The organism is Bacillus sp. N6, from assembly GCF_052805735.1.
Map to the genome: position 1 here is coordinate 737,501 of NZ_CM127843.1, position 113,625 is coordinate 851,125.

Below are 113,625 nucleotides of genomic sequence, written 5' to 3' on the forward strand. Positions count from 1 at the left end.
CATCGCTCAACGGATAAAAGCTACCCCGGGGATAACAGGCTTATCTCCCCCAAGAGTCCACATCGACGGGGAGGTTTGGCACCTCGATGTCGGCTCATCGCATCCTGGGGCTGTAGTCGGTCCCAAGGGTTGGGCTGTTCGCCCATTAAAGCGGTACGCGAGCTGGGTTCAGAACGTCGTGAGACAGTTCGGTCCCTATCCGTCGTGGGCGTAGGAAATTTGAGAGGAGCTGTCCTTAGTACGAGAGGACCGGGATGGACGCACCGCTGGTGTACCAGTTGTTCTGCCAAGGGCATAGCTGGGTAGCTATGTGCGGAAGGGATAAGTGCTGAAAGCATCTAAGCATGAAGCCCCCCTCAAGATGAGATTTCCCATAGCGTAAGCTAGTAAGATCCCTGAAAGATGATCAGGTTGATAGGTTCGAGGTGGAAGCATGGTGACATGTGGAGCTGACGAATACTAATAGATCGAGGACTTAACCATATAATATGAAGCAATGTTATCTAGTTTTGAAAGAATATAAAAAACTTGTTGACTTTTAAAAGCAAATGAGTTAAAATGATTCTTGTCTTAAATGAATACAGTCTGGTAATGATGGCAGAGAGGTCACACCCGTTCCCATACCGAACACGGAAGTTAAGCTCTCTAGCGCCGATGGTAGTTGGGACCTTGTCCCTGTGAGAGTAGGACGTTGCCAGGCAAAATGGAGGATTAGCTCAGCTGGGAGAGCACCTGCCTTACAAGCAGGGGGTCGGCGGTTCGATCCCGTCATCCTCCACCATATATGTCGGAGGGGTAGCGAAGTGGCTAAACGCGGCGGACTGTAAATCCGCTCCTTCGGGTTCGGCAGTTCGAATCTGCCCCCCTCCACCATTCTTAATTAATGGGCTATAGCCAAGCGGTAAGGCAACGGACTTTGACTCCGTCATGCGCTGGTTCGAATCCAGCTAGCCCAGCCATTAAGAGCCATTAGCTCAGTTGGTAGAGCATCTGACTTTTAATCAGAGGGTCGAAGGTTCGAATCCTTCATGGCTCACCATTTTTAATAAAACATGCGGGTGTGGCGGAATTGGCAGACGCACTAGACTTAGGATCTAGCGCCTTTGGCGTGGGGGTTCGACTCCCTTCACCCGCACTTTTAATAAAATAACTCATACATGTCTTGCGGAAGTAGTTCAGTGGTAGAATACAACCTTGCCAAGGTTGGGGTCGCGGGTTCGAATCCCGTCTTCCGCTCCAATTTTCAATATGACATGCCGGGGTGGCGGAACAGGCAGACGCACAGGACTTAAAATCCTGCGGTGGGTGACCACCGTGCGGGTTCGACCCCCGCCCTCGGCACCATATGCGCCCGTAGCTCAATTGGATAGAGCGTTTGACTACGGATCAAGAGGTTAGGGGTTCGACTCCTCTCGGGCGCGCTTTTATTAACGGGAAGTGGCTCAGCTTGGTAGAGCACCTGGTTTGGGACCAGGGGGTCGCAGGTTCAAATCCTGTCTTCCCGATATTCCATAAAACATGGGGCCTTAGCTCAGCTGGGAGAGCGCCTGCCTTGCACGCAGGAGGTCAGCGGTTCGATCCCGCTAGGCTCCACTTTATTTAATATATGTCTCGGAGGTATACCCAAGTTCGGCTGAAGGGATCGGTCTTGAAAACCGACAGGCGGTGAGAATCGCGCGGGGGTTCGAATCCCTCTACCTCCTCCATTTTTAAAAATGGTTTAGACATATAATAATAAAATATTTATTTTTTCCTTCATGGAGGTATACCCAAGTTCGGCTGAAGGGATCGGTCTTGAAAACCGACAGGCGGCGAGAGTCGCGCGGGGGTTCGAATCCCTCTACCTCCTCCATTTTTTAATTTAATATTGTCGCGGGGTGGAGCAGCACGGTAGCTCGTCGGGCTCATAACCCGAAGGTCGCAGGTTCAAATCCTGTCCCCGCAACCAAATGGTCCCGTGGTGTAGTGGTTAACATGCCTGCCTGTCACGCAGGAGATCGCCGGTTCGACCCCGGTCGGGACCGCCATTTATGTTGGCTCGGTAGCTCAGTCGGTAGAGCAGAGGACTGAAAATCCTCGTGTCGGCGGTTCGATTCCGTCCCGAGCCACCATTTTTTTATGCCGGCTTAGCTCAATTGGTAGAGCAACTGACTTGTAATCAGTAGGTTGGGGGTTCAAGTCCTCTAGCCGGCATCATTTAGGGGCATAGTTTAAAGGTAGAACTGAGGTCTCCAAAACCTCCAGTGTGGGTTCGATTCCTACTGCCCCTGTAAAGTATATGGGCCTATAGCTCAGCTGGTTAGAGCGCACGCCTGATAAGCGTGAGGTCGATGGTTCGAGTCCATTTAGGCCCACCATATATTATTCCGCAGTAGCTCAGTGGTAGAGCTATCGGCTGTTAACCGATCGGTCGTAGGTTCGAGTCCTACCTGCGGAGCCATGGCCCGTTGGTCAAGTGGTTAAGACACCGCCCTTTCACGGCGGTAACACGGGTTCGAATCCCGTACGGGTCATACAAAAAAGAGTCAGCATTATGCTGGCTCTTTTTTATTTTGTTGATCCTTTTTATCATTTTACTTTCCAGAAATAAATAAAGGAATTTTGGAAAAGCTATGGTATGTATAAAAAGGAGGAAATAAATAATGACACGAGTTAGAGACTTAATGAGTACCCATATTGTACATTGTACACCGCTAGACAATGTATATGAGGCAGCTGTAAAAATGAAGGAAGAATCGGTTGGGTTAATTCCTGTTGTTGAAAATGAGCAAGTTGTTGGGCTTGTTACTGATCGAGATTTAGTTGTTCGAGGGATTGCTGAAAAACATCCTGGATCTAATAAAATTACAAATGTAATGACAACAAATATTATCTCAGTTTCTCCAAATGATTCTATTGAAAAAGCTACAGAGCTAATGGCACAGTATCAAATTAGACGGTTACCAGTAGTTGATAGTGGTCAGCTTATTGGCATGTTAGCACTAGGAGATTTAGCTATAAGGGAATCGGCAGATGATCAAGCTGGATTTGCCTTGAGCGAAATCTCAGAGCGTACAGAGTAAATTGAAACTTTAATTAACCGAGATTTTAATGGTCACTCATAAAGAGCTAAATTATATATAAAGTTCAGATGCATTATTCTAGTATATATGGATTAAACTAATATGTTAGCGTGATGTATCTGAGACATTATATAATAAGGATATGGTTAATAATTTCCACAGTTTTTTTAAATTTGTTATTCTTCATTTTTAATAAGAGAAAAGATGATATACTGATAGATATAAGTATTATGAGGGATTTTGAATATAACAATATTAATTTTTAGTGGTACGATAATAAATTAATATTTCCTACATAGATGAAAAGGGAAGGGGAATTATATGAAGGCTGTACAGGGCGATCCAAATTGGAATTTGGTTACAGATACATATATAGAACCAAATAATTTCGCTGAATTATTTTCTTTGCTTGTACCTTGTCACCCAAAAGGTGAGGGGAAAGAACGAACTATATTAGTATGGAAAGAGAAAGAATTTTATAAAGAAGAAAATTTAGCGGCATTTATCGTATATGGCATGAATAAAGTAAAGAATTTACCGCAGTTTCATAAAGATGAAATTCCAACTTTAGTGCGTATTCTTCGCTTATGCCAAGAGATTGGTTGGTATGAAGAGGCAAATGCTTTTATGATAGCACAAGGATTAGCTGAGTTTGTTCATACTTCATTGGAATATGAAACATGGGATCTTTTGACGCAATCAGTTGCTTTAAACTATTTAATTATTAAATATCGTATAGGTGAATTGACAGATAGGGATATTGAAATTTGGGATAGAGTTAAATTTAATGAGAAATGTATAACCGATTGTAAACATTTATTATCTCATAAAGAAGTATTGGAATTTACATTCTTTTATATGTGTAAGAGAGCGAAATCATTATCAAAAGAGCAATTAAATAGTGATATGATGAGTTTAGCAATGTATTGTAATACTTTCGTATATGATTTATATACACATGATTTATTACGGAAATATCGTAAGTGTACAGATTTCCTATCATATTATGGACCTAGTCAGGCAGTTTTAGCATGTCAAAGAGCTGTATTATCTCAAATTTCCGATCGCTTAGACCCATTAAAGACAACACATGTAGATGATTATTTATATGTAATGAAAGAAATGATGGAGCATATGACGATAGGAGTAATGGATCGATACGGTCATTTTATTGGAAAGCTACTATCTTATGTGCCATTTTTCGAGATGATACAAGTTCCACAGCATGCATATTATTGTGAAGAATTACTGTATATTTGTAAGGGCATTGAATATAAAGAAGAAACACTACGCAATTATATATTTATACAATTACATGATTGTTTACCATCATTCTTTAGGCTATTTCTTAAAAATAAGCGTTACGCAACGATTCATGATATTCTTTTCTATTGGTGCGATGACGAACAACGAATGAGCTTAGAGAAAAAATATAATCTGAGCTTTATTTATGAAAAATATGCTTGTGGATAAACAATATTTTCGATATGAAAAATTAATATAAATTAAAAAGGATCTCCAGTTTATGTGAGATCCTTTTTTGTTAGTAAAACAAGGAGAAAGTGATTAAAACAAGAAACAACATTCCATATAGGAGAAGTTGTGCAGTATAACTTCCTTGTATACCAAAAAAAGTATTGGCTTTCTTATACAAATGCAATATGTATTTTATTGGAGCATCTTTGAAAGATTGGTACACAGTGTCTCCTCTTTCTAAGCTTCTTGTTTTTGTTTTTGGTTATAAGGGACATTAATATATCTAGCTACAAATAATAAAACAGCCATAAAGAATACTGGAAATACAGTAGATAAATAAAAGCCATTACTAATTATATTTGTTATGAGAGCACTCAAAAGAAATATAGCGTTATAAATATGGGCAATTTTTTGTTTTAGTTGCACTTGAAATGATTCCATCATAATTTCTAATGCAACAAAAGCAATAATAATAGATAAAAATACAATATTTGTATTGTAAATGATTAAACAACAGATTAAACCTAAAAAGGCTGCGTATTCAATTATAAGAGGTATATTGCGTGGCATACAATTTACCTAACTAAATATGGCAGTGGATTTACTGCATTTGTTTTTTCAAAATTCCATTCTCCATTATGTAATTCAAAATGAAGATGTTGCCCGTATGAATGACCTGTGTTGCCCATATGACCTACTAATTGTCCAGCTTGTACTTGATCACCAGTTTGTACAGTGCGATCCTTCATATGAGCATAAACAGTTGTATATAATTTCCCATTGATTTGATGCGCAATGAACACAACATTGCCATAGCTAGCTGAATAATAAGATTTCACAACTTTACCTGCAGCAGCAGCTTGGATAGAGACGTTCCCTGGAGCAGCAATATCTATACCATAATGCATTTGTTCCCATCGTATATCAAAGGTTGAGCTAATTCTTCCTTGAGCAGGGAATTTGAAAGCAGCTGGAATAGATGAAGGCTGATCTGTTTTAGCCTGTGGTTGATTTTGTACTACATAGTGTTTTGCTACATATCCGTATCCTGTGCCAAAACGAATTTTATACCAAGTTCCTACAGTTTCTACTACTTGTACTTGTGTACCGTTTTGTAATGAACCGAGTAGAGCGCTACTTGTACTAGTGTTGCTACGTACATTCAGATTAGGTGTTGCAACAGTATATTTTGTATTATTTTGAACGGTGATTCCTTTTACTAAGGGTTGTGAACCATTAGAGATGAATGCTTTTTGTACGTAACCCGTTTGGCCATTATGTGATATTTTATACCATTCGCCTTGATCTTCTTGAACGGTAATAAACTTGCCATTTGGTAATACATCTAAAATGGAAGATTCTAAATTAGGTTCAGAGCGAACGTTTAATGCATTAGCATTGACGATGTATTGATCATTAGATTGAAGTTTGTTTTTTAGTAAAATAGCATCTTTTTGTACATAACCTACTTTATTATGAACAGATACTTTATACCAACCATTAGTTGTTTCAAGGATGTTCACTTTTGTATTAAAGCGAATTGTATCAATTGATGTGCTCTTTACGTTATCTTCTGTATGTAATGCTACTTGATCGACTTTGACATACCCAGTTTTAACATTAGATAATTGTTCAGCGTTTGCTTTTTGTACATTTGTTTCACCCATAGAAGGAAGTAAAGAAGCAATCGCTACAGTAGTTGCTGTTAAAGCAGTAGCTTTCATATTCATGGAATAGAGACCTCCTCTAGTTGTATAGTTGTAATTTTATTATAGTATAAAGATATAATATAGTGGGTGTATTCACATAAATGTAATATGAAATCAATATAAAAATAAATTTTTTGAGGATAATGATTCCTTTTTAAACAATTAATTGGAGTTTTATTTTCTAAAATAGAATGTATGTATTGTATAACTTTAATTTTTTGTTGATAATTAAGAAAATTAAAATAGTTGATGATGTCTTATTAGGGTGTTATACTGACAGTGATAATTTTATAGTTTGCTAGGAGAGCTGGTGTTGCCAGCTGAGAGTAGGCCGTAAGCCTTTGATCCTTTTTATTACCTGATCTAGATTATGCTAGCGTAGGGAAGCAATTCGGACACTAACAATGAGTCCCCGTTTCTTTGCGTATAGAAACGGGGCTTTTTTATTTGAAAATTTCATATTGAAACCACTAGGGGTGCTTGATTTGCTGAGAGAGGAATAATCCTTAACCCTTATAACACCTGATCTAGGTAATACTAGCGAAGGGAAGTGGAACATCGAATAAATGTATAATTTTATTTGCTGTAACCACTTCTTATATATAGAAGTGGTTTTTTATTTAGATACATATATTGAAAGGGGATAGAGAAATGAAATTTTGCGATAGATTATTAGAAACTGTGCAACCGGTTTGGGAGATGAGTCATAATCATCCGTTTGTAGTGGGTATGGGAGATGGCACGTTAGAAAAAGATAAATTTCAGTATTATATTATTCAAGATTATTTATATCTGCTAGATTATGCAAAATTATATGCGATTGGTGTTGTAAAAGCAACGAATCCACAAGTAATGGGAAAGTTCGCTGAACAAATTGATGGAATATTAAATGGCGAAATGACAATCCATAAACAATATGCAAAAAGACTTGGAATTTCTATAGAGGAGATAGAGTCTGCAAAGCCATCTGCTAAAAATTTAGCTTATACAAATTACATGATGTCTGTATCTCAAAATGGCACACTTGCAGAATTAATAGCAGCGCTTCTTCCATGTATGTGGAGCTACTGGGAAATTGGAAAGCGTTTAAATGATATTCCTGGAGCAAGAGATCATGAGTTTTTTGGTGAGTGGATTCAAGGATATAGTTCGGAAGAATACGGTAATCTTTGTATTTGGTTAATAGATTTATTAAATGAAATGGCAGTTGGAAAGTCTGAGAAAGAACTAGATAGATTAGAGGAGATTTTCTTATATTCCAGTCGATTTGAATATTTATTCTGGGATATGTCCTATCGTAAGGAGATGTGGGGATTTGAGGAGCAAGAACATACTACAGTTTCATAATGTTTCTTTTCATTACGATGAGAAACCAATCATCCATGAATTAAATGCTTCTATACATGAGAAAGAGTTTTTCAGTATTATCGGACCGAGTGGATGTGGGAAAAGTACTTTATTTCGCCTTATTACAGGCCTAGAGAAGGTAAGTACTGGAAAGATAGAACTGACAGAAACAAAGCACCATCCTGTAGGATATATGCCGCAAAAAGATATGCTTTTGCCGTGGAGAACAATTATTGAGAATGCTGCTCTGCCGCTAGAGTGCCAAGGTGTACAGAAGAAAGAAGCACAAGTAAAGGCAAAGGAACTGTTATATAAATTTGGTTTACAAGGATATGAGACAAAACATCCGAAAGATTTATCTGGTGGTATGAGGCAACGCGTATCTTTTATCCGAACTTTGTTAACGGGCGGGGAGATATTGTTATTAGATGAACCGTTTAGCGCGTTAGATGCTTTAACGAAGGCCTCTTTGCAAGAATGGCTGTTTGAACAATGGCAAGAGTGGGAAAAAACAATTTTATTCATTACTCATGATGTTGAAGAAGCGTTATTTCTTTCGAACCGAGTTTTAGTAGTGGAACAGCAGCCGATAACGACTTTGACTGAGCGGATTGTACCACTTGATCATAACAGAACACGAAAAGATTTATATAAACCGGAAGTATTAGCGCTGAAAGATGAGCTTCTTAGTATGTTACAAAGGCAGGTACTTGTGTGATGAACCGATTGAAAGAATTAGTTCCTGCTATTACACTTTCTAGTATTTTACTAGCTGTGTGGGAAATAGGAGCAAGAATTGTAGATGAGATGTACATTTTACCGTCACCGTCTGCGATTGTAATGAAGATATGGAAACTAAAAGACATATTATTTACGGTTCATTTACCTGCAACGTTATACGTCGTTTTAATAGGTGTTGTTATTTCTATCATATTAGGTGTAGGGCTAGCGATGTTAATGAATGCGAGTACATGGATGGAAAGAGCATTTTATCCATTATTAGTTGCTTCACAAACGATTCCGATTACTGCGCTTGCTCCGCTATTTGTTTTATGGTTTGGATACACAATTTGGAGTAAGGTTGTTGTCACAGTTTTAATTACGTTTTTCCCGATTGCGGTCAATACGTATGATGGACTGCGTAGTACAAAAAAAGAATGGGAGGAGCTCTTAGTTACATATGGAGCAACGAAAAGAGATATTTTTCTTAAATTAAAGTTGCCGTCTGCTCTTCCTTATTTTTTCTCAGCTTTAAAAATTGCAGTTCCGCTTAGTGTTATCGGAGCAGCAATTGGAGAATGGCTCGGTGCACAAGCTGGACTTGGATATTTCAGTAAGAGAATGATGACGCAGTTAGATGGAGCTGGCGTATTTGCACCCATTGTATTGTTATCATTATTAGCTATTTTCTTCGTCGTACTTATTTCCATATTAGAAAAGAAATTCATTAGTTGGAGGAAGCATTCATGAAATTTTTAAAGCGCATCTTTGTGTTTACATTATTAATTGCAATGATTACAGGATGTTCAAGTAATTCAGCATCAGAAAAAAGTAAAAAAGAGAAAGAAATAACAGTCATGTTAGATTGGTATCCAAATGCGGTACATAGCTTTATTTATGCAGCAATTGAAAAAGGATACTTTAAAGAAGAAGGTGTAAAGGTAAATATTAAATTCCCTTCTAATCCGACTGATCCATTAACATTGGCAGCAGCAGGGAAGGTGACAGTTGGCTTGTATTATCAGCCAGATGTTGTTATGGCAAGAGCAAATGAGCAAATTCCAGTGAAATCAATTGGGGCTGTCGTACGTTCACCATTAAATCATGTCGTATCGCTGAAATCAGCGGGTATTCAATCACCGAAAGATTTAGAAGGAAAAACAGTAGGATATTCTGGAACACCTTTAAGTGAGATGTATTTAAAAACGATGGTAAAAGAAGCTGGTGGTAATCCTGATACAGTGAAAGTAGTTGATGTTGGATTTGATTTAGTACCAGCCTTAATTACGAAAAAAGTGGATGCGGTAACAGGGGCATACATTAATCATGAAGTACCGGTTATGCGTCATGAAGGCCATGAACCAGCTTACTTTAATCCAGCTGATTACGGAGTACCGAACTATCATGAACTTGTGTTTGTAACAGGTGATAAAACGTTGAAAAAAGATAAAGAAGCGTTGCAAGCTTTCTTACGTGGTACGAAAAAAGGCTATGATTTCATGAAGAAAAACCCAGATGAAGCATTGAATATTTTATTAAATCATCAAGAAAAAGAAAACTTCCCACTTGTGCCAGAAGTTGAAAAGGAAAGTATGAAAATTTTATTAGAGAAGATGGAAACGAAAGATGAGCCATTTTTATCAGATTCAAAAGAATCTTGGGAGAAACAAAATAAATGGCTGAAGGACAAAGGAATGACGAAAGAAACCGTTCCAGTCGATGAACTATTCGAAAATATTTTAAAGTAGGCGAATGAATATGAAAAATGAGCTCCACGTAATCTCAAATGGCCATATGCCATTCGAAGATTTAGTGAATGTAGCGATGCAAATTGAGAGTGAGATTGATTATTTGCATATTCGTGAGCGTGAGAAGAGTACGAAGGAGTTATATGAAGGTGTGGAAAGTCTTTTAATGGAAGGCTTTCCGGCTTCTAAAATTGTCATAAATGATCGAATTGATATTGCAATTTTATTAAATATTCCTCGTGTTCAACTAGGGTATCGAAGCACAGATGTAAAGTCAGTGAAAGAAAAGTTTTCGTATTTGCATGTCGGTTATTCTGTGCATTCGCTAGATGAAGCGATAGTAGCATTTAAAAATGGAGCGGATTCACTCGTTTATGGTCATGTATTTCCGACAGATTGTAAAAAAGGTGTGCCAGCGAGAGGGCTTGAAGAAATTTCTGACATTGCAAGGTGTTTATCTATACCGATTACAGCAATTGGAGGAATTACTCCAGAAAACGCAGTGGATGTCCTTACTAACGGTGTAAGCGGTATAGCAGTTATGTCCGGAATTGTAAGTAGTAGTGACCCGTATAGCAAAGCGAAATCTTATAAGGAATCAATAAGAAAGTGGGCGGAAAAACATGTGTGAGAAGTATGATGTAGCGATTATTGGTGGTGGTGTAATTGGTAGTTCAGTTGCACATTTTCTAGCAGAAAGAGGACATAAAGTAGCGATTGTAGAGAAGCAAAGAATTGCATCGGAAGCTTCAAAAGCAGCTGCTGGTCTACTTGGTGTTCAGGCAGAATGGGATGCGTATGATCCGCTATTTGAACTTGCTAGAGAAAGCCGAGCTATATTTCCACAACTTGCAGCAGTTTTACGTGAAAAGACGGGTATTGATATTGGATATGAAGAAAAAGGAATTTATCGTATTGCTCAAAATGAAGATGAGAAGGAAAGAATTCTTCACATTATGGATTGGCAGCAAAAAACAGGTGAAGATTCCTATTTTCTAACGGGAGACCATGTGCGGGAAAAAGAGCCGTATCTATCCGAATCTATTATAGGAGCAGTATATTATCCGAAAGACGGTCATGTTATTGCACCAGAGCTTACGAAAGCATTCGCACATTCTGCGGCAATGTCAGGTGCTGATATATATGAACAGACAGAAGTGTTTGATATTCGTATTGAAAATAATAAAGTGACTGGAGTTATTACAAGTGAAGGTATTGTCACATGTGAGAAAGTCGTTATTGCAGGAGGTTCATGGAGCACGAAGTTACTCAGTTATTTTCACCACGATTGGGGGACATATCCAGTTAAAGGAGAAGTGGTTGCGGTAAGAAGTAGAAAACAACTTTTAAAAGCACCTATTTTTCAAGAAAGATTTTACATTACTCCAAAGCGCGGTGGACGTTACGTAATTGGGGCAACAATGAAGCACCATACGTTCAATAAAACTGTGCAGCTAGAAAGTATAACTTCTATATTAGAGCGTGCTTATACAATATTGCCAGCTTTAAAAGAAGCAGAATGGGAAAGCACGTGGGCAGGATTAAGACCACAATCGAACCATGAAGCTCCTTATATGGGGGAGCATGAAGAAATAAAAGGTTTATATGCTTGCACGGGCCATTATCGAAACGGTATTTTATTAAGTCCTATTTCTGGCCAATATATGGCTGATTTAATAGAAGGAAAGCAAGAGAATTATTTGCTAGATTCATTGCTTTCTAGAAGAGTTTAGAAAGGGGATGGAAGTTTGAATTTAAAAATTAATGGTAACCAAATTGAAGTGCCAGCGAGTGTAAAAACAGTAGCTGAGCTACTTACACATTTAGAACTAGATAACAGAATTGTTGTAGTAGAGCGTAATAAAGATATTTTACAAAAAGATGATCATACAGATACATCTGTTTTTGATGGAGACCAAATTGAGATTGTAACTTTCGTAGGAGGCGGTTGATTATGTTAAACATTGGACCATTTTCATTTCATTCTAGACTGTTATTAGGAACAGGTAAATTCCCTGATTTTGACGTACAGCAAAAGGCAATTGACGTTTCTGAAGCTGAAATTTTAACGTTTGCAGTACGTCGTATGGATATCTTTGATGCAAAGCAACCTAATTTATTAGAGAAACTTGATGTGAAAAAATATACGTTATTACCAAATACAGCAGGGGCAAAAAACGCTGAAGAGGCTGTTCGTATTGCAAAATTAGCAAAAGCTTCTGGGCTTTGTGACATGATAAAGGTAGAAGTTATTGGTGATGATAGAACGTTATTACCGGATCCGGTAGAAACGTTAAAGGCATCTGAAATGTTACTGAAAGAAGGATTTATCGTACTTCCGTATACATCTGATGATGTTGTATTAGCACGTAAATTACAAGAGCTTGGCGTGCATGCGATTATGCCAGGAGCATCTCCAATCGGATCAGGACTTGGTATTGTAAATCCATTAAATTTGAGCTTCATTATTGAACAAGCGGCAGTACCAGTTATCGTTGATGCCGGTATTGGTAGCCCAGCTGATGCGGCATTTGCAATGGAATTAGGAGCAGATGGCGTGTTATTAAATACAGCTGTATCAGGAGCAAAAGATCCTATTAAAATGGCACAGGCAATGAAACTAAGTATTGAAGCAGGACGTTTAGGATTTGAAGCAGGTCGTATTGCACGTAAGCGCTGTGCAACTGCAAGTAGTCCTTTAGAAGGAATGAGCGTAGTTGAATAATCGATATTCTCGCCAAGAACTATTTTCTCCAATTGGAGCAGAAGGGCAGCAAAAGATAAGAGAAAAGCATGTACTTATTATCGGTGCAGGTGCATTAGGTAGTGCAAATGCAGAGATGTTTGTAAGAGCGGGTGTTGGCAAGATAACAATTGTTGACCGTGATTATGTAGATTGGAGTAATCTACAAAGACAACAATTGTATGCAGAGAGCGACGTAAAGAATAATCTCCCAAAAGCTATAGCGGCTAAAAAACGTTTAGAAGAGATTAATAGCGATGTAACAATAAAAGCTCTCGTTCAAGATGTAACAGCTGAAGAGCTAGAAGAACTTGTTACAAACGTTGATGTAATGATTGATGCGACTGATAATTTTGAAACACGCTTTATTGTGAATGATATAGCACAAAAATATTCTATTCCATGGATTTACGGTGCATGTGTAGGTAGTTACGGTCTTTCTTATACAATCATTCCTAGTAAAACACCATGTTTATCATGTTTATTGCAGTCGATTCCGCTTGGCGGGGCAACATGTGATACAGCGGGTATTATATCACCTGCTGTATCTCTTGTCGTTTCTCATCAAGTAACAGAAGCTCTTAAACTGTTAGTAGAAGATTACGAATCACTTCGAGATGGGCTTGTATCGTTTGATATGTGGAAGAATGAGTATTCATGTATGAATGTGCAAAAGCTTCGCCAGCATAATTGTTCTTCATGCGGAGAGAATGCATTATATCCGTATTTAAATAAAGAGAACACATCAAAAACAGCAGTTTTATGCGGGCGAAATACAGTTCAAATTAGACCACCTCATAAAGAGGAAATGAATTTTGAACAATATAAAGAGTTGCTGGAAGGTCGCGTGAATGATTTAAATGTAAATCCATATTTACTATCATTTTCTGTTGAAGACAAGAGGTTAGTCGCCTTTAAAGATGGCCGTGTGCTCGTACATGGAACGAAAGATATAAGCGAAGCAAAAACGATTTATCATCGCTATTTTGGATAGAAAAGGATGAGTGGGATGAAAGTGAATAAAGCTTTAACAATTGCAGGGTCTGATAGCGGCGGCGGTGCTGGAATTCAGGCAGATTTAAAAACATTCCAAGAGCTTGGTGTATACGGAATGACGGCTATTACGGCAATTACTGCTCAAAACACGCTTGGCGTTCAAGGGGTATATCCTGTTCCGTTAGAAGGTATTACAGAACAGCTGAATTCAATTGGTACGGATTTAACACCAGATGCAGTGAAACTAGGAATGTTATTTAGTAGTGAAATAATTCAAATTGTTGCAGAACAAATTAAAAAATTTGGCTGGAATAATATTGTGCTAGATCCCGTTATGATCGCAAAAGGCGGTGCATCATTATTACAGCAAGAAGCAGTTCATGCATTAAAAGAATATTTATTACCAGTAGCAACCGTTATAACACCGAATGTTCCAGAAGCAGAAGTGTTAACTGGGATGGAGATTCATAATGTTGAAGATAGTAAGGAAGCTGCAAAAGTATTGCACGAATTAGGTGCTAAATATGTGCTTATGAAGGGCGGACATGCAGAATATCAAGGTAATGAAGTAATTGATTTCCTCTTTGATGGAGAAGAATTTATTGAGTTTAGAAGCGAGCGAATTCCTTCAAAGCAAACGCACGGAAGTGGGTGCACATTTGCTTCAGCGGTTACAGCAGGACTTGCGAAAGGATACTCAATTGAAGATGCTGTTCAAGAAGCAAAACGATTTATTAGTATAGCAATTGAAGAGCCATTGAATATTGGTAGTGGTCATGGACCGACGAATCATTTTGCGTATAAAGTGAATAGAACGCGTGTATAGATAAGTGAAAAGCCAGTTTTATAACTGGCTTTTTTTCTGTTTACTTTTTCAAAATACAGGAGTAATATATCAGCCAGAATATATTTTTTTGTAAACGCTGAGTCCAATTATATGGAGCGGAGGAACCAATTTGTGCAGTGTCACTAGGGGTGAATCTTTCAAATTTGAAAGTAGGGCTACTCTCAAAGCCCGAATCCGACAGCTAACTTCGTAAGCGTCTTGAGAGAGGACGGTGCCATGATGGATACATCACTTCATCGATCTGATTAGTATAGGGGAATATCAATCTATGTTTGATTTCTTTTATACTAAGGAGGATGAGGTACATGGAACTAACACTTATTTGTGTTGGAGAAGAAAGTAAGGTAAATAGTTTAAGAGATCTAGTTGCATTTCAACATGAGTTAGTTATTTTTACAGCAAATGAAGAGGTAGCGGCTGAAGTTAGGAATTGTGGGTTTGATTGGACTTATAGTTGTAGTAAGGAGCAGGATTTTACTAGTATTTGTGAGTGTATTAAGAAGGTCATTTTACTAGGGGATGAGCTTCCAATCGTTAGTTTCTTCACAGAACACATTCGTTTTTCTTTTCAAGCACCTATTACTGTTGTTACAAGGAATAAACGATATCCAGCGAGGCTCTATGAAACAATTGGAGCTAAGTTTGTCGTGTTTACAAATTGTGATAATATTTCTTTTTTATTTTTTGAATAGGGCGGGGGAAGAAATGATGAAGGTACTATTACTTGGAGATATAGCAAATCGTTGGGCAGTATCGGTAGAGCGAGTTCAAGAATTGGTCCAGATTGATCCCCTTTTTCCAGGGCCATATATTATATTACCATCAAAAGATGCTTTGTATTTAGAGATGGATATTACCGAGTATGAGCAGCTACATGCAGAATTGACACAAGTTTATATTCGTGGGAGAAATTTACGTGCATTTTTACGAGGAGAATAAAGGGTGAATAAAAAAGAGCGAATGCTGAGTGCAACAAGCTATGCACTTCATGTCATTCGCTCTTTTTATTTCATATTTAAAAGGTCATTTTTAAGAAAAGAAAAGAGAAATAAAGAAAATAGATGAAATAACAGTAATAATCTTCAATGTAAGCGTTTAAATGAATGTAAATATTATTATTTTCAGTAATTTACCCCTTTACAAGTGAAATATAGAGGAGTATATTTACTCTCATAAATCATTCATAAAATTTCCAAAAAAACCTAAAATCGCTGAGTTCCAGAAATGGAGCGGGGGAACCAATTTTGTGCATCGTCACTTGGGGTGAATCTTTCAGTTTTGAAAGTAGGGCTACTCTTTAGGCCCGAATCCGACAGCTAACCTCGTAAGCGTTTAGAGAGGAGGTTTACTTTTTGTTGTTCATTTTTTGAACACTGAGTAGAGCTCAGTGTTCTTTTTTAATATTTAAATGGTAAATTTTAACAAAAAGAGAGGGATAGTTATGTTAGATGTTGTAATGGTCGGGATTTTTATTTTATTAGTTGCATCGATGGCAAGTCTTGCAAGTTGGTCAGATAAAGTTGTGAAAGAAGGAAAGCAATCATGATGATTGTCTTATCGGTTATTGTCGCAGCAATTACAGTGTATTTAGTGTATGCATTATTAAATCCAGAGAAGTTTTAATTAGGGGGAATTATTCATTATGATTTGGGTTGCAGTCATTATTACAATGCTCTTGTTTATTTTAGTAGCAAAGCCAACGGGGATTTATTTAGAAAAAGCTTTTCAAGGTAGCAAAACGTTAGATAAAGTATTCGGGCCTTTTGAAAAACTTATTTTTAAAATTACGGGTGTAAAAGCATACAATCAAACGTGGAAACAGTACGCATTATCATTAGTTTTATTAAATGGATTTATGATCGTTGTCGTATACTTCATTTTCAGATTACAAGGTGTGCTGCCACTAAATCCAGCGCATATTGAAGGGATGGAGCCTACGCTCGCTTTTAATACAGCAATTAGTTTTATGGCTGATACAAACTTACAGCATTATAGCGGTGAAAATGGTTTATCTTATTTATCACAATTAATCGGAATTACATTTTTAATGTTTGCGGCACCAGCAACGACATTAGCGCTCGTTATGGCTTTTATAAGAGGACTTGCTGGAAAAGAACTTGGTAACTTTTTCGTTGATTTTACGAGAGCGTTAACGAGAGTGTTTCTTCCTATCGCATTTATTGCGGCACTAGTTTTTGTCGCACTTGGCGTACCACAAACGTTAGATGGGGCGGTTACAGCACAAACGATTGAAGGTGCAAAGCAAAGTATTTTACGTGGACCTGTTGCATCATTCGTTTCCATTAAGGAACTTGGAAATAACGGCGGTGGATTTTTCGGAGCAAACTCTACGCATCCTTTCGAAAATCCAGGACAAATGAGTAATATTTTGCAAATGATGCTTATGATGTTATTACCAACAGCACTTCCATTTACGTACGGACGAATGGTCGGAAATAAAAAACAAGGCCGCATTCTTTTCGTGTCACTATTTATGGTATTTTTACTAGGGTTTATAACGATTACGACATCTGAACTAAACGGGAACCCGGCATTAAATGGAATGGGTATCGAACATGTACAAGGAAGTACAGAAGGGAAAGAAGTACGATTTGGAACAGTATTTTCTTCACTATACGCAACAGTAACGACAGCTGCTGAAACTGGGGCTGTTAATACGATGCATGATACGTTAACACCAATTGGCGGTCTAGTTCCACTTGTAAATATGATGTTAAATACAGTGTATGGCGGAGTTGGAGCAGGCTTTGTAAACATTATTATGTATGCAATTATCGCGGTGTTTATATCTGGGTTAATGGTTGGACGGACACCAGAGTTTTTAGGTAAAAAGATTGAAGGTAAGGAAATGAAATTAATCGCAGTCACGATTTTATTTCATCCATTGCTCATTTTAGGATTTTCGGCATTAGCTCTTTCAACAAATTTAGGAACGGATGCTATTTCTCATTCCGGTTTCCACGGTTTAACACAAGTTGTATATGAATATACATCGTCAGCTGCGAATAACGGATCTGGATTTGAAGGATTAGGAGATAATACACCGTTTTGGAATATTACGACTGGTTTAGTTATGTTTTTAGGACGCTACTTCAGTTTAATTACGATGCTAGCTGTGGCAGCTTCGTTGAAAGAAAAAACGGTAGTGCCAGAAACAGTCGGAACGTTCCGTACAGATAATAGTTTATTTGGTGGCATCTTCATCGGAACGATTGTAATTGTTGGTGCATTAACATTTTTCCCGATGTTAGTACTCGGACCAATTGCAGAATTTCTTACATTGAAGTAATGGAGGGTAAATGATGAGACCGGTAGTAGTAAAAGAAAAACAAGTAAATGAGACACAAATACATGCTGTAGAAGATGAGGTTAGACAAGCGAAAACGATGGATCGTGATATCGTAACACATGCGATGAAGCAATCCATTGCGAAATTGAATCCGAAAGTCATGATAAAGAATCCGATTATGTTCGTTGTGGAAATTGGGTTTATCATTACGTTCATTTTATCTTTTCTTCCAAGCAGTTCTAGTAGTATACCAGGATGGTTTAATATAACAGTTTCTCTTATTCTATTATTTACAGTTTTATTTGCGAATTTTGCAGAAGCATTAGCAGAAGGTCGCGGTAAAGCGCAAGCCGATTCTTTAAAACAGTCGAAGAAAGATGTGTTTGCAAATGTTGTAAAAGAAAATGGAGACATTGTCCAAGTTTCAGCAACTGATCTTAGAAAAGGTGACGTTGTTATCGTAAAACAAGGAGAAATGATTCCAAATGATGGTGAAGTAATCAAAGGATTAGCGTCTGTAGATGAATCTGCAATTACAGGAGAATCAGCTCCTGTAATAAAAGAAGCGGGTGGTGATTTTTGTTCCGTAACAGGTGGAACGATGGTGGTAAGTGATGAAATTACAATTGTTATTACGAGTAATCCTGGTGAATCATTTATCGACAAAATGATTTCTTTAGTAGAAGGAGCTGCTCGTCAAAAAACGCCGAATGAGATTGCTTTAAATACAGTATTAACGAGCTTAACTCTTATCTTCTTGATCGTCGTTGTGACGTTGCCGATTTTTACAAATTATTTAGGTTTTCAAATTGATACAGCTGTACTCGTAGCATTGTTAGTATGTTTAATTCCAACGACAATTGGTGGTTTGCTATCAGCGATTGGTATTGCTGGGATGGATCGGGTGACAAAATTTAACGTGTTAGCGATGTCAGGGAAAGCAGTAGAAGCTGCGGGCGATATTAATACAATTATTTTAGATAAAACAGGTACAATTACTTTTGGGAACCGGATGGCTCATACATTATTACCTGTAGGAAATGAAACGATTGAGCAAGTTGGAAAGTGGGCTGCTATTAGTTCTGTTTTAGATGAAACGCCAGAAGGTCGATCTGTTATTGAGTATGTGCATGGAAAATCTATATCATATAATAGAGAACTTGCAGAACAAGGGGAGTTTGTTCCGTTTAAAGCAGAAACGAGAATGAGCGGTGTTGATTTACAAGACGGAACGAAAGTGAGAAAAGGTGCTGTCGGTGCTGTTATTGAATGGGTTGGGTCACAAGGTGGAACAATTCCGAAAGATGTAAATCAAAAAGCAGACTTAATTTCAAAAGAGGGCGGAACACCACTTGTAGTTGCAGTAGATAATCGTATTTACGGTTTAATTTATTTAAAAGATACAGTAAAACCGGGTATGCGTGAGCGTTTTGAACAGTTGCGTCAAATGGGGATTAAAACGGTTATGTGTACAGGTGATAATCCGTTAACAGCAGCAACGATTGCAAAAGAAGCAGGAGTAGATGAATTCGTTGCCGAGTGTAAACCAGAAGATAAAATTGCGGTTATTAAAGCAGAGCAAGATAAAGGGAAACTTGTAGCGATGACAGGTGATGGTACAAATGATGCTCCGGCATTAGCACAGGCTGACGTTGGATTAGCGATGAATAGTGGTACGACAGCTGCGAAAGAAGCAGCGAATATGATTGATTTAGACTCGAATCCAACGAAAATTATTGAGGTTGTAGGAATTGGTAAGCAATTGTTAATGACACGTGGTGCGTTAACGACGTTTAGTATTGCAAATGATATAGCGAAATATTTTGCGATTATTCCAGCGATGTTTACACTTGCGATTCCGCAAATGGAAGCATTGAACATTATGAAATTAACATCACCACTGTCAGCGATTTTATCAGCATTAATATTTAACGCTGTTATTATTCCATTACTCATTCCGTTAGCGATGAAAGGTATTGCATATAAACCGATGAGTTCTAATGCATTGCTTAGCCGAAACTTACTTATTTATGGGCTTGGCGGAGTTATCGTTCCGTTCATTGGAATTAAAGTAATTGATATAATTGTCGGCTTGTTCATATAAGGAAGAGGGGAAAAAGATGGAGAAGAAACAAAGTATACTATCACCAATTATCCGTATTACTTTTACATTTCTAGTGTTGTGTGGACTTGTATATCCACTTATTGTTACTGGTATTGCACAAGCCGTGATGAAGGATAATGCGGATGGAAGTCTAATATATAATGATAAAAATGAAGTGATTGGTTCTAAATTAATCGGGCAAAACTTCACGGATCCACGTTATTTTCAAGGGCGTGTTTCTAGTATTGAATATAAGGCTGAAGCATCTGGTTCAAATAACTATGCACCATCTAATCCAGATTTAGAGAAACGAGTAGAGAAAAGTATTGAAGAGTGGAAGAAACAAAATCCGAGCGTTCCAGTAACAGAAGTACCGATAGATTTAGTGACAAATTCAGGTTCAGGGCTTGATCCTGATATTAGTCCAAAGGCGGCCTCGGTGCAAGTGGATCGCATTTCGAAATTAACGAATATTCCGAAAGAAAAACTTAATCAATTGATTAAAGATCAAACAGAAGGTGCTGCACTTGGTTTATTTGGAGAAGATCGAGTGAATGTCTTAAAGCTAAATTTAGCATTACAAAAATTAATGAAATAGTAACAGTGCTACCTCAATCTAACGGATTGAGGTAGCGTTGTTTCGAATGAAAGGTAGTGTTTATTTTGTATGCAGATGATTATGAACCGAAGTTTCAAAGGCGAACGCCAGAGGAATATTTAGAATATATTCGTCAGCAAAATCGCGGAAAGTTAAAGCTATATGTAGGAGCAGCTCCAGGCGTAGGAAAAAGTTATAAAATGCTCTTTGATGCAAGGGAAATGAAAAAAGATGGAATTGATATTGTAATTGGTTTAATTGAAACGCATGGAAGAAAAGAGACGGAAGAAGCAATTGCTGATTTAGAAAAAGTTCCTTTGAAAGAAATACAGTATAAAGGAAAGGTATTTTATGAGCTTGATGTGGAAGGAATAAAAAAACGCGCGCCGCAAGTAGTCGTAGTGGATGAACTTGCGCATAGTAATGTTCCTGGTTCTAAGCATAAAAAACGTTATATGGATGTGCAGGAATTGTTAGAGGCTGGTATATCGGTATTATCAGCTTTTAATATTCAACATTTAGAAAGTGTTCATGATATTGTAGCTCAAATTACGAATGTAAAAGTAAGAGAACGAATTCCAGATTTTATTTTACAAAAAGCAAATGAAATTCAGCTCGTTGATGCAACGCCCGAGGTATTAAGGAAGAGACTAATAGACGGAAAGATATATAAAGAAGAAAAAATTCAGCAAAGTTTACAAAATTTCTTTACGCTTAATAATTTAGGGGCACTTAGGGAATTATCACTTCGCGAGGTTGCCGATGATATGGACGAGAAAATTAGCCAAACAGTAATAGAACCAATTGGCGTAAAAGAAAAAATTCTTGTTTGTGTACAATACAGTTCAACAGCGGAGAAATTAATAAGACGGGGATGGCGCATGGCTGATCGGTTAAACGCTGAATTGTACGTATTAAACGTTGAGAGGGAAAATATAGATTCTATTTCAGCTGGAAAAAAGCAGACGATTGAAGAGTGGAAGTTACTAACAAATCAATTTGATGCAAGTTTTGTATTAGAAGAAGCAAGAGGGAGAAAGCCAGCAGATGTTATTATTGAAGTGGCAAAAAGATTACAGGTGACGCAAATTTTACTTGGACAATCGGCAAGAACAAGGTGGGAAGAAATACGAAAAGGCTCTATTGTAAATGAAATTATGAGACAAACAAAGTATATTGATATTCATATTGTTGCGGATCAAAGAGGGTAAAATAGAGCCGACATTTTTGGGGCTCTATTTTAATTTTTGTACAGCATGAAGGCTTAGCATTTTCATTGTATATAAGATTACAAGTAAAAACATAATTGCGCCTAGGAAGAAAATCCAAAAGTAATTTTGGTTAAATAAAAGAAATCCACCTATAAGTGGCCCTGTGCCCATACCGAGATAGCGGATGAAGTTGTACATACCGATAGCTGTTGCGCGTTCTTGTACGAATTCTTCTGTTAATAAAGTAGTGTGAGTTGGCATAGAAAGTCCCATACTAAAACCGTACAAAGATGTAACGATAATGATGAATGGGATATTGATGTTATATATGAAAGAGAATAAAAAGACACATATAATATTGAAGTAACTCGTAATAAATAAAGTTTGCTTTGTTGTGAGGCGTTTTTGCAAAAACTTGTAGCAAAAACTTCCTAGCATGATAGAAAGAGACATTGGTACAAACATAAGACCAATTTCACTTGCAGCTAGATGAAATGAATTTGCTAAAATGCTCGGTAAAAAAACGAGAAAGCAAAAGTAAATACAAAATTGAATGAAGCCAATAAGAGTAATAGAAAATCCAGTTTTATTTTTTAAGATAAGAGAGTAGTTCTTTTGTGCTTTAGACTGCTTAATTACATTTGGCTTTGTTTCTGGAAGTAGTGAAATGTTTATAATTAATAAGATAATGCCAAGTGTAGATAAAAAGAGAAATACAGATAAGTGACCATTTATACTGCCAAGAAATCCACCTATGAGAGGAGCCATTGCAGGTGCGAGGGCAAGTAACATTTGGTATAGGCTCATCGCTTCTCCGCGTTCTTTTCCTTCAAATAAATCGCCGATAATCGTTGCTGAAACTACAGGTATAGCCGCTATTCCTATAGCTTGAACAGCTCTAAAAAAGAGAAATAAATAAATGTTTGCCGAAAAAGCACATCCGATTGAACCAATTGTACTAATGACTAAACTAGGGATAAGGACAGATTTTCTCCCTTTTGTATCAATTAAAGGTCCATATACGAGCTGCATAATTGCAAGAATGAATGTGAAAAGTGAAACTGTTACATTTACAAGATAAAGAGAAGTGTGAAAAGAATTTTGAATCATCGGTAAGATAGGTGTGTAAATATTTTGAGCGAAGGAACCGAGTAAGGCACTAATACAGACAACATATAAAATGAAAGTTAGTTTAGATTTTTTCATCTTGTTAACCTCCTTGTATTTTTGGTTTCCTTGGAAACTAAATTTATTTTAACATGATTTTCTCACTTGTAAAGATGAAAAAATAATTTTAAAATGGTATATAGTTAAATTGTTTCTTCGGAAACTTAGGAGGCGAACGGATTGAAGCGTGCAACGAAGCAAATGGAAATACTGTCGGACATTCGTACACTTTTGCATAAAAAAGAAGAACATTTAAAACGACAAAACGAGAAGTTTCTTTATGAGACAGGTGTAAGTAGTATGTCTTTATCTGAGTTACATGTAATCGAATGTATCGGAAAAAATGGTTTGATGAATGTAACGGCAATTACGACAGAAATGGGCATGACGAAGGGAGCAATCTCTAAAATTTGTACGAAGTTGTTTCAAAAGCAATTCGTTGAGAAGATGCAAATGTTAGATAATCAGAAGGAAATATTCTTCCGTTTAACGGAAAGTGGAAATGAAATATATATAGCTCATGAAAAATTGCATAAAAAAGCTGAAGAAAAGTGGCTGTTACTTTTAGATGGATATACGAAAGAAGAGCAAGACTTTATTCAAAGGTTTATAAAGGATGTCTCCGATCATTTGGAAATATAATTGGAAGAAAAAACTCTTTTTTCTCAAGTCTTTTAAATATAATTTCTGAAAGAACTCATATATAATAGAAAAAGATACTTAACATGGTGAATAATTAAAGAGTCAATATATATAGAGGAGAGAGTAACATGCTTGAAAATACGGGGTTAGTATTAGAAGGCGGCGGTATGCGTGGTGTGTACACGGGCGGGATATTAGAATACTTTATGGAACAAGATTTATATTTTCCATATGTAATCGGAGTATCAGCTGGTGCTTGTCATGCAGCGTCGTATCTTTCCAGACAAAGAAATAGAAATAAAACGGTCAATATTGATTATGCATCACATCCGAAATATTTGTCGTATAAAAACTTATGGAGAAAACGTCAGCTATTTGATATGGATTTCATTTTTCATGAAATTCCAGAAAAGCATGTTCCGTTTGATTTTGAAACATACTTTAATAGCCCAGAACGTTTCCTTGTAGGAACGACGGATTGTGAAACAGGACAATCTGTTTATTTTGAGAAAGAAGGAACGAATGATGATGCACTAAATTTATTACAAGCGTCTAGTTCATTGCCTTTCATTGCACCAGTAGTAAATTATCGTGGTAAGCAGTTATTAGATGGCGGGATTTCTGATCCAATTCCAGTTCGTAAAGCACAGGAAGATGGATTTAAAAAATCAGTCGTTATTTTAACGAGAAATCATGGTTACGCGAAGAAAAAATCAAAATTCGGATGGATTGCAGGAAAAGCTTATAAAAAATATCCGAATCTTGTTAACACGATGTTGAATCGTTATGAAGTGTATAATGAAACACTTCACTATATTGAAAAAGAAGAGCAAGCTGGTAATTTATTTGTTATTCGCCCAGAAGTGCCGCTTCAAGTAGATCGTATGGAAAAAGATACAGCAAAACTACAAAATTTATACGAGCAAGGCTATGAAGATGCAAAGAGACAATTTGCAGATTTGCAGGCGTTTTTGCAAAAATAATAATTAGGCTGTGGAGATGGAGTTCTCTGCAGTCTTTTTATTATTGGTTTCAATACCGAATGTTGGTTATACACGTTTTTAGATTATGGTATAATATGGATAAAAGTATGTGGAGAGGTGATACATATGGAAAATGTATATAAAGGGCTTAGACATACTGGATTTATCATGATGCTTATTTTTGGGGGTGTATTTTTACTTCGCTGGTTTATTCATGATGAAATGTTATTAGATCAACTTATTGGTTTTAGTGTGGGCATAGTAATGGTTATTTCATCAGTTTTCATTCAAAAGTATAGTAAAGAATTACAGGTGAATGAGAAATATTAATAATTTTTAACTGCTGTTATCTTTTTCATAGTTTAGTAATCGTGGAGGCTTTCGGGTGATTGTTGCAAAGGGAAAAGAGAGCATCGAATTCGATGCTCTCTTTTTATTTACGCTTCTTTTTAATAAATGAAAAGGCTAAAGCTGTAATTAAAATGCTGCCTTTAATAATATCTTGTGCATAATAAGGAACGTTCATCATTGTGAGTCCATTTAATATAATTCCAATTAATACCGAGCCGAGGAATGTTCCGACTATATTTGGTTTCTTGGCACCGAACATTGCGTAACCGATATAGGCAGCTGCGACTGCATCCATTAATAATGGAGCACCAGCTGAAACTTGTCCTGTTCCAACGCGGCTGCATAGAATAATGCCGCCAATAGAAGCTAGTAAACCACTAATCATATAAGCATATACACGGTAACGATCAGTAGGAATACCGGCTAATCTAGCAGCTTCTCGATTCCCACCAGTCATATAAAAGAAACGACCGTACGTTGTTTTTTCTAAAAATAGATGTGCAATTAAAACGACAGTAAGCATGATAATGACAGGGACTGGAATTCCTAAGACGGAACCTTGACCGATAAATAAAAAGGATGGAATAAAATGTCCTGTTGCACCGGACATTCCTTCATAAATTGAGGATCCTTTTGAAAATGTTAAGTGTAGTCCATTAACGATATACATGATACTTAATGTAGCTAGTAAATCGGGTAGTTTAATTTGGATAACGAGTAGTGCATTTAATAATCCAACTAATAATCCGCAAAGAATAGGAACAAGGAGTGTAACTAATAGTTCTTGTCGATATAAAACGAGACAAGAAGCAGCTGCAATTGTTGCTAAACTAGCGGTAGAGCCGACTGATAAATCAAATCCATCTACAATCAATGTAAAGGTAACGCCGATTGCAAGTAACGTTACGATGGAAATAGAACGTAAAATATCACTAATATTGTTATATGTTAAAAAAGAATCATTGACGATAGAGAAAAAAATTGTAACACCTATAATAATAGCAATTGTACTAAATTGATAAAAAAGATGAGTAGGTAAATATAGTTTCTTAGTTTTCGTTTTATGAACGAGATTCAATGGAATAGCTCCCTTCAGATAAATGTAAAAGCTGTTCAGGAGATAGTTCGCTTGGTAAGTATTCACTTACAAATTCTCCGTTTGCCAGTATAAGAATGCGATCAGCGATATGCAACGCTTCATCTTGTTCTCCTGTGAAATAAATTACGGAACTTCCGTTTTCTGTAATGTTGCGAATGAATTGAAAAATGTCTTGTTTCGCAGCGATGTCTACACCTTTAGTTGGCTCGTCTAAAAGAAATAGATTAGGTTTGAATCCACTCCACTTTGCAATTGAGACTTTTTGTTGGTTTCCACCGCTAAGTGAATGAATAAGTGCCTTTGGGTCATTTGGTGAAATACCGAAAGAAGAAATTGCTGTAGTAGCATCATTTAATTCGGTTTGTTTTCGTTTCCAACCTGATTGATGTAAATTTGTGTGACTTATAATATCTTCCGAAAGAAATACGCCTTGTTTTCTTCTTTCTTCTGGTACAAGTGCGATTTTCGCTTTAATCGCATCTCGTGGTGTTTTAATCGTTAGTTTTTGACCGTCTATTTCTGCGTGATAAGTATGAAGAGCACCAAATAACGTTTCAGCAAGTGTTGTTTTTCCACTTCCAATTAATCCGTATATCACAACAGTTTCTCCTTTTCGTATTGTAAGAGAAAGGGGAGAATGACCTTCGTGTAATAGAAGCTCTTGTACTTTAAATAGTTCCTCGCTCCCGGTTTTTGGTGCGGTATTAATAGGAAGTGTAAGTTGTTTTCCAGTCATTGCTTCCACAATTTGTTGATCTGTAATCGTTGTAATGGTTTCAGAAAGGGCAACTTGACCGTTATGTAATACAGTTACATCATCCGCGAAATTTCGAATCTCTGATAAACGATGAGAAACTAAAAGGATGCCAATTCCTTTTGATGTTAAATCTTTTAATAGTTTCCCAAAGGTTTCAACTTCTTTTGGTCCAAGAGAAGAAGTAGGTTCATCTAATAAAAGGTAATTTGTATTGTTAGATAAAGCTCTTGCGATAAGAAGTAATTGTTTTTCATGTAATGAACAGTTTGAAACATCTTCCGAAACATTTAAATTTACCTGTACAGTTTGCAAATGTTGTTTAGCAAGTGCGACTAATTTGGACTTTGAAAATAGTACTTTATTTTGCATTGCTATATGATCGATTAGTACATTTTCTAATACAGATAATCCGGGAATAAGTCCGTGATCTACTTCTTGTGTTACGAAAGAAATGCCATGCTTTTTTGCATCGCGCGGTGAAGTAAAGGAAACAGACTGAGTATCAATTTTTATATCGCCAACAACTGGTTGAATTTCACCAGTTGCTATTTTTAGTAAAGTACTTTTTCCCGCACCGTTCATGCCTAGTAAAGCGTGTACTTTTCCTTTTTGAATATGAATAGAAACATCTTCTAGAACAGGTGTAGCGACATGATAAGAATGTGTAATGTTTTGAAGAGAGAACGTCATCATTTTTTCTCCTTCTCTAATTTTTTCATCCAAGGGGAATATGCATCTTTTGAGTCTCCCCAACCGTTTATATATTTTGATAACTGATCCATTGTTATATTTTCTTTTGGTAAACTATTTTTCTTTACTAAATAAGGTTCTAGTGAATAAATATCTGGCGTTTGTTCACCAGCAATTTTTTTGTATAAAAATCGTACTTGAACCTTACCTACTTCAGCTGGATCAGTTGCAGCTGTAGCAGTCCAAGGTGAGTTTTCTTTTTGCATGAGTTGTAAATCTTCATTGCTTAAGTCAATGCCATATACTTTTATATCTGTACGACCAGCTTGTTCAAGTGCTTTAACAGCCCCTTTAGCAAACTCATCCCACGAAGCGAAAATAGCTTGTAAATCGCCTTTTTTCGGATATTTCTTTAGTAAAGCTTCTACTTGTGTTTGTGTATCGAGCGGTGTGTTATTACTAGCAGTACCGAATCTTGCAACTTCTTTTATATTTGGATACCGTTTATAAAAAGCATCAATGATAACATTGCGACGTTCCATTGGAGCAAATCCGCCGACCCATACAACTGCGATATTTCCTTGTCCATTCAAATCTTCCGCTAACGTTTTTAATGATTTCCATGCAAGACTATAGTCATCTTGATCAATAATTGTCACACCTGGCAAGCGTAGATCGTTATCGAACGCAACTACGGGAATGTTCGCTTGTAACGCTTTTTCTACTCCAGGTTTTAGTGCTTCAGAACGGCCATGATCAATTAAAATACCATCCACTTTTGAATTAATAGCAGTATCTAAATTTGCAGCCATTTTTGCTAAATCGTTATCAGAATTGTAGACTTGTACACTGCCGCCAAATAGCTCAACTTGTTTTTTGACACCCTCAATATATTGAGAGGAAAAAGTTCCAATGGACATTTGCATAATTAATGCGATTTTTAATGGCTTCTTCATTTGGCTTGGAATTTCTGTTTGTAATTGATTTTCTACCGTTGTAGTCGCCTTTCTCACAGTTTGTTGCTTTTGTGAAGAGATAGCATCTTGTTCATTTGTACATGCTGCTAATGTAAATAAGAGAAAAATAAGTACGATGGAACATAATTTTTTCATAAAAAAATCCCTCCTAAACTAAAAAGAGAGAGGAGGGAGTGAAAATAAAAAACGCCTTTTCATATAGAAAAGACGCCTTATCATATTACTCTTATCTTTCAACACAATGTGTTGTAAGAATTAGCACCGTGCCCATAAATGGGTCGGTTGCCGGGCTTCGTAGGGCTCATCCCTCCACCTGCTCTTGATAAGACATCGAATATTTAACTATTTTGAATTATTCCACAAACGAATGGTGTTGTCAAACAGTATTTATAAAAAAATCCCTCAGAAAGAGGGATTTTAATGTGGTAAGAATATCAATTGATAAGCAAACAAAATTCCAAATACATATACAAGTGGGTGAACAGCACGGAATTTACCTTTTGCCACTTTCATAAGTGGGTATGAAATAAATCCAAGTGCGATACCTGTTGCGATACTTGATGTAAGTGGCATGCTTAAGATTACTAAAAATGCTGGGAATGCTTCATCAAATGCGTCCCAATCGATGTGGCGAACTGAACCCATCATAAGACTACCAACGATAATTAATGATGGTGCAGTAATAGCTGATACACCAGAAACAGCACTTACTAATGGTCCGAAGAATGCTGCTAGTGCGAATAGAACAGCTACTGTAACAGTTGTTAAACCAGTACGACCACCAGCTGCAACACCAGCAGATGATTCAATGTAAGCTGTTGATGGTGTTGTTCCGAACATAGAACCGATTGTTGCTGAGAATGAGTCAGATAGAAGAGCTCGTCCAGCTTTTGGAAGTTTTCCGTCTTTCATAAATCCACCTTGTTGAGCTACCCCAAGTAATGTACCTGTTGTATCAAATAATGTAACAAGGAAGAATGAGAATACAACGCCGTATAATCCGTAGTTAATTACGTCAGATACAGCAGTAATTGGATTTGAAACGATAATTCCTTCTGGTAATCCAGGCATTGATGTAACACCGTTTGAGAATGTTAACTGTCCTGTGAAGAAAGCGATAATACCAGTTAATAGCATACCAATAAATAGTGCGCCATTTACATTTAAAGACATAAGAACAATAGTAATTCCAAGCCCAGCCAATGCTAGTAGAACTGGAGCAGAGTGAAGATCACCAAGTCCAACTAAGTTTGCATCATTTTTTGTAACGATACCTGTTAAACGTAAACCGATAAAGGCGATGAAAAGACCGATACCAGCAGTAATTGCATGTTTTAAGTTTTCAGGAATTGCTTCCATTAATTTTGTACGGAAAGATGTGAATGATAACAAAATTAAAATCATACCTGCTACGAATACAGCAGAGAATGCAATTGCGAAAGTCATGCTTTCATGAGCTTTTACAACAGAGTAAGAGAAGTAAGCATTTAATCCCATACCTGGCGCGATTGCGATTGGTAAGTTTGTAAAGATTGCCATAAATAATGTTCCGACAACAGCAGCGATAATTGTTGCTGTAAATGCTTGTTCAAATGGAACACCTGCATCCCCAAGGATAACAGGGTTTACGACAATGATATATGCCATTGTTAAGAAGGTAATAATACCTGCCATAATTTCAGTTTTAATAGAAGTTTTATGTTTTGAAAGGTTAAACATATAAACATCCTTTCTGTTTACGAATAATTTTCACAACAGTTATATATAATATTCGTTTTTTAACTATTTTGCAATAGTTTTGTATAAAAAGTTTACAACAATTCATATTTTGTGTCTTAAATTCGAATATTAATCGTAACTTGATGTGTGAATTTCAGTTTTTATTATGCACATTATAAGGAAAAGGAGTTGAAAGAAGCTATGCCACAGCAAAAAAACTTTGTAACAATGCCAGCGCAACATCAAAATAAACAGCCTGGTATTGAATCATTAATGAATCCACTTCCGCAGTTTGAAGATTCAAATTATAAAGGTAGCGAAAAGTTAAAAGGAAAGAATGTATTAATTACAGGGGGAGATAGTGGGATTGGACGAGCTGTTTCCATCGCTTTTGCGAAAGAGGGAGCAAATATTGCGATTGCTTATTTAGATGAGGAAGAAGATGCTAATGAGACGAAGCAATATGTTGAGAAAGAAGGTGTAAAGTGTGTATTGTTGCCGGGTGATTTAAGTGATGAACAGCATTGTAAAGATGTTGTTCAAGAGACCGTCCAGCAGCTAGGTAGTTTACAGGTTTTAGTAAATAATGTCGCGCAGCAATATCCGCAGCAAGGACTAGAGTATATTACAGCAGAACAGCTAGAAAAGACTTTTCGTATTAATATTTTTTCTTATTTTCACGTTGCGAAAGCCGCACTTTCTCATTTAAAGCAAGGGGATGTCATTATAAATACCGCGTCTATCGTTGCATACGAAGGAAATGAAACTTTAATTGATTATTCCGCAACGAAAGGAGCAATTGTAGCGTTTACAAGATCACTTTCTCAATCATTAGTGCAAAAAGGGATTCGTGTAAATGGTGTTGCACCGGGACCGATTTGGACACCGCTTATTCCATCGAGCTTTGATGAGAAGAAAGTCTCTCAGTTTGGAAGCAATGTCCCGATGCAACGGCCTGGTCAACCATATGAGTTAGCGCCGGCATACGTATATTTAGCGTCTGGTGATTCTTCTTATGTTACCGGACAAATGATACATGTAAATGGGGGCGTTATTGTAAATGGATAGTTTTCATTTATAAGAGCAAAGTAAAGCTAATTACAATTATTATGGTGAGCGCTAGGGGGGATATAGGTGAAAAGGGTATGTTTCGTCTTACTATTATTTTTCTTCCTACCGGTTAGTGCTTTTGCTGATACAGATCATTTAATACTAGTTAATCTTACGACAAACCAGTTGTCTTTTTTTGAGAATGGAAATTACACAAAAACATTTCCAGTAACGACTGGAAGAGATCGTACACCTACGCCTGAAGGTAATTTTTGTATTATAACGAAATTTAAAAATAAAGAATACCATCGAAAAAAAATAGCTGGGGGTGCACCGAATAACCCTCTTGGTACGAGATGGCTTGGGCTAGATAAGAATGAATATGCGATTCATGGGACAAACCGGGAATGGACGATTGGAAGTAGGGAATCAAATGGCTGTATTCGCATGCATGACAGGGATATACAATGGTTATATGACCGGGTACAATTACAAACAAAAGTAATCATTTCTCGTTTTCATACGAGCCCCGAATATGAAGCGAATAAGCTTGGTTATCGCGTTGTGAGCTGGAATGGTCGAAAAATAGAAAAAGAACAAATTGGAATACTTACGTTAGTAGACCGCGCGGATATATATTGGCAAGAACCAAATGGACAGTTAACAAAGGTAAAAACTGTATTGCCAAATGAAAGATATCCGGTGTACTCAAAACGAAAAGATGGAATATATTATATAGGAAACAATTCGTATATTATAGATGAAACAGGAGAGAAAATTCGTTACGAGCAAATTCCTTCTTCGATTTTAAGTAATATATATAAACGGAAATACAATGTTCCGTAATGGCTACCGTATTATAGACGGTAGCTTATTTATACTTGGAGTTTAACTGCAACTATTGTATTTTGCTGAATATAATACAGTACAGATAGGGGGCGGTTATATTATGAAAAGTGAATTTGCGTTTAAAGTTTTCTTAGTAACGACCTGTTTATTTATCGTGTATTTATATGCGTTTCTCGTCTTTTCTTTTTATGTTCCATATGTTGATTTAATATTATTCTTCGGATTTATTTGGGCGTTTGTGAAAGCGAGGGAAGGAGAGAAGAGTATATATCGGCGCATTACCCTATGCGGGACGGCTGTTCTCGTTATTTTGTACTTTTTTATTATGCATGATTTTTGGAGAGGGATGTAAAAAAGCATACGATGAATCGTATGCTTTTTATGTTTAATATTTAGGCCTAAATGTATGACAACAAGTCTCTACACTCGTTGCTACAGAACTTTCTAGCGTCTCGTTTGTTAAAACAGCAGCTGTATATGAATCATTTTCAGTTTGACCAGTTTCATCTGCATCAGGCTGAACGATGATCGCACTTGCTTGACAAAAGTTACCTTGTCCCCAAAAAGAACAGTTGGAAACAGAACATCTTACTTCTGGCATAAAACCCCCTCCTTATACATTAGTGTGGGATTTTACGCCCATTTCATGTGTAGAAGGAGTTTCCTTTTCTCGTTACTTTTTCGTTTGCTCAAGCCATTCTTTTAATTTGTCTTTCGGCTGTTCACCACTAATACGGCTCACTTCTTTGCCATCTTTAAAATGAATGATTGTTGGTGTACCTTGAATTTTATATTCATCCCAAGGAGCATCTAATTTTTCAATATCCATAACTTTCATATCAACGTTCAAGTCTTTAGCCATTGGCACTACGACAGGAGATAATTTTTGGCAATGAACGCAAGATGTTTGATAAAAGTATACTGTTTCTTCTTTTTTCTCTTTTAAATTCTTTTGAAGATCTGAAAGAGAGATTTTATTTGTGTAGTAGTCAGGACCATCTGTTTGACTACCAGTAGCACTTCCTCCTTCCATTTTTTGGCTGGTAGTAGTTTTTTCTTCCATTTGTGTTACAGCGAAAATTGCCGCAAACAAGGCGATAATAATACCACCAAATATGAGCATTTTTTTCATTCTTTCATCTCCTTATTTGTTTTTGATGACAATAAAGCTACAAACAGCGATTGTAATAAAGCCGATAAGTGCTAAAAACGGGATTGTCACAAAGCCGAACCAGTTTATGTATTCTCCCGTACATGGTACACGTCCACAAGCTGCCCCAGCAGCTGAAAATGCTGCGACTTTTTGAATTGCATAGTGATATAAAGAAATACAAGCACCAATAGTTGCGATTGGTAAAGAATAATTTGCGATGCGATAGTCTTTCTTTGCCACAGCGATACCGAGCCATAAAACGAATGGATACATAAAAATACGTTGATACCAACAAAGAACACAAGGCTCAAATTTCATGATTTCGGAAAAGTACAGACTTCCTAGTGTAGCGATAAAAGAAGCTCCCCATGCGGTAAGTAAAGCATATTCTTGCTTTTTTTCTCGTCCCATATTTTATACCTCTCTTATAATAGTTACATACTAAATTATAGTATGAAGTGGTATGGAAAAGAAAGAAAAAATATGTTTATCAATAAAAGTTTTATAAGGAGAAACTTTTATTGATATAAATATTTTAAAAAGCGCCATTCTCCGGAAGAGAATAGCGCTATAGTTTACATTTGAATTTGTTCTACTTCTTCTACATGCGACTTTTGGGATGCGTGGTCAATATATTGAAATAGGAGCTGCAATTGTTTATCAACTTCTGGGAGTTCTTTACTGTATTGATAAGCGTGTAAAAAATGCTCAATACGCTTAGAAAATAATTGATCGTTCGTTTGAACCATGAGAACGAGTAATTTATCCCAATTACAGCAATACGTGTAATAGAGAGCTTTATCATAGTCGTTATATGTTTGCACTGTGTACCCTCCTTACCGAGAGTTATATATAGTGTGTGATAAGTAAGGAGAAATACACTTGAAAGAATTTGTTAAGAAAAAAAGTGAATGAAAAGAAAAAACGAGGAGTTTCCTCGTTTTTTAAGCTTTTGGCATTGGCGTAGGTGTTGGTTTACCATAGCCTTCTTTATATTTATTATCGATATAGTTACGAATTTCCAGCGTTGATTTTCCTTTTTGTTTCATGGAAGCAGATTCAACTGCGATTTCTAGGCAATTGACGCAAGTCGTTGCGTGGGAATCCCAAACAACTTCACCATTTTTTTTAATTTCACGGATAAAACAGTTTTTATTATTTTTATGTCCTACACTTTCACCGCAACCACAATAGCATGGAATCCAATGTAATAGCTCTGTATTTTGTCCAGCGACGGTGTAGATATCTTTCATTTGTGGATCAAGCTTATCTAGGAAGGTCGGAAGTGTGTCGACTCCTTTTGTTTTCTCTTGAATGTCAGCTTGCTGAGTGTGCGATGCGTGGTCATGTTCTTCTTTTTTTGATTCAGAAGATTTTTGGTCATTTGTACCAGTACTTCCGCATCCAGCAAGAATTAAGCTTAGTACTGCAAGTAAAGAAAATACATACTTTTTCATTCGCTTGTCCCCTTTACAAATGTATTAATCAAATTGTATCAGAGATTACGGTGTATCGGTTGAAGATTTTTTTGACTGATTTTTGAAGCGCCATATTAGCGAATGGAATAGAAATAAAATTGGGATATAAGCGTATACAATATATAAACCCGCTTGAGATAGTACGGTATTTAATGTGTTGATACTTTCACGGTTTGTGAAAAATAAGGATGAAATAAAAATAGCTGCGATAAAAAATGGAAGTGTGATTTTAAACGGTATGTGAAAAGATCTTTTACTAATGCAACAAGAAGACCAAATGGTTAAACAAAGATTAGGTAAAATAATAAGATACCATAAGAAAATAATAATGTACTCAAACCTTTGGATGAAAGGAACTTTAATGATTTTTAGCATCGTTAATGTTGGCCAAATGGTATGGTGTAGTTGCCCTTGACTATAGTACATAAGGGAAACGATGGCTAGTATTACGTATAGAATTGTTGTAAAAGCAATACCGCCATGTGCCCATTTATTTAACGATTTTCCTTTTCTAATAAATGGATAAAAGACAAGGATTGCTTCAAATCCAAGAAATTCTAATGCAGATGCTTTCGCTGCAGTTAAAATGTCTAAAGGTGAATGAGTAAGAATTGGAAAAATGTTACGAACATGTGCATATTTCATTGGGAAAACTAAGAAAAGCAGGACGAAAATCGGTATTATGACGCCCCAAAAACATATTCCTGTTACAGAACGAAACCCGCCCCTAATTATGTAATAAGCTACAAGTAAAAATAGTAAAGTTAATTTCCACGGTTTAATTGTAGGAAAGACCCAAACTTGAATCACTTCAATATATGAACGAAGAACAGTAAGGCAAAATAATAAAAGATATGCAGCAAAGCATACGGAAAAAAATTTTCCAATCCACTTTCCGAAACATGTCGTATGAATATTCATTAAATCATTATCTTTTTCTAACATTTTAAGCATGCAAAATAGTACGATATGAGTTGCAATGCCCGCAACGATAAGGGAAATCCAAGAATCATACCCAGCATATTGCGCAATAATCCTTTGGTATCCTAACACACCTACCCCAATTTGAAGGGAGTGTAATAGAAGGAATGTGAAATAAGGGGAAACAGTATGTGTTTTATCTTGTTCAGCCATGATAGCACCTCACTATTCTCCAATACCAGATTGTACGATATTAATTTTTACATTAACGGCAACGTCTACGTTTGGATACATATCTTGAATTTGTTTCATGCTCCATTTTCTTGAGTGACTACGAATTTCTTCACGTATACCGATTGGATCAATTTCTTTTTCTTGGAATTGTTTTATTAATTCGTTTAAATCCTTCTCAAGCGTTTTTTCTACATGTTTTTTTACGTAAGTTACATTTTTACTCTTTGATAAATCAAGCCAGTCAGGGGCATTTTTTATAAGTCCATTTAATTTTAGGCGAATGTGAACTTTCGGAATGTCACCGGGGTTGGAAAGGGAACAAACACTATCTCCAGATAAGTTTTGGGTTGTGACTAAGCCTTTATGTTTACCTTGACGTATTGGGACTTCGTAACGGCCATTTTTCGTTGGATTAATGAGCAATTTAAATAAAAAAGATCCTGCTTTATCTGTATACATAGCCACTTTATCCTTTTTTAAAAAAGCTAGTCCTTTAATGGAAGCAGATTTGTCTTCTGATACTTGAATGTAAGGAAGAAATGGATCGCATCCAGATGAATAGAAGTTATATAAAAAAATATTTAAAGCTGTCCGCGGGATTGTCTCGTTTTTTATATTTTGCTCCAATAAATCAGATAAATAAAGTGATCCATTTATTCTGACATGTTTCAGTAATTCTTCTGCTGAACCATCTACAAGTGCTAGCTGCACATCACGGCCAATGTTAGGATCACGTTGTAAGTTGTTAATAACATCTCCAAGTCCATGTTCACCAAATGCTTTTCCAAATAGGACAACACGCATTTGACCTACAGCGATCGTATGTGGAGATTTGGCGTTTAGAAGGGAAGAGATTGTTTCAATTGTACCTGCATGCGTTGATTGAGTTTCTGGTTTAGATTGTACGCCCTTTGTGTAATCGGGATATAAAATGGTTCCGCGAAATTTTTTATCTTTTATTATATCGAATCCACCTACGTGAATCATTCGCTGTGTATCAACTATATATGCTTCTGTACAACCAGATTGAACAATTAAAATGATAATGGAAAAGCATAATAAAATATTTTTCATTTTTCCTCACCGTCGTGTTTTTCTTTCGCTTTGTTCGGGTCATAGCGCCATTTCTTTTTGGGCCTTAGGAAAGAAGCGCGTTCTGCAGTTTGACTAAATGGAAGGCGAAGGAGTCCTTCTGCTGTCCCTAAACCGCGAAATGGATATAGAGGTAATAAATAAGGTGATCCAAGTGATTTTAAGCGAATTAAATGAGCTAATATGAGTACGAATCCTACAATAAGACCTAAGCCCCCAAATGCACCAGCTAAAAGAATAAGTGGAAATCGTAGTATCCGGATAGTAGAAGACATTTTTACAGTTGGTGTTGTAAAAGAAGCGAGTGCTGATAAAGCAACTGCAATTAATAAAATGTTACTCGTTAAAGCAGCTTGAACAGATGCTTGACCGATTACAATCCCGCCAACGATGCCGATTGTTTGTCCAACTTTTGTAGGTAATCGTGCTCCAGCTTCACGGAGCAATTCGATTGTGATTTCTAAAAAAAGTGCTTCTAAAATGGGCGGAAAGGGTACATTAGCTCTTGAAAAAATAATCGGGCCTAGTAAATCCACAGGAATCATTTGATAGTGATACGTTAATACAGCTGTATAAATAGCTGATGAAAATAGTGAGAATGCTGCTCCGAAAAAGCGAACCATTCGAAGAAATGAGCCTGCTATCCATGGTAAATAATAATCTTCTGGCGAGACGAAGAAATCAAGTAACGTCGCTGGTCCAGCTAATGCGTAAGGTGAACCGTCTGTTAAAATAACAACGCCTCCATTCAGTAATGCGTACACAGAGCGGTCTAACCGCTCTGTAGGTAGTAAAACAGGGAAGGGTGAGTTACTATTATCGCTAATAAACTGTTCGATCATAGTTGCATCAAAAGGAACATCAAAGTCAACATCTTGTAAGCGCTGCATTGCAGTATTGATGTGTTGTTCATTTGTAATGCCTTCGATGTAAGCAACTATCACCTTTGTTTTTGATATAGAGCCAACTATAACTTCTTTGAAAACCAATTGTTCTGTTACTATATTTCGGCGAAGTAAGTGTGTATTTGTATCAATATTTTCAACAAATCCGACTTTTGGACCGATTACACTATATTCATTTTCGGTATCGTTATATAATCGTGTACCTAAAACTGAACTTTCAGCACGAATAAGTGCATATTCTGCTGCTTGAGAATCGTTTTTTATCTGTATGAGTACATACCCAACTAATAATTTTTCACGAATATCATCAATAGAAGGATTGGTGATGATCCCTTCGAGTGTAACAATATTTGCTATGTCACTTATATTTTCAATGCGATCTAATTCTCTTTTTACAGGTGTTAAAATGAATCGATTAATGAGGAGTGATTCAGCTGTAGATTTATAATAAAACAAACATAGTGTCCCATCTTCTACGATGTTATAGGAAACGAAATCACTAGATTCTTTCATAGTGAGGATAAACTCTGGAATGGAACAGATTGTTTTTTTCTTCTTTTTAGACGATAAACGAAACATTTTCTCCCCCCTTACTACATCATTTGTTTATGTTAGTTTTTGGGAAAGACGGGAATTTATACTTCAAAGTTGAAAGTTCATAAAGAAAAGGAAGAGCAGTGAATACCTCTTCCTTTTTTGCGTGTTAATTTGTTTTCTTCTCTTTAATAGACTTCACTAATTTAATCATCTCTGCTCGTATATCTTCTCTTTTAACATTTAATTTTTCCGCGATTTGTTTAATATCCATACCGTCTTTTTTCATTTTTAGTACATCATCAAGAGGGGTATTACTCTTTTGAGAGATGATTGTTAATACCGTGAGCTGACGTAATCCGATATTATATTCTTTCATTTTTTGTTTTAGTCCATCTGGTGTAGATTTTTGCATATTTGCTAATTCTTGCAGTAGTGCTTTTTTCGTTTCTTTATTCATATGATGCTTTTTCAATTTACTAGGATCTACACCGAAATGCTTTGCTGTTTTCTCCCAAGAGTTATTTTGTTTATAGTAAGCTAAAACGTCTTTTATTTCTTTTTTACTCATTCTTGCAATGTGAGCAGCTTTCCAAATTTCATGTTTGTTATAGCCGAGCTTTTCTAGCGACTGCATTTCTTCTTCTGAAATTGGTTTATGGTGATGCATTGTTACTTCTTTCGGTGTGGCAGCGGAAGCCGGGAAGATAATTGCTCCGCATAATAATGCTGCCATAGTCATACTTACCGCGATTTTTTTGTACATATAAACTCCTCCTAGATGGATAGTGTGGAAAACTGTACACATATCATTTCCATAAAATGTGAAATACTTGTGAACAAGTTAAGTTTTTTTATTCACAGCATGGAATGACGTTTTTAGAAGTTTTCCAACATAAAACATTGATTAATAGTAAAAAACTAAGGTATAATCGAAATTGAAAATCAATATCAATAATGAAGATAAAATTATACATATAGATAAAAATAAGGGAGAGATAAATATGACTACATATACTTCCATCGCTAATGTGATTAAAGAAAGGCGCTCTGTTCGTACATTTACAGACAAAGCAGTAGAAAAAGATCTATTAATTGAACTATTAAACGATGCAACATGGGCACCAAATCATAAGCACCGTGAACCATGGAATTGTAAACTATACATCGGAGAAGGCCGCAAGAAATTAGTAGATGCAGTATTAAACTCTTTCACAGAAGAAGAAAGAGCGAAACGCGGTAAAATTTTATCAGATCGTTTCTTAAGCACGCCTGCACAAATCGTTGTATATATGAATGAAGATCCGCGTCAAATTCAACGTGATGAAGATTACGCTGCAACATGTGCATTTATGCAAAACTTCCAACTTCTTGCTTGGGAACGCGGATTAGGTTGCGTTTGGAAATCAGGCGGATTAAACTACAATCCATTATTTATAGAAGGAATCGGTTTAACAAGAGGACAACGTATCGTTGGAATTCTTCATATCGGCTATTTCGATAAAGCGCCAGAAGGAAAAGCTCGTACTCCGATTACGGAGAAGATGGAGATTATTGAAGGTTAATAGATGAGACATTCTCGTTTTTGCGGGGGTGTCTTTTTATTATGCAATCAATCCTCATGAAAGCTTGTTTTTCATCATACACTTTCTTAAGGGAAAGTGTAAGGAGGGAAAATAATGAGAGCAAGTGACGATAAAGCACTGCAATATGCGATTGCGGAAATTACGGAAATTGCGACTGGATTTGGGCTTGATTTTTATCCGATGCGTTATGAAATATGTCCAGCGGAAATTATTTATACATTTGGTGCATATGGGATGCCGACAAGGTTTTCACATTGGAGTTTTGGAAAACAATTTTTCAGAATGAAATTACAATACGATTTGGGACTTAGTAAAATATACGAACTCGTTATTAACTCTGATCCATGTTACGCCTTTTTATTAGATACGAACTCTTTAATTCAAAACAAATTAATTGTCGCGCACGTTTTAGCACACTGTGATTTCTTCAAAAATAATATTCGTTTTTCAAATACGAAGCGAGATATGGTAGAGAGTATGGCGGCAACAGCGGACCGTGTGAAAGCGTATGAGCATAAGTACGGAAAAGCAGAGGTAGAAACATTTTTAGATGCCGTACTTGCCATTCAAGAGCATATTGATCCGTCGCTTATGCGTCCGAAGCTCGCATGGAGTATTGATGATTTAGAAGAGGACGAAGTAGAAAAGAAAAAGGTTTCGCAATACGATGATTTATGGAATTTAGATAATCGCAATAAAAAGCAGGAACGTTCAAATGTGCGTAAAAAGAAGAAAATTCCACCACAACCAGAGAAAGATTTACTTCTCTTTATTGAAGAATATAGCCGTGAGTTAGAAGATTGGCAGCGTGATATATTAACGATGATGCGCGAAGAAATGTTATATTTTTGGCCGCAGCTTGAAACGAAAATCATGAACGAAGGCTGGGCGTCCTACTGGCATCAACGCATACTTCGTGAAATGGACTTAACATCTGATGAAGCAATTGAATTTGCGAAATTAAATGCAGGTGTTGTACAGCCATCAAAAACAAGCATTAATCCATACTACCTCGGTATTAAAATGTTTGAAGATATTGAAGAACGGTACAACAATCCGACTGAAGAAATGAAGCGACGAGGCGTAAAACCAGGATCTGGCCGTGATAAAATGTTTGAAGTACGCGAAATTGAATGGGACGTATCGTTCCTAAGAAACTACTTAAATAAAGATCTTGTTATGCGAGAAGATATGTACTTATTCCAGCGCCAAGGAAAAGAATATAAAGTAATAGATAAAGAATGGGAGAATGTGCGTGATCAACTCGTAAATATGCGGACAAATGGTGGGTTCCCGTACTTAGTAGTAGAAGATGGAGACTACTTAAAGAACGGAGAATTATACATTAAACATAGTTACGAAGGAATCGAGCTCGATTTAAAATACTTAGAAAAAGTATTACCATATCTTCATCAGCTATGGGGAAGAACGGTGCATATGGAGTCCATTGTGGAGAGTAAGGGCGTTGTGTTTTCTTATGATGGGAAGATGGTGCATCGGAAGTATGTGTGAGGGGAAGAACGGACATAGGATACTGTGTCCGTTCTTTTTATTTGGAACCAAGTTAAATATGCTATTCTTGAAAAAAGGGAGTTACATAGAGAAATGGAGCGATTCAAATGAGCAAAATAGGGGTATGTAAGGTTGATATTACGCCGCCTGTAGGTATTGATTTTGTCGGATATCATAGAGAGACAGGAATAAATAATATTGAAGAGCGTATTTATGGGACAGTTTTTGTATTTGAAAAAGATGAAATGAAGACTGTGTTTATAAGTATTGATAATATTGGGATGCTAGTAGAAGATACGAATATGATTCGTGAACGAGTAGCGAGTGAGGTTCATGTGCCATTTGAGCGAATAACTGTTGTTTATACACATACACACTCTGGGCCGGAAACAGTCGGTGATCATCCTTTAGTAAAGTCGTATAAAACGATTTTAGTAAATAATGTAGTGCATGGTGCTGTTACTGCTAATAAAAACTTGAAGCGATGTGAAGTTGGCTGGAGTGTTACGACAGGTGATATTGGGGTCAATCGAAGAGAGAGAACATCTGATGGAAAAGCGAAGATGGGAACAAATATAGATGGTGTTGTAGATAAACGAATTGGTATGTTAGCAATAAGAGATGCTGAAACGAAGGAGTTATCTGGGGTTTTAGTATTTTGTACTGCGCATCCGAATGTTTTAAAAGGTGATAGTGATGAATTATCAGCGGATTATCCTGGAATGACGAGAGAGATTCTAGAGCAGATAGTGAACTGCCCTGTTATTATCGTTCAAGGTGCCGCTGGAAATGTGACTGCGAAATATCGCGGTTCAAGGGAAGCGTTAAAACAAATGGCTTACATACTTAGTGGACATGTATTAACGATGTTACCAACAGTTACATATAGTCCAATTGTAAAACTAAGGACAGTTTCGAGTATGATGCAAATGAAGTTGAATGATATTCCTGAAATTGATGAGATACGAAGCATGGCTCGATTAGCTGAGAAGCAGTGGGGCGTGAATACGGACGAATGGCTTACTATCGTTTTAGAGAAATATAGGCAGGGTATTCGGCGGTTAAGTATTGGTTTAGAAGTGCAACTGTTTCAAGTTAATGATGGGATTTTCTCTGGCATACCGATGGAACCATTTTCAGAAACTGCCCTAGAAATGAAAGAAATCCTTCAAAATGAATTAATTTTCTTTGGTGGATATATGAACGGATATCTTGGTTATTTACCCACAAAAGACGAATATGCATATGGCGGATATGAAGTAGAATTAAGTCCTATTGTGTATGGAACAGTTACAAATTTGTTAATGCCACCGGGAGAGAATACTGCGGAGTTGATTGTGAAGAAGGTTATGGATTTATGTAATAAGGTGAAACTTTAATGAGACAGAATTTTGAACGCAGAGTAAAGAATGTGACTAATTGTGTGATTTTGTTAAGTCAACGTAATTAATAATGATTATCATTATTAATTACGTTGACTTTTAAAAAAAGAAAAACTAGAATTTATAAAGGGATCTTCAATTGTTCGCTATCATTTGTATAGGAGGTAAGTTATGGTGTATAGCTTTATTTCTATAAGATGTAGGTTGGCTCTTTATAGTTTTGGTGTTCTTTTTATCTTTTTTGGTATAGTATTTTTGGTGAATCAAAAGGTGTATGCAGAAGATGTACCGTGGACATCAGTTTCAAATGAGGGAGAACGTGTACTTTTTCAAGAACAATCTTTGTATAGTAATGATCGAAGGGAAGAAGATCTTGTTTCGCCTTCATTTGAAGGGCGTAAACATGGTAGGGAAGATTGGGGAGCCTTCTTAGAAAATACGAAGTTAAATTATTCACCTAACATTCTTACCTATTCTGTTATAGGAATAGATGATCGAATACGGGTTAATGATACAACTTCCTATCCGTATAGTGCCGTAGTCCATATAGCAACTCAGTATAATAGTGGAGAAATTTATGGATGTACAGGAGCACTAATTAGTACAGATACAGTGCTGACAGCTGGACATTGTATTTACAATAAAGAAATTGGTGGATGGGCAACAAATGTTATTGTAACTCCAGGACGTAATGGAGGACAAGCACCGTATTTACCTTATAAAGGAACAAAACTTTACTCGGTAAGTGGATGGACTGATAACGAAAATTCAAATTATGATTATGGAACGATTAAATTAAATGGGTCTCCAGGAGATTATACAGGTTGGTTTGGATATAGAACTACCTATGTAGAATCACCAAAAGGTTTACTTGCGGTGATTCCTGGATATCCAGCTGATAAAATAGGAAATGAACGTTACACAATGTGGAGAGATTATGGTCCAATTGAAGGTGTTAATCCTAGCAGACTAACATACAAGATTGATACTTATGAAGGGCAAAGTGGATCACCTGTATATCATTATTTTGATACAGGTATCAAAATAATAGCCATTCATACAAGAGGGAATAAAAATATGAATTTTGGAAATCGGATAACAGACAATGTGTTTAATAATATTAAAAGATGGTCTGAATAAATATAGTAAATCCATTTGGATTCATTTTTTTAGACTTTGGTATTTAAGAATTTTAAGCGAAATATATTTAACTTCAAGTGAAACTATTGAGTTTGGAAATTTAAATGTAGGTGTAGTTCAGTTATCTAAAACAAGTATGCCCTCATACTACACCATTTTTAGGTATTGATGTAATAGTAAAGAAAGTTATAGAACAGAGCTATATGAAAAAGAACTTGGAAATATCTAAGTTCTTTTTTTGTTTCAAATTTGTGAAAGAAAGACATATTGATTGAAATTAAATTTTTTATACTCTATCATATACCCATACAGGTATAGGTTTTGTGGTACATGAGAAAATTAAATAATATGGAGGTTTAAAATATGTCCAGAAAAATAGTTGTAGTAGGCGGAGTTGCCGGCGGGGCATCAGTAGCTGCAAGGCTTCGTCGTTTAAGTGAAGAAGATCAAATTATTATGGTTGAGCGCGGTGAATATATTTCATTTGCAAATTGTGGATTGCCATATTATATTGGCGGTGTTATTACAGAAAGACAAAAGTTATTAGTACAAACTGTTGAAAGGATGTCAAAGCGTTTTAATTTAGATATACGTGTATTGAGTGAAGTGGTAAAGATTAATAAAGAAGAGAAAACAATTACTATAAAGAATGTAACTACAGGTAAAACATATAACGAGGAATATGATGTTTTGATTCTTTCACCAGGGGCGAAACCAATTGTTCCACCTATTCCGGGCATTGAAGAAGCAAAGGCGTTGTTTACGTTACGAAATGTACCTGATACAGATCGTATAAAAGCGTATATTGATGAGAAGAAACCACGTCATGCGACGGTTATTGGTGGTGGATTTATTGGAGTGGAAATGGTTGAGAATTTAAGAGAACGTGGGATTGAAGTTACTCTTGTAGAGATGGCAAATCAAGTGATGCCACCAATTGATTACGAAATGGCGGCATATGTACATGAGCATATGAAGGTGCACAATGTTGAGCTTGTTTTTGAAGATGGTGTAGATGCGTTAGAAGAGAATGGGACTGTTGTACGTTTAAAAAGTGGCTCACTTATAAAAACAGATATGATTATTTTAGCAATTGGTGTACAACCAGAGAGTAGTTTAGCGAAAGATGCAGGATTAGCATTAGGAGTTAGAGGAACGATAAAGGTAAATGAGAAATTTCAAACATCTGACCCATATGTATATGCAATTGGTGATGCGATTGAAGTGAAAGATTTTGTTACAGAAACAGAAACGATGATTCCTTTAGCGTGGCCAGCTAATCGTCAAGGTCGCATGTTAGCAGATATTATTCATGGTCATACGGAGTCTTTATATAAAGGTACGATGGGAACTTCTGTGGCTAAAGTTTTTGATTTAACAGTTGCTTCGACTGGAGTAAATGAGAAAATATTAAAACGATTAAATATACCCTATGAGGTAGTACATGTACAGGCAAATTCTCATGCGGGATACTATCCGAATGCTACGCCAGTGCTAATAAAATTAATCTTTAATAAAGAAAGCGGAAAAATTTACGGAGCACAGGCTTTAGGGCGTGATGGAGTAGATAAGCGTATCGATGTTATTGCAACGGCAATGAAGGCAAATTTAACTGTAATCGATTTACCAGATTTAGAATTATCATATGCCCCGCCGTATTCTTCTGCAAAAGATCCAGTAAACATGGTGGGGTATGCTGCAAGTAATATAGTAGATGGTTTTGTGGACACAGTGCAATGGCATGAAATAGATCACATTGTTGAAAATGGTGGGTACCTTATTGATGTTCGAGAACCTAATGAACTAAAACAGGGAATGATTAAAGGCTCTATTAATATTCCATTAGATGAATTACGTGATCGATTGGATGAAGTACCAATGGACAAAGAAATATATATCACTTGCCAACTTGGTATGAGAGGGTATGTTGCAGCGCGTATGTTAATCGAAAAGGGATATAAGGTAAAGAATGTAGATGGTGGTTTTAAGTTGTATGGGACAGTATTGCCAGAACGTGTTGTATATTGATATTTTTCATCTTCTACTTCAAGATTTAGTGGAAGATGAAAACCTATAGATTAAGGTTTTATTTTTTGGTTTGCGAACATATAAGACAAAAATTAAAAATAGGGGTTTACAAAATACCCTATAGGGTATAATATATTGTCATAGGTTATAAATGGTGACATAATGGTAATGAGGTGATTATAGAATGGAATATAATCAAGATATGAAAAATAGATTGAAACGTATTGAAGGTCAAGTTCGTGGTGTGCTTCGTATGATGGAAGAAGGAAAAGATTGCCGAGAAGTTATTACACAGTTAACAGCATCTCGTTCTGCACTTGATCGTACAATTGGACTCGTTGTTGGAACGAATTTAGAGCAGTGTTTGCGTGAACAGTTTGAAAGTGGTAATGGTTCAAATGAAGAGTTAATTAAAGAAGCTGTTCAATTACTTGTAAAAAGCCGATAATCTGTCAAACGTAAGTGTTGACAGATTTTCAAAAACATTTTAATATACCCCTACAGGTATATGTATATGAATTGTGGAGGAATCGATTATGAGTATAAAAGTGGATATGAGTTTAGATTGTAAAGGTTTGGCTTGTCCGATGCCTATTGTGAAAACGAAGAAGGCGATAGAAGGATTGGCACCAGGGCAAGTGATTGAAGTTAAGGCAACAGATAAAGGATCTACGGTAGATATAAAAAGTTGGGCGAGTAAAGTAGGACATCAATATATCGGGACGAAACAAGAGGGGGATGTATTGGTGCATTATGTTAGGAAAGCAAACGAGCCTGAAGTGAATGAAGTTGTGAAATATCCTCATACAATTACGAATGCAGAATTACAGTCTATATTGTCTCATGGAGAAGAGAGCATTGTATTAGATGTTCGCGAAGCAGCGGAATTTGCTTTTGGCCATATTCCATCCGCCATTTCGGTACCATTAGGTGAATTAGACAGCGCAGTGTTAGATGAGACGAAGCAAATTTATGTTATTTGCCGAACTGGTAACCGTAGTGATGTAGCTTGCCAAATGTTGAATGAGAAAGGTTATTTAAATGTGAAAAATGTCATTCCTGGTATGTTAGGGTGGCAAGGAAACGTGGAGAAATAAAATTTTTTAAACAAAAATATACCTATGGGGGTAATTAAATGGACATTAAGATGTTACAAGCAAAAGATGTTGCAGAGAAAGTTTTATTCGGAGAGTTATTCATTTTAGATGTTCGTAATGAGACGGATTATGAAGATTGGAAAATTGAAGGGAAGCAAGTTTCTTCTATTAATAAACCTTATTTTGATTTGTTAGATGGTGTAGATCATATTGTAAGTGAATTACCTAAAGATAAAGATGTTTTAGTAGTATGTGCAAAAGAAGGATCTTCTATATTTGTGGCAGAGCAATTAACAGAGGTTGGATTACAAAATATTTATTATTTAGCTGGTGGCATGAAAGCTTGGAGTGAATATGTGAAGCCGTTAAAAGTAGGGGATGTACAGGGCGGAGGAAGTATATATCAATTTAATCGTCTTGGAAAAGGCTGTTTATCTTATATGGTTGTTTCTAATGGTGAAGCAGCAGTTATTGATGCAGTAAGAACGGTTGAAGCATATGAGGAGTTTGCGAAAGAGCATGGCGTTACGATTACGAATGTAATGGATACACATTTACATGCAGACCATATTTCCGGAGGACGTAAGTTAGCTGAAAAGGTAGGTGGTACGTATTGGTTACCGCCAAAAGATGCAGAGGAAGTCGTTTTCTCATACGAACCGCTTGTTGAAGGATCTGTTATTACGGTGGGGGGTACTAAAATTGTAATTGACGCATTATACTCACCAGGGCATACGATTGGAAGTACGTCATTTATTGTAGATGATTCTTATTTATTATCAGGCGATATTTTATTTGTAGATTCAATTGGGCGTCCTGATCTTGCTGGTAAGGCTGAAGATTGGGTGAGTGATTTAAGAAATACGTTATATACACTGTATAAGGAACTGTCTCAAGATTTAATTGTTTTACCAGCTCATTATTCAAAAATAAGTGAAATGGATGAAAGAGGCGTTGTGAGTGCGAGCTTACAAGATCTATTTAAAGAGAATGTAGGATTAAATATTGCTGATGAAGTGGAGTTTCGTAAAACTGTGACAGAGAATTTACCACCTCAGCCAAATGCATATGAAGAAATTCGTCAAACGAATATGGGGAAAATTCATCCGAGTGTGGAAGAAGAGCGTGAAATGGAGATTGGCCCAAATCGTTGTGCAGTGCATGAGTCATTATAAAAATAACAAATTGGAGGAATTGATGATGAATATAAAACAAGTATTAGATGCGAAAGGTTTAGCATGTCCAATGCCGATTGTAAGAACGAAGAAAGCGATGGATACTTTGCAAACTGGAGAAGTGTTAGAAGTACATGTAACGGATAAAGGATCAGTTAAGGATATTCCAGCGTGGGCAAATAAAGGTGGTCATGACATCGTAAAGCATGTAGAAGAAGCTGATGTGCTGAAATTTTGGATTAAGAAGGCGTAGGAAAAAATGTTGTTATAAATGCAGAGAGGGTGGTTATATGAACACAATAGTAAGTACGCTTTTCATTGTACTTGCTGCATGGTTTGTTATTTCACGATTTTTACCAGTGAAAGGTGTGCAAAATATCAGTGGAAAAGAATTAAAGAATATAGTGGAAAAAAAGGGGAAACAACTTATCGATGTTCGTACAGTAGGTGAATATAGAGGAAATCATATGAAAGGATTTCAGAATATCCCGTTAAATGAGTTAGCTAGTAGAGCAGGTCAGTTAGATAAAAATATGGAAGTAATCGTTATTTGCCAAAGTGGAATGAGAAGTAAGCAAGCTGCAAAGATGTTGAAAAAACTAGGGTTTCAGCAAGTAATAAACGTTTCAGGTGGTATGAATGCTTTGTGAGGAGGGACTTTAAAATGAAAGAAATGACAGCAAAAGAATTAGAAGAAAAATTGTTACGTAAAGAAGCAGTAAATATCGTAGATGTCCGTGAAGTAGAAGAAGTAGCAGAAGGGAGAATTCCAGAAGCATGTAATATTCCACTAGGACTATTAGAGTTTCGTATGCATGAATTAAATAAAAATCAGGAATATATTATCGTTTGTCGTTCAGGCGGGAGAAGTGCAAGAGCTGTTCAATTTTTAGAAAGTTACGGTTTTCAAGTAATCAATGTGGTAGGTGGTATGTTAGCTTGGGAAGGAAAAGTAGAATAGGGAGAAACAATTTTTATAAAAATAATACCCCTATAGGTAATTGGAGGGAGAACAATATGGAACAACAGAAGAAAACGACAATCGTGTTGTTTAGCGGAGATTACGATAAAGCGATGGCTGCTTATATTATTGCAAATGGCGCAGCGGCGTATGATCAAGAGGTAACTATTTTTCATACTTTCTGGGGATTAAATGCTTTAAGGAAAGATGAACATGTGAATGTAAAGAAAACATTTATAGAAAAAGTATTTGGAAAAATGATGCCACGCGGTGCTGATAAGATGGGATTATCCAAAATGAATTTTGCTGGCATGGGGCCGAAGATGATTAAAGGCATTATGAAAAAACATAACGCAATGCCTTTGCCAGATTTAATTGATTTGGCGAAAGAACAAGGAATTAAACTTGTAGCTTGTCAAATGACAGTAGATTTATTAGGGTTAAAAGAGGAAGAGATTATGGAAGGGGTAGAGTTTGCAGGTGTAGGGGCATATTTAGCAGATGCTTCGGATGGGAATGTAAACTTATTCATTTAAATCACCTTCTTTTTAGAAGGCGGGGGATGTAAGATGAGCTTAGTCGTATTACTTTTTATAATTGGGTTTATAGGATCGTTTATATCAGGAATGGTTGGGATTGGTGGCGCGATTATTAATTATCCGATGATCTTATACATTCCAGTATTGCTAGGATTTACTGGCTATACGTCACATGAAGTGAGCGGTATTACAGCGGTACAAGTATTCTTTGCAACTTTTGCAGGCGCGTGGGCATACCGGAAAAGTAATGACATGAATAAAACGTTAGTTATGTATATGGGAGCTAGTATATTAATAGGAAGCTTCATAGGGAGTTTCGGTGCTAACATATTAGAGGAACATACAGTCAATGTTGTTTATGCAGCATTAGCTACAATTGCAGCTATTATGATGTTTGTACCGAAACAAAATAATAGTGGAGATGTGAAGTATAATAAATGGTTAGCAAGCTTGTTAGCGTTCGTTGTAGGGGGAGCTTCAGGCATTATAGGAGCTGGAGGTTCGTTCCTTTTAGTTCCCATTATGCTAGTTATTTTAAAATTACCACTGCGCATGACGATCGCGACATCTATCGCTATTACGTTTATTTCCTCAATAGGGATTACTACAGGAAAAGTGATTACTGGGCAAGTAGTTATCATTCCAGCTCTAATTATTGCGGTTGCCAGTATATTTGCTGCGCCACTTGGAGCACGAGTCGGGAAGAGGCTAAATCAAAAAGTACTGCAATATGTATTGTCCACTTTAATTGTAGGCACTGCTGTTAAAATGTGGATCGATATGATATCAAAATAAAAGGATGGTGCTGCTTACAGCCCATCCTTTTATTTATTGCCCGTAAACCTAACGGATTATAGTTTTACTTTATGCCCAAATAACTTTCATTAAGTTTTTATATTCGTCATTTGCTAATTTATATAGCATTCTCGTATGTTCAAAGACAAGTGCTGGATTAAAGTTTGGTTCTGAGAATGCAAGAGATGCTGAAATATCAATTGCATTTTGCTTGTTTAATGTGAATTTTGCAAAGCGATAAGATGTGTTTAATTCATTAATAACATGTAAAATATCATTTGTTGATGTTGCATCAGGCACGTGAGCAACATTGAAGCAGTATATATCTACCGTAGGATGTTCGTTTTGGAAAGCAGCGATAAGTTGAATTTTTGCGCCAGCTTCTGTCTCTAATCCTACTGAAAAATGAACAGAGCCATCATTTTCATCTATATTTTCTTCCATGTATATATCGTTGGATTTTAAGTAGTCTTTAAAATCTGAGATGTTATGTTTTACTGCAGCTTTCATATGTATGAGCCCCCTGATAATTGGAATAGATTGCTACTATTTATTATAATTTAAAAATATTAAAAAAGATAGTTAGAAAGTTCTGATTTTTGATTCTGAAGAAATAAAAAGAAGCAGTACTCTACCTCCATAGAGTACTGCTTCTTTACTATTCATTGTCGTTAGACGATGTTTCTGTATCTTCACTGCTATTTTTGTTCTTATTTTTCACTTCATTGTTATTTGATTCGCGTTCACTTGAATTTTCAGACTTAGATTCTTTTGTCTTTTTCGAATCAGAGTCTGAGTCAGCCTTTGTATATGCAGGTAGCCCAAGATGAGTACGAAGTTCATTTGTAACATTAGCTAATTCTTTTTTATCTGGATTGTAGTAGTAAGTTCGACCACCACCAGCAGATTTGCTACAAGTATCGTCACCTTTTGCCATATAGCAATCATCACCTTGGATTTGTAATTTCTCAATTTCCGAATCTGATCCATATTTATAGAATGAAAGCATATCATCAAATGTTAAGTTTGTAACGAATTGTCCGTTAATATCATCAATGATGTTGCCAACTTTTGTTACAGAACCAACACTTGTTAGTTTCTTTAAAATAGCCTCGATAACGAGTTGTTGACGTTGTCCACGCATTGCATCACTATCGATGTGTCTTGTTCTAGCAAGAGCAAGAGCTTCTTCGCCATTTAACTTTTGAACACCTTTTTCTAGGTGAATAGCCTCAGCATTATCATTGCTATCTTGCTCAGTAAATTCAACTGGTACATCAACTTCAACACCGCCCAAGTCATCGACGATTTTTATAAATGATTTAAAGTTAAATTTCACAAAATAATCGACAGGAACATTCATTAATTTTTCAACTGCATCAATGCTTGCTTGTGGTCCACCATTTTTTCCGTTTTTAGCAGAACCGAATGCATGAGCGTGTGTAATTTTATCTTTTTTCTTTTCTATTGGGATATAAGTATATGTGTCACGTGGGATACTTAATAGTTTAACAGTTTTGCTATCTTTATTAAAAGTTGCAAGTAAAAGCGCATCTGTTCTTATAGCGTCACCATATTCTTTTCCCCGGACATCGCTTTCATCAACACCCATTATTAAAACAGAGACATTGTTCGTAATAGGTTTTACAGCTTTATCCCGTAAATCAGATTTATCACCGCGTGCTAAATCGTGTGCGGCATTTCGAACAGCAGAAGATGCTTTATTTACTAAAAACCAAGTATAACCGCCGCCTATTAATAAAACAAATAGTATAGCGCTTATAATAATTTTTATTTTTTTCTTATTTTTTTTCGGGTTACTGCGTGTATTTTCTTGCAAAGATGGGTTTTGCTCCATTTCTTGTACTCCTTCATTTGGATTGAAATACGACACTCATATCCACTTATTATAATGAAATTTAGCGAAAAAAAACATTACAAATCATTTACATTTCGTAAAAATTCAATTTATTTATAAAAAGTCAGATTTTCTATATATTATTTGTCAGATGTAGAATAAGTATAAGGGCTTTTAGTAGAAATGAAAATATATATTATGAGAAAATGATAGGGAAGTAAGATTTGTTGAAATATAGCCAAGAAGAAATGAGTAAGTTTACTTATTTCTTCTATATAATAAAGAAGAATTTGACGGATAAAGGAGAGAGCATAATGAATCATACATCATTCCGAGCAATCGTTGTGAACGAAACGGAAAATCATCAGTTTGTAAGAAAAGTTGTTGAGAGAGAAGTAAGTAGTTTACCTGAGGGAGACGTATTCATACAAGTTCATTATTCTTCATTAAATTATAAAGATGCCCTTTCAGCTACTGGTAATAAAGGTGTTACGAGAACATATCCTCATACGCCGGGAATTGATGCTGCAGGAGAAGTTGTGAGTAGTGAAGATAACTCTTTTAAGGTAGGAGATCGAGTTATTGTAACGGGATATGACTTAGGTATGAATACCTCTGGTGGTTTCGGAGAATATATTCGCGTGCCATCGTCTTGGGTCGTGCCTTTACCAGAAGGACTGTCATTAAAGGAAAGTATGATGTATGGGACAGCAGGTTTTACTGCTGCTTTGTCGGTATATAAGCTTATTGGAGCAGGAATCAAGCCTAGTATGGGAGATGTTTTAGTAACGGGTGCTACAGGCGGCGTAGGGAGTGTAGCTGTTAGTATATTAAGTAAGTTAGGGTTTAACGTAGTAGGAGCGACAGGAAAAATGGAAGAGAAAGAAATGCTACTACGTCTAGGCGCGAAAAAAGTGATTCATCGCGCGGAATTGAATGATGAATCAGGAAGACCGATGTTAAAAGGGATATACGCGGGAGTTATCGATACTGTAGGTGGACATATGTTAGAAACAGCTTTAAAAACAGTAAAGTATGGTGGTTGTGTAACGACATGTGGTAATGTGGCAGGCCAGGAACTACAAACTACCGTATATCCGTTTATTTTACGAGGTATAAGCCTTTTAGGGATAGATTCCGTGCAATGCCCAGTAGATGTGAGAAGAGATGTTTGGACGCTTTTAGCGAAAGAATGGGGAAATAAAGAATTACTATCTTATACAGAAGAATGTACATTAGAAGAATTAGAGAAGAAGTTTGCACTTATATTGCAAGGAAAGTTAAAAGGAAGAACAGTTGTTAAAATATAATAAGAAAGAGACGCTTAAGTTAGCATCTCTTTCTTATTATAATGATTGTTTTAAATTGATTTTTCCTTGTTCGCCTAAAACACCGTCAGCGATATTTACAGCGTGATCGCCAATGCGCTCTAAGTTACTTACCATATCGACGAAGATGATACTTGCATCACCTGAACAGCTGCGTTCGTTTAGACGTAATACGTGACGTTTACGAAGAACACGTTCCATTTGGTCGATTTTGCGTTCTTTTGCAATAACAGTTTGAGCTAGTTCAGTATCGAAGTTTGTTAAAGCTTCAACTGAGTCTTGCAGTGTTGAAATCGTTAATTCTAGCATTTCGTTTAATTCAGTTAATGCTTCGTCTGATAGTGAAACACGGTTTGAAATTTGGAAATCTACAAGTTCTACAAGGTTTTCTACATGATCACCGACACGTTCAATATCTCCAACAACACCTGCTAAAACAGAATGTTTTTCAGAATCCGTAGGTGAAAGTGGCTTTTCTGATAGTAAAACTAAATACTCGGTAATTTTTTTATCTAAATTGTTAATAGCTCCTTCTAATTGAGTAGCCATGTTTGCGTGTTTTTTGTCTTGTGTATTTAAAAATTGATTTGCTTCTTTTAATCCATGTAATGAAAACTCAGCCATACGGATAATCTCTTTTTGAGCTTCAGTTAAAGCGATGGCTGGAGATTGTTCAATAAAGATTGGATTTAAATGTTGTGGCTTGAAGTCAATCGCTGCATCTTCACCACGAATAATTTTTGTTACGATCCATGCTAAAACTGCAATGAACGGAAATTGAATAATTGTATTTGTTACGTTAAATGTTCCGTGTGCAAATGCAATAGTCATTTCTGGATTCAAGTTTAATGATGTTTGGAAATATTGAATTAAACTTGTAAATGGTACTAATAAAATGGTAAAGATAATTGTACCGATAATATTAAAGATAACGTGAACTAATGCTGCACGTCTTGCTGCAATTGAAGTACCGATCGCTGCTAATACAGCTGTAATTGTTGTACCGATGTTATCACCGAATAATACAGGAAGAGCTGCTTGTAAATCGATTGCACCTTGACCGAATAGTTCTTGTAAAATACCGATTGTTGCGCTTGAACTTTGTACAATTAAAGTAAAGACTGTACCGACAACAATTCCTAAAATTGGATTATCACTCATGCTCACTGTTAATTCTTGGAATGATTCTAAAGAACGAAGAGGTTTCATACCTGCACTCATTAATTCTAAACCGAAGAATAACATACCAAAACCGAATACAACTTGACCTACAGAATGTACTTTTTTATTTTTAAAGAAGAATAGTAAGATTGCTCCAACTGCCATAACTGGGAGAGCATATTCTCCGATTTTAATTCCGATAATAAATGCAGTAACTGTCGTACCGATGTTTGCACCCATAATAACACCGATTGCTTGTCTTAATGTCATAAATCCGGCACTTACAAGTCCGACTGTTAAAGCGGTTGTTCCTGAACTGGATTGGATTAATACAGTAACTAACATACCTGCTAGTACACCCATAAGTGGGTTTGTTGTAAAACGATCTAGAATATCGCGAAGACGATCTCCAGCTGCTTGTTGCAGTCCATCGCCCATGTATTTAATCCCGAATAAGAAAATACCTAATCCACCAATGAACTGGAAGATCATATCTTGAACATTATATTCCACGCATTCCACTCCTTAAATTTCATGTACGATGTAATTATTAACTGAACCTTGAGTCACTGTAAACGGTTTGCTAGTAAAATTTACACTAAATTTACAAAGGGAAGAAAAGTTTACAATCCCTTAAAGAAACAGCTGTATTTTATTGGTTTTCATCTTGTATAAATCTTAATTTTGTAAAGAAATCACACTTTTTAGAATAATGTTGTTCAGTTGAATATCAAGGAAAGCGTCTGCGAGTTCATCGTATATTTTTTGATGAAAGTTAAAAAAATATGTAGGAAAATGCATGTAGTTTTATAACAGCAAAACGAGGGAAAATAATTTTTTAATACGATAAAAAAGCTACTGATTTATCCAGCAGCTTTTTCCGTGTTTTTATCGCTATGCTTTTGTTTTCTTATGCTTGTAATGTAAATGAAGAGAAAAGCAATAAGTAATAGAGAGGAGTAACGATATACAGTTGCATAGTTTGTAAAATGAGCAATAAATCCAAATATAATCGCTCCAGCGCCGATTCCAAGGTCAAATGCGGAGAAGAATGTAGCCGTTGCTACGCCGCGTCGATGCGGTGCTACGCGGTCAATCATCCATGCTTGTAGTGCAGGTTGGATCGCTCCAAAACCACTTCCGTAACATGCTGCAGCAATAATTAAGCTCGGAATTGTCGTCGTATACGACAATAAAATAATACCTGTAAACGTTATAATAACTCCCGGAATGATGACGAATGTATGGCCTTTTGCATCATATAGCTTTCCAGAGAATGGACGAGTTACAGCGATTGCTAGTGCGTTACATAAAAAGAAGAGGCTAATATCAGCTATGCCGACTTCTGTAGCAAATAGTGTGATAAAACTTCCGATTCCTCCGTACATTAATGTAATACATAATATTAATAATGAAGGAAGTAAAGCTTTACGCTCAATAAATCCATCGAGAAAAGTACTAGATGATTGTTGTGGAGGCTGTTTCGTTTTTTGGATTTGAAGTAGTTTCGTTAATATTAATGAAACAATTGTGCACGATAATGCACATAAAAAAAGAATTGTGAAGTTATATGTTTGCATAAGCCATAGTCCGATAAGTGGACCGAGGGCCATTGCAATTGTTCCAGAAAGACCAAAATATCCCATGCCTTCTCCGCGGCGAGCTGAGGGAATTAAATCAGAAACGACAGTCCCATATGTAGTCGTTGTAATACCGAAACCAGCTCCGTGTAAAATACGAACAGCAAGCAAGAGAAAGATTGTTGAGGCGAAAAGGTAACTGCCCATAGCGAGTAAACAAATAGCAGTACCAATCATTAAGATGATTTTTTTATTAAATTTTTGCAAGGCGTTCCCAGTTAGCGGTCTAACAAAAAGTGCCGCAACGGTAAACATGCCGACAACCAATCCGATATTGGAACTTGTGCCACCAATTTCTTTCACATAAACAGGTAAGGTTGGAATTAACATTTGAAACCCTAAAAACATACATAAGTTTGCAAAAATTAAAGCAACAAACTCTTTTGTCCATAACGGTTCTCGTTTTACGAGTATTGCTTCTCCCATATATTCATCCCCTATATAAAATTTTCTCTTTTCTTTCGAGTATATGTATTGGCCAATGCAACAGTCAAGGAAGGTGTCTTGAAAACGGATAACAATTTTTAAGGTGAAAAACTGACAAATTTGTGTAAAGGCTACACAACTATGAAAAAAAGATGTAAAGTATAGATGTATAGACTTGTAGGTGTTAAGAATGATAGAAATTGTTTTTTCTTTAAAGAAAGCGGATTCAAAGGAGTAGTGAACAAGAAGGGGATATATACTTTTTCACTACATATATTTGAAAAGGTTTACAATATGATGAAGAAAGAGGCGTGTACATATGAGACGATTAGGTATTTCTATTTATCCAGAACATTCAACAGTAGAGAAAGATAAGGAGTATTTAACATTAGCAAGTAAATATGGATTTACACGTGTGTTCACATGTTTATTATCTGTGGATGGAGAAAAAGAGAAAATTATTGAAGAATTTAAAGAAACGATCTCACATGCGAATGCATTAGGGTTCCAAGTATTAGTTGATATTAGTCCATCTGTTTTTGAACAATTAGGTATTTCGTATAATGATTTATCATTCTTCCATGAATTGGGTGCGTACGGTATTCGTTTAGATGTTGGTTTCTCAGGATTAGAAGAATCAATTATGACTTATAATCCGTATGGTTTGAAAATTGAGATTAATATGAGCAATGGTACGAAGTATGTAGATAACATTATGAGTCATAGACCAAATCGTGAAAATTTAATTGGTTGTCATAATTTTTATCCGCATCGTTATTCAGGGTTATCATACGATCATTTCATTAAATGCTCGAAACAATTTAAAGATTACGGTATGAGAACGGCTGCTTTTATTTCATCATTTGATGCAACCTACGGACCTTGGCCAGTAACAGAAGGGTTATGTACATTAGAGCAGCATCGTGAATTACCGATGACAACACAGGCGAAGCATTTATTTGCGACGGAATTAATTGATGATGTTATTATTGCAAACGCATATGCGTCAGAAGAAGAATTACAAGCACTAGGTGCATTAAATAAAGAGAAACAAACATTTGATATAGAACTATATGATACAACGACAGAATTAGAAAGAATTATCGTATTAGACGAACCACATTTTTATCGCGGAGATGTATCTGAATATATGATTCGTTCTACACAAAGTCGTGTGAAATATAAAAAAGAAGAGTTTAAACCTCATAATACGCGTGAAATTAAGCGTGGAGATTTATTAATTGATAATGAACAATATGGCCAGTATAAAGGCGAATTACAAATTGCATTAAAAGATATGGTGAATACAGGGAAAACAAATGTAGTTGGTCGAATTATAGAAGAAGAAATTTTCTTATTAGATTATTTACAAGCATGGGATAAATTCGGGTTCACATTAAAGAGATAGAGAGAATATAAAGGGGAAAAACTACTGATTTCAGCAGCTTTTCCCCTTTATATATAAAGAGCGAGAGGAAGAGCTATGACAAAGGTGCATCAGCGATTAATTTCTATTTTAGAGGAGTTTTTAGAAGAGAAATCGATGTTAAATCGAGCTTTTTTAGCGGGCCGTTTACATGTATCGACGAAGACGATTCAAAAGGATATAAAATTATTAAATGATATATTGGAAGAAAACGGAGCGAAAATCGAATCGCAAAGAGGGACTGGGTACGAATTAGAAATTATACAAACGAAGAAATTTGAAGAATTTTGTGTGAGTCTATTTCAAAAACAGACGGAAAAGATTCCAACTTCTTATGAAGAAAGAATAGCGTACATTCTGCAGCGTGTTTTAACGACAGAGGGATATGTGAAGCTTTCAGAATTAGCGGAAGAGATTTATGTGAGCAAATCAACGGTCAATTTAATTATGAAAGATGTTACAGATATATGTAGTCGCTATAAATTACAAATTGAGAAGAGACCGTATTATGGTATACGTATTGTTGGAGAGGAATTTAATATTCGTTCTTGTTTATCACAATATGGTTTACCGCGTTATGACCATACTCCGTTTCATGAGCAATTTGAGCAGACGGATACATATTTATCGCTACCTCATATATCACTCATTCGTTCAATTATATTAAAGTATATTGAAGGCGGAACAATATATTTATCTGATATAGAAATTGATAATTTAGTCATTCATATTGCAATCGCATTAAAGCGTTGTCAAAGTCAACATTATATGAAAGAACTGCATGCGGAGCAATCAGAACTTATAATAAAGAAAGAATATACAATTGCGAAGCAGATTTTAGGAGATTTAGAGAAAGAGTTAAAATTTTTATTTCCAGAAGAAGAAGTATTATATGTGACGATGCATTTATTAAGTACTGCTGTTACAACGAGAGATCGCTATGAAAATGTAGAAGAGCTATTAGGAAAAGATATATATGCATTTATGCAACATATTCTTTTTAAAGTAGCGGAAGAACGGAATCTTATTTTTTATTATGATGAAGAATTATTATTTGGATTTGGTATTCATTTAAAAACGTTATTAAATCGTTTGAAGTATAAGTTAAATACGAGAAATCCTCTTTTGGCAGAAGTGAAAAAGAATTATCCGTATGCTTTTGAAATTGCGGTTCTTGTTGGAGATATCATTGGTGAATATACGGGTGAATCGATCCCTGAAAGTGAAATTGGTTATATAGCAATTCACTTCGGCGGAGCGATGAGCCGTTTGCAGGAGCAGAATCAAAAGAAAAGATGCTTATTAGTTTGTGCGACTGGTCAAGGAAGTGCACAACTATTAAAATATAAAATTTTATCACAGTTCCGAGATAAATTAGAGATTGTAGGTATTACAGGCTATTATCAATTGAAAGTAGAAGATCTTTATAAAGAAAAAATAGATTGTATTATTAGTACGATTCATATACCGAGTGGCTTGCCTGTTCCAGTTATAAAAGTGAATTCAATATTTGATGATAAAGAGATTAAATCGATTGGTCAGCGGTTGTTTACGCATGTGAATAATAGTGTGCGGCAATATATTAAGGACGATTTAATCTTTTTAAATCATAGTGCTTCTACGAAAGAGGATGTTATTCAGTTTTTATGTGAGAAAGCTGCTGAGGAACGCTATGTACCAGAAAACTTTTATGCATCTGTTATGGAAAGAGAAAATACGTCTCCGACAGCGGTTGGGAATTCAGTTGCAATCCCGCATCCGATGCAGTTATTAAGTGAGGAAACTTTTTTGATGTTTTGCACACTTGAAAAGGCTGTTGATTGGGGAGATAAAAAAGTACAAGTAATTATTTTATTTAGTGTAAAGCGCAATAATAATGAAGATTTGCAAAGGCTTTATGATTTTTTATATGATATTATGTCTAGTCAAACTACGATAGAGAAACTTACTCAGACCGAGGTAATTGAAGATTTTCAAGAGATTTTATTATCATTTTGAAAAAGTATATAAAAACTTCCGTTACATAACGGAAGTTTTTTATGTTTAATTGTATGCGTTTTCATAATAAGATAAAAATATAGAAAACATATAGCTTGGGGGAATTTAAAATGGCTGATATGCAAACTCCATTTGCGTTAATTTTACATGGTGGCAATGCGAGAAGCGCGGCGCTTGAAGCAATTGCTTTTGCAAGACAAGGAGATTTCGGGAATGCCGGTGAAAAGATGAAACTTGCTAGTGAGGAAATTTCAGCAGCGCATCGTATTCAAACGGATTTAATTCAAGAAGAGGCAAGAGGAAATCATGCAGAAATCAGTTTACTGTTAGTGCACGCACAAGACCATTTAATGAATGCAATTACAGTAAAAGAACTAGCTGAAGAATTTATTACTCTTCATAAACGAGTGGAAGAGAAAGTGACAGTATAAGATGTATATTTTATTATGTTGTGCAGCAGGCATGTCAACGAGTATGGTCGTAAGAAAAATGCAAGAAGAGGCAAAGAAGCAGGGGAAGAATTATAAAATTAAGGCGGTTGATTCAGAATTAGTGAAACTTGAAATTAAGGAAGCTGATGTCGTTTTAATTGGTCCACAAGTGAAATATTTATTTCCAGCTGTAGAGTTTCTTGCAAATTCATACAATATACCAGTTGCGATTATAGACCAACGAGATTATGGCATGTGTGATGGTTTGAAGGTGCTTAAGCAAGCAGAACAATTAGTTTTAGCATAATTATATTTTTTTAAATATAAACATTATAATGTTATAAAGTTTATTTCATTCTTTTATAGTAGAGAGAAAGAGGAGGGCTATTGATGAATGGGTTTATGAATTTTATGGAACAAAAGATTATGCCAACAACGCAAAAAATCGCAGGACAACGACATTTATTAGCAATTCGAAACGGTGTTATTTCTACATTACCGTTAACGATCGTCGGATCATTTTTCGTTATCTTTTTAAATTTACCAATTGATGCATATATGGAATGGATTGCACCGTTTCGCCATATTTTAGATATTCCATTCCGATTTACAGTAGGACTAATGGCATTATACGCAGCGTTCGGTGTAGGGGCTTCGCTCGCGAACTTTTATCAGCTCAATCAGTTAAGTGCAGGGTTATTATCTGTACTCGCCTTTTTACTAGCATCAGTTGAACCAATTCAAATTACGAAAGCTGTACCAGGTGTTATTGATGCAGGGAGATATATTTCAGTAGGAACATTAAGTGCAACGTCTTTATTCGGCGCAATTGTTACAGCATTAATTGCAGTAGAAATTTATCATTTTATGATTAAGCATAATATTTCAATAAAATTACCAGACAGTGTACCACCAGCAGTTTCAAATTCGTTTGCAGCATTAATTCCAACATTAGTAGTTATTCTTTTATTCTGGGGCATTCGCTACGGTTTGAAATTTGATGTGAATACAACGATCACATATTTAATCGCACCATTAAAATCAGTATTAGTAGGAAATAATTTATTCGGTGGTTTATTAACAGTATTCTTAATCGTGTTTTTCTGGTCATTCGGTATACATGGACCAGCGATTTTAGGACCAATTATTCGTCCGATGTGGGATTCAGCAATTCTTGAAAATATGGAAGTGTTCACGGCTACAGGAAATGCACATCAGTTACCAAACTTATTTACAGAGCAATTCATTCAATGGTTCGTATGGATTGGCGGATCAGGCTCAACGTTAGCTTTAGTAATTATGTTTATGTTCTCTAAATCTAAGTTCCTAAAAGAGTTAGGTAGATTATCATTCGTACCAGGTTTATTCAATATTAACGAGCCAATTATTTTCGGGGCTCCGATTGTAATGAACCCAATCTTAATTATTCCGTTCGTTATTACACCGCTAGTGACAACGACAGTATCATATTTCGCAGTTGTTTCAGGTATGATTCCACTCATGATGGCGAAACTGCCATTTACGATGTTAGCACCAATTGCAGCGATTATTAGCACGGACTGGACAATTATGGCTGGTGTACTTGTACTTGTTAACTTTGCGATCTCATTCGTTATTTACTATCCATTCTTCAAAATGTATGAGAAACAACAATTAGCAGGAGAGGAGAAAACAGAATGCTCGGAGCAATTATCATCTTAATTACATTCGTGGTCGGACAGTGTATTGCCCATTATTCGAAATGGGTACAAAGTAAATCTTTATTAGTGTTACTACTAGTATCAGTTTTATTTATCGGTTGTTCAATGGGTGCATATGTAATGTTAGGATTGCAATCACCGTACGTAATTATTGTACCGACAATTTTATGTGCAACATGTTTATCTGCAAAATATAGATTTACGAGCATGGCATTAATACAACGTGTGAAGGAGATGCAAAAGCATGGAGCGTAAATTAGGAATTTCACTTTATCCAGAACATTCAACGAAAGAAAAAGATATGGCATATATTTCGGCAGCGGCACGACATGGTTTTTCAAGAATATTTACTTGTTTGTTATCTGTGAATCGTCCGAAAGAAGAAATTGTATCTGAATTTAAAGAGATTATTAATCACGCAAAAGATAATAATATGGAAGTTATTTTAGATGTAGCTCCGGCTGTGTTTGATCAGCTTGATATTAGTTATAGCGATCTATCATTTTTTGCAGAGTTAGGTGCAGACGGTATTCGTTTAGATGTAGGTTTTGACGGATTAACGGAAGCGAAAATGACGAATAATCCGTACGGTTTAAAAATTGAGTTAAATGTAAGTAACGATATTGCGTACTTAGAAAATATTCTTTCGCATCAAGCGAATAAATCAGCTTTAATTGGTTGCCATAATTTTTATCCGCAAAAATTCACTGGTCTTCCGTACGATTATTTCATTCGCTGTAGTGAACGCTTTAAAAAGCATGGTATTCGCAGTGCAGCCTTTATTACATCACATGCCGCAAACATCGGTCCATGGGATATTAACGATGGATTATGTACGTTAGAAGAGCATCGTAATTTACCAATTGAAGTGCAAGCGAAGCATTTATGGGCAACAGGGCTAATCGATGATGTCATTATCGGAAATGCTTATGCGAGTGAGGAAGAGTTAGAGAAACTAGGAAACTTAAATCGATACATGTTACAGCTGAAAGTACAATTTGTAGACGAAGCGACTGAAGTAGAGAAGAGAGCTACGCTGCAAGAATTACACGTAAGACGCGGCGACATAACAGAGTATATGGTACGTTCTACAGAAGTACGTAAAAAGTACAAAGATTATGACTTCCCAGTGCGTGAAAGTGTGCTACAGGAAAGAGGGCAAGTTGTAATTGGTAATAACTCATTCGGAAAGTATAAAGGTGAACTGCAAATCATCTTGAAAGAAATGCCGATAGATGAACGGAAAAATATCGTCGGTACAATTGCGGAAGAGGAGTTATTCTTACTAGATTATGTAGGAGCTTGGACGCAGTTTACTTGTGTGGAATAGAGAAGAGAAGGAGAGGATGCTGTGGCATCCTCTTTTTTCTATTGATATAGTAGTCTATCGTATATAGAATGCAAAGAGATAGATTTCATTTGGACGGGAGAGAAGGAGATGGAAGAGTATATAGATGATTTATTAAGGCGGATGGATGATGAAGAAGCAGGTATTCAGCAATGTGCGTATGAAGAAGCGATGCAGTTAAATGATTTATCCCTTTTTTCTTGTTTGCAAGAGAAAGTAACGGAAGCACGAAAAGTATATATAAAAACAAACCTTTATTTTTTAATTACACAACTTGCAATAAATACTGGAGAGATGTATATAGCAGATTATTTGATAAATCGGTTAGAAAGTGAAGAAAGCAGGATAGTGTTGGATAGTATGCTTATAGATTTAAGTAAATTATCTGAAGCGAGCAATGCACATAAAATTATTCCTTACATATATCATAAAAATAGTGGAGTTCGTTATTCCGCTGTCATCGCTTTAAAGTTGTGTAAATCGTTGGGAGCAGAAGAGGCTTTATTGAAGTTACTTACAGTGGAGGAGAATCGAGATGATATTGTAAATATATGTGCCACTTTACATGAGATTGGAACAAAGCGATCGATTCTATCTTTAACGAAACTTTTACACTGTGATAGTGCTTATATTCGTTCAGCAGCTATTGAGACTTTAGCAGAAATCGGAAGAACAGACTTACAAATAGTTTATATTGAAGCTTTGCATGATAGAAATGTGATGGTGAAATATGAAGCTGTTCGAGCTATTTATATGTATGGTGACGAAATGGCAATGAGACCAATTTGCGAACGTGTGAATAAAATTGTCGCTAGAAGACGTAAAAATGAAGTAGAGCCTACGGATGAATCAGAGATTATCATTGCTCTTCGTTTCTTACATAAGTTTGTTGATCAGGAAGAAGCTTTAAAGACATTTGATAAAGTGTACAAAAAACGTGGAAACTTGTTTATGTCGGAGAGGAAGTGGCTTCGAGATAATATTACTTACTTTCAAGAGAAAGAAAGAATGTAAGAATCATAAAAAAGAGCCAGCCTCAACGATGAGACTGACTCTTTTTTATAACTAGTTTAATACTTTAACTGTAACTGTTTTACGTCCCCAGCTACTTGATGTGCCTTTATCTGGCATTAAAACGTCGATTTTATTACCTTTAATAGCTCCACCAGTATCACCAGCGATTGCTACTCCGTAACCTTCAACCCATACTTTTGAACCTAATGGAATGACACTTGGATCAACTGCAATTAGTTTCATGTTTGGATTAGCTGTTAAGTTGTGGCCTAAAGCTGATTTTACTTGGTCGCCTGCTTTATAACCATTTTCAAGTGGATCTGCTGTATAAGCTGTTGCTACAACACGTAACTCACGAGAAGATGATGGTGCACTTGTTTCAGTTTCTTTTGCAACAGGTTGTTGTGTAGCTGGTTTTTGAGCTTTAGCTGCTTCTTTAGCTTTAGCCGCTTCACGAGCTTCAGCTGCTTCTTGAGCCTTAGCCGCTTGAGCTTCAGCATCTGCTTTAGCTTTAGCCGCTTCACGAGCTTTAGCTGCTTCTTGAGCCTTAGCCGCTGCTTGAGCTTCAGCATCTTCTTGAGCTTTAGCTGCTTCACGAGCTTTAGCCGCCTCTTGAGCTTTAGCTTCTGCTTGAGCTTCAGCATCTGCCTGAGCTTTAGCTGCTTCTTGAGCCTTAGCTGCTTCTTTAGCTTTAGCCGCTTCTTGAGCTTTAACTTCTGCTTGAGCTTCAGCTGCTTCGCGAGCTTTAGTTGCTTCCACTGCTTTAGCTTTTGCTTGAGTTTCAGCTACTTCCTGAGCTTTAACAGCTTCACGAACTTTAGCTGTATCTTGAACTGTAGTTGTTTTTTCAGCTTTAACTACTGGTTGAACTTTAACTGGTGCTTTACCTGTTAAGTAAGGAACATGAACATAAGCTGTTTTTCCATTATATTCAAATTGAATCCAATCATTTTGTACTTGGTGTGTTGTTTCGATTACATCATCTTTTTTCAACTTACCAAGAATCTCTGAATCTGTGTTTGCACTAGCACGTACATTTAATACGTTTGCTGTTACGTAGTAAGTGTCTTTTGTATAGTCAGCGCTTATGAAAGCTTCTTTACCGCTATTCAATTGAACTTTTGACCAACCATTTTCTGTATGTAAAACATTTACTTTATATCCATCTAATAATTTTCCTACAACTTTTGATTCAGTAGTTGGGTTTTCTCGTACGTTTAGTACGTCAGTCGTTACGATCGTTTCTGCTTTAGCAGATGTTGTGAAAATCCCAAGACCAAAAACCGCTGCTGTTGCTATACCCATAAATTTTTTCATAATAGCCTCCATTGCATTTGTTTTCGTTGACCTCATTATAGCAACCATTATTTTCTTATTTGCGAAAAACATAAAATTACAAAGCTTTCGTAACGGGGCATTAATATTCTGTAACAATTCCATAAATATCCTGATAGCGCTTCCTTGTTGTTTTTTGGCGTATTAGGGCATGTAAAACACAAAATGAGTAGTATTTCAATTACAGTAACATTAATAATGTTACTGTAATATTTCTTGTGTATATCTATAGTGTTACAAAAATAGCGTATTTTACTGTCTGAATGAAAAGATAGTTATGGAATAATAACCTTTTTAGATGTAAAAAGATATAAATGAGGTGAAATTTAATGAAATATCGATATAATTGTTACAAAATCAGTCGAAGCATGGAAAAAATTACGCCTTGATTTTCGTCTGTTATATAGTATTTTTGCAATAATAGGATTAGATAATAGCTTTAGTACCTATAAATAATGAAGAGTATTAGAATGATAGTTGTAACGTGAAACATATATAATAGAAGAAACTCGATTTAATATGTAAATAAAAAACGCAGGAGTGTAAACTCCTACGTTTTTGTTTACTCATATCGTAAACATTCAATTGGATCAAGTTTTGCAGCTTTGTTGGCTGGTAGTAGTCCGAATGCAATACCGATTAGCATTGAAATACCTACTGCAAGAAGTCCAAGTTCTTTTGAGACAACGAGTGGCCATCCAGCAAAGATTGAGACGATCCAAGCGAAGAAAATACCGAGCATGAATCCGATGAAACCACCAAGTCCTGTTAAAATACAAGATTCGATTAAGAATTGTGTTAATACTTTACCACGTGTTGCACCAAGTGCTTTACGAATACCAATCTCACGTGTACGTTCTGTTACAGATACGAGCATGATGTTCATTACACCGATACCACCAACAAGTAAGGAAATAGCAGCAATACCACCGAATACCATTTTCATCATACCGATTGATTCGTCTAGTTGCTTCGTAAATTCACCCATGTCTTGCGCTTCAAATTTATGCTCAAATTTAGGGGCCTTCATGTCGTTTAAAACGGAAACGGCTTCTTTTTCTACATTTTTACGTTCTGATGGAGAAACGAGTGTTAATTTTACAGTGTCATACTCAGTTACTCCAGAAATGACAGGGGCGTTTTCAAGTGATGTATAACCTTCTGACATAGCCATTCCAAACTCATTTTTCGTTTCGTACACACCGACTACTTTATATGGTTTTCCTTTTATATCTGTGTATAAATTTGATTCCCAACCATTAAATAATTTATTGAAAGCTTCTTCATTTAATATAACAGCAGGAATTGCTTGGTTTAATTCGCCGTCGTTTAATTCACGACCGTGAACTAATTTTATTTTTGAATCTGTCATAAAAGCGCCTGTTCCACCTTTTAAATCAAGAGAGACATCTTTTGAACCAGCAGATGCTTTTACTTTCATACTTACATCTGGATAAACATCTTTAACTCCAGGAACAGTTTGAAGACGTTTCAGCATATCAGATGTAATTTTAGCGTTATCTGGTCCATAATCAGGGTTTTTGTAGTAAATCGTTACTTCATTATCTTTTCCTTGGCCTAACTCTTTTTTAAACTTTGCGTTTGTACCATCACCCATTGAAATGATAGTAATAATGGCGCTAATACCGATAATAATACCTAGCATCGTTAAGATAGAACGCATTTTATGAGCAAAGATAGAGGAAAGGGCCATGCGTATATTTTCACTCGTGTTCAAAATTAACCTCTCCAATCTTGGACGATATTTCCGTCACGAATTACAATTTGACGTGCTGCAGCTTCCCCGATTTCACGGTCATGGGTAATCATAATGATTGTTGAGCCTTGTTTGTTTAATTCGTAAAAGAGGTCCATAATTTGTGTACTTGTTTTCGTATCAAGTGCTCCCGTCGGTTCATCGGCTAAAATGAATTTCGGGTTATTTACGATTGCACGTGCAACAGCGACACGCTGCTTTTGTCCACCTGACAATTCGTTCGGCAGGTGAGTAGCGCGATCAGCTAAGCCTACTTTTGTTAAAGCGGCTAATGAACGCTCACGTCTTTCTTTTTTATCAACTCCAGCGTAAATAAGAGGTAGCTCTACATTTTGAAGTGCTGTAAGTCTAGGTAATAACATGAAGTTTTGGAATACGAATCCGATTTCTTTATTACGTACGTGTGCAAGTTCTGTTTCAGACATGTTTGAAATGTTTTGACCAGCTAGTTCGTACGTACCTGTCGTCGGTTTATCTAAGCAACCGATAATGTTCATTAATGTTGATTTACCAGAACCAGAAGGTCCCATAATCGAAGTGAATTCTCCTTGGTTCAGTGTTACATCAATTCCATGTAATATTTGAACGGACTCTGCACCATTTTGGAAGGATTTCGTGATGCCTTTTAAGTTAATCACTGGGCGACAACCTCCATACCATCTTTTAAGTCTTTTTCAGGCTTAGAGATAATTTCCTCTCCTTTTTTCACTCCAGAAACTTTTGCTTCGCTATCAGTCTCGAATTCAACAGTAACTGCTTGTTCTTTCGCTTTACCGTCTTTTACAACGAAGACAACATTTTTGTCACCTTTTTTCACGATACTGCTTTTCGGAATAATTGTACCAGTTGCTTCGCCAGATTTACTTGTTACGTAAACGTGGAAGCCGTTTTGTAGTTCGTCACTATTATCTAATGTGACAGTGAATTGGTAATTAGAAACAGTTTTATTTTCATCCATGCTCTTTAAAGGTGTAGAACCGATTTCTGTTACTTTTCCTGTCCAAGTCTTACCAGCGACAGTTTTTGATGAAACAGTTACTTCTTGCCCAACTTTCATACTAGCAAGCTCATATTCAGAAAGTTGACCTTTTACTTTAAATTGACCAGCGTGACGAAGAGTAATTCCGCTCATACCTGTTTTTTCGTCAGCAGTTTTTACGATATCATCAATTACGCCATCAGCAGGACTTGTTACAGAAAGATTGTTTACTTTCTCTTTTGCTGCTTTAATCATTTCATCAGCTTTTTCAACTTCAAACTTTTTCATTTCAATTTGTGATTCTAATTGCCCAACTTCGGCTTCTGATGCTTTTAATGCTTCAGCAGGAAGGCTTGCATTTTTATCTTTTTGTAATTTTTGTTTCGCTACATCAATTTGTTTTTGGAGCAACGTTACTTCTTTTTGTGCGATTTTCTTTTGCATTTCTGCTTCTGTTACACCTTGTTTCGCAGTCGGATCATTGTATTTAAATAGAAGCTGACCTTTTTTCACTTCATCGCCTTTTTTCACAGCTAATTCATATGTTCCTTTTGTTGGATCGAATGAAATAGTTTCAATTCCATTTGGAATAACTTCGCCACCAAATTTTTGCGCGTTTTGGATTTGTTTTTCGGTTACTTTATATCCGCTATATGCCATTGCTACATCTGAACCGCCCCCAGCAAATGCAAAGTATGATCCAGCTGCAATTCCGATTGCTACTACACTAGTAATTAACACTTTATTTTTCTTTTTCATCTATTTATCACCTTTTCGTTCGTTTTAGTATCTACATTAAGTATAGAAGAGGTAAAGAATCTGACAAATCGTTTTAGCTTACAATAACCTTACAGTTTTGTAAGGTATGAATATGTAAATGTAAGGTAGAGCTTGTCCCAGTGTAAGCAAATGAATTGACTCGTTGTTTCTTTCTTACAATAATATTGTATGAAGGAAAGGAGGAAGGAAGATGGAAGCTTATTTTAGTGCACATCCATTAAAACCATTTATTCCATACTCAAGGCAACATGCCCTTATATTATTTATTATGTTGGTGGGGATATTTTTTCTGTATCAATACCAAGATGTATTACGTCAAAGTGAGTGGAATATAACGGTTCGATATGCAATTGCATTTTTATTTATAGGTAGTGAAATTGGGCTTCATATGTGGGAGTGGAAAGCGGGGATTTTTGAGCTAGCTACTTCATTACCGTTTGAATTATGTACGATTAGTTTATTATTAGCGTCGATTATGATCGTAACGAAAAGTTACCGCATATATGAGATTGTATTTTTCACGGGAATTATTGGTGCATCACAAGCTATTTTAACGCCAAACTTGCAGTATGCTTTTCCGCATTTTCGTTTCATTGAATATTTTATCGCGCATATATTGCTCATTTGGGCACCACTCTTTATGACTTGGGTGGAAGGATATCGTCCGACAGTACAATCTATTAAACGCACAATGATATTTTTAAACATATTGATTCCAATTGTTTCGTTTGTAAATTACAAAACAGGTGGTAATTATATGTTTTTAGCTCATAAGCCAGAAACAGCTTCATTACTTGATATGTTAGGGCCGCATCCTTACTATATTATTTCATTAGAAATAGCTGCGCTTATTGGATGTTTGGTTTTGTATATGCCGTTTGCGAAAAGAGAAAGGCATGCGCATAAGGAATCACTAGGATCATAGCCTAGTGATTTTTTGCTCTTAAAATATTTACAATTCAGAAAATTAAGAATAAAATTAAGGGGTAAATTATAGAGAGAGAAGGGCGAAAATGGTCAAAAAGGTATTTTTGAATGGAATGGAAGTGACGATTCAATTTCTTATTTCGATTTTGGGTATTATTTGTTTAGGGACATTGCCGAAACTATTTTATGGATTTGAGCTGCATGCATCACAGTACATAAAGAGTTTACAAGAAGTGTTTGTGAATTTAATGGACATTTCCAATTTGCAATATGTGAAAGGTAAATTTTTATTTCCACAGTTGTTTGTCCATTATAAAGAAACAATTGTTATATTTTTAGCTGCTTTTTTCATTTCATTATTTGTAGCATTTTGTATTGTTTATGTAATTATGAGTAGTTCACCGCGTATACAACATCGAATTAAATCATTTCTTATCTTCCTAGAATCCATTCCAGATATCCTTCTTATTTTAGTATCACAAATTTTAGTTGTATGGTTTTTTAAACAAACAGGTTTTTTACCTTTTCAAATTGCTTCAATTGGAGGCGAGTCGATTAGGGGGTTGCCAATATTGTGTTTGAGCATCCCGACTACGATTATGTTTGTAAAAATGGTCGTGCTTCGTTTTGAAAATGAACTAGAAAAAGATTATGTACTATTTGCTAAGGCGAAAGGGCTGGGGCGCTTTCATATTTTAAATCGCCATATTTTACGAAATGTGTTGCTTAGTACATTATTCTTTGCGAAAACGAATATCTTTTTTATGTTATCTAATTTATATATTATAGAATGGATTTTTAATACGGGTGGCATTTTTATGTTTTTGAAATCGTATTTCGGTATTAGAGTTGAGGTTTTCATAGTGAGTGTACTGCTTATATATATTCCGATTTTTATTTTATTTAAATTGTTTCATTATCTCATTCCGGCTGCGATGAAGGAGAGATTATAATATGTGGACGTATATAAAACGTGATAAAAGATTTTGGATAAGCATTGGGTTTCTTCTCCTATTAGTTCTTTTGAGCATCGGAAATACGTTATGGAATGATGGACATATTAGACAAGTTACATTGCAATATGATGCGGATGAAAATCCACAAGTGCCACCGTTTCCACCTTCATTACAATTTTTACTCGGGACAGACCGGAAAGGGTATGACCTGCTACATTTAGTCATTGAGGGCGCGAAGTGGACGATTGGTATATCTATTTTAATTGCGGCACTTAGAATGGTAATAGGTGTGTTTTTCGGTGTCGTACTCGGAACGTATATAAAAAGAGGATTTTCAAAAATTGAGGCTTTCTTTGATAGTTTTACAGTTATTCCGACAGTTATGATTGCGTATTTTTTTCTTCAATCTGCAAATACATTTGGAAGCGGAGAGGAGACAACAACCTTTTTTGAAAGGGCTTCGTTTCAAGTGGTATTACTTGTACTGCTTGTAATGCCAGTTATTGCACTGTATGTTGCGAAGGAAGTTCGTAAATTGCGAACGGAAGAATTTGTTGATGCCGCGCGCATATTAGGTGGATCGAGAAGGCATATTGTTATAAAGCATATTTTCCCGCATCTCTATATGACGTTTATACTTGTATTTTTTCAGCAGTTTACGCAAACTCTTACTATTTTACTGCACTTAGGATTACTGGAAATATTCTTTGGCGGAACAGTTCAGTTTTTAGGACCGATAGAAGAAATAGACTCTTACACACATGAATGGTCAGGTTTAATTGGAGTCTATTTTAGATCATTAACAGTGAATCCATGGATCCCTCTCGTCCCAATTACATTTTTCGGGCTTACTATTTTTTCAGGAAATATGATTGTAAAAAGTATCGAAGAGGCGATGATGAAAGTAAGGTTAGGAGGAGAGCTAAAGAAGGATGTTGTAGAAGAGGAACAATCTGCTGTGCAGTCAAAAGAAGAGTTATTTACTTTTAAACATACGATGTGAAGAGCCTAGGAAACTAGGTTCTTTTATTTTGTTATATTACAATATCGTAAGAGAGCTGTAATGAAAATCGATAGGGGAGAAATACAATTTCGTATACACTTTATGTATAGAGAAATACGAGAGCGGGTGAAGGTATACGATGGATTTTTTAGAAGTATCAAAACGTAGTATAAAACGAAATATAAAAGATTATTTTCTATACTTTATTTCATTAGTAGGTAGCATTATTATTTATTTTACATTCGTATCGATTAAACGAAATGAAAGTGTAGTAGCTCTTTTAAAAGAATCGGATAAGGTGGAAACGACATTTACGTTTGCACAAATATTGTTAATTATCTTTTTAACGATATTTATTTTTTATTGTAATAGCTTCTTTTTGCGAAAGAAGAAAAAAGAAATTGCGCTATATAGTTTACTAGGTATCCGTAAAGAAGAAATCGCGAAGTTACTTTTTTATGAAACATTATTAGTTGGTGGTGCGGCAAGTGTATTAGGTATTCTTGCTGGTTTATTTATAGCGAATATGTGCGCGGGGCTTCTCGTGAAGTTAATGGGAAGTGCGTTTACTTTTACATTTACGATTTCATTTGTATCTATAGTAGAAGTTCTTATAACGATAGGGGCAATTTTCTTTATTGCATCATGGAAAAGTAAAAAGTTAATTTATGAGCATCGTTTAGTTGAATTACTATATGGTGAAAATCAAAAAGAAGAGGCACCTACGTATTCAAGTAAGAAGGCAAAACGAGCGATTGTTTTATTAATTACAGGTTATATCATTGCGTTACTTACACAAGTTTTTGGATTTGGAGCAATTTTTATTACAGGTCTACTTATTTTTGGCTGTATTGTAAAAGGTACGTTTTTACTATTTGAGCAATATACAGTGAAATCACTCCATACAATCAAGGGAGATAAAACGAAATATTGGAATGGAACGAACATTTTATCGATTTCTTCATTGTTCTTCAGAATAAAAGGAAACGTAAAGATGCTTGCGTTATTATCTTTATTAAGTGCGGTAACATTATGCACCATTGGGGTGAGTTCCAGTATGTATTATGGGGCGCAGAAGACAGCGACCTTAATGAATCCAGTTAGTTATGAGTATGTAACAACTGGAAAGGAACTAGATAAGAAGGTTAGAGAAGAAATTCAAAAACATGAATTAGCAATTAAAAATGAAACGTCTGTAGCTATGCTGTCTATGCAAGGGAAGATAGATGGAGAACAAATATTAACAGGGTATTTAATAGGTAATGGTAATGTGCAAATGATAAAAGTGACAGATTATAATAAATCAGCTTCTATATTAGGCAATAAACAAGTTATTCTCGGTTCTGAAAAGGAAGTTGTTTTATTAGATCCGTATAAATCACATAACATCGAAAAGAATTCGCTTGAAGGAAACAATGTGTTCTTTGAAGGGATGAAGGACGATATTACAATCGTTGATCATCGAGAGGAAACAATTATGAGTGCGAAACTTGCACCAGTGGGGCTTGTTGTTCGAGATTCGTTATTTAATAAGTTGCAGCAAGGAAAGGATGTTTCAACAGTTAGTGGATTTATCGTTGAAGGAAACGGTAATAGAGCGCTAACGAAAGAGCTAGGGACAATCATTCCTAAAGAAGTGAAATTCCAATCATTTGAAGAGGCGAGCCAATCTGAATTGCAAGATGGTGCAGTGTTATTATTTGCTAGTATATTTTTAGGGATTGTCTTTATTCTTGCAACAGGCTGTATTTTATACTTTAAACAAATAACAGAAGCGATGGCAGAGCGACCGGCGTACGGAATGTTAAAGAAAATCGGACTAACGAAAAAGGAAGCAAGGGAATCTGTAAGAAAGCAAGTAGGTGCAATATTCTTAGTACCACTATTTCTTGCGATTGTTCATACGTTCTTTGCATTTTTAAGTTTGATGGGTTTTACAGGAATGTTTGAATATAGTCTTCCCCTACTAGGTAGTATAGGAGTGTATATCATAATCTACTTTGGTTATTATATGTTAACTGTTCGTTCTTACACAAATACTGTATTTAATAATAGAAGATAAAAAGAAGCAAGCATGGATTTCATGCTTGCTTCTTTTCTTTATTTTGTAGAAACTTCACCTGTAGCTTCTGTTTGCGGAATAAAGTATCCAATTATACCACCGATTATTGCTGGAATGATCCAGCCAATTCCTAAGTTATAAAAAGGAATCGTGTGTACAATATTAGCGATAAAACCTGGTATCATTTCCACATTATCAAGTGCATGAATACAGCTAATAATAAATGCTGCGATCATTGCTCCAATGTAGACAGAAGGTTTACGTTTCGTATATTTATCGATAAATGATACAAAAACTAAAATGATCGTAATTGGGTACAAAATAATTAATACAGGTAGTGTGATTTTAATTAATAAGCTTAATCCTAAGTTTGAAATAACGAAACTAAAGATACAAACGTATAGCACAAGCTTTTTGTATGAAACATTTGTTAGCACTGTTGTGAAGTAATTTGCAAATGCACTTACAACACCAATTGCCGTCGTTAAACAAGCGAAGATAATGGCGATACTTAATAAAATATTACCGCTTGTCCCAAAGAATTGATACATAACAGTAGCTAATAGTTGACCACCGTTTTCGAATTGCCCTAAGTTCCCGTTTGAAGCTCCGATATAACCGAGTAAGAAGTAAACAATTGTTAAGAATAGAGCAGCGATGCTTCCGCAAATGATTGTATATTTTGCGATAGATTTCTTCTCTTGTATACCGTTTTGACGAATTGCATTTACAACAATTGTTGATAGTACGAGAGCGCCAATTGCATCTAACGTTAAAAATCCTTCAAGAAATCCTTTGAAAAACGGGATGTCTTTATAGTCACCGATAGGCTCTGCAAACGTTCCTGGTGAAAGAATCGCTTTTGTTGCCATAATTGCAATAATTACAAGTAAAATTGGCGTTAATATTTTACCGATATGATCTACTAGCTTGGATGGATTTAATGATAAGAAGTAAACGACTGTAAAGAAAATCGCACTAAAAACTAACATAGAATACCATTGATCCGGGAAAAGTGGTGCAATCCCGATTTCATAAGATACAGATCCAGTTCGTGGAATAACAAATAGTGGGCCGATTGAAAGATAAATAATGATAGCGAATACTGCTGCGAATTTTGGATGAACACGGCTCGCTAAAGTGTTAAAACTACCACCAGCAAGGGCAACAGCAACGATAGCAAGTAAAGATAAACCGACGTCTGTAATAATAAATCCTGTAATAGAAACCCACATGTTTTCTCCGGAAGAAAGACCGAGAAGGGGCGGGAAAATCATATTACCAGCACCGAAGAAAACTGCGAATAGTAATAAACTAATCGAAAGTATTTGCGCTGGTTTTAAAGTTGTACGCATATAAAGAAAATCCTCCTAATGAGTGTTTTTGTCGAAAATTCAAATAATTTGTCGAGTAACTGTTATTATTTTAAAGGTCTGATGACTAGAAAGCAATAGGGAATTTTGAAAATATTAAAAAATAATGCATTAAATCGAATAAATATACTATTTATATGTTTAATAGGAAGGATTTAACTTTTAATGTAAAAAAACACATATCGCTAGGATACGTGTATTAAAAATATATTTTTCTATCGCGTTCTTCTTTTAAAATTTCAACGGCTTCTCGAAAGCGTTGTGAATGGACAATTTCTCGTTCGCGTAAAAAGCGTAAGCTGTCATTTATGTCGGGATCGTCAGATTGGTTGATAAGCCATTGATATGTGGCACGCGCTTTTTCTTCAGCCGCAATATCTTCGTATAGGTCGGCAATTGGATCACCTTTAGCTTGTATATAGGTTGCAGTAAATGGAACACCAGCTGCGTTATGATAATGAAGTGCGCTGTCATGGTCAACGTAATGAGGATCGAGACCAGCTGCCTTCATCTGTTCAGGAGTCGCATCTTTTGTCAGCTTATAAACCATCGTAGCAATCATTTCAAGATGTGCAAATTCTTCTGTACCAATATCGGTAAGGAGGCCAATGACTTTATCGGGAATTGTATAGCGCTGATTTAAGTAACGTAGTGCAGCGGCTAATTCTCCATCTGCACCACCGTATTGCTCAATTAATAATTTTGCAAGTGCTGGATTACAAGTTCCTACTTTAACAGGGTATTGTAATTTTTTTTCATAAATCCACATAGTTTCTCTCCTTTATATTTGCCATGGCCAAGGACCTTTACTCCATTCCCAAGGGGCATTAGAATAGCTATTTCCATACTGTTGAAGCGGTCCATATTTTTCTTCCATTTGTTGTTTTAATACTCTTCGTTTATAGGAAAAGTCATTAAATTGATTAATAGCTGCTGTATCGTCTGGGTGGGTGTCTAAGTAAAGTGTTAGTTCCACTAATACAAAGTCTAATTCTTGGAGATTCTCTAAAAGTCGATAATATTCTTCTGGTAGTGGTTGATTCACGTCAGTAGTCACCGCCCTTTTTTATAAGGATTTTCGTAATAATCATAAAAAACAGGCCATAAAGTTCCTTTTTGTAGTGCTTCTTTCGGTGAGAACTGTGGTAAATTTGGCGGTTGAAAACCTAAATATAAATTAGGAGGGGTAGAGTAATATTTTTTTCCAATAGGAGGACAAGGATCTTGAGGGCTATGATATGGCACATATGATTTCATGTATTTATCCATTAATAAACCTCCTCATATCTTCATCACTACGTATTGTATTCAGACATAATAGGCATTTATGACACATATAAAAAGGTAATAGGTACAGGGGGAATGAATGTGGAGCAATGTATTATATTAGAAGTGAAAAATTTAAAGGAAACTTTGTATTTTTACGAAGGGATTTTAGGAATAAGACCTAGTTTAGAAAGACCTCAATTGGATGTAACAGGGGTTTGGTATGATTCTGATTCAAAGAGAATTAGTTTTGTTATGAATCGCATGTTAGGGGGACGAGAGAAGAGTTTTACGAATTCATGCGCTGGTTTAACATTTTCAATTTCTAACATAGAGAATTTAAAGAAGAGGTTAGTGTTTTATAAAATTGCATATACAGAAAACAAAAGTGAGAAGAGTATTGTAGTACAAGACCCAGATGGATATAAACTTCAAGTGATAGAGAAGGATGAATAAACGGAGGCGATTTAGTGGAGCGGAATTATGAAGAAAGTGCGTTGTTTGAGCATCAATTTTGGCTAAGGGTGCTTACTGATCATTCGCAATTTTTACTTGATGCATTAGCTCCGAAGGAAAAAGAAGATATAAAGAAGGCCACATATTTTCTTGAAACATTTACGAATCTTTTAAATAAAGTTCATAATGTGAATCTCATTGCATTTTCAAAAGAGGCAGAACGAGCCGCAAAGGAAATACGAACGTTTAAATTAAGTATTATACAGAAACAACTTGAGGGAAAAATCACTATTCATTTTACGCCAACTTTCATCAATCATATGGTAAACGAAGTAGAAGAATATATAACGGTGTTAGAATTTTTAAAGAAAGGAGAAGTTCCGCCTGTTTTTCATGAATTACATTATCATCTCGTTTGGTTAACGGATGCGGCTGGTCATGCAGGCTCTATTTCTGGTGGATTAGATCTTGTTGAAAAAAGATTGAAAGAGAAAAGTGAAGAATTTACGAAGCACTTTGAACAATTTTACTTAAAGGCAGTTGAGATGACAGGTTATTTACGGACAGAGCTTCATCATTTTCCTGCATTAAAGAAGTTTACAAAAGATGTTTCACTTGAGTTAAAATTATTTTCGCATTTTCTCCATGAGGTTGAAGAGATGGAGTTATCGAATGAAATATTAAGTGCGTTATCTGCTAGAATGGCGGATCATATGGCAAGAGAAGAATGTTATTACTTATTAAAATTAGCACAATCTTCTGGACTTGAGATGCCAAAATGTAATCCGCTTTAAAGAAAAAAGAGGTCAATTTTATTTGGCCTCTTTTTCTGTTTTATTGTCTCTTTTTATTTTTGCTTGTTCAATACTTGCCTGTAATGTCTCCATAATATTGATGATGTTTGGAGCAGGAGAGATGGTTTCGGTTTTTTCCTGTTGTTCAATTTTATTTTCGATTAATTCGGTAAGAGCTTCTTTATATTCATCTGTATATAACTCTTGTTCGAAAGGATTTGTAAGATGGTGGATTAAATTGATTGCTGCTGTGAGTTCTTGTTTTTGAATCGGATAATTTTCATTACTTGGTAAGTTAGGTGTATTTGTTATATCGCGAATTTCATTAGGGTAGTGAATAGTTTGTAATATAAGCCCATCTTCAAAGTTACGGATAATAGCTAAATGTTGTTTTTTTCTAATGGAAATATGGATAAGACCAAGTTTATTTGTACGTTCAAGAGCTTCTTTTAATAATAAATACGATTTTTCATGTCCTGAGGTAGGGCCTATAAAATAAGAACGATCGTAGAGAACAGAATCAATTTCGTTATTTTGGACAAAAGATATAATACGAATAGATCTTGGTTCGTGAGCTTTTTGCAACTCAGCTAATTCTTTTTCATCCATAATAATGTACTTATGAGGTGCGTATTCATAGGCTTTTACAATATCTTTATCATCAATTTCTTCATCCGTACAATCAGGAGCAAATTTTTTATATTTAATAGGTGTTAAGCATTCTTTATGAAGACTTAAAAATTTTATATCGTTTTCTTCTACGGCACTGTATAGTTTGATTCCTATATTTAATAGTCCAAGTGAAAGGGTACCTTTCCATACGGTATGCAAATGAAGCCTCTCCTTTCATTCAAAAATGATTATGTATATTATGAGATAGTAAGAAATTTCCTATACGTTTTTTGTTTTTACGGAATGTTAAGCAGGAGGATGTGGGATATAAAATATATTGACAAGCCCTCCAAAATATTTTAATGTGATTGTATAAAATTGTGTATATAAAGGGGAGTAACTTATTACAGTAAAGTCGTCATTACAGGGAGAAACCCTCGGCTTTATTGGCAACGTTTCGTTGTTAGTGAGACCTTTACCAGCAATGGTAAAGGCCCCTTATTGTCTTTTTTAGGACCCTTACCATGTTTGGTAGGGGCCTTTTTGTATACAAAGAGAGGAGATATAAAAATGAAAAAACTTATTAGTAGATTAAGAGTTGTATTTCATGTTCGCCGATTTGTTCCATTCCTATTTGACTTTTTCACTTCAAAAGAGGTTTCAATAAAGAAGAAAATTTTATCTATTGCGTTTTTAGTTGGTTATGTTGCGATGCCGCTTGATTTAATTCCAGACTTCTTACCGTTTATTGGTATTTTAGATGATATTGGAATTGTGTTATTTATTTTGAACCGAATTGTAAAAATGGCGCCAGTTCAATTACAAGAAAAGCATAACGTAAACGTAGGATAGGAGTTGGGGTAGAAAATATGGAGCAAATTATTTTAGATATAATCGAATTTTTAAAGCAGTTTTCTTATTTTGGAGTTGTGTTAGCATTAACGTTTGAATTTATTCCGGCAGAAGTAGTTTTGCCCATGGTTGGGTATTGGGTATACGAGGGTGATATGAATTTTTGGCTTGCTGTACTAGCCGGAACGCTTGGCGGAACGACAGGACCGTTAACGTTATACGCACTCGGTTATTACGGTGGCCGTCCTCTATTAATAAAATACGGGAAATACTTCTTCATTAAAGAAGAACAAATTCAAAAAGCAGATGATTTCTTCGAGAAATATGGACCGGTTGTAGCATTTGTTGGACGCTTTGTACCGGGAGTTAGAACGCTTATTTCTGTTCCATGTGGTATGGCGAAAATGAACATATGGAAATTCAGCATATATACATTTGTAGCAATGTTCCCGTTAACGACTTTATATGTTTATTTTGGAATGAAATTAGGTCCGCATTGGGAAAAAGCAGCAGATGTTGTTGGGCAATATATGCTACCGATATTAGGCGGCGTTATTCTTATCGTGGCTAGTATCTTTGTCTATAAATATATGAAGAAAAGAAACAAAACGGAATCTATCTAGTCATTTGAATATTTTTTGAAAATAGATGAATAGTACAGGCAAAAGACTCTGAGGGACATACACATATAGGGAATATAAAAGAGAGAGGGGAAACAACTATGTCTTGTGAGTGCTCAGGGTCAGCATTAACTTGTTGTCCAGATAAAAATTATGTGCAAGATAAAGTGTGTAGTCCGTGGTCAGGAACTGTAGTGGCGACTGCTATTACGAATGTACTGTACAACAATAATATTAATCAAAATATGATTGGAACAGGGTTTGTTCGATATGACGTCGGACCGGCTCCGATCACACTGACAGTTTTAGATGCAGCAGGCGCTACAATTGATACACAAACATTAAACCCAGGAACAAGTATAGCTTTTACGTACCGTCGTTTCGTAACAATTGAAGTAACTTTACCTGCTGCAACAGCTGGAACATATCAAGGGGAGTTTTGTATAACTACACGTTATCCACTTTCATAATAGAAAAGGAGAGGGCTAAGATGTACAATTCTAACTTATCATGCTGTTCCAGTAAAACACTTGTTCAAGATCAGGTATGTATAGATTGGGCTGCTACTGGTGCGGTAACTGAAACAGTGTATACGAATAATATTACGCAAGATTTATATGCATCAGGTTATGTGAAATATGATGTAGGTACAGCTCCAATTACGGTGAATTTTTTAGTAGGAGCGACAGTGGTGAATACAATTACTGTACAACCACAAAGCAGTGGATCATTTACAGTAAGATACTTTACTACAATCCAAATTGTAACAACAGGAACAGGAGTAAGCCAAGGACAATTATGTCTGACAGTACGCTATCCAATTTCATAAGCAAAAGCATACCAAGTGGTATGCTTTTTTATATAGTTTATAAGTTAAGATGGTGAAGAAGTTTATAAGCAAAATGAGAATTGACAACAATATTTTCCTTCCATATATCGGGTTGGGGTATTTGGAATATCAATGATAGCCACAGATTGTAAGGATTGACCTGTATATGACATTGTGTTGCCAGGATAGATTGTAAAAGTATTTGTCACCTTTCCGATAATTTGAACGGTAATTCCTGCAGTACTACTAGTACTATTATACACAGAAATGGTACCAGATATTTTAACTACACCATCTCCTTCCCATAAGATTAATGTAGGATTTTCAGAAGGTGGTGGAATTTCTTTTGTTATAAGAAAATTACCGGCAAATTCATTTGTAACTAATTCACAGCCTGGTGGTTCTGGTGGATTAGGCGGATCATAGGGAGGGCAGATGATAGATAAAGGGGCATAACAGCCGATATTTTTTTTACAAGCCATTAATAGCTCCTCCCTTCATACTTTCTTTTTATTACTATTAAATGTTGTAAAGCGATAGTTGTGTTAATAAAGGGGCGAAAAATTTCAGGAAAGTTTGTTTAATAGGCTTCCAAATCATAATAATGAATAAGAGTCTGTTAGACACAAGATGGTTGTATAAGATAATACAAGTAATGTTGGATGTTACAGAAAATTGACTGTATATTTACAAAATTTAAACAAATTTCATTTTCACTTTAAACGAAGTTAATATGTGTTCGATACAATAACCATTGTAATTAATTCATTATATGAGGAGGATTTACGTGGACAGAACTGTTTTACGAAAAGTAAAAGGCCTTATTGGATTATTAATGGTTTTTGTATTAGCATTCGTATCATTTCCGTGGAGTACATCAGTCAAGGCGGAAGAGAAAAAGCAAGAAAAGGCATCAAGTGAGAAGAAGATAGTTTTTCCAGTTGTAAGTGATGTGCATATTAAAAATAGTGGAACAGATGATACGTTTCGCTGGAAAAGAGCGATCGAACAGTTTAATACATTAGCACCGAAGCAAGATGCATTTGTTATTGTAGGTGATTTCACGGATACAGGATCGGTGCAGCAATATGATCGTTTCATGCAAGTGTACAATGAAAATGCAAATAAAGATGCTGTGCGAATGAATTCTCTTGGTAACCATGATTATTGGAACGGTTTATCTGTAGAAGGTGCGCAGAAGCGTTTCTTAGAAAAAACAGGTATGGAATCAATTTATTATCATAAAGTGGTAAAAGGTTATCACTTCCTTGTTATGTCTCCAGAGAATGGAACAACTCATGGGTATTATTCAGACAAGCAAATTAATTGGTTAAAAGAAGAAATGGCGAAAGCGCAAAAAGATGATCCAACAAAACCAATTTTCGTATTTTTACATCAACATATTAAAGATACAGTGTACGGTAGTCATGAATGGGGAACACAAGATAGCGCAAAAATTAATGCCGTATTAAAAGAATACCCACAAGTTATTACGTTTTCAGGTCATTCACATTATCCATTAGATGATCCAAGATCGATACATCAAAAAGACTTTACATCAGTTGGTACATCTTCAGTAAGTTATATGGAAGTTGAAGGTGGTAAAGTACAAGGGAATATCCCGCCAGGAGCTAGTACGTTAAGCCAAGGTTTATTAGTAGAAGTAGATGATGAAGAAGTAACGATTAATCGCCGTGATTTCCATACAAATTCTTGGACAGGCGAGCCTTGGAAAATTAAATTACCAGCAAAGAAAGAAACATTTACACATGTAGAAGATCGTGATAAAGAAAAGCCTTACTTTGCTAAGGATGCAAAGCTTGCTGTATCAAATGTAACAGAAAATGCGGCAACAGTAACATTCCCGCAAGCATTGGACAACCTTCTTGTTCACTCTTACCGTGTACAGGCTAGAGATAAGCAAACGGGTGAAATAAAAAATAAATTGTTAGCATTCTCAGAGTTTTACCGTGATCCAGTGCCAAAAGATCTTACATTTACGCTTGCAGGGTTAGATGGCGGGAAAACATATACACTTGAAGTCGTTGCAATCGATTCATTCGGCAATGAAACCGCACAGCCGTTAACTGCGGAAATTACTACGAAAAAAGATAATATTGACCCGAATGTGAAAGTACCAAAAGCTGATGTTTTCGATGTAAACTTTGCAGATGGTACATTTAAAGACAATTCACCATTTGGTACAAAAGGTGATGTGAAGGGCAATGTGGTTATTGAATATGATAAAGCATTGAAAAAGAATGTGATGAAGTTAAACGGACAATCTAATACATTTGGATACCTTCCATTTTCAGCAGCACAAAAAGAAAAAGTAGCAAATACATTTACGCTAGAAACGGTATTTTCAATGAATCAAATCCGTGGCCAAGGTATTTTGCAAAATACAGAGAGCGGCGGAATTGGATTTGAGTCTACAGGAAGTGGATATGTTGAATTATGGGCTCACATTGGTGGCAGCTATAAACGTGTTGGAGTTCAATTAGAAGCGAACAAAACGTATCACTTAACAGGAACGTATAACGGAAGTGAAGTGGCAATTTACGTAGATGGTAAAAAAGTAAATAGCCAGCCAGCTACTGGGAAAGTGTATCATCCAAACGTACCATTTGCATTTGGAGCGGATCCTGATAGTAACGGAAATGGTGGTATTCCGTTAAATGGACAAATTGCGCTTGCGAAATTATATAGTAAAGCGTTAAGTTCTTCAGAAGTATTAGCAGCGTACAATGAGTTCTCTAACCGTACGAAGTTAGAGCAAGTAACTGCGTTATTTGAAGAGCTTGGAAAAGTAAAGGAAGTGCTAGCTGGTACGTATGAATTTGGTGATAAACCAGGTCAATATTCAAAGGAAGCATTTCAAGAACTAGAGAAAAGCTATAATAATGCAAAACAAGTGTTTGAAAATGTAGGGAGTACGGGAGAGCAAATCGTTCAAACATATAACGAATTAAAAACAGCTAATGTAACATTTGTACAATCTAAAGTAGTAGAACAACCGAAAACACCGAAAGAAAAATTACAAATCAATATTGAATCTGCAAAAGTAGTAGTGAAAAAAGCGCAAGATGCAAATGTAACGGACGGTTCAGTGAAAGCATTGAGTCAAAAAATTACAGTGGCCGAAGCTGTAGTGAAAGATGTAAAAGTAAAAGATGCACAGGTAGAAACGATGAATCGTACATTAGAGTATACAATTTCACTTGTTGAAAAAAGTATGAACAAATAAGAGAGAGGAAAAGAAGCTTATCATGATAGGCTTCTTTTTTGTTATACTAAAATTAGTATAGAATGAAGGAGCGAATAATTTGGAAGAGAAAAAGCTAAAAAGAATTCTTGAATATGTATGGATCGCGGTTGTGCTCCTTGTAGGATATTATTTCTTAAAAGAAAAAAGTATATGGGTTCTATTTTTAATGACGTTTTTATTAGCGGGTTTAGGCACGTTATTTATTAATTTCTTCTTTGATAGTTTAAATGCATGGAAGAAGAAAAAGAAGGGAACGAAGTAAAGGAGGGAATATATGCAAAAGTGGAAGTTCATATATCAGGTGATTATTTTCCTATTACTTGTAGGTATTGGAATTGTTAAATATGCAACGCCAATAGGAAATTGGGCATGGTTTACAGCTTGCATCGGCATATTTTTCATTTTACAATCGTTAACGAAAAAATATAATAGTACAGAAAAATAGCTCGCCGCTAAAACGGCGAGCTATTTTATTATGCTTTTTTCTTTTCATCATTCGTTTTTTCGGTAGCTAAGTGACTATGCTTTCTAGAGTAGAAGAAATAGAAGCATAAGCCGACTATAAGCCAAACTGCAAAGCTAATCCATGTTGTTTTAGACAAATTGATCATTAAATATAAGCAGCAAAGAATCGCGACAACTGGTAATACAGGTACGAAAGGTGTACGGAATCCACGTTTTAAATCAGGGTGTGTTTTTCGTAAAATAAGTACAGCGCAGCAAACGAATGTAAAGGCTGTTAACGTACCGATGTTTACTAAATTCGCTAGCAAATGTAAATCTAAAAGCCCTGCTAATAAAGCGGCAACAACGCCAGTAATCCACGTATTTAATAAAGGGATTTTTACTCTTTTATTTACACGTGCTAACGCTTTTGGAAGTAGACCGTCACGGCTCATTGCATACGAAACGCGAACTTGTCCATACATAACGACTAAGAGAACGGTTGTCATTCCAGTCATCGCTCCGACAGCGAGTAGTCCTGCAATTGTATCCTCACCAACGAAATGCAATGCAAATGCAACTGGATCAGAGACGTCTAATTGCGTATAAGGAACCATACCTGTTAAAACGAAAGATACAATCATATATAAAACAGTACAAATAAGAAGAGAACCGATAATACCAATTGGTAAGTCACGCTGCGGTTTTTTCGTTTCTTCTGCAGCGGTTGCGATTGCATCAAAACCTAAAAAGGCGAAGAACACAGTGGCAGCCCCAGTAATAATACCGTCGTATCCGAATGGGATGAACGGTGTCCAATTTTCAGGTTTTACATATTTTGCACCTGCTACGATAAAGGCAATGATAACAGCTAGTTTAATAAGAACCATAATATTATTAATGCGTGCACTTTCACGTATACCAAAACTTAAAAGGCCAGTAATAAGAAGTAAAATGCAGACAGCTGGTAAATCGATGAGACCACCTTTTCCTACGCCGGGGGCCGAGGCGATTATGGCGGGCAGATGTATATTGAATCCTTGTAGTAATGATTGCAAATAACCAGACCAACCGACAGCTACTGCCGCGACTGCAAGTAAATATTCGAGCATTAAACACCATCCAACGATGAAGGCGACGACTTCTCCGACTGTCATATATGCGTAAGTATACACACTTCCTGAGACAGGAATAGAAGAAGCAAATTCAGCATAACAAAAGGCTACACAAGCACAAGTAAATGCAGCAATAAGAAATGATAGCATAATACCAGGACCAGAATGTTTTGCTGCAACAATACCTGTTAATACAAAGATCCCTGTCCCAATTACGGCGCCGATCCCTAAAAACGTTAAATCGAGTGCAGTTAATGTTCTATCTAGCTGCTTTGGTGATTCAGTACTAAGCGCTTTTTTTCGTAATAATGACTTCACTTTGGACTCTCCCCCCGTTTTTTCATTTCCATAACTGCGACTATAGTATGAGCCCATTAAAAAAGAGTAAGTAAGGAAGTGGAGGTGCAGTTATGGTATGTAGTTTTTTAAAATTGCTGGATTAATCTTAATATAATTCAGAATATTTTGTCAAATAAAAATATGACAAATAAAATGCGGATCAATAGGGGAAACTACTTGCAGAAATGGACGGGGGTTAACGACCCACTGATTAAAGTTAAAGTAGGAGCAGATGCTATGTTATTTTATTTTGAACTTGTCGTCATTTTACTTTGTACGAAATTAGCTGGTGACATTAGTGTGAGACTTGGTCAGCCTTCTGTACTTGGTAAGTTAATTGTCGGTATTATTATCGGTCCAGCTGTACTCGGTATTATTAATAGTTCTGAACTAATTGATGAACTGAGTGAGATTGGTGTTTTGTTACTTATGTTTATGGCGGGACTTGAAACAGATTTAGAAGAGTTAAATCGGAATTTGAAATCGTCATTTGCAGTAGCGGCTGGTGGAATTATTTTTCCTTTCATCGGTGGTTATGTAACAGGATTGCTGTTTGGATTAATGCAGTCCCATGCCATTTTTTTAGGATTATTACTTTGCGCAACATCGGTTAGTATTACGGTGCAGACGCTACGTGATTTAGGGAAAATGAATACGAGAGAAAGTACAACAATTTTAGGTGCTGCCGTATTTGATGATGTCATTGTCGTTATTTTATTGGCATTTGTAATGAGTTTTTTAGGAACACAAGATGTAAATATAACACTTGTCATTGCAAAGAAAATTATTTTCTTTGTAAGTATTGTTTTTATTGCTTGGAAAGTCGTTCCTTGGATTATGAAGATGCTTGTCCCGCTTCGTGTAACAGAAGCGTTAATTAGCGCGGCTCTTATTATTTGTTTCTCTTTTTCTTATTACAGTGAAATGATGGGAATTGCAGGCATTATTGGAGCATTTGCAGCAGGAATTGCTATTTCTCAAACAGAGTATAAGCATGAAGTGGAACATAAAATTGAACCGATTGCTTATGCAATATTTGTTCCAGTATTCTTCGTAAGTATCGGAATGGAAATTACATTTCAAGGCATTGGAAGTCAGCTTTGGTTCATTATTATTATGACTCTCGTTGCGATTTTCACAAAGTTAATCGGATCCGGCTTAGGCGCAAGACTGACAGGATTTAATCGCCAATCTTCTATCAGTATTGGTGCGGGGATGGTATCACGTGGTGAAGTAGCGCTTATCATCGCAGCAAATGGACTTACGGCGAATTTATTAGCGAAAGAAAATTTCACAGCGATTGTTATTGTTGTTATATTGACGACGATTATTACACCGCCACTTTTGAAGAAATATTTTGTATAGAGAGGAAGGGCTTATCTGATGTAGGTAAGCTCTTTTTTTATTCCCAAAAGCAATGATCATATAGTATGAAGGGTTTGTAATTATGGTAAAATCTATGTATGTGATATGACAAGGAGAGGGAAGTGTGAAGATTACGAAGGAGAAGGTTATCGGTGTAATCGTACTTATTGCAGTATGTATACCATTTACTGCATGGAAAGAATCAAAAGTGAAAGATTTTCCGGTTTCTATTTTTTCGGAAGAAGCAGATGGTGAGTACGGTCAGAAGCTGAAATATACTGCTTTTTTACCTGATGTTGCGATTTGGATGAACGGTTGGGAAAAGAAGTGGACAGAGGGGGAAAGAACTGTTTATCAAAAAGGGAATCGCATTGTAAATGTGTTTCATCCTCCTGGCGATGATGGTTATTACCTTCTTGAAGCAAGAGAAAATAAGTGAACGCAACCGTAAGAAGTGGAGGTTAAATAGTGAAAGCTTCAACATTACTATTTAAAATTGAAAGTAATATGGATCAATTTTCACCAGCTGAGAAGAAGGTTGCCATGTACATAATGGAGAATGCAGAGATTGTACCGAATTTAACGACGAAAGAAGTGTCAACGAATGCAGGAGCAAGTGAAGCGAGTGTCGTTCGCTTTTGTAAATCGATTGGAATCGGAAGTTTTAAAGCATTTAAGATAGCACTCGTTCGTGAATTAACGATTGCTGATTATAATATTAACGATTTTTCAGTGATGAATACAGAAGATGGACCGTATGATTTATTTAATAAAGTTACTTATGTGAATAAAGCTGCAATTGAGGCGAGTGTTACTGCAATAGATAAGAGGGAACTTGAGAAAGCAGCGGATCGTATTGTCAATGCGAATAAAATTATATTTTACGGAGTAGGCGGATCAGCTACGCCAGCAATGGACGGGGCTTATAAATTTACGCGGCTTGGATTTACAGCGATGATGCTATCTGATTTTCATATGATGTTGCCGCTTGTGACAAATTTAAAAGAGGGCGATATATTTGTTGCGATTTCAACATCTGGTCGAACGAGAGATGTGCTTGAAATGGCGCAGTATGCAAAGAGACAAGGTGCAACTGTTATTGGAATTACGAAGCTAGATCAATCATCCCCCCTATATAAAGAAGCGGACATTCGTCTTTGTATGCCAGATGTAGAACAAGATCATCGTATTGCAAGTATTGCGTCGAGAATGACGCAACTGAATATGATTGATGCTTTATATGTGATTACTTTCAACCGAATTGGCAATAAAGTATTGGATCAATTTATGGAGACGCGAGAAGAAGCGTTGCGGTTACGGAAGTTAAAGTAGAAGAAAAGATGAGGAGACTCATCTTTTTTATTATCTTTGACACAAATATGTCATGTTGTGAAATTTTATTTCATAAAATAAGAAAGAGTTATTGATTTTTAGTTTCTTGAAGTTATAATAAAAGTGTGAAATATAATTTCAAAGAGGGTGGAAATATGTTAGAAAATTTATCGACAGAACATCGTAATGAGAAAACAATGAATCTGGATGAAATGAGCATAAAAGAAGTGTTGCAAAGTATGAATGAAGAAGATCGAACTGTTGCGTTAGCAGTTGAAAAAGAGATAGAACAAATTGAAAAGGTTGTACAGACTGTTATTAAATCTTTTGAAGAAGAGGGACGCTTAATTTACATTGGTGCTGGTACGAGTGGTCGTTTAGGTATTCTAGATGCAGTGGAATGTCCGCCGACATTTGGCACGGATGATAAAATGGTGCAAGGATTTATAGCAGGTGGATTGAAAGCGTTTACTAAGGCGGTGGAAGGTGCCGAAGATCGCGAAGAGTTAGCGGAAGAAGATTTAAAAAGTATTGGATTAAATGAGAAAGATACAGTGATTGGAATTGCTGCAAGTGGTAGAACTCCTTACGTAATTGGCGGCTTGAAATACGCACAGAGCGTAGGAGCGAGTACAGCAAGTATTTCTTGTAATAAAAATGCTGAAATAAGTAAATATGCAAAGTTAAATGTGGAAGTAGAGACAGGTGCAGAAATATTAACAGGATCAACGCGTTTAAAAGCTGGTACAGCACAAAAATTAGTGCTGAATATGATTTCAACAGCTTCGATGATTGGTGTAGGAAAAGTATATAAAAACTTAATGGTAGATGTTCAATCCACAAATGAAAAGTTAGTAGAACGGTCAAAACGAATTATTGTGGAAGCAACAGGCGCTAGTTATGAAGTAGCAACAGAGTATTATGAAAAGGCAGAACGTAACGTAAAAGCTGCCATTGTTATGGTGTTGTTGCAGTGTGAGTATGGGGAAGCACTGGAGAAACTAAAATACGCAAAAGGGTTTGTGAAGAAAGCACTATAAAGTAATAGGGAGGGGGATTCTATTATGAAGAAAGAAGAGAGAATGGCCAAGGAAATTTCGGAGCAACTTGGGGGAATAAAAAATATTCGTAGTATTGCTCATTGTATGACGAGACTACGTTTAACGCTTCATGATGAAAGTAAAGTAAATATGGACCTTTTGAAAAAAGTTGAAGGCGTTATGGGTGTTATAGAAGATGAGACGCTTCAAGTTGTCGTTGGTCCAGGAACAGTAAATAAAGTAGCAGCTGAAATGGAAGGTTTGACAGGACTACGAATTGGTGAGGTAGCAGATCATCACCTTGAAGATATTGGGCAAGAGATGAAATCAGAGATTAAGAAGAAAAATAATACACCGGTGAAAAACTTTTTACGAAAAATAGGAAGTATTTTCATCCCATTAATTCCGGGGCTTGTTGCGTCAGGAATTATAAACGGGGTTGCTAACTTTGCGAAAAATGCTGGTGCTGATCCAAATGCAACGTGGTTACAAATGTTACTACTCATTGGCGGCGGTATCTTTACATTCTTAGGAATTTTAGTTGGTTGGAATACAGCGAAAGAGTTCGGCGGGACACCGGTTCTTGGGGCAATTGCTGGTATTTTAATTTTCAACCCAGCGATGGCAAACGTAAAATTGTTTGGTGAAGCATTAGTGCCCGGACGGGGCGGATTATTCGCAGTTATTTTTGCAGCATGGCTTATGGTTGTAGTGGAAAGACAAGTTCGAAAAGCAGTGCCGAATGCAGTTGATATTATCGTGACACCACTCATTACTGTATTAGTTGTAAGTATCGTAACGATGTTAGCCATTCAGCCATTAGCAGGTTTCTTATCAGATGGTATTACGAGCGGAATTAATGCTATTTTAAATATTGGCGGAGCATTTGCTGGCGCAGTACTTGCGGGAACATTTTTACCTCTCGTTATGGTCGGATTGCATCACGGTTTAACACCAATTCATATGGAATTCATTAATCAAACACACGTAACACCTTTATTACCAGTGCTCGCAATGGCTGGTGCTGGCCAAGTGGGCGCAGCAATTGCGATTTATGTGAAAACAAAAAACAAACGACTTCGAAATGTAATTAAAGGTGGATTGCCAGTTGGCTTTTTAGGAATTGGTGAGCCGTTATTATACGGGGTTACATTACCACTTGGGAAACCGTTTATTACTGCTTGTTTAGGAGCGGCTGTCGGTGGTGCATTCCAAGCAGTTATGCAAACAGCTTCTCTTGGAATTGGCGTATCAGGGCTATCTTTAATTCCGTTAATTGCTGACAATAAATATTTACTCTATTTCTTAGGTTTAGTAATTGCATATGCTTTCGGATTTATCTTTACGTACTTCTTCGGATTTAAAGAAGAAATGGCAGAAAACATATAGAGAAAGGGATTCCTTTCTCTTTTTCTATTAATAGAAAGGGAGATTTATATGATCGGAGTTTCCATTTATCTTTCAAAAGAACGAGTAGAGAAACAAGAAGAGTGGCTAAAAGTAGCGAAGGAAAATGGGTTTACATCTATTTTTACATCACTGCACATTCCAGAAGATGACCCAAATACGTATAAAGAGTTAATTCAAATATTAGGGAAACAAGCTCTTGCACATGAAATGGAGTTAATGGTTGATGTTTCTCCAAAATCGTTACATCATTTAGGGCTAACATATGAAAATGTGGAAGAACTATTGGACTGGGGCATTACCGGTTTAAGAATGGATTACGGCATTGCGCCAAAAGAAATTGCAAGCGTATCTCATAAGATGAAAGTAGCTTTAAATGCGAGTACGATTACAAAGCCATTTTGGAAAGAATTACTTGCAGAACATATAAGAGTAGAGAATGTAGAAGCGTGGCATAATTTTTATCCACGTCCAGAGACGGGACTAGCAAAGTCCTTCTTACAAAAACAAAATCAATATTTACAGGAGTGCGGAATAAAAACGATGGCATTTATTCCAGGAGATGCGGAAAAACGTGGTCCGTTATATGAAGGGTTACCAACGTTAGAAAAACATCGCAATATGCGCCCGCTTGAAGCGTACTTAGAACTTGTTCAAGATTGTGGTGTTGATAAAGTATTGATTGGAGATATAAGCGCAAGTTTGGAAAGTATGCAAGAAGTAGCTAGTGCGAGTAAAGGGATTATTCCATTGCGTTACAAATCATTTATAACTGATAAAGAAGTATTAAAAGTGGTGGAGCAAGTGCATACAAATAGACTAGATCCGGCTCGTGATGTTATTCGATCTGTAGAATCAAGGGAAGGAAATAGAGTGGTTTTACAGCCGATGCATACAATTGTAAGAAAGAAAGGTAGCATTACAATTGATAATGAATTGTACGGTAGATATGCAGGGGAGATGCAAGTTGCTACACATGATTTACCTGTAGATGAGAAAGTGAATGTTGTTGGAATAGTTGTGGAAGAGGACGTTTCTTTACTGCCTTATATTGGCGCTGGAAAAATGTTTCAACTTTTTCTATGCGATAGAATAAAAGCTTGAATTAGCGCTATTTTGTAGGAAAACATTATCCGTAAAACGGATAATGTTTTTTGTTTTCTTTAAAAAAGTATTTGACGAATGAAATAAAATACCGTATTGTTTTGACTTGTAAATAAAAGTTCACCATAACAAAACAAAAAGGAGAGTTCAAAATGAATCAATATATTGGGAATTTAATTATTCGTATCGTGTTAGGAGTTACGTTCTTTGCACACGGTTTAGCAAAGTTTCAATCAGGTATCGATAATGTAGCAGGATGGTTTACAAGCATCGGTTTACCAGGTGGCCTTGCATACGGCGTAGCAACTGTAGAATTAGTTGGTGGTATATTATTAATTATCGGTTTAGGTGTACGATATGTAGGATTGTTATTTGCTCTTATTTTAGCTGGAGCTATCGTAAAGGTAAATGGAGCAGCAGGTTTATTAGGAGATGGAAAGAATCCAGGATATGAATTAGATCTTGCATTATTATCAATGGGTGCGTATTTATTCGTAGTAAAAGCAGAAGGATATGTAGATCGTTTCTTAAAAGAGAAAGTAATGAAAACGAAGTAAATTTTATTTATAAATTGTTGACTTGAAGAATCATTGTAACTATAATGATTACAACTAATAAATCACGAATGAAACAATTTAAATATTTTTTTACACAAGATGTAACTACATTGGTTACGTCTTGTGTAAAAATAAATAAACGGGAGGAAGTAATATGCCTAAATCAAATTTAGAAATTATTCAAAGCACGTATGAAGGATCAGCTTCTTCGAATGCAAAGCATTTAGCAGAAGCCCTCTCTGAAAAAGTGGAATGGACAGAGGCAGAAGGTTTCCCGTATGGCGGAACATATACAGGCGTAGAAGCTATAATGGAAAATGTATTTAGCCGTTTAGGATCAGAATGGGATGATTATAAAGCAAGTGTAAATACATATCATGAAGTAAACGGAAAAGATGTAATTGTTGCTGAAGGTATGTATTCTGGAGTTTATAAAGAAACAGGAAAATCATTTGAAGCAGAATTTGTTCATGTATGGCAGTTTGAAAATGGAAAAATCGTGAAGTTTAAGCAGTATGTAGATAGTCATATTGTTAGGGAAGCGATGAAGAGCTAATGCTTTTTAAATGGATCTTAGGTATATGCATTACAATTATAGTAATTTTCTCGTCTATAGTTGGCGGAAAGAAATTGCTTGCATATGTGGAAAAAGAAAATACAAATATTCAAACCGAGCGAGCGGCAAACGAAAAAGAGAAAAAAGCTGCAGAAGAAGCCCCGCAAATTAGTGAAGGTGAAATTATTTCTACTATGCATAAAATGGTGCATCAAAAGGTAAAATCCTCTGAAAAATGGGGATTTGTAGAGATGACAAAAAAGGAAATTTCTAATGTAAAAAGAGATATTGAAAATAGTACAGGCTTTCAATATAAAATGAAGTTATTTTCTATTATAAATAGATGGGAAAAAGGAGATTTTTCTCAAACTGTTGAGGAGCATAACTTTTTATGGAGCCTTCAAGGTGGAGATACTGGTAAGGCGACGGAACGTTTATTGCCAGAAGAGGAAAAGCAGTATATAAAAGAAATGAAGAGAAAATAAAAACATCGCCAACCCAGATGACGATGTTTTTTCATTAAGAATGTTTTCGCATTAAAGGTCTAACAGGCTGAACGGCAACAGTTTTAAAATGAGAAAATAAATAACATCCTGTTACAACGACAATTGTCCCTAAAATTTGTATCCACGTTAATTCTTCTCCGAGGAATATGAATGCTAAAATGGCTGTGAAAATTGGATTGAAGTTTAGAAAAATACCTGATGTAGTTGCGCCTAATTTTTGTACGCCAATATTCCAAAATACCATACAAAGAACTGTCGAAATAAGCCCAGTATATAAAAGTGATGTGATGAAAGAAGTATTTATATTTGAAACAGTGAAGCTACCTATGTTAAACGGTAGTAATAAAATAACGCCGAAAATACCAGAGTACAACGTTGCCATAAGTGGTGTAGTTGTTTTTGTTGCCCATTTACTACAAACAGAATAGATTCCCCAAATACAAACTGCTGCAATCATCCATAAATCGCCACTATTAAAATGTAGTGAAAATAAAAGCGAGAAATCACCTTTTAATAGGACGAGGATAACCCCGAAGAATGAAAGAATCATGGATAGGATTTGGAGTGTATTTACTTTTTCTTTTAGAAATAATACTGAAAATAATGCGATTGAAATTGCATTCAATGTAGAGATAAGACCTACATTCGTAGCGGATGTTTTTTCTAATGCTAAAAATTGAAAGATGTTAAAAAGAGCGACCCCTGAAATTCCCATCAATATTAAAGGAAGTATTGCGGTACGTGGTGGAAGGATTTTCTTTTCTTTAAACCATACCATTGGTAATAAACAAACAATCGCAATCATCCATCTTAAATTTGTCAGTGTCATCGGCGATGCATGATCGACGAGTGATTTTCCAACGACAAAATTTCCTCCCCATAATAAGCTCGTTAGTAATAGTAAAAAGACGTAAAAATAAGGCATGCTAAAATCCCCTTTTTTGTAATCAATACGAATTGTAAATAATTTTAGCATTTTTCTTTATTGTGTAATATATTCTTTTGTATAATGATTAAAACTCGATAAAATATTTAGTTATGAATGATATTTACGGAATGATATTCAGTTTTGTGTAAGGTATAAGGTGTTTTTTCGAATAATCATCGGTAAGAAAATAGGGGGAATTGTAATGGAGTCGTCTGTTATTAAAGTGTTGGATGATTTGGATGTACAAATTTTAGATATATTGCAGAAGGAGTCACAAGTAAGTAATGCAGAGCTGGCACGTCGCGTTAATTTATCACCGGCTGCGATGCATGCAAGAATAAAAAGATTGGATGGGGAAGGTTTCATCGATAAGCAAGTTGCGATTTTAAATCAAGAAAAGCTTGGATTTGATTTATTATGTTTTATTTTTATGAGTACAAATATTCATCAATTTGACAAGCTGGAAGTGTTGGAGAAAGAATTAGAATTGATGCCGGAAGTGTTAGAATGTCACTGTTTAACAGGAGAGTACGATTATTTATTAAAGGTTGCAAATCGTGATCGTAAAGAACTGGAGCAGTTTATTAGAAAGCTGAATAAACTTGGTATTACAAGGATACAGACAAGTTTAGCACTTCGTGAAATTAAATATTCGACGGTATTGCCGATACGAGATGAGGAACCGAGCATCAATTAGATTGCTTGGTTTTTTGTTTGCATAAAGTGATTGACGAAGAGAAAAGAGAGCTGTATTATTATATGAAATTATGAATTAAAATTCATTTGAAGTTATAAATATTAATATTGAGGGGCAAGGGGATGCAATATGAAAATCTGTAATGCGGTGACGAGTGATGTGAAAGAAATTTATAGTCTTATTGAGGTTTATGCAAAAGAGGGAGTTGTTTTACCACGTTCTCTTTTGTCTCTTTATCAATATTTGCAATGTTTATATGTTATGAAAGAAGACGAGAGAATTGTTGGAGTTGCTGGATTGCATGTATTGGGGGAAGATCTTGCAGAAATACGATCGTTAGTAGTTTCGCATACATATGCAGGGAAAGGGATAGGGCGTATGCTCGTAAATCATGTAATGGAGGAAGCTACAAAAATAAATGTAAGAAGAGTAATTTCCTTAACATATGAAACAGTATTTTTTCAAAAGTGTGGATTTGATTTTGTAAATAAAGAAACGTTGCCAGAGAAAGTATGGATTGATTGTAGACATTGCCCAAAGGTGGATTATTGTGATGAAGTGGCGATGGTGCGGTATGTTGGATGAAAAATTTATAGAGAAAAATTTCCCACTATTATTTACATATATAGTGGGAATATATATTTCCATAAGAAATGGACAGGTTATTAAGAATTTGAATTCTTTTGTCTCACGGCAAAATTATAAAGTGGATCTTTAAGTTCATAGTTATACGTTAAACCGTCGACAATTCCTACAACTTTATCATTATCATAAAGATCGAGCATAAATTGTGCCATTTGTTTTGCAGTGTGGAATTTTGGTACAACATTATCGTATTGGAATTCATCAATATCAAATGAACGTTTCGCAAATTCTGTTTCAGTTGCAGCAGGAGCTAAAACTTTTGCTTGCAGTTTTGCGCCTTGTTCTTTCAGTTCGTGAGACAGCCCTTCTGTAAATGCACTTACATAGAATTTCGTAGCGCAATACGTAACAGCATCAGCAACAATTGTGTATCCGCCGCCCGATGAAACGTTAATAAGCTGTGTTCCATCAACCATTGAATAATCTCGAACGAAAAGAGAAGAGAGTAATGTTAGTGCTTCTATATTTACATGTAACATCGTTTCGATTTTATTTAAATTTTGTTCAGCAATTGAGGCGAAATTACCAAAACCTGCGTTGTTAATCCACGTTTCAATTTGAAAAGATTGTAGGCTTTCATAAAGTTTATAAACATCTGCAGTAACAGATAAATCAGTTTTTCGAATGACAACATCCAATTCTGGATGCATTTCGTTAATTTTCAATTTTAATTCGTTTAATTCTTCTTGTCTTCGAGCTACAAGTACTAAATTTTTTCCGCGAGATGCAAATGCTAAAGCTGCTTCATAACCAATTCCGGAACTTGCGCCAGTAATAACCGTGTATTTCATATAAAATCCCCCTAAATTCAAATTCATTTATGGTTAGATTGTATTTGTTAGAGTATACTCTAAGTCAAATGTTTTTTATAAATTTGATACGGTTATAAAATATAAGAGGGTAAGCATGTGAAGGGAGTTTTAGTATGTACACAATTAGCGAGGTAGCAAAATTATTAGGCGTGAGCACACATACACTACGTTATTATGAAAAGGAAAATATATTAATTGCAAATCGTGATACAAATGGAAATCGACTTTACGAAGAGTCACATATAAAGTGGTTGCAGTTTGTAATGAAATTAAAACAAACGCAAATGCCAATAGCGAAAATAAGAGAATACGCTAGATTATATACAGAAGGGGAGCATACAACAGAAGCTCGTTTACAGCTCCTAGAAGATCATAGGAAATCTATTCAGATTCAAAGAGAAAACTTAGAAGTTACAGAGAAGATGCTCGAGAATAAAATTAGTGCATACAAAAGCTCATTGGAAAATAAATAGATGTTGTTATGTGATGAAAAATGGATTTGATCTATGAGTATTTCATCATAGTGTGCGGATAAATAAAAAAGAGCAGCTAGCAAAAGCTAACTGCTCCATTCAAGGGATCTCTCCAAGGGGGAGTGGAGAAAATATTATGTTACTAGCAGTATTGACAGATTATTGAGAAATATACGAATCGGATGAAAGAAATTTTAAATAAACTTTCGGCATTGACAGTTTTTAAAATGTTCATGTACAATACATATGAATGACATTCAGTCATTTTTTATGTGACAGGATGTAGTTAGTTTAAAAATGGAACAAATACAATGGTAAATGAGGATGATAGTTGTTTATATATAGTAGTGATGAAAGAGCATATTTTTTTAAAACAAAAATGACTGATAATCAGTCATAAGAGGTGAGAGGTATGAAAAATAAAGCTTGGTTATATGTCATATTAACATGTATCTTTGAAGTTTTTTGGGTGTTTGGTTTTAATACGGCCAATACTTGGTGGCATTGGATTATTATTTTAGGAGTTATCGCTGTTGATTTTCACTTCCTTTCTAAAGCGTGTGAACATCTTGCAACCGGGACTGTATATGCTGTTTTCGCCGGAGCTGGTACGGTAGGTACTTTCTTGATGGATGTATTTCTTTTCGGCGGAAGTTTCAGTGTAGGGAAGTTATTCTTTATCGTGATGGTTGTAGCTGGCGTTATCGGTTTAAAGCTTGCTGATAATAAAGAAGAAACTGTGGAAGGAGCTGCTTAAAGATGGGTTGGTTTTTCGTATTTTGTGCTGCAATTAGTGAAATAGTCGGTGTGATAGGACTTAAAATGTATAGTAAAGATAAGACATTAGCCAATGGTGCGATTTATATAGGCGGGTTTGCTACATCCTTCGCATTTTTGTATACTTCCTTCTTATTTTTACAAGTAAGTGTCGCGTATGCGGTTTGGATTGGTATTGGAACAGCAGGTGCAGTTTTGTTAAACATGTTCTTGTTTGGTGAGTCGAAAAGCAAAGCGCGTATTATTAGTGTGTTTCTTATTGTATGTGGAGTGACAGGATTAAAGGCACTTTCTTAAAGATATATTGTATTTTTATCTCCTAATTGTTTATTAGGAGATTTTATTATAAAAAAAATGACTTCTTCTTAGAGTTCACTATCATTGACAGTACAATCAATTATCTTATAAAATGAGTGACAGTCATTCAATATGCGTGTGAAAGGGTTTAGATGATGAATAAAAAAGAGAAAATTGTCTATGCAGCTATTGAAGTGTTTCAGGAAAAGGGCGTCGAAAAAACGAAGATTTCTGATATCGTGAAATTAGCTGGCATTGCGCAAGGAACTTTCTATTTATATTTTCCTTCTAAGCTATCTGTTATGCCTGCAATAGCAGAAGTGATGGTTGAAAAGATGATACTTGCAGTGAAAGAGAAAGTACAAAAAGATGTACCTTTTTCAAATAAAGTGGCACAAGTAATCGATGCAGTGTTTCACTTTATAGAGGAATACCGTGAAATACAAGCTTTAATGTATGCGGGTCTTGCATCTACAGAACATATAAAAGAGTGGGAAGCTGTGTATGAGCCTCTTTATATGTGGTTAAGTGAATTTTTAAGTGGGGCGAAAGAAGCTGGTGAAATTCGTGATTCGGTTCACGCAGAACGAACAGCGAAGTTATTTATCGCTCTTGTTGAATCAGCAGCGGAACAAGTTTATTTATATGATCATAAAGATGATGAGCAAGTGGATTTGCAAAAGGCAGAAGTACTAGATTTTTTAACACATGCACTACATATAAAGAAGTAGTAAGATGAACCTGTCTGAAAAGGTAGGTTCATTTTTGAGGAAAACTGAATGATAGTCATTCACCTAATGCTTATGTATGTGTGGAAGGATAGAGTGAAATTCTAATGAGTGGAGGCATCTTCACTCATTACTAGCCCGCAAAGAGCAGGATAAAGAAAAAGCTTCTTGGGCATTATTTTTTGAGAGGAACTTACGGGAAGAGGTGTTAAAAAGTGAAGAAACCGATAAAAGAACAAAAGATGGTATTGGTCATTCTTTTGAGTAATATATTTATCGCTTTTCTAGGGATTGGATTAATCATTCCGGTTATGCCGTCCTTTATGAATGATATGGGTTTAACAGGGAAGACGATGGGATATCTCGTTGCAGTATTTGCAATGGCACAGCTCATTACTTCACCTATTACAGGCCGATGGGTTGATCTTTACGGTAGGAAGAAAATGATAATCATTGGATTATTTATTTTTGGTGTTTCAGAGCTTCTTTTTGGATTGGGAAAAGATGTATGGATGCTTTATGTAGCAAGGGTGTTAGGCGGAATTAGTGCTGCGTTTATTATGCCTGGTGTTACGGCATATGTTGCGGATATTACATCTATTCAGGAACGTCCAAAGGCGATGGGATACTTATCTGCAGCGATTAGTACTGGATTCATTATAGGGCCTGGAATCGGCGGATTTATTGCAGAATACGGTATACGTGTGCCGTTTTTCGTTGCAGCAGCAATTGCTTTTATAGCATGTGTAATTTCAATCTTTATTTTAAAAGAACCGTTAACGAAAGAAGAACTTGCAGAGATTTCTTCTAATACGAAAGAATCAAGTTTTATAGGTGATTTAAAGAAATCATTACATCCAATGTATGCAATTGCATTTATTATCGTATTTGTACTCGCATTCGGATTATCAGCGTATGAAACAGTGTTTAGCTTGTTCTCTGATCATAAATTTGGCTTCTCGCCGAAAGATATTGCAGCAATTATTACAATTAGTTCAATCTTTGGGGTAGTTGTGCAAGTATTTATGTTTGGCAAATTGGTAGACATGTTCGGTGAGAAAGTATTAATCCAAATATGTTTAATTGTAGGGGCAGTATTAGCATTCGTCTCAACTGTAGTCTTTAATTATTGGATTGTACTTCTCGTTACTTGCTTCATTTTCTTAGCATTTGATTTACTTCGTCCAGCTTTAACGACGTTTTTATCAAAAGCAGCTGGAAAAGAGCAAGGATTCGTTGCTGGAATGAACTCGACTTATACGAGTTTAGGAAATATCGCAGGACCAGCGATGGGCGGAATATTATTTGATATGAATATTCATTATCCATATGCATTTTCAGGAGTTGTTTTAATAGTTGGTCTCGCTATTACATTTATGTGGAGAGAGAAACAGTTGGCTGAAAGTTTTGCGAAGTAATAAAACCCCTTACGACGGTAAGGGGTTTTTGTTTTATAAACTTAATCCAAACCGTTTTAATTCAATAAAAATCCCCTCTAGTTGCTTTCCTTTATCCGTTAATGTGTACTCTACACGAGGCGGAACTTCTGGATATACTTTTCTCGTTATAATGCCTTGAGACTCTAATTCTTTTAGTCGAAGCGATAATGTTTTTGGACTAATACCATCCATTGATTTTTGTAAATCACTAAAGCGTAATGTTCCTTCGATAAGAAGGTCGCGAATGATTAAAAACGTCCATTTTGTACTAATTACATCAAGCGTTTTAGCGATAGGACAAGGTATGCCAGGTAAACCTTTCGTTAATTCAACTGGATCTATATTGTTCATGGAACAAGCCTCCATAAAATTTTTTTGGATGAATTTGCTTTATAGTATCACAAAACTATACTTTTGGTAACTATATGAAAAAAATATCACTACTTCCATAAATGAAGTTAGTGCATATACAATAGAAATACGAAACATAAAGGATTTATATGAGGAGGTGGTGATTTCCATGGGGATAAAAAAGTTATTTGGATTTCTGAGTTTGTTTGTTATTTGTATTGTGCTTGTAGCATGTGGTGTGGAACAAAAAACTGAAGTTCAGTTATTAAAAGAAATGCCAAAGCCAAAAGCAATGACAATTGATCCCTCAATAAGTAAAAAAGAAGCGACAGAAATGGTTCATGCGGCGCAGCGTTTTTATGCATTTTGGGATACAGGTAAGGAGGAAATTATTCCGCAGACTGTTACTGAAAATTTTTTCGATAATACATTGCCGAAAGGGCGACCACAAGGCATTGAAGGATTAAAGTTTGCAGCGCAAAATTTTCGTAAAGTTGTGCCTGATATACATTGCGAGATTGAAGACTTATTGGTTGTTGGTGATAAAGTAACAGCCCGTCTTTCTTTTACAGGAACGCATAATGGTAAGGAAATTAATTTTTTTGCAATTGATATTTTACATGTGAAAGACGGAAAGATAACGGAAGATTGGCATTTAGAAGATAATCTTACACTACAGCAGCAACTTGGCTTAATAGCTGAAGAGTAGATCATATAGGGGAGAGAAAAGTAATGAAAAATATATTTATTATAAATGGACATGAAAAATACGGTACAAAGGAAGGACGATTAAATAAAACGTTAGTGGATCATATGGTAACGGTATTAAGCGAGAACCATCAAGTGAAAACAACAACAATTCAAGATGGATACAATATAAAAGAAGAACAAGATAAATTTTTATGGGCTGATGTTGTGATTTATCAAACACCGATTTATTGGTTTAGTGTTCCAGGATTATTTAAAACGTATATGGATGAAGTGTATGAATACGGTTTGTTCTTTAAAGGTGCAGATGAATATGGAACAGGTGGTTTATTAAAAGAGAAAGAGTATATGTTCTCTACAACTTGGAATGCACCTGAAAAAGCATTTGGAGATAAGACGAAGTTCTTTGAAGGAGAAAGTTTAGAATCAGCGCTTAGTCATTTACACCGCGTGCAAAAGTTTCTCGGTATGAGTCCATTAAAGAGTTTTGCTTGTTATGATGTGGTGAAGAATCCAGATATTGAGCAATATTTATTGAACTTGAAAGATCACTTAGATGAAGTAATTAAATAATAGTTTATATTTGTATGTGAAGAAGGTACTACTAAGGATGTAGTACCTTCTCGTTTATGAAATACGTTGAAAATCTTTACTTATACAGGACTGTTTTAGTTTTTTTGATTTGATTAAATGTTTTATATCAGAGATGTTATCGTATGAAAGCTGAGTATGATAATAGTTAATGTACTCAAGTAATGCAAAAATATAAATAAATAGAGTGAATGATAGCCCACCTAAAGGTAAGTGAGGATACCAAATTATAAAATCAATAGTAAACGTAATAAATCCCGTAATAATGAATGCTATATTTATCTTTTTAAGTATTTTTAAATATTGAATCATCCTAATGGGCGTAACAGATGTTTTCTCTTTTTTTAGTCGTTTCCACTTTACGTACCAGTAAATTACTCCTTGTAATAAGATAAACTCTAAAAGAAGAAATGAGACCCAAAAAGAATATAGGGAATATAAATGTAACGTAGGATAAGCATAATTAAGTAAGTAACTTGTGAAAATAAAAGTAATGACTGAAAATAACTCACCTGTGTATAGATAAGAAAGTCTTTTTTCTAGGGTGCGTTTCATGGTTTTTCTCCTTTTATAAAAACTTGCATGTTAATACGTGGATGGTTGTATCCATAACTTCGCAAAATTTGCCCAACCGAATGAATCAATTGTTACGTTTTTTAAAGAAGAAGGGTATGTTTTTCTTTTTAAAACGTGATAGTTAAATAAAATGATGTGTTCTGCTTGTAAAAACTCTTCAATCTCATACATGAGTTCATAACGCTTTTCTTTATTTTCTTCTAGTAAAAATGTATCTAGCAAACAGTTAATTTGTTTTTCGTAGTGTGGGTCCATGAACCGATTTACGAAGCAACTTTTATTTTTAAATACATTTAAGAATGCAATTTCATGATTGGCAGCAAACACTTCTCCCATGAAAATAATATCGGCATGTTTATCAATAGAGCGATCCATATAATCTGAAACGGGAAATGGGTGAAGCGCTACTTGTATACCTAAATTTTCACATCGTTCTTTTAAGAAATGTGCGTCATTTGCACTGTCTTTAAATGCGAAGAAATAAATATGTATCGTTTCTCCGTTATAGGTGCTCTTGTTTAAGTAAACTTTTGCTTTTTCTAAAGAGTAAGACCTTTTAGAAGCTTGGCGACTTCTTTCAGGGAAAAAGCTGGATGAAGCAATTGTTCGTCTTCCCTCTATGCTACGAAGTATCGTTTCAACATCATATAGTTCTCTCCAAGCCTTTCGAAAGTAAATGTCGTGATGAGGACCAGGTTTTGTAAAGTTGAAGCCAGCATAAATACAACCTATTTCTTCTATTTGTATATCATGCCTTTCATTTTCTTCTTCATTTGGTAGTTCATAATCAGCATCGATTTGTACATGATCAGGAATACCCCAAAATTCAATACGATCTAATAAAGCGCGCTCTTTAAAATAATGAGTGAACGCTTCGAGTACGATATTGTCTTCAGAGTAATGAGCAAGTTTGAAAGGTCCAGTACCTATATAATGATGATTTTCAATACTAGCATCATGTGGCAAAATTGCTAGTTGTATGGAACTTACATAGTGTAAGAAAAATAAATTTGGTTTTGCTAAATGAAATCGAATTTGCAGTGGTGATGGCGTTTCAATTTGAACAATTTCTTCTGTTAACCATTCGAAAGGAGAGTGAACTTCTTTTAGTCTTTCAAATGAAAATCGTACATCTTTAGAAGTTAAAACTGTTTCGTTATGAAAATATACATCCTTTCGTAAATAAAAAGTCCACGTCAGCCCGTCTTCACTTAATTCCCACGTATGCGCAATGTGTGGTTCCATTTTTTCCGTAACATCGTTATAAACGACTAATGTATCAAAAATTTGACTCGTAAGATGGCTCTCTGTAGTTACAGCCACAAAAGCCGGATCTAATGGGACTATCTTTCTCGATATAGGAATTTTTAATATGTCGTACATATCATTTGAAGGTTCGTATCCAAAATGATGATGTAGTTTATTTTCTATCTTTTTTTGAAGTGCAAGGGGTAGGGGTTCTTTTAAAAGAAGAAAGATATCTTTTAATTTTTCTTGCGCTAACAGTTCATCTGTATAGCATTCAATCGCTTCTACGAAATTATGTATAAATAGAATTTCTGTTTTATTTCCGCGTCCTCGCCCTGGAGTCCAGCTAATTAATTGCTCCTCGCTCATTTTCTTTAATAAAATCTTTACGTTTTTCGTACTGCAATATAAAACATCCGCTAATTCTTGTAAGCTATTTCGTATATGCTGTTGATCCTGTGCATGTAGTCTTAGTCTAATGTAATAGTCCATAATTTTCATATATACACTTCCTTCTATCATAAAAGGGGAAACTCTTTAGAATATTCTAACCTTTTTCTTCCTTTTTTTCAAAGTAAAATAAGTAAGCATAAGGAGGGGGAAACAATGGGATTTTGGAGTATGCATCGAAATATAAAAATTAGAATTATAACTTCGTTTTTAACACGTACTGTGTCCACGATGATTTTTCCATTTATGGCGATTTATTTTTCAATAAAGTTAGGTAGTGCGATTGCTGGTGCGTTACTACTTATTAATGTCATAGCTTCATTAGTAATTGGTTTATACGGTGGATATGTTGGAGACCGGCTTGGGCGTAAAAAGGTTATGATTATCGGTCAAAGTATACAAGTCATTTCCATTGCTTGTATGGGAGTTGCGAATTCGGATTATGTAGATTCACCGTGGTTAACATTTATCTTTATGTTAGTGAATAGTTTAGGATCTGGACTTATGAATCCTGCGACAGAGGCGATGTTAATTGATGTGAGTACACCTGAGAATCGAAAAGTGATGTACAGCATTAATTACTGGGCTATTAATTTATCCATTGCGATTGGAGCGATATTTGGTGGATTACTATTTGAAAACTATAGACTACAATTGTTTATCGTATTAACACTTGTTGCCATTATGACTTTATATGTGATGGCTGTATATATGGAAGAGGTGTATGTGGCGAGAAAAACAGTAGAGAAGAAAAATGTATTAAAAGATATGGCAGATAGTTATAAAGTCGTAATGAAAGATAGAGCGTTTTTAATTTTTTGTGCAGCGAGTATATGTACATTATCGTTAGAGTTTCAAATTAATAATTATTTAGGGGTACGTTTGCAGAAGGAATTTGAAACAGTACAATTTTTCTTCAGTAATGGCTTTACGTTTGATTTAACGGGTATTCGAATGCTGAGCTGGATATCAGCGGAGAATACAATTTTAGTTGTGTTATGTTCAGCACTTCTTATTAAAATGCTGAAAAGCTTCAATGATTTGAAAATCTTATATGTAGGTTTATTCATTTATACAATTGGATTTACAATACTTGGAGCGAGCAATAGTTTATGGATTTTATTAATTGCAGGGCTTTTCCAAACGGTAGGCGAGATGATGTATGTGCCAGTGCGTCAATCTATTATGGCAGATATGGTGCCAAATGAGGCAAGAGGTTCTTATATGGCGATTAACGGAATGGTCTTTCAAGTGGCAAAAATGAACGGGGCATTAGGTGTTATGCTAGGTTCATTTATTGCATCTTGGGGCATGAGTGCTCTGTACTTTCTCGTTGGTATGAGCAGTATTTTATTATTTATGAAGGCAATAGGGAAAGAGAAGTATGAGGATGAGAGAAATGTTTCTCAAATTGGATGAAACTATATAAAAGCGAACCAGTTATACTGGGACTCGCTTTTTATATAGCCTCTAAAACGGATCAACTTCAGCTAAATCAGGATTGGCATTCGGGTTTGTTAATAAGACTTTTAGTTCACCTACTTCTGAGAGAGCGACGAGGATATAACCACTAATGAGGACGATAAGTCCAATGACCCGCAATGTTTGTAGTGAAATTTCACGGCTATTGTCTTCAGAGTTGTCTTGGGTAGGAGAAGGTGGATTGTTGTTCATAATAGAGCTCCCATCTTTTTTTATTTGTATGTGTGAAATCATTATTTAACTTATGGATAGGAATTATATAGTCATTTTCACTATATGAGAACTGCCTATGAAAAGTGATAAGGAATTTTTGGGCGAGAAAAGAGAGGAATCCAAAAGATTATTAAAACTGAACTTTTGGGTTCCCCTCTTTTTATTTATCCTGCTATTTGTGGTGGTCGGATTGCCTGTAAACGACCAGTTGGTGAGGGCTAATAATCAGTGGGGATGAATAAAACCCCACTGATTAATTATTTTCATGTAAATAAAAGGAGGTTAGTTAACCAAAGTATTTATCCTAATATACGCAACGATTCTTCAATAAACGCCGGTATATCTTCTGGTTGTCTACTTGTGACTAACTGATTTTGGCATATGACTACTTGTTTGTCGTGAAAGTTTCCGCCAGCGTTTTTTAAATCGACTTCAATAGATTTATATCCAGTTACATCACGTCCTTCAAGTGTTTGTGCAGTGATGAGTAGCTGAGGTCCGTGACAAATAGCGAAAACGGGTTTGTCCGCATCCATAAATGCTTTACTAAAGCGTACAAAACGCTCATCTGCACGGAGTATATCAGGGGAAAATCCACCTGGTATGAAGAGGGCATCAAAGTTCTCCGGAGAAACATCATCAATACTTTTATCAATTACGACTTCACTTTTTCCTTGCTTACCGTGTACTGTTTTCCCTTTTTCCATTTCAATGGTTGTTAATTCATATTCCTTTTGATTAAAAGCTGCTACCGGCTCTGTGTATTCTGTGTCCTCGAAATAATCCGTTATTAAAATAGCAATTTTTTTACTCATTGCATTCAGCTCCTTACATTATATTGTCGGTTCCAGAATCATCCTTGAGCAATGCCTTTTATAAAGTGAAACTTGAATTCATATTTTTTCATTCCCTCCACTTTCTTTGCCCTGTTAATTTAATAAATACCCTTTTTATTAGGACGTAAACATGTATTATCGTTTTTGTATGTAAAAATCATAAAATATCGGTTGTTTCAGTGATTCTTGTTTGAGGAAGCAAAATAAAAAGCCAAGGAGATAATTTATTTGCTCCTTGGCTTTTAAGATATTTCTTTTCGTTAAAACGAAGAAACGCGTTGCTTCGTTTTTGGTACAATAATAAATTTGATCCAGAGTAACCCGACAATCATAATGATAAGGCTATGTAAAAATTGACCTGTAGCAATGAGTATAACACTCGAAAATACAATGAGTTGAATGCTTAGCAATATAAAGATTAAGCTAAGAAATTGCTTCATCCTTTCTTCAGTATGGATTGGATACAATGCTACAATAATATTTCCCGAAAAATATTTCCACAGTGAACGGAGCTGCATAGAAATCATATATAGAACGATGTAAGCGATAGCGCCTTTTACGTATATATTTGGTATGAAATATAAGGCGAAAGCACCGATCAATCCTAAGCGAATATATATACCGAAATAATCATTCCCGCGTAAAAATGCTAATGTATGTAAATAGAAGAAAGTTGCTCTTTTTTTATGTAATAAAGGTTCAATCCAATTTGTAAGCCATTTTCTTTTATTTACTTGTTTGTTCAGTTGCGGAACATCAGTGAAGATGCTAGCGAATTGATAAAAACGAACGTTCATTTTTTCTTCTTGCTCGATTATGTAATCCCACGGTATTCGTTTTGTAGGCTGTTTTTTCGTATATAGAAGTAGGAAAGCAAGTAGTAAGAGTAATCCGCCTAATATGAGAACATTTGCGGAATAAAACAGCATGTAAATGATTAAGGCATTACAAGTAATACGGATGATCAGCCATATGTTTTTGTCGTGACTATCACGCCACATCCAATGTATGTACATGTTCCAAGCTTTCGTAATCATTAATACGATAAAGATTGTACACAAAAAAGGTACAGTTAATTGCAATGATTGCATAGCAAGTGGAACGAGAATAAGGAACGTAAATAACAATGGGAAAAGCTGAATGATGTAATTGTATAGAAGAGATTTTTTGAAATAAGATGTTAATTTCTCTTCTAGTGCTAGTAAATAGACAGCATCAGGTTTTTGAATAAATGTACGGATAGAGCATCTCGTTATAATGAATGTAAGTACAATCGTTATAATTATTAAAGATATTCCTTTAGAAGGAGATGCTTTTAGAAACTGAGCATAATAATATGCACCAACGCATGAAATAAAGATAAAGCTATATAGTAAACCGTTAATCATACGTGCAAAGTATGTAATGATATTTTGAATATGTTGTTGGAAGCGACTGCTCCATAGCGATTCGATTGACATGTTTTTCACCTCTTTGTTCTATTATATATGTTTTACAAAAGAAAAAACGAGCAAATTGCGTTATGCAACTTGCCCGTTTTTCTTTTCGTTATTTTTTTTCTGATCACGATTCATTAATGGATAGAAAGCAAATCCAATTACGAATAAACCAATTCCGAGAAGGAACGTTTTTATATCGGATGCGCCGGTTTTAATAACCCATAGTGCGTAGCAAAGTGCGATAACTGCGACTATGCCATCTGTAATTCTTGCCCGCATTTCATTTTTATATGTTTCACCAGTTGCGACTAGTTTTAACTGGAAGATTGGTGAAACGAGATATGGAATGAGGTAGGCCAGTGTCGATACGGTAATAACGAATGTATAAGCTTCCGCAATGGTTCCTGATAATGTTGAGAATAGGAATACTTGCGACATAATGTTTGTTAATCGTAATGAGTAAATTGGACTTCCTTTTTTATTTGTTTTCGTGAAGAAGGAAGGGAAGAAACCTTCTTTTGCTGCTTGATAAGGTACTTCTGAGCTTAATAAAATCCAGCCTAAGATAGAACCGAACAGGGAAGTAAGAGCAAGTAATGCCATCAGTTTCCCGCCGCCATGACCCATTGCAGCGTTTAATGCATCTGCTAATGGACGTTCAGAAGCTTGTAATTTATCAACGTGAAGTACACCCATTGTTAAAATTGTAATTCCTAAGTAAATTGCAACTGTAATAAGTAATCCCGCAACTGTTGCACGTTTTACCGTTTTTGGAGAAACAGCACGGTTTGATAAAAGAACGGCTGATTCAATTCCGATAAACGCCCAAAGCGTTGTAAGAGCAGCTAAATTTACTTGTGAAAGAAGACCGTGTGATGCACCTGATTTATCAATCATCGGTGTGTACCATTGTCCAAATTTAGAAGCTTCGAATGCAAATAACGTAACGACGATGAATAAAAGGAATCCAGTTACTTTTGTTGTTGTTGCTAAGAAGTTTAGTTTTCCAGCTCCGCTTACACCATTTGTTAATATAATATGAGTTCCCCAAAGTAAGATGGAACAAATCGTAAATGTAATTAGTTTTCCGACTTCTATGTTAAAAGAACCGATTGAAAATAGTAGTCGCGTATCTTTCATAATTGGGAAGAAGAGTGATAAATATCCCGCAAATGATGTAATGATGGCAACGTTACTTGCCCAGTTTGCAACCCAATATCCCCATACCATACTGAAGCCAGCCATTTTTTTCTTTTTTGGTGTTGAGAATAAAGCATATGCATGACTTTGTGGTCCTGTCGTTAAATCAGGACGACGAATTGCTAAATTACCGAAAACAAGAGCTAGCATTAAAACACCAAACCCTGTAGTTAACCAAGCTAAAGTGACACCGAGTGGGCTTGCTGTTTGTGCCAACGTACTTGGCACCATGAAAATACCAGCGCCAACCATGTTACCGACAACGAAAGCTGTTAGTACCCAAAAGCCCCATTTTTTTTGTTGCATAGAAAATACCTCCAAAGTTAGTATAACCAAGTCAAGCGAGGAGATATGTATGTCTTCTTAGTAGAGAAGAGAAGTCCCAAACAAAACAAAAAAAGCACGTAATCTGCCGCTACATGCTTTCTATCTTATAAGAAACCCACGACATACCTCTCGATAGCTCTCCACAAACGAAACGTTTGTGACAGTTCTGCACTTATTAAATGCAGACCCAGCAAGCGTGCATGGTGGACACGACTTACTTCGGCAACCATTCCTTTCTCATTCCTTCATCAATGCCACTACATCTCCTGAAATGATACTCTTAATGATTGCAACCTCTACCTCACCGAGATACGAATGAGGATTTAAATATTAAATTAACGTCTTTAAGAGTAACAAATGTATTTTTATACGTCAATGGATATAGTAATAATCAGATTATAGAGAAGAGTTTGTGATTAAAAGTAAGAGGGATTGTTATGTGATATTTGAATTTTCGTAATATAATACATGTTATTGGCGCTAGATGATTGAAAAGGGGATGAAATAAATGTCTGTATGTCATAAACATTCAGTAATAGGTGTGTTAGATTCGGGAGTTGGGGGATTAACAGTTGCGAGCGAAATTATAAGACAATTGCCTAAAGAAAGCATTTATTATATTGGTGATAATAAGCGTTGCCCGTATGGGCCAAGAAGTGTAGAGGAGGTGCAATCTTTCGTATTTGAAATGGTTGAGTTCCTCAAACAGTTTCCATTAAAAGCGCTAGTCGTAGCATGTAATACTGCTGCAGCTGCTGCATTGACTGCGCTGCAAGAAGCACTTTCCATTCCAGTTATTGGCGTTATACATCCAGGAGCAAGAGCGGCAATTAAAGTAACAAAGAAAGAGAAAATCGGAATAATTGGAACTGTAGGTACGATAAAATCCAATATGTATGAAAAAGCATTACATGAGCTTGATACATATTTGGAAGTGCATAGTCATGCGTGTCCGACTTTAGCTACAGTTGTAGAAAATCGATTAGAAGATATAGCATATGTCACGCAGCAAGTGAAACAAGCTTTACTTCCATTAACGAAAGAAGATATAGATACGTTAATTCTTGGATGTACGCATTATCCACTTTTAGAGTCCTATATTAAAAAGGAACTAGGAGAGGCTGTAACGATTATTAGTTCTGCAGAAGAAACAGCGATAGAGTTAAGTACGATTTTACAGCACAAAGGAATTTTGTCTGACAATCTGAATCCGAAGCATCGCTTTTTTACAACGGGATCTGTTTTATCATTTGAACATATTGCTGAGCGATGGCTAGGATATCAAATTTCTGTAGAATGTGTACATTTGCCTATGAAAAATGCGTGTATGCATAATTAAGATTTAGTAAATTACTTTTTTAAATAAATCAGGTTCGTTTCATAAGAAGGAAAGAATAAGCTTTTAATTGAAATGATTAAGGTCATTTTAATTAAAGGAGAGGTTTGATTATGGAATTATCAAGATCTCAATTATTTGCTTTAGAGTATATTTCAAAATATGCAGAGAACGAAAAACGTGGGGCTAAAGCAACAATTAATCATATACTTAACATGTGTAATATTACAGATGAAATATTTGAAGAAGCTGTCGCTAATTTAAAATCTCATGCAAGGATCGCTTTACACTTTCATCCAGACAGACTAGATTCGAGTATGAAAAGTGTTGCTGAAGCATTGTTTGAACAAGGAGTATATAAAAGTCAATTTGAAACGTTGCTATCTAATGGAAGCGTATCTGCTTACCCTGGTGGTGAACGTGACCTTTGGGAAAAGAGAATATTTGGAGGGGCATATCAATTAGAAGGCGTAACGAATGATCAACGTCCAAAATACGGAGCGCTAAATTTGATGTTACATCCAGATGGGCCGGCTCCGCGTTTTGGATCCTGTTATTTTCTCTTATCTCCAAAAGTTTCTTCGCGCTCTACATATACATATTTAGATTCACATCAAGATCCGAAAGAAAAGGGGACTTATGAGGAGTTTGATATGATTTTAGCTGCTCTTTTGGAAGAGGCATTCGTAAGAGATTTTGCAATTGGTGAAGGAAATTTGACTCCAACAATAATAATTAATCATTTATTGGCTAATCTGAAAAGGCCGTTTATAGATTTAGTAAGCAAAGAGCCAGCCCGTAATCTTAATCATTATATTGAAGCGCAGATTCATGGAGAGATTTCTCTTAAAGAAGACGTAGAGGTGCTTGTTGCAGATCCTTCATTTAAGGGTACGGTTGTAGGAAGAGTTTTAGAAGAAATTTGCCTGAAGTATGCTATTGATTTGTATTGGCACATCGGTTTTGTACTTATGGTAGACGAAGTTCCGATGGATTTTAGAGGTTCAAAAATGCCATCTTTAGCAAGACGCATTGCAAGGAATCATTGTATCGATGCAAATATAATTGGCTCTGCTGTAGTGGATTTGAAGCGCAATCCATTATCTTGGAGTGATCGTGGCACTTATGAAGAAGTGCTTCAGGAATTAAAATTATTATGGCATGTTTTAGTTCGATTTGGAAAACCAAATCAGAAGTAGAACGAAATACTCCGTTTTTGGAAGTATTTATATAGAAAAGAAGCTGATCTATTTATAGATCAGCTTCTTTTTATAAGATTAAACTAAGTTTAATACAGTTACTTTTTCACGTGTCATAGACTCAAGGCTCTTACGAATACCTTGTGCGCCCATACCTGAACCTTTTACACCGATGAATGGGAAGTGGTCAGGGCCGCGCTCT

General features: G+C 35.8%; 125 protein-coding genes, 20 tRNA genes, 2 rRNA genes and 6 riboswitches (2 of these 153 only partly in view). Of the genes, 106 read left to right on the forward strand and 41 right to left on the reverse strand.

Annotation, left to right across the window (positions count from 1 at the left end):
• The 24 genes from ACUXVC_RS03675 to ACUXVC_RS03790 all read left to right on the forward strand — a co-directional run.
• Positions 1–483: ribosomal RNA gene (locus ACUXVC_RS03675) — 23S ribosomal RNA — on the forward strand (it extends 2,439 nt beyond the left edge of the window).
• A 101-nt stretch (positions 484–584) separates the two neighbouring features.
• Positions 585–700 (forward strand): 5S ribosomal RNA (gene rrf, locus ACUXVC_RS03680).
• 5 nt (positions 701–705) lie between these two features.
• Positions 706–781: transfer RNA gene (locus tag ACUXVC_RS03685), tRNA-Val, on the forward strand.
• A gap of 8 nt (positions 782–789) precedes the next feature.
• Positions 790–873: transfer RNA gene (locus ACUXVC_RS03690), tRNA-Tyr, on the forward strand.
• A gap of 11 nt (positions 874–884) precedes the next feature.
• Positions 885–959 (forward strand) — tRNA-Gln (locus ACUXVC_RS03695).
• A 4-nt stretch (positions 960–963) separates the two neighbouring features.
• Positions 964–1,039, forward strand: a tRNA-Lys gene (locus tag ACUXVC_RS03700).
• 15 nt (positions 1,040–1,054) lie between these two features.
• Positions 1,055–1,135 (forward strand) — tRNA-Leu (locus ACUXVC_RS03705).
• Between the two features lie 29 nt (positions 1,136–1,164).
• Positions 1,165–1,239: transfer RNA gene (locus ACUXVC_RS03710), tRNA-Gly, on the forward strand.
• A gap of 16 nt (positions 1,240–1,255) precedes the next feature.
• Positions 1,256–1,344: transfer RNA gene (locus tag ACUXVC_RS03715), tRNA-Leu, on the forward strand.
• A gap of 3 nt (positions 1,345–1,347) precedes the next feature.
• A tRNA-Arg gene (locus ACUXVC_RS03720) sits at positions 1,348–1,421 on the forward strand.
• 10 nt (positions 1,422–1,431) lie between these two features.
• Positions 1,432–1,505: transfer RNA gene (locus ACUXVC_RS03725), tRNA-Pro, on the forward strand.
• Between the two features lie 15 nt (positions 1,506–1,520).
• Positions 1,521–1,593, forward strand: a tRNA-Ala gene (locus ACUXVC_RS03730).
• Positions 1,594–1,613: 20 nt separating this feature from the next.
• Positions 1,614–1,706 (forward strand) — tRNA-Ser (locus ACUXVC_RS03735).
• Between the two features lie 53 nt (positions 1,707–1,759).
• Positions 1,760–1,852: transfer RNA gene (locus tag ACUXVC_RS03740), tRNA-Ser, on the forward strand.
• A 19-nt stretch (positions 1,853–1,871) separates the two neighbouring features.
• Positions 1,872–1,948 (forward strand) — tRNA-Met (locus tag ACUXVC_RS03745).
• Between the two features lie 3 nt (positions 1,949–1,951).
• Positions 1,952–2,027 (forward strand) — tRNA-Asp (locus tag ACUXVC_RS03750).
• A gap of 8 nt (positions 2,028–2,035) precedes the next feature.
• Positions 2,036–2,111: transfer RNA gene (locus ACUXVC_RS03755), tRNA-Phe, on the forward strand.
• Positions 2,112–2,120: 9 nt separating this feature from the next.
• Positions 2,121–2,193, forward strand: a tRNA-Thr gene (locus ACUXVC_RS03760).
• 6 nt (positions 2,194–2,199) lie between these two features.
• A tRNA-Trp gene (locus ACUXVC_RS03765) sits at positions 2,200–2,270 on the forward strand.
• A gap of 10 nt (positions 2,271–2,280) precedes the next feature.
• Positions 2,281–2,357, forward strand: a tRNA-Ile gene (locus ACUXVC_RS03770).
• Positions 2,358–2,365: 8 nt separating this feature from the next.
• Positions 2,366–2,440 (forward strand) — tRNA-Asn (locus tag ACUXVC_RS03775).
• 1 nt (position 2,441) lies between these two features.
• A tRNA-Glu gene (locus ACUXVC_RS03780) sits at positions 2,442–2,513 on the forward strand.
• Between the two features lie 129 nt (positions 2,514–2,642).
• Positions 2,643–3,062, forward strand: coding sequence for a CBS domain-containing protein (locus ACUXVC_RS03785; RefSeq protein ID WP_000199012.1), 420 nt, complete (start codon positions 2,643–2,645; stop codon positions 3,060–3,062).
• A gap of 321 nt (positions 3,063–3,383) precedes the next feature.
• Entirely contained in the window at positions 3,384–4,535 is a 1,152-nt protein-coding gene (locus tag ACUXVC_RS03790) for a DUF3965 domain-containing protein (protein ID WP_000648915.1), read from the forward strand.
• A 240-nt stretch (positions 4,536–4,775) separates the two neighbouring features.
• On the opposite strand, the gene ACUXVC_RS03795 is transcribed toward ACUXVC_RS03790, so the two are convergent.
• Positions 4,776–5,108, reverse strand: a complete 333-nt coding sequence (locus ACUXVC_RS03795) for a hypothetical protein (RefSeq protein WP_001137817.1) — start codon at positions 5,106–5,108, stop codon at positions 4,776–4,778.
• 5 nt (positions 5,109–5,113) lie between these two features.
• Positions 5,114–6,268 (reverse strand): SH3 domain-containing protein, encoded by a 1,155-nt coding sequence (locus ACUXVC_RS03800; RefSeq protein WP_001056045.1) that lies wholly within the window; start codon positions 6,266–6,268, stop codon positions 5,114–5,116.
• Positions 6,269–6,537: 269 nt separating this feature from the next.
• A riboswitch (TPP riboswitch) is annotated at positions 6,538–6,649 on the forward strand.
• Positions 6,650–6,709: 60 nt separating this feature from the next.
• Positions 6,710–6,813: riboswitch (TPP riboswitch) on the forward strand.
• Between the two features lie 85 nt (positions 6,814–6,898).
• Between ACUXVC_RS03800 and tenA the strand changes: the two genes are divergently transcribed.
• The 19 genes from tenA to kdpDN all read left to right on the forward strand — a co-directional run bounded on the left by tenA (position 6,899) and on the right by kdpDN (position 21,871).
• Positions 6,899–7,594, forward strand: a complete 696-nt coding sequence (tenA, locus tag ACUXVC_RS03805; RefSeq protein ID WP_000666826.1) for a thiaminase II — start codon at positions 6,899–6,901, stop codon at positions 7,592–7,594.
• A complete protein-coding gene (locus ACUXVC_RS03810) occupies positions 7,563–8,312 on the forward strand; it encodes an ABC transporter ATP-binding protein (protein WP_446025923.1) in 750 nt (249 codons plus the stop codon). Before tenA ends, ACUXVC_RS03810 begins: the two co-directional genes overlap by 32 nt.
• Entirely contained in the window at positions 8,312–9,064 is a 753-nt protein-coding gene (locus tag ACUXVC_RS03815; protein WP_095691393.1) for an ABC transporter permease, read from the forward strand. The genes ACUXVC_RS03810 and ACUXVC_RS03815 overlap by 1 nt, the downstream gene beginning before the upstream one ends.
• Entirely contained in the window at positions 9,061–10,062 is a 1,002-nt protein-coding gene (locus ACUXVC_RS03820; RefSeq protein WP_095691392.1) for an ABC transporter substrate-binding protein, read from the forward strand. Before ACUXVC_RS03815 ends, ACUXVC_RS03820 begins: the two co-directional genes overlap by 4 nt.
• Before the next feature lie 10 nt (positions 10,063–10,072).
• Entirely contained in the window at positions 10,073–10,693 is a 621-nt protein-coding gene (tenI, locus tag ACUXVC_RS03825; RefSeq protein ID WP_095691391.1) for a thiazole tautomerase TenI, read from the forward strand.
• On the forward strand, positions 10,686–11,795 hold the full coding sequence (gene thiO / locus ACUXVC_RS03830) for a glycine oxidase ThiO (RefSeq protein ID WP_064532539.1): 1,110 nt from the start codon (positions 10,686–10,688) through the stop codon (positions 11,793–11,795). Before tenI ends, thiO begins: the two co-directional genes overlap by 8 nt.
• Before the next feature lie 15 nt (positions 11,796–11,810).
• Positions 11,811–12,014: a sulfur carrier protein ThiS gene (gene thiS / locus ACUXVC_RS03835; protein ID WP_001049502.1), complete on the forward strand. Its 204-nt coding sequence runs from the start codon at positions 11,811–11,813 to the stop codon at positions 12,012–12,014.
• A 2-nt stretch (positions 12,015–12,016) separates the two neighbouring features.
• Positions 12,017–12,787 (forward strand): thiazole synthase, encoded by a 771-nt coding sequence (gene thiG / locus ACUXVC_RS03840; protein WP_075717580.1) that lies wholly within the window; start codon positions 12,017–12,019, stop codon positions 12,785–12,787.
• Positions 12,780–13,799, forward strand: a complete 1,020-nt coding sequence (thiF, locus tag ACUXVC_RS03845) for a thiazole biosynthesis adenylyltransferase ThiF (RefSeq protein WP_075717582.1) — start codon at positions 12,780–12,782, stop codon at positions 13,797–13,799. The genes thiG and thiF overlap by 8 nt, the downstream gene beginning before the upstream one ends.
• A gap of 15 nt (positions 13,800–13,814) precedes the next feature.
• A complete protein-coding gene (gene thiD / locus ACUXVC_RS03850; protein WP_029441655.1) occupies positions 13,815–14,627 on the forward strand; it encodes a bifunctional hydroxymethylpyrimidine kinase/phosphomethylpyrimidine kinase in 813 nt (270 codons plus the stop codon).
• Between the two features lie 85 nt (positions 14,628–14,712).
• Positions 14,713–14,860: riboswitch (cyclic di-AMP (ydaO/yuaA leader) on the forward strand.
• 93 nt (positions 14,861–14,953) lie between these two features.
• The gene (locus tag ACUXVC_RS03855; RefSeq protein WP_000424087.1) at positions 14,954–15,340 is read left to right on the forward strand and encodes a hypothetical protein; all 387 of its coding nucleotides are present in this window, start codon (positions 14,954–14,956) and stop codon (positions 15,338–15,340) included.
• Between the two features lie 13 nt (positions 15,341–15,353).
• Entirely contained in the window at positions 15,354–15,587 is a 234-nt protein-coding gene (locus ACUXVC_RS03860) for a hypothetical protein (protein WP_002025339.1), read from the forward strand.
• A 3-nt stretch (positions 15,588–15,590) separates the two neighbouring features.
• Positions 15,591–15,713 carry a hypothetical protein gene (locus tag ACUXVC_RS03865; RefSeq protein WP_001034421.1) on the forward strand — a complete coding sequence of 41 codons (123 nt, stop codon included), beginning with the start codon at positions 15,591–15,593 and terminating at the stop codon, positions 15,711–15,713.
• A 134-nt stretch (positions 15,714–15,847) separates the two neighbouring features.
• A riboswitch (cyclic di-AMP (ydaO/yuaA leader) is annotated at positions 15,848–15,993 on the forward strand.
• A gap of 96 nt (positions 15,994–16,089) precedes the next feature.
• Positions 16,090–16,194: a SipW-dependent-type signal peptide-containing protein gene (locus tag ACUXVC_RS03870; protein ID WP_000887894.1), complete on the forward strand. Its 105-nt coding sequence runs from the start codon at positions 16,090–16,092 to the stop codon at positions 16,192–16,194.
• Positions 16,194–16,271, forward strand: coding sequence for a K(+)-transporting ATPase subunit F (gene kdpF / locus ACUXVC_RS03875; RefSeq protein WP_223153441.1), 78 nt, complete (start codon positions 16,194–16,196; stop codon positions 16,269–16,271). The genes ACUXVC_RS03870 and kdpF overlap by 1 nt, the downstream gene beginning before the upstream one ends.
• A gap of 19 nt (positions 16,272–16,290) precedes the next feature.
• Positions 16,291–17,958, forward strand: a complete 1,668-nt coding sequence (gene kdpA, locus ACUXVC_RS03880; protein ID WP_000638330.1) for a potassium-transporting ATPase subunit KdpA — start codon at positions 16,291–16,293, stop codon at positions 17,956–17,958.
• A gap of 13 nt (positions 17,959–17,971) precedes the next feature.
• Positions 17,972–20,062: a potassium-transporting ATPase subunit KdpB gene (gene kdpB, locus ACUXVC_RS03885; RefSeq protein ID WP_141241116.1), complete on the forward strand. Its 2,091-nt coding sequence runs from the start codon at positions 17,972–17,974 to the stop codon at positions 20,060–20,062.
• A 16-nt stretch (positions 20,063–20,078) separates the two neighbouring features.
• Positions 20,079–20,660 carry a K(+)-transporting ATPase subunit C gene (gene kdpC / locus ACUXVC_RS03890; protein WP_000412607.1) on the forward strand — a complete coding sequence of 194 codons (582 nt, stop codon included), beginning with the start codon at positions 20,079–20,081 and terminating at the stop codon, positions 20,658–20,660.
• A gap of 56 nt (positions 20,661–20,716) precedes the next feature.
• On the forward strand, positions 20,717–21,871 hold the full coding sequence (kdpDN, locus tag ACUXVC_RS03895; protein WP_095691389.1) for a KdpD-like non-kinase potassium sensor: 1,155 nt from the start codon (positions 20,717–20,719) through the stop codon (positions 21,869–21,871).
• Between the two features lie 24 nt (positions 21,872–21,895).
• Here kdpDN and ACUXVC_RS03900 read toward each other — a convergent pair whose 3' ends face one another.
• Positions 21,896–23,077 (reverse strand): MFS transporter, encoded by a 1,182-nt coding sequence (locus ACUXVC_RS03900; protein ID WP_095691388.1) that lies wholly within the window; start codon positions 23,075–23,077, stop codon positions 21,896–21,898.
• Between the two features lie 141 nt (positions 23,078–23,218).
• Between ACUXVC_RS03900 and ACUXVC_RS03905 the strand changes: the two genes are divergently transcribed.
• From ACUXVC_RS03905 to ACUXVC_RS03915, 3 genes are all read left to right on the forward strand, one after another.
• On the forward strand, positions 23,219–23,680 hold the full coding sequence (locus ACUXVC_RS03905) for a MarR family transcriptional regulator (RefSeq protein WP_095691387.1): 462 nt from the start codon (positions 23,219–23,221) through the stop codon (positions 23,678–23,680).
• Positions 23,681–23,808: 128 nt separating this feature from the next.
• Entirely contained in the window at positions 23,809–24,663 is an 855-nt protein-coding gene (locus tag ACUXVC_RS03910; protein ID WP_000892676.1) for a patatin-like phospholipase family protein, read from the forward strand.
• Positions 24,664–24,789: 126 nt separating this feature from the next.
• Positions 24,790–24,993 carry a hypothetical protein gene (locus ACUXVC_RS03915; RefSeq protein ID WP_095691386.1) on the forward strand — a complete coding sequence of 68 codons (204 nt, stop codon included), beginning with the start codon at positions 24,790–24,792 and terminating at the stop codon, positions 24,991–24,993.
• A gap of 103 nt (positions 24,994–25,096) precedes the next feature.
• Here ACUXVC_RS03915 and ACUXVC_RS03920 read toward each other — a convergent pair whose 3' ends face one another.
• From ACUXVC_RS03920 to ACUXVC_RS03935, 4 genes are all read right to left on the reverse strand, one after another.
• Positions 25,097–26,092, reverse strand: a complete 996-nt coding sequence (locus ACUXVC_RS03920) for an ABC transporter permease (protein ID WP_098975939.1) — start codon at positions 26,090–26,092, stop codon at positions 25,097–25,099.
• Positions 26,076–27,563, reverse strand: a complete 1,488-nt coding sequence (locus tag ACUXVC_RS03925) for a sugar ABC transporter ATP-binding protein (protein ID WP_098975942.1) — start codon at positions 27,561–27,563, stop codon at positions 26,076–26,078. The genes ACUXVC_RS03920 and ACUXVC_RS03925 overlap by 17 nt, the downstream gene beginning before the upstream one ends.
• Positions 27,560–28,672 carry a sugar ABC transporter substrate-binding protein gene (locus ACUXVC_RS03930; RefSeq protein WP_016082779.1) on the reverse strand — a complete coding sequence of 371 codons (1,113 nt, stop codon included), beginning with the start codon at positions 28,670–28,672 and terminating at the stop codon, positions 27,560–27,562. The genes ACUXVC_RS03925 and ACUXVC_RS03930 overlap by 4 nt, the downstream gene beginning before the upstream one ends.
• A gap of 88 nt (positions 28,673–28,760) precedes the next feature.
• Positions 28,761–28,866, reverse strand: a riboswitch (SAM riboswitch).
• 88 nt (positions 28,867–28,954) lie between these two features.
• Positions 28,955–30,256, reverse strand: coding sequence for an NCS2 family permease (locus ACUXVC_RS03935; RefSeq protein WP_446025924.1), 1,302 nt, complete (start codon positions 30,254–30,256; stop codon positions 28,955–28,957).
• 201 nt (positions 30,257–30,457) lie between these two features.
• Here ACUXVC_RS03935 and ACUXVC_RS03940 point away from each other — a divergent pair, with 201 nt between their 5' ends.
• From ACUXVC_RS03940 to ACUXVC_RS03950, 3 genes are all read left to right on the forward strand, one after another.
• Positions 30,458–31,324 (forward strand): SDR family oxidoreductase, encoded by an 867-nt coding sequence (locus tag ACUXVC_RS03940; protein ID WP_053565202.1) that lies wholly within the window; start codon positions 30,458–30,460, stop codon positions 31,322–31,324.
• A 66-nt stretch (positions 31,325–31,390) separates the two neighbouring features.
• Entirely contained in the window at positions 31,391–32,152 is a 762-nt protein-coding gene (locus ACUXVC_RS03945) for a L,D-transpeptidase (protein ID WP_000831960.1), read from the forward strand.
• Positions 32,153–32,255: 103 nt separating this feature from the next.
• Positions 32,256–32,507, forward strand: a complete 252-nt coding sequence (locus ACUXVC_RS03950; protein WP_000834195.1) for a hypothetical protein — start codon at positions 32,256–32,258, stop codon at positions 32,505–32,507.
• 33 nt (positions 32,508–32,540) lie between these two features.
• On the opposite strand, the gene ACUXVC_RS03955 is transcribed toward ACUXVC_RS03950, so the two are convergent.
• The 9 genes from ACUXVC_RS03955 to ACUXVC_RS03995 all read right to left on the reverse strand — a co-directional run bounded on the left by ACUXVC_RS03955 (position 32,541) and on the right by ACUXVC_RS03995 (position 39,238).
• Complete coding sequence (locus ACUXVC_RS03955; RefSeq protein ID WP_029441668.1) at positions 32,541–32,756, reverse strand: DUF1540 domain-containing protein; 216 nt, start codon at positions 32,754–32,756, stop codon at positions 32,541–32,543.
• 72 nt (positions 32,757–32,828) lie between these two features.
• Positions 32,829–33,287, reverse strand: a complete 459-nt coding sequence (locus tag ACUXVC_RS03960; protein ID WP_090978455.1) for a thioredoxin family protein — start codon at positions 33,285–33,287, stop codon at positions 32,829–32,831.
• 12 nt (positions 33,288–33,299) lie between these two features.
• A complete protein-coding gene (locus ACUXVC_RS03965; RefSeq protein ID WP_000532261.1) occupies positions 33,300–33,719 on the reverse strand; it encodes a disulfide formation protein C in 420 nt (139 codons plus the stop codon).
• Between the two features lie 164 nt (positions 33,720–33,883).
• Positions 33,884–34,132 carry a YhdB family protein gene (locus tag ACUXVC_RS03970; RefSeq protein ID WP_001195459.1) on the reverse strand — a complete coding sequence of 83 codons (249 nt, stop codon included), beginning with the start codon at positions 34,130–34,132 and terminating at the stop codon, positions 33,884–33,886.
• A gap of 120 nt (positions 34,133–34,252) precedes the next feature.
• Positions 34,253–34,765: a PCYCGC domain-containing protein gene (locus tag ACUXVC_RS03975; protein ID WP_098975938.1), complete on the reverse strand. Its 513-nt coding sequence runs from the start codon at positions 34,763–34,765 to the stop codon at positions 34,253–34,255.
• Between the two features lie 45 nt (positions 34,766–34,810).
• On the reverse strand, positions 34,811–35,920 hold the full coding sequence (locus tag ACUXVC_RS03980) for a GerAB/ArcD/ProY family transporter (protein ID WP_095691385.1): 1,110 nt from the start codon (positions 35,918–35,920) through the stop codon (positions 34,811–34,813).
• 12 nt (positions 35,921–35,932) lie between these two features.
• Positions 35,933–37,015 carry a spore germination protein GerYC gene (gene gerYC, locus ACUXVC_RS03985; RefSeq protein ID WP_095691384.1) on the reverse strand — a complete coding sequence of 361 codons (1,083 nt, stop codon included), beginning with the start codon at positions 37,013–37,015 and terminating at the stop codon, positions 35,933–35,935.
• A complete protein-coding gene (locus tag ACUXVC_RS03990) occupies positions 37,012–38,517 on the reverse strand; it encodes a spore germination protein (RefSeq protein WP_095691383.1) in 1,506 nt (501 codons plus the stop codon). The genes gerYC and ACUXVC_RS03990 overlap by 4 nt, the downstream gene beginning before the upstream one ends.
• A gap of 124 nt (positions 38,518–38,641) precedes the next feature.
• The gene (locus tag ACUXVC_RS03995) at positions 38,642–39,238 is read right to left on the reverse strand and encodes a hypothetical protein (RefSeq protein ID WP_141241115.1); all 597 of its coding nucleotides are present in this window, start codon (positions 39,236–39,238) and stop codon (positions 38,642–38,644) included.
• A 238-nt stretch (positions 39,239–39,476) separates the two neighbouring features.
• Here ACUXVC_RS03995 and ACUXVC_RS04000 point away from each other — a divergent pair, with 238 nt between their 5' ends.
• The 13 genes from ACUXVC_RS04000 (at position 39,477) to ACUXVC_RS04060 (ending at position 50,687) form a co-directional block, all read left to right on the forward strand.
• The gene (locus ACUXVC_RS04000; protein ID WP_000214821.1) at positions 39,477–40,037 is read left to right on the forward strand and encodes a nitroreductase family protein; all 561 of its coding nucleotides are present in this window, start codon (positions 39,477–39,479) and stop codon (positions 40,035–40,037) included.
• Between the two features lie 114 nt (positions 40,038–40,151).
• Positions 40,152–41,570, forward strand: a complete 1,419-nt coding sequence (spoVR, locus tag ACUXVC_RS04005; RefSeq protein WP_048564410.1) for a stage V sporulation protein SpoVR — start codon at positions 40,152–40,154, stop codon at positions 41,568–41,570.
• 107 nt (positions 41,571–41,677) lie between these two features.
• Positions 41,678–42,949: a neutral/alkaline non-lysosomal ceramidase N-terminal domain-containing protein gene (locus ACUXVC_RS04010; protein ID WP_446025925.1), complete on the forward strand. Its 1,272-nt coding sequence runs from the start codon at positions 41,678–41,680 to the stop codon at positions 42,947–42,949.
• Between the two features lie 174 nt (positions 42,950–43,123).
• Complete coding sequence (locus ACUXVC_RS04015; RefSeq protein WP_095691379.1) at positions 43,124–44,092, forward strand: trypsin-like serine peptidase; 969 nt, start codon at positions 43,124–43,126, stop codon at positions 44,090–44,092.
• 363 nt (positions 44,093–44,455) lie between these two features.
• Positions 44,456–46,120, forward strand: coding sequence for a CoA-disulfide reductase (gene cdr / locus ACUXVC_RS04020; protein WP_446025926.1), 1,665 nt, complete (start codon positions 44,456–44,458; stop codon positions 46,118–46,120).
• 184 nt (positions 46,121–46,304) lie between these two features.
• Positions 46,305–46,568, forward strand: a complete 264-nt coding sequence (locus tag ACUXVC_RS04025; RefSeq protein ID WP_000456206.1) for a metal-sensitive transcriptional regulator — start codon at positions 46,305–46,307, stop codon at positions 46,566–46,568.
• A gap of 88 nt (positions 46,569–46,656) precedes the next feature.
• Positions 46,657–47,217 carry a sulfurtransferase TusA family protein gene (locus ACUXVC_RS04030; RefSeq protein WP_095691377.1) on the forward strand — a complete coding sequence of 187 codons (561 nt, stop codon included), beginning with the start codon at positions 46,657–46,659 and terminating at the stop codon, positions 47,215–47,217.
• A 38-nt stretch (positions 47,218–47,255) separates the two neighbouring features.
• Entirely contained in the window at positions 47,256–48,392 is a 1,137-nt protein-coding gene (locus tag ACUXVC_RS04035) for an MBL fold metallo-hydrolase (protein WP_098126294.1), read from the forward strand.
• 22 nt (positions 48,393–48,414) lie between these two features.
• Positions 48,415–48,645 carry a sulfurtransferase TusA family protein gene (locus ACUXVC_RS04040; protein ID WP_016513699.1) on the forward strand — a complete coding sequence of 77 codons (231 nt, stop codon included), beginning with the start codon at positions 48,415–48,417 and terminating at the stop codon, positions 48,643–48,645.
• 37 nt (positions 48,646–48,682) lie between these two features.
• Positions 48,683–49,042 (forward strand): rhodanese-like domain-containing protein, encoded by a 360-nt coding sequence (locus tag ACUXVC_RS04045; RefSeq protein WP_064532576.1) that lies wholly within the window; start codon positions 48,683–48,685, stop codon positions 49,040–49,042.
• Between the two features lie 14 nt (positions 49,043–49,056).
• Positions 49,057–49,353 carry a rhodanese-like domain-containing protein gene (locus tag ACUXVC_RS04050; protein ID WP_063535704.1) on the forward strand — a complete coding sequence of 99 codons (297 nt, stop codon included), beginning with the start codon at positions 49,057–49,059 and terminating at the stop codon, positions 49,351–49,353.
• 56 nt (positions 49,354–49,409) lie between these two features.
• Positions 49,410–49,889 (forward strand): DsrE/DsrF/DrsH-like family protein, encoded by a 480-nt coding sequence (locus ACUXVC_RS04055; protein WP_000437741.1) that lies wholly within the window; start codon positions 49,410–49,412, stop codon positions 49,887–49,889.
• A gap of 33 nt (positions 49,890–49,922) precedes the next feature.
• A complete protein-coding gene (locus ACUXVC_RS04060) occupies positions 49,923–50,687 on the forward strand; it encodes a sulfite exporter TauE/SafE family protein (protein ID WP_000060742.1) in 765 nt (254 codons plus the stop codon).
• Between the two features lie 69 nt (positions 50,688–50,756).
• On the opposite strand, the gene ACUXVC_RS04065 is transcribed toward ACUXVC_RS04060, so the two are convergent.
• Together ACUXVC_RS04065 and ACUXVC_RS04070 are read right to left on the reverse strand one after the other, a co-directional pair.
• Complete coding sequence (locus ACUXVC_RS04065) at positions 50,757–51,197, reverse strand: hypothetical protein (protein WP_000642361.1); 441 nt, start codon at positions 51,195–51,197, stop codon at positions 50,757–50,759.
• 148 nt (positions 51,198–51,345) lie between these two features.
• Positions 51,346–52,545: an LCP family protein gene (locus ACUXVC_RS04070; protein ID WP_095691588.1), complete on the reverse strand. Its 1,200-nt coding sequence runs from the start codon at positions 52,543–52,545 to the stop codon at positions 51,346–51,348.
• A 314-nt stretch (positions 52,546–52,859) separates the two neighbouring features.
• Here ACUXVC_RS04070 and ACUXVC_RS04075 point away from each other — a divergent pair, with 314 nt between their 5' ends.
• Entirely contained in the window at positions 52,860–53,855 is a 996-nt protein-coding gene (locus ACUXVC_RS04075; RefSeq protein ID WP_088115227.1) for a YhdH/YhfP family quinone oxidoreductase, read from the forward strand.
• Positions 53,856–53,891: 36 nt separating this feature from the next.
• On the opposite strand, the gene ACUXVC_RS04080 is transcribed toward ACUXVC_RS04075, so the two are convergent.
• Entirely contained in the window at positions 53,892–55,547 is a 1,656-nt protein-coding gene (locus tag ACUXVC_RS04080; protein ID WP_050842626.1) for a Na/Pi cotransporter family protein, read from the reverse strand.
• Between the two features lie 350 nt (positions 55,548–55,897).
• Positions 55,898–57,100: an MFS transporter gene (locus tag ACUXVC_RS04085; RefSeq protein ID WP_000503255.1), complete on the reverse strand. Its 1,203-nt coding sequence runs from the start codon at positions 57,098–57,100 to the stop codon at positions 55,898–55,900.
• A gap of 319 nt (positions 57,101–57,419) precedes the next feature.
• Between ACUXVC_RS04085 and ACUXVC_RS04090 the strand changes: the two genes are divergently transcribed.
• The 8 genes from ACUXVC_RS04090 (at position 57,420) to ACUXVC_RS04125 (ending at position 65,017) form a co-directional block, all read left to right on the forward strand.
• Positions 57,420–58,508, forward strand: coding sequence for a DUF871 domain-containing protein (locus ACUXVC_RS04090; protein ID WP_098126291.1), 1,089 nt, complete (start codon positions 57,420–57,422; stop codon positions 58,506–58,508).
• Between the two features lie 75 nt (positions 58,509–58,583).
• Positions 58,584–60,524 (forward strand): BglG family transcription antiterminator, encoded by a 1,941-nt coding sequence (locus tag ACUXVC_RS04095; protein WP_063245565.1) that lies wholly within the window; start codon positions 58,584–58,586, stop codon positions 60,522–60,524.
• A 110-nt stretch (positions 60,525–60,634) separates the two neighbouring features.
• Positions 60,635–60,955: a PTS lactose/cellobiose transporter subunit IIA gene (locus ACUXVC_RS04100; RefSeq protein WP_048564417.1), complete on the forward strand. Its 321-nt coding sequence runs from the start codon at positions 60,635–60,637 to the stop codon at positions 60,953–60,955.
• A 1-nt stretch (position 60,956) separates the two neighbouring features.
• Positions 60,957–61,262 (forward strand): PTS sugar transporter subunit IIB, encoded by a 306-nt coding sequence (locus tag ACUXVC_RS04105; protein WP_000275642.1) that lies wholly within the window; start codon positions 60,957–60,959, stop codon positions 61,260–61,262.
• Between the two features lie 83 nt (positions 61,263–61,345).
• Positions 61,346–62,656, forward strand: a complete 1,311-nt coding sequence (locus ACUXVC_RS04110; protein WP_001013042.1) for a PTS sugar transporter subunit IIC — start codon at positions 61,346–61,348, stop codon at positions 62,654–62,656.
• Positions 62,632–62,910, forward strand: coding sequence for a hypothetical protein (locus ACUXVC_RS04115; protein ID WP_000900048.1), 279 nt, complete (start codon positions 62,632–62,634; stop codon positions 62,908–62,910). Before ACUXVC_RS04110 ends, ACUXVC_RS04115 begins: the two co-directional genes overlap by 25 nt.
• Complete coding sequence (locus ACUXVC_RS04120; RefSeq protein WP_053565185.1) at positions 62,900–63,985, forward strand: DUF871 domain-containing protein; 1,086 nt, start codon at positions 62,900–62,902, stop codon at positions 63,983–63,985. The genes ACUXVC_RS04115 and ACUXVC_RS04120 overlap by 11 nt, the downstream gene beginning before the upstream one ends.
• A gap of 108 nt (positions 63,986–64,093) precedes the next feature.
• Positions 64,094–65,017, forward strand: a complete 924-nt coding sequence (locus ACUXVC_RS04125; RefSeq protein ID WP_446025927.1) for a HEAT repeat domain-containing protein — start codon at positions 64,094–64,096, stop codon at positions 65,015–65,017.
• A 51-nt stretch (positions 65,018–65,068) separates the two neighbouring features.
• Here ACUXVC_RS04125 and entC read toward each other — a convergent pair whose 3' ends face one another.
• The 4 genes from entC to ACUXVC_RS04145 all read right to left on the reverse strand — a co-directional run bounded on the left by entC (position 65,069) and on the right by ACUXVC_RS04145 (position 69,867).
• A complete protein-coding gene (entC, locus tag ACUXVC_RS04130; protein ID WP_144465719.1) occupies positions 65,069–66,457 on the reverse strand; it encodes a cell wall-binding protein EntC in 1,389 nt (462 codons plus the stop codon).
• A gap of 457 nt (positions 66,458–66,914) precedes the next feature.
• On the reverse strand, positions 66,915–68,066 hold the full coding sequence (locus ACUXVC_RS04135; protein WP_423249944.1) for an ABC transporter permease: 1,152 nt from the start codon (positions 68,064–68,066) through the stop codon (positions 66,915–66,917).
• Positions 68,067–68,092: 26 nt separating this feature from the next.
• Positions 68,093–68,767, reverse strand: coding sequence for an ABC transporter ATP-binding protein (locus tag ACUXVC_RS04140; RefSeq protein ID WP_000609100.1), 675 nt, complete (start codon positions 68,765–68,767; stop codon positions 68,093–68,095).
• Positions 68,764–69,867 carry an efflux RND transporter periplasmic adaptor subunit gene (locus ACUXVC_RS04145; RefSeq protein WP_446025928.1) on the reverse strand — a complete coding sequence of 368 codons (1,104 nt, stop codon included), beginning with the start codon at positions 69,865–69,867 and terminating at the stop codon, positions 68,764–68,766. The genes ACUXVC_RS04140 and ACUXVC_RS04145 overlap by 4 nt, the downstream gene beginning before the upstream one ends.
• Before the next feature lie 211 nt (positions 69,868–70,078).
• Here ACUXVC_RS04145 and ACUXVC_RS04150 point away from each other — a divergent pair, with 211 nt between their 5' ends.
• The 4 genes from ACUXVC_RS04150 to ACUXVC_RS04165 all read left to right on the forward strand — a co-directional run bounded on the left by ACUXVC_RS04150 (position 70,079) and on the right by ACUXVC_RS04165 (position 74,836).
• Complete coding sequence (locus tag ACUXVC_RS04150; protein WP_000388700.1) at positions 70,079–70,813, forward strand: YwaF family protein; 735 nt, start codon at positions 70,079–70,081, stop codon at positions 70,811–70,813.
• 88 nt (positions 70,814–70,901) lie between these two features.
• The gene (locus tag ACUXVC_RS04155; protein WP_095691368.1) at positions 70,902–71,768 is read left to right on the forward strand and encodes an ABC transporter permease subunit; all 867 of its coding nucleotides are present in this window, start codon (positions 70,902–70,904) and stop codon (positions 71,766–71,768) included.
• A gap of 1 nt (position 71,769) precedes the next feature.
• Positions 71,770–72,774 carry an ABC transporter permease gene (locus tag ACUXVC_RS04160; protein WP_095691367.1) on the forward strand — a complete coding sequence of 335 codons (1,005 nt, stop codon included), beginning with the start codon at positions 71,770–71,772 and terminating at the stop codon, positions 72,772–72,774.
• Positions 72,775–72,913: 139 nt separating this feature from the next.
• Positions 72,914–74,836, forward strand: a complete 1,923-nt coding sequence (locus tag ACUXVC_RS04165) for an ABC transporter permease (RefSeq protein WP_095691366.1) — start codon at positions 72,914–72,916, stop codon at positions 74,834–74,836.
• Positions 74,837–74,874: 38 nt separating this feature from the next.
• Here ACUXVC_RS04165 and brnQ2 read toward each other — a convergent pair whose 3' ends face one another.
• From brnQ2 to ACUXVC_RS04185, 4 genes are all read right to left on the reverse strand, one after another.
• Positions 74,875–76,191, reverse strand: coding sequence for a branched-chain amino acid transport system II carrier protein BrnQ2 (brnQ2, locus tag ACUXVC_RS04170; protein WP_089170458.1), 1,317 nt, complete (start codon positions 76,189–76,191; stop codon positions 74,875–74,877).
• A gap of 217 nt (positions 76,192–76,408) precedes the next feature.
• The gene (gene cotJC, locus ACUXVC_RS04175) at positions 76,409–76,978 is read right to left on the reverse strand and encodes a spore coat protein CotJC (RefSeq protein ID WP_000265278.1); all 570 of its coding nucleotides are present in this window, start codon (positions 76,976–76,978) and stop codon (positions 76,409–76,411) included.
• A 12-nt stretch (positions 76,979–76,990) separates the two neighbouring features.
• Positions 76,991–77,254, reverse strand: a complete 264-nt coding sequence (gene cotJB, locus ACUXVC_RS04180; protein WP_001075543.1) for a spore coat protein CotJB — start codon at positions 77,252–77,254, stop codon at positions 76,991–76,993.
• Between the two features lie 8 nt (positions 77,255–77,262).
• Positions 77,263–77,478 (reverse strand): spore coat associated protein CotJA, encoded by a 216-nt coding sequence (locus ACUXVC_RS04185; RefSeq protein ID WP_000362188.1) that lies wholly within the window; start codon positions 77,476–77,478, stop codon positions 77,263–77,265.
• Positions 77,479–77,511: 33 nt separating this feature from the next.
• Here ACUXVC_RS04185 and ACUXVC_RS04190 point away from each other — a divergent pair, with 33 nt between their 5' ends.
• Both ACUXVC_RS04190 and ACUXVC_RS04195 read left to right on the forward strand, forming a co-directional pair.
• The gene (locus ACUXVC_RS04190) at positions 77,512–77,931 is read left to right on the forward strand and encodes a VOC family protein (protein ID WP_140155568.1); all 420 of its coding nucleotides are present in this window, start codon (positions 77,512–77,514) and stop codon (positions 77,929–77,931) included.
• 14 nt (positions 77,932–77,945) lie between these two features.
• Positions 77,946–78,725 carry a DUF2935 domain-containing protein gene (locus ACUXVC_RS04195; RefSeq protein ID WP_000440991.1) on the forward strand — a complete coding sequence of 260 codons (780 nt, stop codon included), beginning with the start codon at positions 77,946–77,948 and terminating at the stop codon, positions 78,723–78,725.
• Between the two features lie 18 nt (positions 78,726–78,743).
• Here ACUXVC_RS04195 and ku read toward each other — a convergent pair whose 3' ends face one another.
• Positions 78,744–79,556: a non-homologous end joining protein Ku gene (gene ku, locus ACUXVC_RS04200; RefSeq protein ID WP_446025929.1), complete on the reverse strand. Its 813-nt coding sequence runs from the start codon at positions 79,554–79,556 to the stop codon at positions 78,744–78,746.
• A gap of 351 nt (positions 79,557–79,907) precedes the next feature.
• On the opposite strand from ku, the gene ACUXVC_RS04205 reads away from it, so the two are divergent.
• The 4 genes from ACUXVC_RS04205 (at position 79,908) to ACUXVC_RS04220 (ending at position 81,638) form a co-directional block, all read left to right on the forward strand.
• Positions 79,908–80,189 carry a YkvA family protein gene (locus ACUXVC_RS04205; RefSeq protein WP_000733844.1) on the forward strand — a complete coding sequence of 94 codons (282 nt, stop codon included), beginning with the start codon at positions 79,908–79,910 and terminating at the stop codon, positions 80,187–80,189.
• A gap of 17 nt (positions 80,190–80,206) precedes the next feature.
• A complete protein-coding gene (locus ACUXVC_RS04210; protein ID WP_000435017.1) occupies positions 80,207–80,812 on the forward strand; it encodes a DedA family protein in 606 nt (201 codons plus the stop codon).
• A gap of 98 nt (positions 80,813–80,910) precedes the next feature.
• The gene (locus ACUXVC_RS04215; RefSeq protein ID WP_001277547.1) at positions 80,911–81,279 is read left to right on the forward strand and encodes a DUF3992 domain-containing protein; all 369 of its coding nucleotides are present in this window, start codon (positions 80,911–80,913) and stop codon (positions 81,277–81,279) included.
• 20 nt (positions 81,280–81,299) lie between these two features.
• Complete coding sequence (locus ACUXVC_RS04220) at positions 81,300–81,638, forward strand: DUF3992 domain-containing protein (protein WP_000282809.1); 339 nt, start codon at positions 81,300–81,302, stop codon at positions 81,636–81,638.
• Between the two features lie 62 nt (positions 81,639–81,700).
• On the opposite strand, the gene ACUXVC_RS04225 is transcribed toward ACUXVC_RS04220, so the two are convergent.
• A complete protein-coding gene (locus ACUXVC_RS04225) occupies positions 81,701–82,120 on the reverse strand; it encodes an S-Ena type endospore appendage (protein ID WP_098126288.1) in 420 nt (139 codons plus the stop codon).
• Between the two features lie 305 nt (positions 82,121–82,425).
• On the opposite strand from ACUXVC_RS04225, the gene ACUXVC_RS04230 reads away from it, so the two are divergent.
• The 3 genes from ACUXVC_RS04230 to ACUXVC_RS04240 all read left to right on the forward strand — a co-directional run bounded on the left by ACUXVC_RS04230 (position 82,426) and on the right by ACUXVC_RS04240 (position 85,351).
• Complete coding sequence (locus ACUXVC_RS04230; protein WP_446025930.1) at positions 82,426–84,885, forward strand: LamG-like jellyroll fold domain-containing protein; 2,460 nt, start codon at positions 82,426–82,428, stop codon at positions 84,883–84,885.
• Positions 84,886–84,964: 79 nt separating this feature from the next.
• Positions 84,965–85,168: a hypothetical protein gene (locus ACUXVC_RS04235; protein ID WP_000391504.1), complete on the forward strand. Its 204-nt coding sequence runs from the start codon at positions 84,965–84,967 to the stop codon at positions 85,166–85,168.
• A gap of 12 nt (positions 85,169–85,180) precedes the next feature.
• Positions 85,181–85,351 (forward strand): hypothetical protein, encoded by a 171-nt coding sequence (locus tag ACUXVC_RS04240; RefSeq protein ID WP_053565173.1) that lies wholly within the window; start codon positions 85,181–85,183, stop codon positions 85,349–85,351.
• 28 nt (positions 85,352–85,379) lie between these two features.
• Here the strand turns inward: ACUXVC_RS04240 and ACUXVC_RS04245 are convergent, their stop codons facing one another.
• Complete coding sequence (locus ACUXVC_RS04245; RefSeq protein ID WP_153592908.1) at positions 85,380–86,840, reverse strand: amino acid permease; 1,461 nt, start codon at positions 86,838–86,840, stop codon at positions 85,380–85,382.
• Between the two features lie 105 nt (positions 86,841–86,945).
• On the opposite strand from ACUXVC_RS04245, the gene ACUXVC_RS04250 reads away from it, so the two are divergent.
• The 9 genes from ACUXVC_RS04250 (at position 86,946) to ACUXVC_RS04290 (ending at position 94,650) form a co-directional block, all read left to right on the forward strand.
• Positions 86,946–88,169, forward strand: coding sequence for a cation:proton antiporter (locus tag ACUXVC_RS04250; protein ID WP_423249943.1), 1,224 nt, complete (start codon positions 86,946–86,948; stop codon positions 88,167–88,169).
• A gap of 124 nt (positions 88,170–88,293) precedes the next feature.
• Positions 88,294–88,608 carry a hypothetical protein gene (locus ACUXVC_RS04255; protein WP_000704958.1) on the forward strand — a complete coding sequence of 105 codons (315 nt, stop codon included), beginning with the start codon at positions 88,294–88,296 and terminating at the stop codon, positions 88,606–88,608.
• A gap of 29 nt (positions 88,609–88,637) precedes the next feature.
• Complete coding sequence (locus tag ACUXVC_RS04260; RefSeq protein ID WP_446025931.1) at positions 88,638–89,501, forward strand: MurR/RpiR family transcriptional regulator; 864 nt, start codon at positions 88,638–88,640, stop codon at positions 89,499–89,501.
• 155 nt (positions 89,502–89,656) lie between these two features.
• Positions 89,657–90,541: an N-acetylmuramic acid 6-phosphate etherase gene (gene murQ / locus ACUXVC_RS04265; protein WP_000892348.1), complete on the forward strand. Its 885-nt coding sequence runs from the start codon at positions 89,657–89,659 to the stop codon at positions 90,539–90,541.
• Positions 90,542–90,565: 24 nt separating this feature from the next.
• On the forward strand, positions 90,566–91,930 hold the full coding sequence (locus tag ACUXVC_RS04270) for a PTS transporter subunit EIIC (protein WP_000711293.1): 1,365 nt from the start codon (positions 90,566–90,568) through the stop codon (positions 91,928–91,930).
• A 48-nt stretch (positions 91,931–91,978) separates the two neighbouring features.
• Entirely contained in the window at positions 91,979–93,052 is a 1,074-nt protein-coding gene (locus ACUXVC_RS04275) for a DUF871 domain-containing protein (protein WP_375852880.1), read from the forward strand.
• Positions 93,053–93,204: 152 nt separating this feature from the next.
• The gene (locus ACUXVC_RS04280) at positions 93,205–93,609 is read left to right on the forward strand and encodes a DoxX family protein (RefSeq protein ID WP_001077751.1); all 405 of its coding nucleotides are present in this window, start codon (positions 93,205–93,207) and stop codon (positions 93,607–93,609) included.
• 154 nt (positions 93,610–93,763) lie between these two features.
• Complete coding sequence (locus tag ACUXVC_RS04285) at positions 93,764–94,165, forward strand: nuclear transport factor 2 family protein (RefSeq protein WP_053565170.1); 402 nt, start codon at positions 93,764–93,766, stop codon at positions 94,163–94,165.
• Complete coding sequence (locus tag ACUXVC_RS04290) at positions 94,165–94,650, forward strand: PRK06770 family protein (protein WP_098126286.1); 486 nt, start codon at positions 94,165–94,167, stop codon at positions 94,648–94,650. Before ACUXVC_RS04285 ends, ACUXVC_RS04290 begins: the two co-directional genes overlap by 1 nt.
• Before the next feature lie 34 nt (positions 94,651–94,684).
• On the opposite strand, the gene ACUXVC_RS04295 is transcribed toward ACUXVC_RS04290, so the two are convergent.
• Positions 94,685–95,596, reverse strand: a complete 912-nt coding sequence (locus ACUXVC_RS04295; protein ID WP_001146242.1) for a DMT family transporter — start codon at positions 95,594–95,596, stop codon at positions 94,685–94,687.
• Between the two features lie 205 nt (positions 95,597–95,801).
• On the opposite strand from ACUXVC_RS04295, the gene ACUXVC_RS04300 reads away from it, so the two are divergent.
• Positions 95,802–96,296 carry an Lrp/AsnC family transcriptional regulator gene (locus tag ACUXVC_RS04300; protein ID WP_375852877.1) on the forward strand — a complete coding sequence of 165 codons (495 nt, stop codon included), beginning with the start codon at positions 95,802–95,804 and terminating at the stop codon, positions 96,294–96,296.
• A 129-nt stretch (positions 96,297–96,425) separates the two neighbouring features.
• Positions 96,426–96,881 carry an N-acetyltransferase gene (locus tag ACUXVC_RS04305; RefSeq protein WP_000686667.1) on the forward strand — a complete coding sequence of 152 codons (456 nt, stop codon included), beginning with the start codon at positions 96,426–96,428 and terminating at the stop codon, positions 96,879–96,881.
• A gap of 80 nt (positions 96,882–96,961) precedes the next feature.
• Here ACUXVC_RS04305 and ACUXVC_RS04310 read toward each other — a convergent pair whose 3' ends face one another.
• A complete protein-coding gene (locus ACUXVC_RS04310) occupies positions 96,962–97,732 on the reverse strand; it encodes an SDR family NAD(P)-dependent oxidoreductase (protein WP_375852875.1) in 771 nt (256 codons plus the stop codon).
• Between the two features lie 134 nt (positions 97,733–97,866).
• Between ACUXVC_RS04310 and ACUXVC_RS04315 the strand changes: the two genes are divergently transcribed.
• From ACUXVC_RS04315 to ACUXVC_RS04335, 5 genes are all read left to right on the forward strand, one after another.
• On the forward strand, positions 97,867–98,226 hold the full coding sequence (locus ACUXVC_RS04315) for a MerR family transcriptional regulator (RefSeq protein WP_075677766.1): 360 nt from the start codon (positions 97,867–97,869) through the stop codon (positions 98,224–98,226).
• Positions 98,227–98,638: 412 nt separating this feature from the next.
• The gene (locus tag ACUXVC_RS04320) at positions 98,639–98,983 is read left to right on the forward strand and encodes a DMT family transporter (RefSeq protein ID WP_000790630.1); all 345 of its coding nucleotides are present in this window, start codon (positions 98,639–98,641) and stop codon (positions 98,981–98,983) included.
• Positions 98,984–98,985: 2 nt separating this feature from the next.
• Positions 98,986–99,300: a DMT family transporter gene (locus ACUXVC_RS04325; protein WP_000539671.1), complete on the forward strand. Its 315-nt coding sequence runs from the start codon at positions 98,986–98,988 to the stop codon at positions 99,298–99,300.
• A 152-nt stretch (positions 99,301–99,452) separates the two neighbouring features.
• A complete protein-coding gene (locus ACUXVC_RS04330; protein WP_375852871.1) occupies positions 99,453–100,031 on the forward strand; it encodes a TetR family transcriptional regulator in 579 nt (192 codons plus the stop codon).
• A gap of 212 nt (positions 100,032–100,243) precedes the next feature.
• Positions 100,244–101,446, forward strand: coding sequence for an MFS transporter (locus ACUXVC_RS04335; RefSeq protein WP_048655892.1), 1,203 nt, complete (start codon positions 100,244–100,246; stop codon positions 101,444–101,446).
• Between the two features lie 33 nt (positions 101,447–101,479).
• Here the strand turns inward: ACUXVC_RS04335 and ACUXVC_RS04340 are convergent, their stop codons facing one another.
• Entirely contained in the window at positions 101,480–101,818 is a 339-nt protein-coding gene (locus tag ACUXVC_RS04340) for a winged helix-turn-helix transcriptional regulator (RefSeq protein ID WP_001059470.1), read from the reverse strand.
• A 169-nt stretch (positions 101,819–101,987) separates the two neighbouring features.
• Here ACUXVC_RS04340 and ACUXVC_RS04345 point away from each other — a divergent pair, with 169 nt between their 5' ends.
• Positions 101,988–102,527, forward strand: a complete 540-nt coding sequence (locus ACUXVC_RS04345) for an ester cyclase (protein WP_375852869.1) — start codon at positions 101,988–101,990, stop codon at positions 102,525–102,527.
• A gap of 23 nt (positions 102,528–102,550) precedes the next feature.
• The gene (locus tag ACUXVC_RS04350) at positions 102,551–103,099 is read left to right on the forward strand and encodes an NAD(P)H-dependent oxidoreductase (RefSeq protein WP_144465889.1); all 549 of its coding nucleotides are present in this window, start codon (positions 102,551–102,553) and stop codon (positions 103,097–103,099) included.
• Positions 103,100–103,153: 54 nt separating this feature from the next.
• On the opposite strand, the gene ACUXVC_RS04355 is transcribed toward ACUXVC_RS04350, so the two are convergent.
• The gene (locus ACUXVC_RS04355; RefSeq protein ID WP_000831576.1) at positions 103,154–103,672 is read right to left on the reverse strand and encodes a hypothetical protein; all 519 of its coding nucleotides are present in this window, start codon (positions 103,670–103,672) and stop codon (positions 103,154–103,156) included.
• Between the two features lie 30 nt (positions 103,673–103,702).
• A complete protein-coding gene (locus ACUXVC_RS04360; RefSeq protein ID WP_375852866.1) occupies positions 103,703–105,463 on the reverse strand; it encodes an SgrR family transcriptional regulator in 1,761 nt (586 codons plus the stop codon).
• An 84-nt stretch (positions 105,464–105,547) separates the two neighbouring features.
• Between ACUXVC_RS04360 and ACUXVC_RS04365 the strand changes: the two genes are divergently transcribed.
• On the forward strand, positions 105,548–106,810 hold the full coding sequence (locus ACUXVC_RS04365) for an MDR family MFS transporter (RefSeq protein WP_053565162.1): 1,263 nt from the start codon (positions 105,548–105,550) through the stop codon (positions 106,808–106,810).
• 51 nt (positions 106,811–106,861) lie between these two features.
• On the opposite strand, the gene ACUXVC_RS04370 is transcribed toward ACUXVC_RS04365, so the two are convergent.
• A complete protein-coding gene (locus ACUXVC_RS04370; protein ID WP_053565161.1) occupies positions 106,862–107,065 on the reverse strand; it encodes a hypothetical protein in 204 nt (67 codons plus the stop codon).
• A 97-nt stretch (positions 107,066–107,162) separates the two neighbouring features.
• Here ACUXVC_RS04370 and ACUXVC_RS04375 point away from each other — a divergent pair, with 97 nt between their 5' ends.
• Positions 107,163–107,324 (forward strand): hypothetical protein, encoded by a 162-nt coding sequence (locus ACUXVC_RS04375; protein ID WP_166504396.1) that lies wholly within the window; start codon positions 107,163–107,165, stop codon positions 107,322–107,324.
• Positions 107,325–107,385: 61 nt separating this feature from the next.
• On the opposite strand, the gene ACUXVC_RS04380 is transcribed toward ACUXVC_RS04375, so the two are convergent.
• From ACUXVC_RS04380 to ACUXVC_RS04390, 3 genes are all read right to left on the reverse strand, one after another.
• Complete coding sequence (locus ACUXVC_RS04380) at positions 107,386–107,901, reverse strand: type 1 glutamine amidotransferase domain-containing protein (protein WP_095691351.1); 516 nt, start codon at positions 107,899–107,901, stop codon at positions 107,386–107,388.
• Between the two features lie 281 nt (positions 107,902–108,182).
• Entirely contained in the window at positions 108,183–109,382 is a 1,200-nt protein-coding gene (locus ACUXVC_RS04385) for an ABC transporter permease (RefSeq protein WP_064532620.1), read from the reverse strand.
• A gap of 60 nt (positions 109,383–109,442) precedes the next feature.
• The gene (locus ACUXVC_RS04390; protein WP_023521252.1) at positions 109,443–110,867 is read right to left on the reverse strand and encodes an amino acid permease; all 1,425 of its coding nucleotides are present in this window, start codon (positions 110,865–110,867) and stop codon (positions 109,443–109,445) included.
• 146 nt (positions 110,868–111,013) lie between these two features.
• A riboswitch (Lysine riboswitch) is annotated at positions 111,014–111,195 on the reverse strand.
• A gap of 201 nt (positions 111,196–111,396) precedes the next feature.
• Between ACUXVC_RS04390 and racE the strand changes: the two genes are divergently transcribed.
• Positions 111,397–112,227, forward strand: a complete 831-nt coding sequence (racE, locus tag ACUXVC_RS04395; protein WP_098976768.1) for a glutamate racemase — start codon at positions 111,397–111,399, stop codon at positions 112,225–112,227.
• 110 nt (positions 112,228–112,337) lie between these two features.
• A complete protein-coding gene (locus ACUXVC_RS04400) occupies positions 112,338–113,423 on the forward strand; it encodes a DUF3626 domain-containing protein (RefSeq protein WP_144465685.1) in 1,086 nt (361 codons plus the stop codon).
• 78 nt (positions 113,424–113,501) lie between these two features.
• Here the strand turns inward: ACUXVC_RS04400 and gapN are convergent, their stop codons facing one another.
• Positions 113,502–113,625: the 3' portion of an NADP-dependent glyceraldehyde-3-phosphate dehydrogenase gene (gene gapN / locus ACUXVC_RS04405; protein WP_000213615.1), read on the reverse strand. 1,316 nt of this gene lie beyond the right edge of the window; only the last 124 of its 1,440 coding nucleotides appear in the window; its start codon lies beyond the right edge, outside the window; it ends in the stop codon at positions 113,502–113,504.

Coding starts and splice junctions, on each gene's coding strand:
- ACUXVC_RS03785 (WP_000199012.1), top strand. CDS start 2,643: ATGACACGAGTTAGAGACTTAATGAGTACCCATATTGTACATTGTACA.
- ACUXVC_RS03790 (WP_000648915.1), top strand. CDS start 3,384: ATGAAGGCTGTACAGGGCGATCCAAATTGGAATTTGGTTACAGATACA.
- ACUXVC_RS03795 (WP_001137817.1), bottom strand. CDS start 5,108: ATGCCACGCAATATACCTCTTATAATTGAATACGCAGCCTTTTTAGGT.
- ACUXVC_RS03800 (WP_001056045.1), bottom strand. CDS start 6,268: ATGAATATGAAAGCTACTGCTTTAACAGCAACTACTGTAGCGATTGCT.
- tenA (WP_000666826.1), top strand. CDS start 6,899: ATGAAATTTTGCGATAGATTATTAGAAACTGTGCAACCGGTTTGGGAG.
- ACUXVC_RS03815 (WP_095691393.1), top strand. CDS start 8,312: ATGAACCGATTGAAAGAATTAGTTCCTGCTATTACACTTTCTAGTATT.
- ACUXVC_RS03820 (WP_095691392.1), top strand. CDS start 9,061: ATGAAATTTTTAAAGCGCATCTTTGTGTTTACATTATTAATTGCAATG.
- tenI (WP_095691391.1), top strand. CDS start 10,073: ATGAAAAATGAGCTCCACGTAATCTCAAATGGCCATATGCCATTCGAA.
- thiO (WP_064532539.1), top strand. CDS start 10,686: ATGTGTGAGAAGTATGATGTAGCGATTATTGGTGGTGGTGTAATTGGT.
- thiG (WP_075717580.1), top strand. CDS start 12,017: ATGTTAAACATTGGACCATTTTCATTTCATTCTAGACTGTTATTAGGA.
- thiD (WP_029441655.1), top strand. CDS start 13,815: ATGAAAGTGAATAAAGCTTTAACAATTGCAGGGTCTGATAGCGGCGGC.
- ACUXVC_RS03855 (WP_000424087.1), top strand. CDS start 14,954: ATGGAACTAACACTTATTTGTGTTGGAGAAGAAAGTAAGGTAAATAGT.
- ACUXVC_RS03860 (WP_002025339.1), top strand. CDS start 15,354: ATGATGAAGGTACTATTACTTGGAGATATAGCAAATCGTTGGGCAGTA.
- ACUXVC_RS03870 (WP_000887894.1), top strand. CDS start 16,090: ATGTTAGATGTTGTAATGGTCGGGATTTTTATTTTATTAGTTGCATCG.
- kdpF (WP_223153441.1), top strand. CDS start 16,194: ATGATTGTCTTATCGGTTATTGTCGCAGCAATTACAGTGTATTTAGTG.
- kdpA (WP_000638330.1), top strand. CDS start 16,291: ATGATTTGGGTTGCAGTCATTATTACAATGCTCTTGTTTATTTTAGTA.
- kdpB (WP_141241116.1), top strand. CDS start 17,972: ATGAGACCGGTAGTAGTAAAAGAAAAACAAGTAAATGAGACACAAATA.
- kdpC (WP_000412607.1), top strand. CDS start 20,079: ATGGAGAAGAAACAAAGTATACTATCACCAATTATCCGTATTACTTTT.
- ACUXVC_RS03900 (WP_095691388.1), bottom strand. CDS start 23,077: ATGAAAAAATCTAAACTAACTTTCATTTTATATGTTGTCTGTATTAGT.
- ACUXVC_RS03910 (WP_000892676.1), top strand. CDS start 23,809: ATGCTTGAAAATACGGGGTTAGTATTAGAAGGCGGCGGTATGCGTGGT.
- ACUXVC_RS03915 (WP_095691386.1), top strand. CDS start 24,790: ATGGAAAATGTATATAAAGGGCTTAGACATACTGGATTTATCATGATG.
- ACUXVC_RS03925 (WP_098975942.1), bottom strand. CDS start 27,563: ATGATGACGTTCTCTCTTCAAAACATTACACATTCTTATCATGTCGCT.
- ACUXVC_RS03930 (WP_016082779.1), bottom strand. CDS start 28,672: ATGAAAAAATTATGTTCCATCGTACTTATTTTTCTCTTATTTACATTA.
- ACUXVC_RS03935 (WP_446025924.1), bottom strand. CDS start 30,256: ATGTTTAACCTTTCAAAACATAAAACTTCTATTAAAACTGAAATTATG.
- ACUXVC_RS03940 (WP_053565202.1), top strand. CDS start 30,458: ATGCCACAGCAAAAAAACTTTGTAACAATGCCAGCGCAACATCAAAAT.
- ACUXVC_RS03950 (WP_000834195.1), top strand. CDS start 32,256: ATGAAAAGTGAATTTGCGTTTAAAGTTTTCTTAGTAACGACCTGTTTA.
- ACUXVC_RS03955 (WP_029441668.1), bottom strand. CDS start 32,756: ATGCCAGAAGTAAGATGTTCTGTTTCCAACTGTTCTTTTTGGGGACAA.
- ACUXVC_RS03960 (WP_090978455.1), bottom strand. CDS start 33,287: ATGAAAAAAATGCTCATATTTGGTGGTATTATTATCGCCTTGTTTGCG.
- ACUXVC_RS03965 (WP_000532261.1), bottom strand. CDS start 33,719: ATGGGACGAGAAAAAAAGCAAGAATATGCTTTACTTACCGCATGGGGA.
- ACUXVC_RS03975 (WP_098975938.1), bottom strand. CDS start 34,765: ATGAAAAAGTATGTATTTTCTTTACTTGCAGTACTAAGCTTAATTCTT.
- ACUXVC_RS03980 (WP_095691385.1), bottom strand. CDS start 35,920: ATGGCTGAACAAGATAAAACACATACTGTTTCCCCTTATTTCACATTC.
- gerYC (WP_095691384.1), bottom strand. CDS start 37,015: ATGAAAAATATTTTATTATGCTTTTCCATTATCATTTTAATTGTTCAA.
- ACUXVC_RS03990 (WP_095691383.1), bottom strand. CDS start 38,517: ATGTTTCGTTTATCGTCTAAAAAGAAGAAAAAAACAATCTGTTCCATT.
- ACUXVC_RS03995 (WP_141241115.1), bottom strand. CDS start 39,238: ATGTACAAAAAAATCGCGGTAAGTATGACTATGGCAGCATTATTATGC.
- ACUXVC_RS04000 (WP_000214821.1), top strand. CDS start 39,477: ATGACTACATATACTTCCATCGCTAATGTGATTAAAGAAAGGCGCTCT.
- spoVR (WP_048564410.1), top strand. CDS start 40,152: ATGAGAGCAAGTGACGATAAAGCACTGCAATATGCGATTGCGGAAATT.
- ACUXVC_RS04010 (WP_446025925.1), top strand. CDS start 41,678: ATGAGCAAAATAGGGGTATGTAAGGTTGATATTACGCCGCCTGTAGGT.
- ACUXVC_RS04015 (WP_095691379.1), top strand. CDS start 43,124: ATGGTGTATAGCTTTATTTCTATAAGATGTAGGTTGGCTCTTTATAGT.
- cdr (WP_446025926.1), top strand. CDS start 44,456: ATGTCCAGAAAAATAGTTGTAGTAGGCGGAGTTGCCGGCGGGGCATCA.
- ACUXVC_RS04025 (WP_000456206.1), top strand. CDS start 46,305: ATGGAATATAATCAAGATATGAAAAATAGATTGAAACGTATTGAAGGT.
- ACUXVC_RS04030 (WP_095691377.1), top strand. CDS start 46,657: ATGAGTATAAAAGTGGATATGAGTTTAGATTGTAAAGGTTTGGCTTGT.
- ACUXVC_RS04035 (WP_098126294.1), top strand. CDS start 47,256: ATGGACATTAAGATGTTACAAGCAAAAGATGTTGCAGAGAAAGTTTTA.
- ACUXVC_RS04040 (WP_016513699.1), top strand. CDS start 48,415: ATGATGAATATAAAACAAGTATTAGATGCGAAAGGTTTAGCATGTCCA.
- ACUXVC_RS04045 (WP_064532576.1), top strand. CDS start 48,683: ATGAACACAATAGTAAGTACGCTTTTCATTGTACTTGCTGCATGGTTT.
- ACUXVC_RS04050 (WP_063535704.1), top strand. CDS start 49,057: ATGAAAGAAATGACAGCAAAAGAATTAGAAGAAAAATTGTTACGTAAA.
- ACUXVC_RS04055 (WP_000437741.1), top strand. CDS start 49,410: ATGGAACAACAGAAGAAAACGACAATCGTGTTGTTTAGCGGAGATTAC.
- ACUXVC_RS04060 (WP_000060742.1), top strand. CDS start 49,923: ATGAGCTTAGTCGTATTACTTTTTATAATTGGGTTTATAGGATCGTTT.
- ACUXVC_RS04065 (WP_000642361.1), bottom strand. CDS start 51,197: ATGAAAGCTGCAGTAAAACATAACATCTCAGATTTTAAAGACTACTTA.
- ACUXVC_RS04070 (WP_095691588.1), bottom strand. CDS start 52,545: ATGGAGCAAAACCCATCTTTGCAAGAAAATACACGCAGTAACCCGAAA.
- ACUXVC_RS04075 (WP_088115227.1), top strand. CDS start 52,860: ATGAATCATACATCATTCCGAGCAATCGTTGTGAACGAAACGGAAAAT.
- ACUXVC_RS04085 (WP_000503255.1), bottom strand. CDS start 57,100: ATGGGAGAAGCAATACTCGTAAAACGAGAACCGTTATGGACAAAAGAG.
- ACUXVC_RS04090 (WP_098126291.1), top strand. CDS start 57,420: ATGAGACGATTAGGTATTTCTATTTATCCAGAACATTCAACAGTAGAG.
- ACUXVC_RS04095 (WP_063245565.1), top strand. CDS start 58,584: ATGACAAAGGTGCATCAGCGATTAATTTCTATTTTAGAGGAGTTTTTA.
- ACUXVC_RS04100 (WP_048564417.1), top strand. CDS start 60,635: ATGGCTGATATGCAAACTCCATTTGCGTTAATTTTACATGGTGGCAAT.
- ACUXVC_RS04105 (WP_000275642.1), top strand. CDS start 60,957: ATGTATATTTTATTATGTTGTGCAGCAGGCATGTCAACGAGTATGGTC.
- ACUXVC_RS04110 (WP_001013042.1), top strand. CDS start 61,346: ATGAATGGGTTTATGAATTTTATGGAACAAAAGATTATGCCAACAACG.
- ACUXVC_RS04115 (WP_000900048.1), top strand. CDS start 62,632: ATGCTCGGAGCAATTATCATCTTAATTACATTCGTGGTCGGACAGTGT.
- ACUXVC_RS04120 (WP_053565185.1), top strand. CDS start 62,900: ATGGAGCGTAAATTAGGAATTTCACTTTATCCAGAACATTCAACGAAA.
- ACUXVC_RS04125 (WP_446025927.1), top strand. CDS start 64,094: ATGGAAGAGTATATAGATGATTTATTAAGGCGGATGGATGATGAAGAA.
- entC (WP_144465719.1), bottom strand. CDS start 66,457: ATGGAATTGTTACAGAATATTAATGCCCCGTTACGAAAGCTTTGTAAT.
- ACUXVC_RS04135 (WP_423249944.1), bottom strand. CDS start 68,066: ATGGCCCTTTCCTCTATCTTTGCTCATAAAATGCGTTCTATCTTAACG.
- ACUXVC_RS04145 (WP_446025928.1), bottom strand. CDS start 69,867: ATGAAAAAGAAAAATAAAGTGTTAATTACTAGTGTAGTAGCAATCGGA.
- ACUXVC_RS04150 (WP_000388700.1), top strand. CDS start 70,079: ATGGAAGCTTATTTTAGTGCACATCCATTAAAACCATTTATTCCATAC.
- ACUXVC_RS04155 (WP_095691368.1), top strand. CDS start 70,902: ATGGTCAAAAAGGTATTTTTGAATGGAATGGAAGTGACGATTCAATTT.
- ACUXVC_RS04160 (WP_095691367.1), top strand. CDS start 71,770: ATGTGGACGTATATAAAACGTGATAAAAGATTTTGGATAAGCATTGGG.
- ACUXVC_RS04165 (WP_095691366.1), top strand. CDS start 72,914: ATGGATTTTTTAGAAGTATCAAAACGTAGTATAAAACGAAATATAAAA.
- brnQ2 (WP_089170458.1), bottom strand. CDS start 76,191: ATGCGTACAACTTTAAAACCAGCGCAAATACTTTCGATTAGTTTATTA.
- cotJC (WP_000265278.1), bottom strand. CDS start 76,978: ATGTGGATTTATGAAAAAAAATTACAATACCCTGTTAAAGTAGGAACT.
- ACUXVC_RS04185 (WP_000362188.1), bottom strand. CDS start 77,478: ATGGATAAATACATGAAATCATATGTGCCATATCATAGCCCTCAAGAT.
- ACUXVC_RS04205 (WP_000733844.1), top strand. CDS start 79,908: ATGAAAAAACTTATTAGTAGATTAAGAGTTGTATTTCATGTTCGCCGA.
- ACUXVC_RS04210 (WP_000435017.1), top strand. CDS start 80,207: ATGGAGCAAATTATTTTAGATATAATCGAATTTTTAAAGCAGTTTTCT.
- ACUXVC_RS04215 (WP_001277547.1), top strand. CDS start 80,911: ATGTCTTGTGAGTGCTCAGGGTCAGCATTAACTTGTTGTCCAGATAAA.
- ACUXVC_RS04220 (WP_000282809.1), top strand. CDS start 81,300: ATGTACAATTCTAACTTATCATGCTGTTCCAGTAAAACACTTGTTCAA.
- ACUXVC_RS04225 (WP_098126288.1), bottom strand. CDS start 82,120: ATGGCTTGTAAAAAAAATATCGGCTGTTATGCCCCTTTATCTATCATC.
- ACUXVC_RS04240 (WP_053565173.1), top strand. CDS start 85,181: ATGCAAAAGTGGAAGTTCATATATCAGGTGATTATTTTCCTATTACTT.
- ACUXVC_RS04245 (WP_153592908.1), bottom strand. CDS start 86,840: ATGGGCTCATACTATAGTCGCAGTTATGGAAATGAAAAAACGGGGGGA.
- ACUXVC_RS04250 (WP_423249943.1), top strand. CDS start 86,946: ATGACAAATAAAATGCGGATCAATAGGGGAAACTACTTGCAGAAATGG.
- murQ (WP_000892348.1), top strand. CDS start 89,657: ATGTTAGAAAATTTATCGACAGAACATCGTAATGAGAAAACAATGAAT.
- ACUXVC_RS04270 (WP_000711293.1), top strand. CDS start 90,566: ATGAAGAAAGAAGAGAGAATGGCCAAGGAAATTTCGGAGCAACTTGGG.
- ACUXVC_RS04275 (WP_375852880.1), top strand. CDS start 91,979: ATGATCGGAGTTTCCATTTATCTTTCAAAAGAACGAGTAGAGAAACAA.
- ACUXVC_RS04280 (WP_001077751.1), top strand. CDS start 93,205: ATGAATCAATATATTGGGAATTTAATTATTCGTATCGTGTTAGGAGTT.
- ACUXVC_RS04285 (WP_053565170.1), top strand. CDS start 93,764: ATGCCTAAATCAAATTTAGAAATTATTCAAAGCACGTATGAAGGATCA.
- ACUXVC_RS04290 (WP_098126286.1), top strand. CDS start 94,165: ATGCTTTTTAAATGGATCTTAGGTATATGCATTACAATTATAGTAATT.
- ACUXVC_RS04295 (WP_001146242.1), bottom strand. CDS start 95,596: ATGCCTTATTTTTACGTCTTTTTACTATTACTAACGAGCTTATTATGG.
- ACUXVC_RS04300 (WP_375852877.1), top strand. CDS start 95,802: ATGGAGTCGTCTGTTATTAAAGTGTTGGATGATTTGGATGTACAAATT.
- ACUXVC_RS04305 (WP_000686667.1), top strand. CDS start 96,426: ATGAAAATCTGTAATGCGGTGACGAGTGATGTGAAAGAAATTTATAGT.
- ACUXVC_RS04310 (WP_375852875.1), bottom strand. CDS start 97,732: ATGAAATACACGGTTATTACTGGCGCAAGTTCCGGAATTGGTTATGAA.
- ACUXVC_RS04315 (WP_075677766.1), top strand. CDS start 97,867: ATGTACACAATTAGCGAGGTAGCAAAATTATTAGGCGTGAGCACACAT.
- ACUXVC_RS04320 (WP_000790630.1), top strand. CDS start 98,639: ATGAAAAATAAAGCTTGGTTATATGTCATATTAACATGTATCTTTGAA.
- ACUXVC_RS04325 (WP_000539671.1), top strand. CDS start 98,986: ATGGGTTGGTTTTTCGTATTTTGTGCTGCAATTAGTGAAATAGTCGGT.
- ACUXVC_RS04330 (WP_375852871.1), top strand. CDS start 99,453: ATGATGAATAAAAAAGAGAAAATTGTCTATGCAGCTATTGAAGTGTTT.
- ACUXVC_RS04340 (WP_001059470.1), bottom strand. CDS start 101,818: ATGAACAATATAGATCCAGTTGAATTAACGAAAGGTTTACCTGGCATA.
- ACUXVC_RS04345 (WP_375852869.1), top strand. CDS start 101,988: ATGGGGATAAAAAAGTTATTTGGATTTCTGAGTTTGTTTGTTATTTGT.
- ACUXVC_RS04350 (WP_144465889.1), top strand. CDS start 102,551: ATGAAAAATATATTTATTATAAATGGACATGAAAAATACGGTACAAAG.
- ACUXVC_RS04355 (WP_000831576.1), bottom strand. CDS start 103,672: ATGAAACGCACCCTAGAAAAAAGACTTTCTTATCTATACACAGGTGAG.
- ACUXVC_RS04360 (WP_375852866.1), bottom strand. CDS start 105,463: ATGATAGAAGGAAGTGTATATATGAAAATTATGGACTATTACATTAGA.
- ACUXVC_RS04365 (WP_053565162.1), top strand. CDS start 105,548: ATGGGATTTTGGAGTATGCATCGAAATATAAAAATTAGAATTATAACT.
- ACUXVC_RS04370 (WP_053565161.1), bottom strand. CDS start 107,065: ATGAACAACAATCCACCTTCTCCTACCCAAGACAACTCTGAAGACAAT.
- ACUXVC_RS04375 (WP_166504396.1), top strand. CDS start 107,163: ATGAAAAGTGATAAGGAATTTTTGGGCGAGAAAAGAGAGGAATCCAAA.
- ACUXVC_RS04380 (WP_095691351.1), bottom strand. CDS start 107,901: ATGAGTAAAAAAATTGCTATTTTAATAACGGATTATTTCGAGGACACA.
- ACUXVC_RS04385 (WP_064532620.1), bottom strand. CDS start 109,382: ATGTCAATCGAATCGCTATGGAGCAGTCGCTTCCAACAACATATTCAA.
- ACUXVC_RS04390 (WP_023521252.1), bottom strand. CDS start 110,867: ATGCAACAAAAAAAATGGGGCTTTTGGGTACTAACAGCTTTCGTTGTC.
- racE (WP_098976768.1), top strand. CDS start 111,397: ATGTCTGTATGTCATAAACATTCAGTAATAGGTGTGTTAGATTCGGGA.
- ACUXVC_RS04400 (WP_144465685.1), top strand. CDS start 112,338: ATGGAATTATCAAGATCTCAATTATTTGCTTTAGAGTATATTTCAAAA.